This is a genomic window from Candidatus Krumholzibacteriia bacterium, assembly GCA_035268685.1.
Lineage (GTDB): Bacteria > Krumholzibacteriota > Krumholzibacteriia > JAJRXK01 > JAJRXK01 > JAJRXK01.
The window spans coordinates 1-95227 of sequence record DATFKK010000111.1 but is presented as its reverse complement, the minus strand read 5'-3'; the positions used below and the strand labels follow the sequence as shown (position 1 = coordinate 95227).

77 protein-coding genes and 1 pseudogene are annotated in these 95227 nt (G+C 68.9%); 37 read left to right on the top strand and 41 right to left on the bottom strand.

Translation table 11 applies throughout. The features are described 5' to 3' along the window. The first annotated feature begins 172 nt into the window (after positions 1–172). Both VKA86_10955 and VKA86_10950 read left to right on the top strand, forming a co-directional pair. Positions 173–1129 carry an ABC transporter substrate-binding protein gene (locus VKA86_10955; GenBank protein ID HKK71727.1) on the top strand — a complete coding sequence of 319 codons (957 nt, stop codon included), beginning with the start codon at positions 173–175 and terminating at the stop codon, positions 1127–1129. Beyond that, positions 1126–2652, top strand: a complete 1527-nt coding sequence (locus VKA86_10950; GenBank protein HKK71726.1) for a sensor histidine kinase — start codon at positions 1126–1128, stop codon at positions 2650–2652. Before VKA86_10955 ends, VKA86_10950 begins: the two co-directional genes overlap by 4 nt. Before the next feature lie 50 nt (positions 2653–2702). On the opposite strand, the gene VKA86_10945 is transcribed toward VKA86_10950, so the two are convergent. From VKA86_10945 to VKA86_10935, 3 genes are all read right to left on the bottom strand, one after another. After that, positions 2703–4700, bottom strand: coding sequence for a PAS domain S-box protein (locus VKA86_10945; protein HKK71725.1), 1998 nt, complete (start codon positions 4698–4700; stop codon positions 2703–2705). Positions 4701–4893: 193 nt separating this feature from the next. Next, entirely contained in the window at positions 4894–5556 is a 663-nt protein-coding gene (locus VKA86_10940) for a response regulator transcription factor (GenBank protein ID HKK71724.1), read from the bottom strand. A 130-nt stretch (positions 5557–5686) separates the two neighbouring features. Then, on the bottom strand, positions 5687–6310 hold the full coding sequence (locus tag VKA86_10935) for an HD domain-containing phosphohydrolase (GenBank protein HKK71723.1): 624 nt from the start codon (positions 6308–6310) through the stop codon (positions 5687–5689). A 364-nt stretch (positions 6311–6674) separates the two neighbouring features. Here VKA86_10935 and VKA86_10930 point away from each other — a divergent pair, with 364 nt between their 5' ends. Continuing rightward, complete coding sequence (locus tag VKA86_10930; GenBank protein HKK71722.1) at positions 6675–7445, top strand: response regulator transcription factor; 771 nt, start codon at positions 6675–6677, stop codon at positions 7443–7445. A 1-nt stretch (position 7446) separates the two neighbouring features. On the opposite strand, the gene VKA86_10925 is transcribed toward VKA86_10930, so the two are convergent. From VKA86_10925 to VKA86_10915, 3 genes are all read right to left on the bottom strand, one after another. Further along, the gene (locus tag VKA86_10925; protein ID HKK71721.1) at positions 7447–9045 is read right to left on the bottom strand and encodes an AbgT family transporter; all 1599 of its coding nucleotides are present in this window, start codon (positions 9043–9045) and stop codon (positions 7447–7449) included. 148 nt (positions 9046–9193) lie between these two features. Further along, positions 9194–11392, bottom strand: coding sequence for an IPT/TIG domain-containing protein (locus VKA86_10920; protein HKK71720.1), 2199 nt, complete (start codon positions 11390–11392; stop codon positions 9194–9196). Positions 11393–11479: 87 nt separating this feature from the next. After that, the gene (locus VKA86_10915) at positions 11480–13513 is read right to left on the bottom strand and encodes a DUF2723 domain-containing protein (GenBank protein ID HKK71719.1); all 2034 of its coding nucleotides are present in this window, start codon (positions 13511–13513) and stop codon (positions 11480–11482) included. A 176-nt stretch (positions 13514–13689) separates the two neighbouring features. Between VKA86_10915 and VKA86_10910 the strand changes: the two genes are divergently transcribed. Continuing rightward, on the top strand, positions 13690–14568 hold the full coding sequence (locus tag VKA86_10910; protein HKK71718.1) for a metallophosphoesterase: 879 nt from the start codon (positions 13690–13692) through the stop codon (positions 14566–14568). Here the strand turns inward: VKA86_10910 and VKA86_10905 are convergent. Genes VKA86_10905 through VKA86_10895 form a run of 3 tightly spaced genes read right to left on the bottom strand, consistent with a single transcriptional unit; the run spans position 14565 to position 20822 of the window. Then, positions 14565–17738 carry a PEP/pyruvate-binding domain-containing protein gene (locus VKA86_10905; protein HKK71717.1) on the bottom strand — a complete coding sequence of 1058 codons (3174 nt, stop codon included), beginning with the start codon at positions 17736–17738 and terminating at the stop codon, positions 14565–14567. The genes VKA86_10910 and VKA86_10905 overlap by 4 nt on opposite strands. Next, the gene (locus VKA86_10900) at positions 17731–19482 is read right to left on the bottom strand and encodes a PEP/pyruvate-binding domain-containing protein (GenBank protein HKK71716.1); all 1752 of its coding nucleotides are present in this window, start codon (positions 19480–19482) and stop codon (positions 17731–17733) included. The genes VKA86_10905 and VKA86_10900 overlap by 8 nt, the downstream gene beginning before the upstream one ends. Positions 19483–19523: 41 nt before the next feature. After that, positions 19524–20822 (bottom strand): Glu/Leu/Phe/Val dehydrogenase, encoded by a 1299-nt coding sequence (locus VKA86_10895; GenBank protein HKK71715.1) that lies wholly within the window; start codon positions 20820–20822, stop codon positions 19524–19526. 527 nt (positions 20823–21349) lie between these two features. Here VKA86_10895 and VKA86_10890 point away from each other — a divergent pair. Both VKA86_10890 and VKA86_10885 read left to right on the top strand, forming a co-directional pair. Continuing rightward, positions 21350–21709 carry a hypothetical protein gene (locus VKA86_10890; GenBank protein ID HKK71714.1) on the top strand — a complete coding sequence of 120 codons (360 nt, stop codon included), beginning with the start codon at positions 21350–21352 and terminating at the stop codon, positions 21707–21709. A 224-nt stretch (positions 21710–21933) separates the two neighbouring features. Further along, entirely contained in the window at positions 21934–22167 is a 234-nt protein-coding gene (locus VKA86_10885; GenBank protein HKK71713.1) for a hypothetical protein, read from the top strand. A gap of 12 nt (positions 22168–22179) precedes the next feature. Here VKA86_10885 and meaB read toward each other — a convergent pair whose 3' ends face one another. From meaB to VKA86_10865, 4 genes are all read right to left on the bottom strand, one after another. Further along, positions 22180–23253, bottom strand: coding sequence for a methylmalonyl Co-A mutase-associated GTPase MeaB (gene meaB, locus VKA86_10880; protein ID HKK71712.1), 1074 nt, complete (start codon positions 23251–23253; stop codon positions 22180–22182). Positions 23254–23255: 2 nt separating this feature from the next. Beyond that, positions 23256–25466, bottom strand: coding sequence for a methylmalonyl-CoA mutase (gene scpA, locus VKA86_10875; GenBank protein ID HKK71711.1), 2211 nt, complete (start codon positions 25464–25466; stop codon positions 23256–23258). Then, positions 25463–27388 (bottom strand): methylmalonyl-CoA mutase family protein, encoded by a 1926-nt coding sequence (locus VKA86_10870; protein HKK71710.1) that lies wholly within the window; start codon positions 27386–27388, stop codon positions 25463–25465. Before VKA86_10870 ends, scpA begins: the two co-directional genes overlap by 4 nt. A gap of 157 nt (positions 27389–27545) precedes the next feature. Then, entirely contained in the window at positions 27546–29426 is a 1881-nt protein-coding gene (locus tag VKA86_10865; protein ID HKK71709.1) for a Cache 3/Cache 2 fusion domain-containing protein, read from the bottom strand. 213 nt (positions 29427–29639) lie between these two features. Between VKA86_10865 and VKA86_10860 the strand changes: the two genes are divergently transcribed. The 3 genes from VKA86_10860 to VKA86_10850 are packed head-to-tail and all read left to right on the top strand — an operon-like array spanning position 29640 to position 32727. Beyond that, positions 29640–30638 (top strand): COX15/CtaA family protein, encoded by a 999-nt coding sequence (locus tag VKA86_10860; protein HKK71708.1) that lies wholly within the window; start codon positions 29640–29642, stop codon positions 30636–30638. 32 nt (positions 30639–30670) lie between these two features. Further along, positions 30671–31240, top strand: coding sequence for a thioredoxin family protein (locus VKA86_10855; protein HKK71707.1), 570 nt, complete (start codon positions 30671–30673; stop codon positions 31238–31240). A 38-nt stretch (positions 31241–31278) separates the two neighbouring features. Further along, positions 31279–32727 carry a hypothetical protein gene (locus VKA86_10850; protein HKK71706.1) on the top strand — a complete coding sequence of 483 codons (1449 nt, stop codon included), beginning with the start codon at positions 31279–31281 and terminating at the stop codon, positions 32725–32727. On the opposite strand, the gene VKA86_10845 is transcribed toward VKA86_10850, so the two are convergent. Then, the gene (locus tag VKA86_10845; GenBank protein HKK71705.1) at positions 32693–33835 is read right to left on the bottom strand and encodes a glycosyltransferase family 1 protein; all 1143 of its coding nucleotides are present in this window, start codon (positions 33833–33835) and stop codon (positions 32693–32695) included. The two genes, VKA86_10850 and VKA86_10845, sit on opposite strands and share 35 nt — an antisense overlap. A 1-nt stretch (position 33836) precedes the next feature. Then, positions 33837–34487 carry a phosphatase PAP2 family protein gene (locus tag VKA86_10840; GenBank protein HKK71704.1) on the bottom strand — a complete coding sequence of 217 codons (651 nt, stop codon included), beginning with the start codon at positions 34485–34487 and terminating at the stop codon, positions 33837–33839. Positions 34488–34754: 267 nt separating this feature from the next. On the opposite strand from VKA86_10840, the gene VKA86_10835 reads away from it, so the two are divergent. After that, the gene (locus tag VKA86_10835) at positions 34755–35957 is read left to right on the top strand and encodes a glycosyltransferase (GenBank protein HKK71703.1); all 1203 of its coding nucleotides are present in this window, start codon (positions 34755–34757) and stop codon (positions 35955–35957) included. Then, entirely contained in the window at positions 35945–36952 is a 1008-nt protein-coding gene (locus VKA86_10830) for a lysylphosphatidylglycerol synthase transmembrane domain-containing protein (GenBank protein HKK71702.1), read from the top strand. The genes VKA86_10835 and VKA86_10830 overlap by 13 nt, the downstream gene beginning before the upstream one ends. Here the strand turns inward: VKA86_10830 and VKA86_10825 are convergent, their stop codons facing one another. Together VKA86_10825 and VKA86_10820 are read right to left on the bottom strand one after the other, a co-directional pair. Then, a complete protein-coding gene (locus tag VKA86_10825; protein ID HKK71701.1) occupies positions 36953–37909 on the bottom strand; it encodes a DUF4249 family protein in 957 nt (318 codons plus the stop codon). A 17-nt stretch (positions 37910–37926) separates the two neighbouring features. After that, positions 37927–40185, bottom strand: coding sequence for a TonB-dependent receptor plug domain-containing protein (locus tag VKA86_10820; protein HKK71700.1), 2259 nt, complete (start codon positions 40183–40185; stop codon positions 37927–37929). A 127-nt stretch (positions 40186–40312) separates the two neighbouring features. Here VKA86_10820 and VKA86_10815 point away from each other — a divergent pair, with 127 nt between their 5' ends. The 4 genes from VKA86_10815 to trxA all read left to right on the top strand — a co-directional run bounded on the left by VKA86_10815 (position 40313) and on the right by trxA (position 44312). Then, positions 40313–40687, top strand: a complete 375-nt coding sequence (locus tag VKA86_10815) for a VOC family protein (protein ID HKK71699.1) — start codon at positions 40313–40315, stop codon at positions 40685–40687. Between the two features lie 146 nt (positions 40688–40833). Next, the gene (locus VKA86_10810) at positions 40834–42834 is read left to right on the top strand and encodes an ATP-binding protein (GenBank protein ID HKK71698.1); all 2001 of its coding nucleotides are present in this window, start codon (positions 40834–40836) and stop codon (positions 42832–42834) included. Beyond that, positions 42831–43412, top strand: a complete 582-nt coding sequence (locus tag VKA86_10805) for a YfiR family protein (GenBank protein ID HKK71697.1) — start codon at positions 42831–42833, stop codon at positions 43410–43412. Before VKA86_10810 ends, VKA86_10805 begins: the two co-directional genes overlap by 4 nt. A gap of 75 nt (positions 43413–43487) precedes the next feature. After that, positions 43488–44312: a thioredoxin gene (gene trxA, locus VKA86_10800; GenBank protein ID HKK71696.1), complete on the top strand. Its 825-nt coding sequence runs from the start codon at positions 43488–43490 to the stop codon at positions 44310–44312. Between the two features lie 6 nt (positions 44313–44318). Here trxA and VKA86_10795 read toward each other — a convergent pair whose 3' ends face one another. From VKA86_10795 to hutH, 3 genes are read right to left on the bottom strand one after another with little or no spacing between them, the layout of a single operon-like run. Then, positions 44319–44747: a VOC family protein gene (locus VKA86_10795; GenBank protein ID HKK71695.1), complete on the bottom strand. Its 429-nt coding sequence runs from the start codon at positions 44745–44747 to the stop codon at positions 44319–44321. Next, positions 44744–45325: a thioredoxin family protein gene (locus VKA86_10790; protein HKK71694.1), complete on the bottom strand. Its 582-nt coding sequence runs from the start codon at positions 45323–45325 to the stop codon at positions 44744–44746. The genes VKA86_10795 and VKA86_10790 overlap by 4 nt, the downstream gene beginning before the upstream one ends. Before the next feature lie 3 nt (positions 45326–45328). Next, on the bottom strand, positions 45329–46906 hold the full coding sequence (gene hutH, locus VKA86_10785) for a histidine ammonia-lyase (GenBank protein ID HKK71693.1): 1578 nt from the start codon (positions 46904–46906) through the stop codon (positions 45329–45331). A gap of 97 nt (positions 46907–47003) precedes the next feature. Here hutH and VKA86_10780 point away from each other — a divergent pair, with 97 nt between their 5' ends. Further along, positions 47004–47441 (top strand): hypothetical protein, encoded by a 438-nt coding sequence (locus tag VKA86_10780; GenBank protein ID HKK71692.1) that lies wholly within the window; start codon positions 47004–47006, stop codon positions 47439–47441. A gap of 133 nt (positions 47442–47574) precedes the next feature. Here VKA86_10780 and VKA86_10775 read toward each other — a convergent pair whose 3' ends face one another. From VKA86_10775 to VKA86_10765, 3 genes are all read right to left on the bottom strand, one after another. Continuing rightward, entirely contained in the window at positions 47575–48417 is an 843-nt protein-coding gene (locus VKA86_10775; protein ID HKK71691.1) for a methylated-DNA--[protein]-cysteine S-methyltransferase, read from the bottom strand. Between the two features lie 78 nt (positions 48418–48495). After that, positions 48496–49599, bottom strand: coding sequence for a hypothetical protein (locus VKA86_10770; protein ID HKK71690.1), 1104 nt, complete (start codon positions 49597–49599; stop codon positions 48496–48498). A 348-nt stretch (positions 49600–49947) separates the two neighbouring features. After that, positions 49948–50349: a VOC family protein gene (locus VKA86_10765; GenBank protein HKK71689.1), complete on the bottom strand. Its 402-nt coding sequence runs from the start codon at positions 50347–50349 to the stop codon at positions 49948–49950. 129 nt (positions 50350–50478) lie between these two features. Between VKA86_10765 and VKA86_10760 the strand changes: the two genes are divergently transcribed. Beyond that, the gene (locus VKA86_10760) at positions 50479–52518 is read left to right on the top strand and encodes a TonB-dependent receptor (protein HKK71688.1); all 2040 of its coding nucleotides are present in this window, start codon (positions 50479–50481) and stop codon (positions 52516–52518) included. A gap of 4 nt (positions 52519–52522) precedes the next feature. Here the strand turns inward: VKA86_10760 and VKA86_10755 are convergent, their stop codons facing one another. The 3 genes from VKA86_10755 to VKA86_10745 are packed head-to-tail and all read right to left on the bottom strand — an operon-like array spanning position 52523 to position 54977. Continuing rightward, on the bottom strand, positions 52523–53398 hold the full coding sequence (locus VKA86_10755) for a fructosamine kinase family protein (GenBank protein ID HKK71687.1): 876 nt from the start codon (positions 53396–53398) through the stop codon (positions 52523–52525). Continuing rightward, entirely contained in the window at positions 53395–53871 is a 477-nt protein-coding gene (locus VKA86_10750) for a low molecular weight protein-tyrosine-phosphatase (protein HKK71686.1), read from the bottom strand. Before VKA86_10750 ends, VKA86_10755 begins: the two co-directional genes overlap by 4 nt. Before the next feature lie 5 nt (positions 53872–53876). Further along, complete coding sequence (locus tag VKA86_10745; GenBank protein HKK71685.1) at positions 53877–54977, bottom strand: hypothetical protein; 1101 nt, start codon at positions 54975–54977, stop codon at positions 53877–53879. Between the two features lie 260 nt (positions 54978–55237). Between VKA86_10745 and VKA86_10740 the strand changes: the two genes are divergently transcribed. After that, positions 55238–56572, top strand: coding sequence for a hypothetical protein (locus VKA86_10740; GenBank protein HKK71684.1), 1335 nt, complete (start codon positions 55238–55240; stop codon positions 56570–56572). Between the two features lie 7 nt (positions 56573–56579). Here the strand turns inward: VKA86_10740 and VKA86_10735 are convergent, their stop codons facing one another. Further along, positions 56580–57803, bottom strand: coding sequence for an aminotransferase class I/II-fold pyridoxal phosphate-dependent enzyme (locus VKA86_10735; protein ID HKK71683.1), 1224 nt, complete (start codon positions 57801–57803; stop codon positions 56580–56582). 126 nt (positions 57804–57929) lie between these two features. Here VKA86_10735 and VKA86_10730 point away from each other — a divergent pair, with 126 nt between their 5' ends. Then, on the top strand, positions 57930–59240 hold the full coding sequence (locus tag VKA86_10730; GenBank protein HKK71682.1) for an aminotransferase class I/II-fold pyridoxal phosphate-dependent enzyme: 1311 nt from the start codon (positions 57930–57932) through the stop codon (positions 59238–59240). A 67-nt stretch (positions 59241–59307) separates the two neighbouring features. Here VKA86_10730 and VKA86_10725 read toward each other — a convergent pair whose 3' ends face one another. Further along, the gene (locus VKA86_10725; GenBank protein HKK71681.1) at positions 59308–60006 is read right to left on the bottom strand and encodes a hypothetical protein; all 699 of its coding nucleotides are present in this window, start codon (positions 60004–60006) and stop codon (positions 59308–59310) included. A 285-nt stretch (positions 60007–60291) separates the two neighbouring features. On the opposite strand from VKA86_10725, the gene VKA86_10720 reads away from it, so the two are divergent. From VKA86_10720 to VKA86_10710, 3 genes are all read left to right on the top strand, one after another. Then, the gene (locus VKA86_10720) at positions 60292–61662 is read left to right on the top strand and encodes a sodium-dependent transporter (GenBank protein HKK71680.1); all 1371 of its coding nucleotides are present in this window, start codon (positions 60292–60294) and stop codon (positions 61660–61662) included. 132 nt (positions 61663–61794) lie between these two features. Further along, positions 61795–63183 carry a saccharopine dehydrogenase C-terminal domain-containing protein gene (locus VKA86_10715; GenBank protein HKK71679.1) on the top strand — a complete coding sequence of 463 codons (1389 nt, stop codon included), beginning with the start codon at positions 61795–61797 and terminating at the stop codon, positions 63181–63183. Between the two features lie 67 nt (positions 63184–63250). Next, on the top strand, positions 63251–63808 hold the full coding sequence (locus VKA86_10710) for a hypothetical protein (GenBank protein ID HKK71678.1): 558 nt from the start codon (positions 63251–63253) through the stop codon (positions 63806–63808). A 12-nt stretch (positions 63809–63820) separates the two neighbouring features. Here the strand turns inward: VKA86_10710 and VKA86_10705 are convergent, their stop codons facing one another. From VKA86_10705 to VKA86_10690, 4 genes are all read right to left on the bottom strand, one after another. Continuing rightward, the gene (locus VKA86_10705) at positions 63821–65509 is read right to left on the bottom strand and encodes a hypothetical protein (GenBank protein ID HKK71677.1); all 1689 of its coding nucleotides are present in this window, start codon (positions 65507–65509) and stop codon (positions 63821–63823) included. A gap of 91 nt (positions 65510–65600) precedes the next feature. Continuing rightward, entirely contained in the window at positions 65601–66440 is an 840-nt protein-coding gene (locus tag VKA86_10700) for a DNA-formamidopyrimidine glycosylase family protein (GenBank protein ID HKK71676.1), read from the bottom strand. An 85-nt stretch (positions 66441–66525) separates the two neighbouring features. Continuing rightward, on the bottom strand, positions 66526–67020 hold the full coding sequence (gene tpx / locus VKA86_10695) for a thiol peroxidase (protein ID HKK71675.1): 495 nt from the start codon (positions 67018–67020) through the stop codon (positions 66526–66528). A 95-nt stretch (positions 67021–67115) separates the two neighbouring features. Then, positions 67116–67826, bottom strand: a complete 711-nt coding sequence (locus tag VKA86_10690; protein ID HKK71674.1) for an SDR family oxidoreductase — start codon at positions 67824–67826, stop codon at positions 67116–67118. Between the two features lie 289 nt (positions 67827–68115). On the opposite strand from VKA86_10690, the gene VKA86_10685 reads away from it, so the two are divergent. The 7 genes from VKA86_10685 (at position 68116) to VKA86_10655 (ending at position 76737) form a co-directional block, all read left to right on the top strand. Continuing rightward, positions 68116–70611, top strand: coding sequence for a M12 family metallo-peptidase (locus VKA86_10685; protein ID HKK71673.1), 2496 nt, complete (start codon positions 68116–68118; stop codon positions 70609–70611). A gap of 151 nt (positions 70612–70762) precedes the next feature. Next, complete coding sequence (locus VKA86_10680; protein ID HKK71672.1) at positions 70763–71128, top strand: DsrE family protein; 366 nt, start codon at positions 70763–70765, stop codon at positions 71126–71128. 5 nt (positions 71129–71133) lie between these two features. Continuing rightward, positions 71134–71880 (top strand): OsmC family protein, encoded by a 747-nt coding sequence (locus VKA86_10675; GenBank protein HKK71671.1) that lies wholly within the window; start codon positions 71134–71136, stop codon positions 71878–71880. Positions 71881–71896: 16 nt separating this feature from the next. Continuing rightward, a complete protein-coding gene (locus VKA86_10670) occupies positions 71897–72643 on the top strand; it encodes an SDR family NAD(P)-dependent oxidoreductase (protein HKK71670.1) in 747 nt (248 codons plus the stop codon). Between the two features lie 86 nt (positions 72644–72729). Next, positions 72730–74802: a prolyl oligopeptidase family serine peptidase gene (locus VKA86_10665; GenBank protein ID HKK71669.1), complete on the top strand. Its 2073-nt coding sequence runs from the start codon at positions 72730–72732 to the stop codon at positions 74800–74802. Positions 74803–74875: 73 nt separating this feature from the next. After that, positions 74876–76027: a cobalamin-independent methionine synthase II family protein gene (locus tag VKA86_10660; GenBank protein HKK71668.1), complete on the top strand. Its 1152-nt coding sequence runs from the start codon at positions 74876–74878 to the stop codon at positions 76025–76027. A 32-nt stretch (positions 76028–76059) separates the two neighbouring features. Next, positions 76060–76737: a 2OG-Fe(II) oxygenase gene (locus VKA86_10655; protein ID HKK71667.1), complete on the top strand. Its 678-nt coding sequence runs from the start codon at positions 76060–76062 to the stop codon at positions 76735–76737. 4 nt (positions 76738–76741) lie between these two features. On the opposite strand, the gene VKA86_10650 is transcribed toward VKA86_10655, so the two are convergent. The 4 genes from VKA86_10650 to VKA86_10635 are packed head-to-tail and all read right to left on the bottom strand — an operon-like array spanning position 76742 to position 80112. Beyond that, complete coding sequence (locus VKA86_10650) at positions 76742–77317, bottom strand: hypothetical protein (protein ID HKK71666.1); 576 nt, start codon at positions 77315–77317, stop codon at positions 76742–76744. A gap of 13 nt (positions 77318–77330) precedes the next feature. Next, complete coding sequence (locus VKA86_10645) at positions 77331–78572, bottom strand: glycoside hydrolase 100 family protein (GenBank protein ID HKK71665.1); 1242 nt, start codon at positions 78570–78572, stop codon at positions 77331–77333. Beyond that, positions 78569–79342: an HAD-IIB family hydrolase gene (locus VKA86_10640; protein ID HKK71664.1), complete on the bottom strand. Its 774-nt coding sequence runs from the start codon at positions 79340–79342 to the stop codon at positions 78569–78571. The genes VKA86_10645 and VKA86_10640 overlap by 4 nt, the downstream gene beginning before the upstream one ends. Beyond that, positions 79339–80112 carry a PRC-barrel domain-containing protein gene (locus VKA86_10635; protein HKK71663.1) on the bottom strand — a complete coding sequence of 258 codons (774 nt, stop codon included), beginning with the start codon at positions 80110–80112 and terminating at the stop codon, positions 79339–79341. Before VKA86_10635 ends, VKA86_10640 begins: the two co-directional genes overlap by 4 nt. 192 nt (positions 80113–80304) lie before the next feature. Here VKA86_10635 and VKA86_10630 point away from each other — a divergent pair, with 192 nt between their 5' ends. Beyond that, entirely contained in the window at positions 80305–80859 is a 555-nt protein-coding gene (locus tag VKA86_10630) for a hypothetical protein (GenBank protein HKK71662.1), read from the top strand. Between the two features lie 10 nt (positions 80860–80869). On the opposite strand, the gene VKA86_10625 is transcribed toward VKA86_10630, so the two are convergent. After that, complete coding sequence (locus VKA86_10625) at positions 80870–81529, bottom strand: OmpA family protein (protein ID HKK71661.1); 660 nt, start codon at positions 81527–81529, stop codon at positions 80870–80872. Between the two features lie 230 nt (positions 81530–81759). Between VKA86_10625 and VKA86_10620 the strand changes: the two are divergent. From VKA86_10620 to VKA86_10605, 4 genes and pseudogenes are all read left to right on the top strand, one after another. Further along, a pseudogene (locus tag VKA86_10620) lies at positions 81760–82291 on the top strand (FAD-binding domain-containing protein). Between the two features lie 357 nt (positions 82292–82648). Next, a complete protein-coding gene (locus tag VKA86_10615; protein ID HKK71660.1) occupies positions 82649–83095 on the top strand; it encodes a hypothetical protein in 447 nt (148 codons plus the stop codon). Then, the gene (locus VKA86_10610; GenBank protein ID HKK71659.1) at positions 83092–83742 is read left to right on the top strand and encodes a thioredoxin-like domain-containing protein; all 651 of its coding nucleotides are present in this window, start codon (positions 83092–83094) and stop codon (positions 83740–83742) included. The genes VKA86_10615 and VKA86_10610 overlap by 4 nt, the downstream gene beginning before the upstream one ends. A 71-nt stretch (positions 83743–83813) precedes the next feature. Continuing rightward, positions 83814–85556, top strand: a complete 1743-nt coding sequence (locus tag VKA86_10605) for an amidase (protein ID HKK71658.1) — start codon at positions 83814–83816, stop codon at positions 85554–85556. A 1-nt stretch (position 85557) separates the two neighbouring features. Here the strand turns inward: VKA86_10605 and VKA86_10600 are convergent, their stop codons facing one another. From VKA86_10600 to VKA86_10590, 3 genes are all read right to left on the bottom strand, one after another. Next, positions 85558–87075 (bottom strand): NapC/NirT family cytochrome c, encoded by a 1518-nt coding sequence (locus VKA86_10600; protein ID HKK71657.1) that lies wholly within the window; start codon positions 87073–87075, stop codon positions 85558–85560. Positions 87076–87178: 103 nt separating this feature from the next. Next, on the bottom strand, positions 87179–87889 hold the full coding sequence (locus VKA86_10595) for a 4Fe-4S binding protein (GenBank protein ID HKK71656.1): 711 nt from the start codon (positions 87887–87889) through the stop codon (positions 87179–87181). A gap of 109 nt (positions 87890–87998) precedes the next feature. Continuing rightward, positions 87999–88286: a putative quinol monooxygenase gene (locus VKA86_10590; GenBank protein ID HKK71655.1), complete on the bottom strand. Its 288-nt coding sequence runs from the start codon at positions 88284–88286 to the stop codon at positions 87999–88001. A 120-nt stretch (positions 88287–88406) separates the two neighbouring features. On the opposite strand from VKA86_10590, the gene VKA86_10585 reads away from it, so the two are divergent. From VKA86_10585 to VKA86_10575, 3 genes are all read left to right on the top strand, one after another. Further along, a complete protein-coding gene (locus tag VKA86_10585) occupies positions 88407–89609 on the top strand; it encodes a hypothetical protein (protein ID HKK71654.1) in 1203 nt (400 codons plus the stop codon). 131 nt (positions 89610–89740) lie between these two features. After that, positions 89741–90775 (top strand): hypothetical protein, encoded by a 1035-nt coding sequence (locus VKA86_10580; GenBank protein ID HKK71653.1) that lies wholly within the window; start codon positions 89741–89743, stop codon positions 90773–90775. A 125-nt stretch (positions 90776–90900) separates the two neighbouring features. Continuing rightward, a complete protein-coding gene (locus tag VKA86_10575) occupies positions 90901–93675 on the top strand; it encodes a PAS domain S-box protein (GenBank protein ID HKK71652.1) in 2775 nt (924 codons plus the stop codon). A 63-nt stretch (positions 93676–93738) separates the two neighbouring features. Here VKA86_10575 and VKA86_10570 read toward each other — a convergent pair. Beyond that, positions 93739–95227 (bottom strand): FlgD immunoglobulin-like domain containing protein (locus VKA86_10570; GenBank protein ID HKK71651.1); only part of this gene is annotated, 1489 nt, incomplete at its 5' end.

The window sequence follows — 95227 nt, the reverse complement described above, 5'->3', positions numbered from 1 at the left end:
CCTGCGCGAGCGGATCGTGCAGTACAAGCGGGACCTGCACACCACGGTCATGGAGCGAGCCGCCCGCATGGCCGATCCCGACGGCGCCTGAGATCGGGAACGTCCCCATCCGAGGTCGAGGGTCGCCTCGGCTAGACGTCTGGACGAAACGGCGGGTTGAATCGTTGCCATCATGGCGTGTCGATTCCACCTCCTCGCGTCGCTGCTCCTCCTGACCGCGTGTACCGACCAGGAGGAGCCCGACCTTCGACTCGGTCTGCTCGACTGGCCGGGTGCCGAACCGGTGCATCTGGCGGGCGAGATCGACATCCTCGACGAGGATCGGATCGACTGCGTCGAATTCGAGAATCCCGCTGACCTCGCCAGTGCCTTTCGTCTCGGCGGCGTCGACGCGGCCTGTCTGACCGCCGACTTCGCGGTGGATCTGGCGCAGTCGATTCCCGAGCTGAACATCGTCTTCACCATCAGCCACTCGGTCGGTGCCGACCTGGTCCTGGCCAGAACGGAGATCGCGACCATGGCCGACCTTCGGGGCGGACGGATCGGGCTCGAGGTGAACCCTTCGAGTGCGCACGTCCTCGATGGGCTGCTGCGCCATGCGGATCTCGAGGTCGAGGACGTCGAGTTGGTCTCGGTGGACATCGCCGACCACCGACATGCCTTCGACGAGCACGATCTCGATGCCCTCGTCACCCATCAGCCCTACGCGCATCGCGCCATGACGCTGAACGGTTTGCACGTCGTCTTCGACTCGTCGGCGATTCCGTGGGAGATCGTCGACGTTCTCCTGACACGCAAGAGCGTTCTCGAGACGAAGGACCGAGTGTTCGATCACCTGATCGACGGCTGGACGGAAACACTCGACCGGATCGGCGCCGGGTCCGCGCGGCTCGTGGAGTTCGGGGCTCGACGGGGGCCGATATCGGAAGCGGAATACCGCCGGATGCTCGCCGACGTCGAGATCCTCGACGCCGAGGACAACCGCCGGCTCCTGGTGGAGCAACCGGAATCCATGATCGAGATCCTGGAACGCTGTGAGACGGTACTCCGGCGCTGGGGCATCGTCCGCCGTGATGTCGATCTGCAGCGCCTGCCCGATGGCCGCTTCTTCGACGGGCCCGCGCCGTGAACATCAGCTTTCGACACGCGATCCCCGTAGCACTCCTGCTGCTCCTGGTTCCCGTCCTGGGGATCCAGGCCTGGCTACACATGGATTCGGCGGACGAGCGGGTCGGAGTCCAGATGGCCGAGAAGGGCCGCGCCATGGGCGCTCCGACCACGGTGGCGATCGAGTCCTCGATCCGTCGTGGTGCGATCGACGGCGCGCGCCGGAATCTCGTGAGCTGCCGCGCGGATCCCGACCTGGAACGCGCCCTGGTCGTCGACCAGAACGGTGTCGTGCTCACCGCGGACGACCTCGCACTGGAAGGCGCACCTCTGGATTCCGTCCTCGACGGCGACCTCGTTCCGGTCGTCAGACGTGCAATGGAGACCCTGACGACGCAACACGCTCGCGACCGTGCCCGCGCGGAACTCCTCGTGGCCCTCCCCCTGCGGATGCACGACCCCGACGGCTCGTTCTTCTCCCGGCGGACCGCAGCCGTGGTGCTCGACTTCGACACGAGCCGCACCCGAGAGGCCGTCCGCCGCACGGCCGCGATCCAGTTCGCCGTCAGCGCCGCCGGCCACGTGGCCGCGATCGGCCTGCTGTGGGCATGGCTGAACCACGCGCTGCTCTCGCGCGTGCGGTTGGTCGTCGATCGACTACGGCGGCTGCGTCGCGGAGATCTCCGAGCCCGCATCGCCTTGCGAGGGGTCGACGAGATCTCGGTGATCGGGCGCGCCATCGACGGCATGGCCAACAGCCTGCAGACCAAGACCACCCGTCTCGAGGACACCGAAGACCATCTGCGCGACGCCCTCCGGGAGCAGCTGGACCTCGTGGAAGAGGTACGTCTTCTGTCGAGGCGGCTCAGCCGGAGCGCCGAACATGAACGGCAACGCATCGCGCGTGACCTCCACGACGACCTCGGCCAGGACATCACCGCGTTTCGATACCTGCTGGAGTCCCTGCGAGCGGAGATGGGCCCGAGTGCGTCGGAGAACGAGCGCGCCATCCTGACACAACTCGCTCGCACGTCGGTGCACATGACCGACAAGGTCCGTTCCATGCTGTCGGTCCTACGCCCGGCGGTGCTGCACGAGTTCGGCGTCGGTCCCGCCCTGGAGTCCCTGGGCGACCAGACGGCACGCATCACCGACGCGACACTGGAATTCCGGGGTGACGCCGGGCGTCTCGACCCGGACATCGAGATCGAGCTCTACCGGATCGCCCAGGAAGCCACACTGAATGCCGCAAAGCATTCCGGCGCGCACAACATCAGTGCGTCGTTCCGTCTCCGCGGCGACCGCTACGAGCTCGTCGTCAGCGATGACGGCCGGGGCTTCGGCACGGACGCCTCGCCCGCTCGTTCCAGACACGAGAACTGGGGACTGATCGGAATCCGTGAACGAGCCCGAGCCATCGGCGCAGAACTGCAGATCGAGTCCGATCCGGAGAGCGGAACCACCCTGCGCGTCGTCGGCCCGCGGCAGCCGATCCGGAAAGCCTCGGCCTCGGGCGATGAACCCGTCATACCCCAGGACGCCTGAACGCACGGCCCCGGCCATGCCTGCCGGAGTCGGAGTCCGAGGTATTGCGATCACACTGCGGTGAGGACTCCCGCGAGCGACTCGAGATCGACCGGCTCGCGCAGGACCGCGCGGAATCCAGCGGGCGGAGATCCCGCGGTCCCGTTCGAAGAGCGCAGGACCAGATCGACGTCGTCGGCAACGCCCAAGGCACTGGAAGCGAATTCAGGACTCGACGCGACGGACTCGTCGACGATCACCACGTCGACACGACGACCTTCGATCCGATGCGGATGAAATGATCCGCCGGCCACGATCTCGACCCGCGCTCCCAGCAGGGTGAGCGTTCGGAACAACACCGTGAGCGGGTGGTCCGGGTCCTCCACCAGCAAGACGCGGGGGCGTGCCTCGCGCACACAGGCCAACGCGTCGTCGAGTTCGTCGTCCGCAGATCCATCGAACGGTGGGGCCGCGGCCGAAGCCGTTAGGCAGAACTCGACGGCGAAACACGTGTGCTGGTCGGGACCCGAGTCCAGCGTGAGACGCCCGCCCATCCGCTCGACCAGTCCACGGACGATGGCCAGACCCAGCCCCAGCCCCTGCCGGTCTCGACTGGCGGAGCCGTCACGTTGCCGGAAGGGCTCGAAGATCCTCTCTACGTCCTCGGGCGCGACGCCGGACCCGTCGTCGCAGACCTCGAAGCGTACGTTCCAGGACCGACCCCGACGCCGGGCGACGGCCCTCAGGGTCATGTGCGCTCTCGCCGCGTCCACGGCGTTGTCGAGCAGGAGGCTGAGCAGGCGCTGCAGGAGGCCCGTGTCGCCCTCGACCATCGGGAGGTCCGGCGGAGAAACCTCGACCTGGAGCTCGACGCCTCGCGACGCGGCCAGCGGGCGATACAGTGACTCCATTCCTCGTACCAGCCCGTCGAGGGCGAAGGGCCTCGGACGAACGGTCAGATCGCCGGCTGCGATGTTCGCGTACTGCAGGACGTTGTCGAGCAGTCGCAGGAGCCGCTCGCCGGAGTCCTGCACGATCTGCAGGAGCTCGATCTGCTCGCGGTCCCGGAGACTCTCGCGAAGGGCCGACGCTGCCGTCAGCACACCGTTGAGCGGTGTCCGGATCTCGTGCCCCGTGTTCCGCAGGAACTCGTCCTTGGCACGGGTGGCGGCCTGCGCCTGGTGGGTGAGACGCTCGGCCCGCTCCAGGGCCAACTGCAGGGCCTCCGCATCGGCTCGGGCACGGTGCGTCATCGCGCGCATCCGGGCATCGATGTCGACGCGCTCGGTGATGTCGCGCTTCACTCCCATCCACCGGGTGTGATGGCCCAGAGCGTCGTACAGCGGCTGGACCTCGAGATCGATCCAGCGCTTGCGCCCGTCCTTCATGACGTTCAGCAGCTCTTCGTGGAAACCCTCGCCGGCATCCAGGCTGCGGCGCATGCGCTCGATGGTCTCGGCGTCGGTCTCCTCGCACTGGAGCAGGTCCCCGGGCTTGCGGCCCTTGGCTTCCTCGGCCGTGTATCCGGTCATGCGCGTGAACGCGGGGTTGCTCCAAAGCACCTTGCGATCGAGATCGGTGACGACCACGCCGTTGTCGGTCGCCTCGGCGATCGACGACAGCTCGTGCAGCCGCCCGTGGGTCTCGATCCGGCGGTCGGCATCGACGAAGGTCTCGAGCACCCCCCAGAGCTGCCCCTCGGCGTCGAGCAAGGGGCTGGCCGAGACCTCCAGCCACAACGGCTGGTCGGAGTCATCACGAAGCAAGCCCAGAACGGTGGGCTCGTGGACCGAGCCGTCGTCGAGCACCCCGAGCGCGGGCCGTTCGGACGGCGCCAGTTCACGCCCGGAGAGGTCGACGAGGACGGGGAAGCCGTCCTCCAGACGGAGGTCGTCCGAAGCACGCAGCGGGCGTTCGATCCCGAGGGTGCGGGCGGCGTATGCGTTGAGGGCCAGGATGCGACCCGTCGCGTCGATCAACAGGACCCCACGGCCGACGGTGTCGAGACCGAGGTTCACCATGTGCACGTATTCGTCCCGCGTCGGCGGGCTCGTCGGCCGATCGATCATCGTGGGTCCTCTGTCGTCCGGGAAGCCTGTGGGGTCCGTGGGGCGTGGATCGCCACGGTTCTTCCCGTCCGTTACAGTGTCGTCGAACTCGACGGGAGCACGATCGGCTCGTTGGTCGTGGCGGGAGTGGTGTGTGCGCCGTATCGCTCGTGGTGCGAGATCCTACAGACCGCGTCCTGCGGGACGGATCTACTCACTCCGAGACCGGTCGTTCGACGAAGAGCGTCGCCTGCCGCACCAGTTCACGGCCCGACTTCAGCGAGAGTTTCTGCTTCAGTCGCTCCCGGTAGGTCTGCACCGTCTTGGCACTGATGTTCAATCGCTCGGCGATCTCGTTGGTCCCGAATCCCTCTCCGAGCATGCGGAAGACCGTGAGTTCGCGATCGGTGAGGCGGCTCAGCAAGCCGGGATCGGTGACGTCGTGTCCCGAGGCCACTCGCATCACGAAGACCTGCTGCATCGACTCGCTCAGATGGATTCCGCCGTCGAGTACCCGCCGCACGGCCTCGACCAGTGCGGCCGGCTCCTCCGACTTCATCACGTATCCGCGCGCGCCGGCCCGGATCGCGCGCTCGGCGTAGGTCCGTTCGGCGTGCATGGACAGGACCAGGATCTTCAGATCCGGATACCGCGCAGCCGCGTCCTTGATCAACTCGAGCCCGTCGGCATCGGGAAGGGAGAGATCGACCACCGCGAGGTCGGGCTCGTGTTCCGCGAGCGCGCGGAAGAAGGCAGCGCCATCACCGGCCTGTTCGACCACCTCCATCCCGGGAACTCGCGCCAGCATCGCCGCCACGCCACTGCGCACCACCGCGTGGTCGTCGACCAGGACGATCTTCTTCGCTTCCTCTCCCATGCCGTGACTCCGTCGAGATGCAGGACCCGGCGCCCGGACGACCACCGCGCGTCCAAGGCTGGACCACAGGCGGTCCGGCGGCCGGGAGGGGCAGAATAGGGCGAGACGGACGGAAGATCGACCCTCACCTTCAGGCGACCGGGGTCGACTCCAGCGCCTCTTCGACACGCGCGTCGAGGACCTCGAAAGCGGCGTCCACCACCACGGCATCGTAGAGTCGCCCGGAACCGAGAGCCAATGCGTCGAAGACCTGGTGCAATTCACGCGCCGGCCGGTAGGGACGGCGGGACAGCATGGCGTCCGCGACGTCGGCCACGGCGAGCACACGCGCCTCGATCGACAACTGCGGAGCGATCAGGCCCTCGGGATATCCACTCCCGTCCAGTCGCTCGTGATGTTGCTTGACGATGTCACACATCCGATCGGGAAAGCCGATGTGGCGCAGCATCTGAGTTCCGAGCACCGCGTGCGACCGCACGTGCAGGGTCTCGCCGGGTCCGAGTTCGTCCGGACGCTGCAGCAGCGCGCTCGGTACACCGAGCTTCCCGACGTCGTGCAGGTAGCCGGCCCAGCCGAGCATCGCAATACTCTCGGCGCTCAGCTCCAGGCTTCGTCCGAGTTCGCGAACCAGTCGGGAAACCCTTTCCTGGTGGGCGAAGGTGTGGGAGTCGTGCACCGCCATGGCGGTGGCCAGACCCTCCATCGAGCACAGGAGTGCCCGGGGGAGCTCTGTGCAGGGGAATGCACCCTTCATGGCTCGTGCTCCATCGAATGCGCGGGGTCTGGGCGGAGTCGATGTCCGGTCGGTCTCGGACACGGCCCGCGAGCCTCCGGCTTCTGCGTGGGGCAGACGGCTGGAGACCATTCGAACGAACCAGACGCTACGTCGGCCGGAGCGAGATGTCTGTCCGAAGGATTCCTAGGAGCCCGTCAGGCACCCGCTCGTCGCGTCGTGCGGGCCTTGACCCGAAAATCGCCCCGCGTTGCGGGAACGTGATCGGTTGGACGGTGGGCATCGATTGGATGTCCATGCCGCCGTTCTGCTATCATCGCCGGCCACGATCGTCACGCGCTGCCCCGAGCGGGCGCACGAGCCACCGAGAGGAGTGAGGTGGACCGTGAAGGAGAACGAACGAAAGCAAGGATCGGGCAAGCTACACATACTGCTCATCGATGACCACGCCTTCTTCCACGTCGGCGTCTCCGCCTTCCTCGAGCAGGTCGACGGCCTCGCCGTGGTCGGCTCCGCGCGGTCTCCGCGCGAAGCCTTCGACGTGCTCGAGCGCGAGCCCGTGGACTTCGCACTCGTCGACATCTCGCTCGGCCGAGCCGATGGCCTGGAACTGGTCAAACAGATCGTTCCCCGCTGGCCACGCGTGCGCGTGATCATGCTCTCGATGCACGGCGAGCGGAACTACGCCGAGCGTGCACTCCGGGCCGGAGCGCGGGGATACGTGATGAAGAGCGAGCCCCCGGAGGTGCTGGTCGAAGCCATCCGCCGCATCGAGGCCGGTGGCGTGTACCTCAGCGACCGGCTCCAGTCCGAGATCGCCAGTCGCTTCTTCCACCACGATCCGACCGGTTCCGGATCTCCCGTGGAACAACTGACCGACCGCGAGCTCTCGGTGTTCCGCATGCTCGGCGAGGGACGGACCTCACGGGAGATCTCCGAGTGTCTGCACGTCGGCTTCAAGACCGTTCAGACCTATAGGGAACGGATCAAGACGAAGCTGGGGATCGGTTCGGCGAACGAACTCGTGCAGCAGGCGGTGCTCCACGTCCAGGCCGAAGCCGCCGGGAGTCCGCACCCGAGCGTCGAACCGAGCCATCGGACCGAGCCCGACCGGCCGCCCGGCGAGAGCCCGACCGAGAGAGACGACGAGCAGTAGATCATCCCGCCGGGTAGTGATGCGGCGACCCAGGCCCGACCGGCATCCCGAGCAGGAAGGTCCACACGTAGAAGAGGATCGTCCACGCCACGAGGAAGAACATCGAGTAGGGCAGCATCATGGCGATCATGGTGCCGATCCCGAGGTCCTTCTCGTAGCGCGCGGCCGACGCCAGGATCAACCCGAAGTAACTCATCATGGGCGTGATGATGTTCGTCGAAGAGTCGCCGATCCGATACGCCGCCTGGATCACCTCGGGACTGAAACCGATCAGCATGAGCATGGGCACGAAGATCGGTGCGGTGATCGCCCACTGCGCGCTCGCGCTGCCCAGCATGAGATTGACGAAGCCGCAGATCAGAATGAAGAAGACGAAGACCTCGGGTCCGGTCATGCCGACGTCGCGCAGGAACTGCGCACCCAACACCGCGGTGATGCTGCCGAGCTGGGTCCACCCGAACATGGCCACGAATTGTGCCGCGAAGAACACCAGCACGATGTACAGACCCATGCTGCTCATGGCTCCGGCCATGGCGTCGATCACGTCACGGTCGTTCTTCATCACGCCGGTCACGCGCCCGTAGACGAAACCGGGCACGATGAAGAACACGAAGATGAAGGCCACCACGCTCGACAGCAGCGGCGATCCGCCCGGACCGACCAGAAGACCCGTCTCGGGATTGCGCAACGGGGCGTTCTCGGGAACCGCCAGCGCGACGACGATCAGGTTGAGCGCGAGCAGGGTCGCCCCGGCCCAGGCCAGGCCCTTCCACTCGATACGCGTGAGGGGCTCGGCGGCCTTGGCGTCGCCGACGTCGTCGGCGGCCTTCGAGGCGTCGTAGGGCCCGAGCTTGGGCTCGACCAGCGAGAGACTCACCCACCCGGCGACGAGCGTGACCATGAAGGTGCTGATGGCCATGAAGAACCAGTTGGCCGCCGGGTTCACGGTGTAGTCGGGATCGAGCAACTGCGCCGAGGCCTCGGTGATCCCGGCGAGCAACGGATCGACCGTGCCGATGAACAGGTTGGCGCTGTAACCGCCCGAGACGCCGGCGAAGGCCGCGGCCATGCCCGCGAGCGGATGGCGACCGAGCGAGTGGTAGATCACGCCGGCCAGCGGCACGAGCACCACGTAGCCCATCTCCGAGGCCGTGTTCGACAGAACGCCGGCCAGCACGATGAAGTAGGTGACCAGCCGCCGCGGCGCGCGCAGCACCAGGGCCCGGATCGCCGCGCCCAACAGACCGGAGCGCTCGGCCACCCCCACCCCGAGCATGGCCACCAGCACCGTTCCCAGCGGCACGAAGTTCACGAAGTTGTCGACCAGGTTCTCGAGGATCCGCCGCAGGCCCTCGGCGTTGGTCAGGCTGATCACCTCGATGATCCCGTCGGCGGCGCGGCCGGCCGCGCCCTCGGGCCTCGGGTCGTCCACCTGCAGCCCCAGCGCCGCGGCGATGCCCGAGCCGCCGATCACGGCCAGGCAGAACAGCGCGAAGAGCGTGACCGGGTGCGGCAACAGGTTGCCGAGCCACTCGACGATGTCGAGGAAGCGCGTGAAGGCGGTGCGGCGCTCGCGCGCCGGGGGTTCGGTCTGGGGCATGCCGGGCCAAGGGGGGAGCGACGGGCGGCACAGGTCTCCGAAGGTATCGGTTCGGCGGGCCCGAAGCCAGGGGGAAGCCCCACATCCACGTGGGGGCGGCCCCGGCCGGGTACCGGGCGATCCGGCGTCGCCCGGCCGTGGGGGCCGTTCAGCGCATCAGGACCATGCGCCGCGCCTCCCGGAAGTCGGGGGCCTCGAGACGGTAGAAGTACACGCCCGACGCCAGCGGCCGTCCCAGGGCATCGGTACCGTCCCAGCCGAGAAGGATCCGGCCCGGTCCGGCCCGGTCCTCGATCTGCCGCACCATCCGGCCGCGGACGTCGAACACGGTGAGCACGTAGTCGCTCGCTCGAGGGAGGTCCATGGCGATCGTGGTCCGCGACGAGAACGGGTTCGGCTCGTTCGGATACAGGGCGAAGCGCGATGGCGAGGCGTCGACGCCGGTGGCCTGCTCGTAGGTGAAACCGTCGGGAAGGCTGGCCGCGGCCCCCGCCACGTCGACGAACACCCCGACGGGACCCGGCTGGGTCGCCTCGGGCAGCTCGGCGAGGAGCTGCCGGTCGTCGACGAATTGCACCGATCCCGACGACACGTCCCCGAAGGAGACCGTGCGCGGTGTGGTCCGGTCGACCCCGAAGTTCTCGCCGACGACGGTGATGATCGTCCCGCCCGCCATGGGCCCGCTGGCCGGAGTCAACGCGTCGATCCGCGGCGGCTCGATCGTCAGGGTCGCACACGAGCCCGAGACACCGTGGCTGACGACGCACACGGGGACCTCGCGACCGGGCAGCTGCGGCGGTGCGGTGACCAGGAGCTGCTCGTGGCCGATCCAGATCACGCCATCGGCCGCAACACCGTCGACCGTGACCGTCCGTGGGTCCGAGGCCCGCCCGAAGTTGCCGCCGCGGATGGTCAACGTGGTCCCACCGACCGCCGGCAGCGTCGCGGGTTCGAGCGACTCGACTTCGGGAGCACCGTAGCCGAAGGAACTGTCGTCGACCGCGACCGCGGCTGCGGCCGTGGTCACGCGGATCGAAGCCGGTCCCGGCGCGCCTTCCGGCACGGTGGCGACCACGTCGGTGTCGCTCCACAGCTGCACCGGTGCCGCCGACTGGTTCACCGCGACGGTGCCCGGTTCGGCACCGAAGCCCGATCCGATGATCGTCAGGGTCGTGCCACCGGAGGTCGGGGCGGTCGCGGGGATCACGTCACCGATCACGACCGAAGAGCGGTACTCGAAGGACACCGCGTTCGACGTCTCGGTCCCCGCCCGCACGAAGAATTCGACGGGGCCCGGCGCCCCTGCCGCCGGAAGCACCACCGTGGCCAGCTCGTGGTCGACGGGCTGGATCTCCGACGCCGGTGTCGACCCGAACAGCCATGTCCGCGGGGTCGACGCCGTCCCGAAGTTCCGACCGGCGACGGTGATGATGATCCCCCCGCCGACGGGTCCGGAGACCGGATCGATCGATTCGATCACGGGCGGATCGTAGCCGAACGTCGCAGGGCTCGACGTGGCCGACCCGTCGGCCGAGGTCACCGTGAGCGAGGTCTGTCCGGGCGAACCCTCCGGCGCGATGGCCTCGATGCGCGCATCGGTCCAGGTCGGCGTCTCGGCCGGCGCGCTCCCGAACTGCACCGTGCCCGGTGCCACCCCGAAGTCCCGCCCCTCGATGGTGATCGTGACGCCGCCCCTCGTGGGAGCGCTCGCGGGCCGCAGCGCATCGATCTGCGGGGTCGCCGCGACCACCGTGACGTCCACCGGATTCGACGCGGTCTCTCCGTTCACCACCAGCTCGACCGGCTGCGCCCCCGTCGCCGGCAGCGACGGGACGAGGATCTCGGCACGCACGTGCGGGACGAAGTCCTGTTCCTCGGCGACCACTCCGCCCACGGTCCACGTCCGCGACGCCGAGGCGCGCCCGAAGTTCCGGCCCGCGACCGTGAGCGTGATCCCGCCGCCGACCGGGGCCACGTCCGGCGCCACGCTCTCGAGCAGCAGGGGTCCATAGGGGAACGACACGGGAGCGGAACGCTGACCGTCCACGCCCTCGACCACGACGAGGTCCACGGTGCCGGGATCCGCCTCGGGCGTCGCGACCTCGATCGTCACGTCGGTCCAGTCCACGATCTGGCCCACTTGATCGCCGAAGAGGACCGCGTTGGCCCCGGTGGCGGTCCCGAAGCCCGAACCGGAGATCGTGATGATCCGCCCACCCGGTGTGGGCGCGTCGGCCGGAGACACCTGGTCGACACGGGGAGGGGGTGCGGTCTGGGCCTGGACGAGGGTGGGAACCGTCCAGAGGGTGACCGCGACGAGCACGGGACCCCGAAGGGAACGCAACATGCGGGACCTCGGTGTGGGAGACAGGGAACCGACGAAGCCTAGCAGCTGGTCGGAATCGAACTCAAGTACGACCGGTTCCGGCTCCGCTCACAGGCCACGGAGGACGCGGCGGGCCTCCTCGGCCCGGTCGCCCGACGTCTCCCGGCGCAGGAAGGCTTCGAGCAACCGGCGGGCCCGCACCGGATCGCGCAGCTCCGAACCGACGACGCTGGCCAGTCCGGCGGCACGCAGGAGATCTGTGGATGCCGCGTCGGGTCGTGCCACGAGGACGTCGAGGAACTCTTCGAGAGCGGCGATTCCCGGAACGCCTTCGCGCGTCCAAGTCCGCGCGAAGGGTTGGGACACGAGCAGACACGTTCGCGTGGCGAACTCGTCCAGCCGCCAGCGATCGGCGGCCTCGAAACCCCTCGGATCCTGTCTCCGGTACCAGCTGCGCCAGCGGAGATCGCCCATCAGGTCGAGGGCCACGCGCGCCTGCCGTTCCAACGTGGGCACGGCGTCACGAGGGACCACCTGCGACACGAGCCCCCGCGGGACGGTGGCGTAGCGCGCCGCGTAGCTGTCCTCCTTGACACCGACCACCGCGACCGGTCGACGTCCGTACAGGTGGTCGAACCAATGCACGTTCCACGAGGCAGGGTCGTCACCCGCGTAGCGATCGTCACGACCGAGCGGTTCGGGCAGCAGACCGGGATGCCGCTCGCGGGTGCGCCGCACACCCCAGCCGTAGGTGAGGATCTCCTGGTCGGCCCAGGCGAGGTCGGGCCGCCGGTCGCGGACACGGGTGACGACGGCCAGGCCGTTGTGGAAGAGGTCGCCCTGCACGAACAGAGCGCCACCCTCGGGCACCGAGACCACGACGTTCGCGATCAGGTCCTCCACGAAGGAGTTCTTGCTCTGGTCGACCGTGCGTCCGTGGTCGACCACGGGCCAGAGCACGGACACCGCGACCACACCGGCGGTCACGGTCCGGGGAGCGACGTCGGCGATCCGGGCCACCCCCAGTCCGGCGAGCAGGGCGACGATCATCGACGGCAGGACCCAGAAGCGCTCGACCACGCCCAGGTAGAGTGGCTCGGCCGGAAAACCGACGCGCGTGAAGAACCACGCCTGCAACCCGAGGAACCCGAGCACGACGGCGGCCATCGACTGCGAGGCGGTGCGCTCGGGGCCGGCGATCGCGCGACGCACGAGGACCGCCGCTCCGACGGCGGCCAGGAGCGCGGCGGGCGCCCCCGATTCGACGGGGATCGACCGCAGCCACAGGCCGACGTGCGAGACGTCGGCGACCAGTCCCGAGGACTCCGGCTCCAGGGAGAGGGTTCCGTAGTCTCTCCGCAGCAGGTGGTGCAGGAAACCGCGCGGATCGACGGGATCCCCCCACGCCAGGACGTCTCCGGCTCGCGCCCGGATCGGCAGCAGGAGCAGCGGGCTCGCACCGACGGCGGCACCCACCACCGCGTGTCCCACCAATCGCCACGGGGCCACGAGCCCGCGCGTCCGTCGCGCGATGCGCACGCTCGCGACCACGACCACCGGGACGGCCAGCAGCACCAGCGTGTGGTGGTGTGCGACCAGGAGTCCGCACACCAGGAAGATCGCGGTCCAGGGCCACACGGCACGTCGCCGGGGCGGTGCGGGACCGTGGTCCCCGGTGTCGACCAACAACGCGAACAGGCACGCGACGAGCGTCGCGGCGAGCAGACCGTTGAGCGCGAAGACCTCGGCGACGAGCGCCATCTTCCATACGGGTGCGGTGAACGCCCAGGCCAGCCCGGCGGCCAGTCCCGCGAGCGGCCGGCCCGTCCACCGCAGGACGGCCCCGGCCAGCACCCCCGACGCGAGCGCCTGGGCCACGGCCGACATCAGGTTCAGACTCCGAGCCGGATCCACGGGACCCAGAGCCGCCTGCCACACGTGTCCGAGCAGCGTGTACAGCGGATAGCCCGGAGGATGCGCGACCCCGAGTTCGTGCGCGACCGCGACCAGCTCACCCGAATCGCCGCCCGCGAGGCCCGGATGCGAGGTGCGCACGTAGACCACCAGGGCGATCAGGGCCGTCGTCCACGGGACGAGGCGGCGCACCGGGATCTTCTGCAGCCACGGGTGATGGGTGGTCATGGAATCCGGCGGGAACGAGGAAGGACGAGCATAGGTGGCCCACCGTCGCACGGGAAGGACGAGCCGGTCCGACCGCACGATTCCGCGCTTGCGCGTCCCCGCCCGAAGGCGCAGCCTCTCGACCGGCGTCCAGCCCGTCCACGGCCCCGCCCGCACCCCCCGTACGCGGAGCGCCCATGCCGTCCTGTCTCTTCGTCAGCGACCTCCATGGTCAGCCCGGACGCTATCGCGCTCTCTTCGACGTCGTCGCCCGCGAACGTCCCGCTGCGCTGTTCGTCGGAGGCGACCTCTTCCCGCACGAAATGGCGAAACTCCCCGCGATCCCCGGCGGCACCGAGGGATTCCTCGCGGGGTTCCTCGCCGATCGACTGCGCGCGTTGCGAGCGGCACTGGGACCGGACTATCCACGCGTCTTCGTGATCCTGGGCAACGACGACGCCCGCTTCCACGAGGCCGCGGTGCTCCGCTACGCGGCCGAGGGCCTGTGGACCTACGTCCACCGCCGCTGCGTGTCCTTCGAGGACTGGCTGGTGTGCGGCTACGCCACCATTCCCCCCAGTCCGTTCCAACTGAAGGACTGGGAGCGCTACGACGTCTCCCGCTACGTCGATCCCGGCTGTGTGCCGCCCGAAGGCGGACGACGGACCATCGCGGTGCCCGAACGCGAGCTGCAGTGGGCCACCATCGCCGACGAACTCGAACGTCTGGCCGAAGGCCGCGAGTTGTCGCGCGCACTCTGCCTGTTCCACTGCCCACCGCACCGCACGCTCATCGACCGGGCGGATCTCGACGGAAAGACGATCGACCACGCGCCGGTCGACGTGCACATCGGCAGCATCGCCGTCCGCCGGTTCCTCGAACGGCACCGGCCGTGGATGGGCCTGCACGGCCACGTGCACGAGGCTGCACGCCTGACCGGCCACTGGAGCGATCGGGTGGGGGACACACCGATCGTGAGCGCGGCCCACGACGGACCCGAACTCGCCCTCGTCCGTTTCGAACCCGAGGCGCCCGAAGCCGCCACGCGGGAGCTCATCGCCCCGATCGAGGTCTAGACCTCGTCCTTTCCGTCGAGCGGCAGGGGCGCCGCGGCATCGGTGATCGCCCCGATCTTGGACGCGAAACTCGTCTGCTCCTCGATGTCCCCGTCGTCGATGAAGTGCACGTCGAGCAGACTGTCGACGTGGTATCCCGTCCGCAGGTAGTTCAATTCGGCCAGGCACTCGCTCCAGCCATCGAGCCAGCGTTGAAGGTCCGCGCGCTGCGCCTCGTCGCCTCGGAAGTGGATCAGGAGGTCGATGTCGCTCCCCGGCCCGGCCGTGCCGTTCTTGACGCTGCCGAAGAGGTACATGGCGACCACGCCGCTCTCCGCGGGCTGGATCCGCCGCGCGATGCGCTCGGCCATGCGCTGTCGCCAACGCCAGCTCTCGGCCACCGCGCGCGCGGGCGTCGACAGTGGCGAGGGCGGTGGCGCGACGAGGCTCGACCCCGGGTCCTCCGGATCACAGATCATGGCCACCGCCTGGTCGAGTTCGGCGTTCAGGAGCACCCGGAGCACGTGGCCGTCGGTCACCGACGGCACGTCGATCACCTTCAACACCGCCTCGAGGTGCGCGTACTCGGGAGCCAGCTGCACGAGCAGGTTCTCCGACCGCGTGAAGAAGGGCTCGTTGAACACGACGCCGCTCTCGTCGGGATAGAGTGGCAGATAGCGGATCTGGGACTCCACGAGGTCCTGGAAGAAATGGGTCCCGAAGCTGAGATCGGGAACGTAGCCACCCTTGTTGCGGGCGACCTCGATCAACAGGGCCGTGTTGTTGATCTCGGAGTAGGTGATCGGCACGCCCAGCTTGATGTCTCCCCGGCTGCCCCAGCGGCCCGGTCCCACCAATGCGAACTGGCGTTTGGGCAGCAATTCGTTCAGACGACCCACGGCGTGGCCCACTTCGCGCATCTCGCGTTCTCCGGGCAACTCGGCGTACCGCAGAGGATCGACGTACACCATGTGCGTCAGGTCGGGTACGTGACCGTTGTTCACGTAGCGGTTGGCGGTGAACACCACCTGACGCTGGTCGAGGTCCTGGGGAATGGCGTCGGCGCGCTCGTCGGACGACGAGCTCTGCGGGCGGCACTGCAACAGGTAGAGCTGCTCGCCGTCGTGGGCGAACTCGATGTCGACCGGGCTCTCGAGCGCATCCTCGAGAATGTCGAGGATCCGCCGGACGTCCTGCGAGAAGGTCGAGTTCGAGAGCAGACCCTCGAAGTCACACACCAACTCGACGCGTTCGGGATCGGTCAACAGAGGGTGCGCCGGTCGCAGTCGATCGCCGTCGACCGACGAGAACACGAGTTCGAACCCCGGGAGGTCGGTTCCCGCCTCCCGCAGCAACTCTTCGAGTGTGATGGTCACGAAGCGGCCGTCCTCGAGGTCGATGCAGTCGACCCAGCGCGGCGAGTAGCGGATGATCTCGTCGATCGCCACGTTCGCTCGCAGTCCGGGGCGACCGGGTACACTGAGCACCGGGTAGTCGTCAGCGGTGCGGTCGACCGCGCGCGTACCCAATCCGGGCACCACGCGCACGATCCCGTCCTCGCGGCGGATCCGCGGCGACCAGCGGAACTCGTTGCGGCTGAAGGCCACGCCGGCGAAGGCCGGCAGGAACCACCGCCCCACGCGCTTGCCCACCACGGCCTGGATCAGGACGCCCATCTCCTCGTGGAAGTCCAGCAGACCGCGATCGCGGCGGTACTCGATGGGGTCGGGACCGAAGACCGAGGCGTAGACCTCGGCGATCGCGTCGATCAATGCGTTCAACCGCTCACGCTTGGTTCCGAGGTTCGACACGAACAGACTCTTGTACTTGCCCGAGAAGGCGGTCCCCAGACGATCCTCGAGCAGCGAGCTGCTCCGCACGATCAGTGGCGTGCCCTCACCGAGGTCGTCGAGGGCGACCGACAACCCCTTCACGATCTCCGGCGGGAAGGCCGACGACTTGAAGAGCTGGACGATGTTCGGATACTCCTGCCGAACCTCGTCGATCTCCTTGTACTTCTGCTCGATCACGCCCTCGAGATCGTTGTGCTTGATGAAAGCGACCATGCTGTCCGAGGTCAGGAACCACGCGCGCGGCACCTTCACCCGCGGCACGTCGGGATCCTCGGCTCCGCGCCGGTCGAGGATCCAGTTCGCCAGCAGCAGGCCGGCACTCTTGCCGCCGACCGTGCCGTGGCCCTGGTCGGACACCACGAGGTGATCGAAGAGCTCGACGAAGTCGAAGGGATCGACGTAGTCGCGGGCCAGGCGGATGAACTCGGTCTGCGACGAAAGGGTCCGGCGCAGCAGCGATGCACGAAGGCCCGCCACCGTCGAACGCGAGTGCTGCTGGATGTCCGTCGACACGCTGCGGAAGCGACGCAGTGCGTCGGCCACCTCTCCCAGCGACGCCTTGGGGTCGGCCAGCACCTTGTTGAAGGCGGCGACCTTCTCCTCGTACAGCCACTGCTGCACCAACGACATGATCTCGTCGTTGCTCAGGTGGTTCGAAGCCAGGTCGAAGGGCGCATCCGAGAGCAGGAGCTCGCGGTCGGTCGCGACGGTGCGTTCGGGCTGGTTCTCGTTGTCCGATTCCGCGAGTTCGGCGGCGCGGCGGCCGAGCATGTCCGCCGCGGGGGTCACGCCCATGCTCACCAGGTGGTTCAGCATACGCCGCGAGAGCCGAGCGTACTGCTCCCGGTCGGCTTCGCGGAGCAGGCGCAGTCCCCGTGCCCAGTCGAGGACGTCCCCCCCGTTGCCCCCGCCGACGAGCTGGGACTGCTGGAGGTTCGAGTAGAGGATGTGGTGGGCCAGGCGGTCGGCGAGCGACCGGATCAGCCGCACCTCCTCGAAGAGGAAGGGCCCTTCGTCCTCGGGCGGACTGTCCTGCAGGTAGTAGACGGCCAGGCGGCCCAGGATCCGCCCCTGCACTTCGATTTCGGCGTGGATCATCTGCGGGGTGGGCTCGAACTCCTGCGAACGGTAGACCTGGCCCTCGACCTCGAGCAGCGCCGCACAGTTCTCGGGATACTGCCACCCGCCGGGGATCAGGCCGACCACCCGCTGCAGGGATTCCTCGAGGGAGTCGTCGGGCCTGGCGAGCTCTTCCTCGACCCGATACAGGCATTCGAGTTCCTTCGCGCGTTCGCGCAGGTCTTCGAGCAGTCCACGGTAGGCACGGCCTTCATTCATGACTCAGGACGACTCCTCGGCGCCGGCGACCGTCGACCCGCACCCTCAGCGGCGCGGGCGAGCGGACGTGACGGCACCAGCGGGTGCGACGGATCTCGGGCATCGCCCGCAGGCGCTCCCAGTCGATCGGCGGTTGTTGGCTCCGGGGCACGGTCAGCATCATCGCACCGCGTCCCACGAGGTTGTGCAAGAAGTGGGATCCCTGACTGGGATCGGCCGAGAGTTCCTGCAGGGACGCCTCGACGAGGACCCTGACACCACTGATCTGGCCCCAGACGACCGGGATTCCCAACCAGGGGTCGGAACTTCCCCACCGACCGAAGCCCAGCAGCACGTAAGGGCGGCCCTCGCGCACCAGGTCGTCGTTGATCGTGGCGAGCTCGGCGGCGACGTCGCGGGTGTACGAGCGGTCGAAGCCCTCGGGTTCCACGAACACCACGTCGTGGAGTTCCTCGTCGCCGTCGCCGAGGACCGAGGTCGACGCCACGACCGCCCGCGGATCGTGCAGCTCGGCCTCGTCGACCTCGACCGTGTCGGCCTGCACCGCCATGGGACGCAACTGCAGCACGCTCAGGTGCGCCGGGTCGCGCGGACCATCCCCGAAGGTCGCGGCGAACTCCAGTTCGATCTCGGCCCCGCTCGCGTCGCGGGCAGCCTCGATCAGCGCGGTCACGAGATCGTTGAAGGGCAGGTCGCCGTACTGCAGCAGCGGTGCGTAGTCCAGGACCCGCGGTGTGCCCCGCGGTCCGATCCGACCCGGACGCAAGCGGTCGTTCGCACGATCCCAGCTCGACACGAAGCGGTCGATCCGTCCGTCGTCCTCGGCGCGGGCGAGGTCGAGCTCGACCAGGTATTCGGTCTCGCGGGTGGGATCGTGCGCCGGCGGCGGACCCATGTTGACCGCCCAGAACGTGGTCTGCGTATTACGCGCGCGGTCGGCGACGTCGGCCCAGGGCGGCTGCACGCGCGGCCGGCGCGGGCAGTAGGTCCAGCTGAGCCCTCCGTCGACGATCTGCCGCCCCAGACCCAGGGCCAGGCTCACGACCCCGTCCTCGGGCTCGCAACCGGGCAACGGGTAGGGATTCCAGGACCGCGCCACGCCGGAGAGGTCGGGGTAGTAGCGATCGCCGTGGCGACGTCCCACCACCTCCTGAAGCACCACCGCCATGGACTCGTCGCCCACCTCGTGGCCGAGCGAGGCGTGGTACGAGCGCGCCGCCGCCGACCACGTGGTGCCGTACACGTACTTGATCGCCTCGAGCAGCCGCCGGAATCGCGTGGACGAATCGATCTGGTCGTTGGGCAGCATCTTGGTGCCGTACACGCCCGCGAAGGGGTGCGCCAGGGCGTCCTCGAGCCGGCTGCTCGAGCGCACGGCCAACGGGCGTCGCTGCCCGCGGATCAGCGCGTGCAGATCGCCGACCACCGTCGGCGGCAGGTTCGCGCGCTGGAAGACGTGGGCGATCCAGGCGTCGGAACGCCCCGAGAGCCGCTCGATGTCCAGATCGTTGCGCCCGACGAAGGCCTCGAACACCTGCGTGCCGAGCACCGACATGGGAGGGACGTCGATCGACAGACCGTCGAAGCGGCTCGTGTCGATGCGGCCGACGACCTCGTCGCGCAGGAAGACGAGACCGGCGGCCTTGCCGCCGATCTCGCCCGCACCGATGCGGTGGATTCCCGGCCCCACTCCTCCGGAGCGGCGCCGGAAGTCGTCCACGGGTCGTTCCGCGGATCCTCCCATGACCCCCTCCGGGGAACCGGGGCCGGAGTGTGGACCGCGACTCAGAGCCAGCCGCGGTCGTGGCAGGCCTGCGCCACCCGGCTCACGGCCAGGACCTGTGCGGCGTCGCGCATCTCGAGGTGCTTCTTCTCGGCGAAGTTGCTGACGTCGAGATAGGCCGCGGTCATGATCGTGTCGAGCTTGCCCAGGACCTCGTCCATGTCCCAGTAGTAGTTCATGTTGCTCTGGACCTGCTCGAAGTAACTGCAGCTGACCCCGCCGGCGTTGGCCAGGAAGTCGGGAATGACAAAGGTGCCGCGCTTGCGCAGGGCCGCGTCGGCCTCCGGCGTGGTCGGTCCGTTCGCACCCTCGGCCACGATCTTCACGCGGTCGCTCACCAGACCCACGTTGTCCTCGTTGATCTGGTTCTCGAGCGCGCAGGGGATGAGGATGTCGACCTCCTGCTCGATCCACTGCTCACCGGGGAGGAGCTCGTAGCCCAGGTCCTGGGCCTTCTCCTTGTCGATCCCGCCGAAGCGATCGGTCACCCCGCGCAGCTGCTCGAGATCGACCCCGCCCGGACGGCGGAAGCAGTAGGAGCGACGGTCCTTCTGATCCCACGACGACACGCAGGTCACCGAACCGCCGAGCTGGTCGAAGAGTTCGATCGCGTACTGGGCGACGTTGCCGAAGCCCTGCACGCTGGCGATGCAGTTCTGCGGGTCGAGGTCCTTCTCGCGCAGGGCCTCGCGGAGCGTGTAGATCACGCCGTAGCCGGTGGCCTGCGTTCGCCCGAGCGAACCGCCCATGCCCACGGGCTTGCCGGTGATCATGCCCGGCATGTGCTGGCCGGCGATGTGCTCGTACTCGTCGAGCATCCACAGCATGTGCTGCGAGTTGGTCATCACGTCGGGAGCGGGGACGTCGGAGATCGGGCCGATGTCGCGCGCGACCTGGCGCACCCAGCCGCGGCAGATCTGCTCCTGCTCGCGCATGCTCAGCTCGTGCGGATCGCAGATCACGCCGCCCTTGCTGCCGCCCAGCGGGATGTCGACCACCGCGGTCTTCCACGTCATCCACATGGCCAGGGCCCGCACGGTGTCGATGGTCTCCTGCGGGTGGAAGCGGATCCCTCCCTTGCCCGGTCCGCGCGCATCGTTGTGCTGCACGCGGAAGCCGCGGAAGACCCGCGTCGATCCGTCGTCCAGGCGCACCGGGATGTTGAAGTGGAACTCGCGCATGGGATTGCGCAAGAGCTGACGCATTCCGTCGTCGAGTCCGATCTGTTCGGCGATGTTGTCGAACTGGGACTGGGCGACCTCGAAGGGGTTGTACGCACGCTCGCGAGCCACGGTCTCCATGGCGCTCTCCTCGGTGTTTCTGTGGAGTGAGGTGCGCGGCCGGCCGACAGGGAGCGCTGCGGTCGGAACGCACTCCGATCGGCAAGGTGCGATACGCGGCCGCAAAAGACAGGGTGGAAACTTGATCCTCACATGTTCGCAACCCGGAGACGCCCGCTTCGCCGCCGGCGAGTCGACCTCTCCCCGCTTCGGCGCCGACCGGCGGCAGGAGACCGCCGAAGGTGGCCAGCACCCCTTCGCCACCGAGGTCTCCTGCTCCGATGCTCGCGTTGCGGCGTGAAAGTCGTGGGCGCGATCCAAGGCATCGAGTCGGGCCGGGTGAACTGGCTCGGCGAACACCGGGACACCGGTGCCCTCGTGGCCGCCCGTGAGCACTGCGGCCATCACGGTCACGACCACTGATCGGACGCGACGCCGGACTTCTCGACCGCAGCGGCCCACGGCGGAGGCGTGCTCTTGACCCGGGGCGAGCGATTCCGCTCCGTACATGGGCTCCCGATCGTTCCCCCCACGCTGGACGAACCGCCGTGCTCCGTAATCGACTCTCGATGGCCCTGTTCCTTCCCGGCCTGCTGTCGATCGCCTCCTGCGAAAAGGAGACGCAGCAACTCGAGCCACCGGTCTGCACGAACCGGAACACCCCGGTGATCTCGGTCGAGGGTGACGACGAGCACGACCATCGCCGGCAGGGCTTCGTCTGTGAGGAGGACCGCGGGGACGGGATCCTGGTACCCCTCGATGCCTCGGCGTCGACGAGCCCGCACTCCCACGAGTACCTGCTGACGGAGGATCAGGTGCGCGACGCCCTCGACGGCAGGTTCGTCCGCGTGTTCACGCCGCGGAACCGGGGCCACAACCACATGGTGATCTACAACGGCGAGCGGTGAGACCCCTTCGGTCCTGCCCCTACCGCGCGTCCCGGACGTCCGGATGCGGTGCAAGGAGGGCGGAGAGCCGTGAACACTTTGACAATGTGATCTTTTACACAGATTGATGTCGGCGCTCTATTCGCAGACCCCCGAATCGTGCATAGGCTCACAGTGCTCGACGGCCATGAGCCTCGGCGGCCCTCGCCCGGACCGCTGTCCGAAGACGAAGAAGGGGCACGGAGATGAAGGTCGACACCTACGAAGTCGCGCTCGCCCGCGACGTGCTGTACGGCGCACTCAATCGCTGTCCGCTCGAGAGCTGCGACTGTGAGCTCGGCGACTGCGAGCTGTGCGAGCTGCGCAAGCTGTCGCTGAACGCCCGCCACCGTTGGCTGGTGGAACTCGACGACACGGAGTGCCTGGAGCTGGCGCGGAAACATCGCGAGTGCATCCATCACCAGCTGCACGCGAACTGACGCAGCTGTCGATCAGGAGTCGCCGAGCAGGCGACCGATCACGCGGACGGCGGCTTCCACCGCGGGCAGCCGCCCGTCGCGAACGGCGATCTCCATTTCGTCGGCCAGATCCCGGGTCGCAGGATCGTGACGCAGACGCCGGCTGACCTGCTCGTCGACCAGCGACCACATCCAGCGCACCGCCTGCTCGCTCCGACGTTCGTCGATCACCCCGCTGTCGCGGCGCGCGTGGTGGAGCCGCCGGATCGACGCCCACACCTCGGCCACGCGAACGTCCTGCAGGGCCGAGCACGTCAGCACGGGCACCTCGTCGCCGCCCCGGAAGATGTGCAGCGCGCCCTCGATCTGACGCGCCGCCCGCGCCGCCCGGGTCTCGTCGGGGCCGTCGGCCTTGTTCACCGCGATCACGTCGACGAGTTCGAGCAGGCCACGCTTGATCCCCTGCAGTTCGTCACCTGCCCCGGCCAACAGGAGCGCACAGAAGACGTCGGTCATCTCGGCGACCTGGGTCTCGCTCTGGCCCACTCCGACCGTCTCGACCACGATCACGTCGTAGCCGGCGGCCTCGCACACGAGCATCGACTCGCGGGTCTTGCGCGCGACCCCACCCAGCGTGCCGCCGCTCGGCGACGGACGCACGAAGGCGTTCGGATCGGTGCCGAGCTTCGACATCCGGGTCTTGTCGCCGAGGATGCTGCCGCCGCTCACCCCGCTCGACGGGTCGACCGCGAGCACGGCCACCCGGTGGCCTTCGCGCGTGAGCCGCGTGCCGAGGGTCTCGATGAAGGTGCTCTTGCCGGCACCGGGCACCCCGGTCAGGCCGACCCGGATCGCCGCCCCGGTGTCGGGGAGCAGTTCGCGCAGCATCTGCTGGGCGAGATCCTGGTGCTCGGGACGGTTGCTCTCGATCAGCGTGAGCGCGCGGCCGAGGACGGCGCGGTCGCCCGCGCGGATCCCGTCGACGTAGTCACGCAACGTGAGTTCGCGCCGGCGCGGGCCTCCGCTGCGGTTGCGCGGACCCTGCTCGCCAGCCGGGTCCGTCGACAGCGCCGAGCGCGGCGGTTTCTTCGGCGGCTCGTCGTTCAAGCTCAACTCTCCGCCGAGGGATAGCCCAGACGACGCCGCAGTTCCTCGATCACCTCGACGGCCGCGTCGCCGATCACGGTCCCCGGCCCGAACACAGCGCTCGCGCCGGCATCGAGAAGGGCCTGGTAGTCCTGCGGCGGCACGACACCACCCACCACGATCACGATGTCCTCGCGGCCGAGAGCGGCCAGGGCCTCGCGCAGCTTCGGCACCAGGGTGAGATGACCGGCGGCGAGCGAACTCACGGCCACCACGTGCACGTCGTTCTCCACGGCCTGCCGCGCGCTCTCCTCCGGGGTCTGGAAGAGCGGACCGATGTCGACGTCGAAGCCGAAGTCGGCGAAGGCGGTCGCCACCACCTTCTGGCCGCGGTCGTGGCCGTCCTGGCCCATCTTGGCGATCAGGATCCGCGGACGACGCCCTTCGTGCTCGGCGAAGTCGTTCACGGCCGCGCGCACGCGCTCCAGATCGTCGGCGTGGTCCTCTCCCTGGTCCATCTCGCCGCTGTACACCCCCTGGATGGAGCGGATCTCGGCCTGGTGGCGGCCGAAGACCTTCTCCATGGCCTCGCTGATCTCGCCGACGGTGGCTTTGTCGCGCGCCGCGTCGACGGCCAGGTCGAGCAGATTTCCCTCTCCACTCTCGGCGCAGTTCGTCAGCGCGTCGAGCTTCGAACGCACCGCGTCGTCGTCGCGGTCGCGGCGCAGCTCCTGCAGACGGGCGACCTGCTGCTCGCGCACGGCCGAGTTGTCGACCTTCAGGACCTCGACGGCGTCCTCCGCGTCGAGGCGGTGCTTGTTGATGCCCACCACCGTCTGCACCCCGCTGTCGATGCGGGCCTGCGTGCGCGCGGCGGCCTCCTCGATCCGCAGCTTGGGCAGCCCCTGCTCGATCGCCCGCGCCATGCCGCCGGCCTCCTCGACCTCCTCCAGGTGCTCGGTGGCCCGGGCCGCGAGATCGCGGGTCAGGTTCTCGACGTAGGTGCTGCCGCCCCAGGGATCGACGGTCGCACAGGTGTCGGTCTCCTGCTGCAGGAACAGCTGCGTGTTGCGCGCGATCCGCGCCGAGAAATCGGTCGGCAGGGCGAGCGCCTCGTCGAAGCTGTTGGTGTGCAGCGACTGGGTGTGTCCCTGCGTGGCGGCCATGGCCTCGATGCAGGTGCGCACCACGTTGTTGTAGACGTCCTGGGCGGTCAGGCTCCAACCGCTGGTCTGGCTGTGCGTACGCAGGCTCATGGACTTCGGGTTCTTCGGGTCGAAGTCCTTCACCAGCCGCGCCCACAGCATGCGGGCCGCGCGCATCTTGGCGACTTCCATGAAGAAGTTCATGCCGACGGCCCAGAAGAAGCTCAGCCGTGGGGCGAAGGCATCGACGCCGAGGCCGGCATCCACGCCGGTGCGGAGGTACTCGAGCCCGTCGGCCAGGGTGTAGGCCAGCTCGAGGTCGGCCGTCGCACCGGCTTCCTGCATGTGGTAGCCGCTGATCGAGATCGAATTGAAGCGCGGCATGCGCTCGGCCGTGTAGCGGAAGATGTCTGCGATGATCCGCATGCTCGGAAGCGGCGGGTAGATGTAGGTGTTGCGGACCATGAACTCCTTCAGGATGTCGTTCTGGATGGTCCCGGCCAGCTGCTCGGGCTTCACGCCCTGTTCCTCGGCCGCCACGATGTACAGCGCCATGATCGGCAGCACGGCGCCGTTCATGGTCATCGACACGCTCATCTCGTCGAGCGGGATCCCTTCGAACAGGCGCCGCATGTCGAGGATCGAATCGATGGCCACGCCGGCCATGCCGACGTCACCTTCGACCCGGGGGTGATCGCTGTCGTAGCCGCGATGGGTGGCCAGATCGAAGGCGATCGACAGGCCCTTCTGACCGGCCGCGAGATTGCGGCGGTAGAAGGCGTTGCTCTCCTCGGCCGTACTGAAGCCCGCGTACTGACGAACGGTCCACGGCCGCTGCACGTACATGGTCGTGTAGGGGCCACGCAGGAAGGGCGGGACGCCGGGCACGGTGTCGAGGTGATCGAGCTCGTCGAGGTCGTCGAAGGTGTAGAGCGGTGACACCTCGATGCGCTCGGGCGTGTTCCAGGTCAGCTCGTCGAGGGGCGTTCCGTGGGCGGCTTCCACGCGGTTGCGCCACAGCGCGCGGTCGAGGGGCGCGTCGCCGGGCACGTGGAGGGGGAGATCGCTGAAGTTCGGCACGCGGCTCATCGCTCGGTCTCCTCCCGGGTGGATTCGATCAGGTGGCCCAGCGCTTCGCGCAGGACCTCGATCACGTCGACACCCATGTGGACGAAGCGGTCGACCCCCGCGCTCCTCCACGCGTCTTCGTGGTCTCCGGGACGGCCGGCGAGCCAGACCAGGGGAACGCCCTCGCGGCGCAGGGCCCGCGCCACGTCGGCGGCCTGTTCGGCGTAGCGTGCGTCGGTCCCGCAGATCACCGCGAAGTCGAGCCCGGACTCGGCGAAGGCCTTCGCGGCCGCGTCGGCGTCCTCGAGGTCTCCGGCATCGCGGCTGGCGATGCCCCCGGCCGCGAGGACGTTGCGGATCCAGTTCGCGCGCAGGTTGTGCTCGGCCAGCGGACCGAGCGTCACGAGGAAGGCGCGGGGTTCGCGGCCTTCGGCGTTGGCGGCGTCGCTGGCGTCGCGTAGCTCCTCGAAGTCGTCACCCAGCCGACGCACCGGCCACGGCTGCAGGCGCTCGGACTCGGCCTGCACGCCTTCGCCCGGATCCGGGAAGGGTTCGACGTCGGGACGACGCTCGTCGAGCTGTGCGAACTCGCTCACACCGGTCAGGGCTTCACGCCGCGTGGCGATCTTCGCGCGCTTGCGCTCCCACGCCGCGTCGACGCGCTCGCGCAACCATCCGCTGCGCAGGGCCTCGATCACCCCGCCTTCGCGCTCGATCTCCTGGAACTCGTCCCAGGCCTTCAGCGCGAGTTCCGCGGTGAGATTCTCGAGGAACCACGAGCCGCCGGCCGGATCGACCACGCGGTGCAGATGCGATTCCTCGCCCAGGATGATCGGCGTGTTCCGCGCGATGCGGCGCCCCATGGGCGCCGACTGTCCGAGGGCGCGATCGAAGGAGGCGCAACTCACCGCGTCGGCCCCGCCGATCATTCCGGCGAAGGTGGTGGCCGTCCCGCGCAGGACGTTCACCCAGGGGTCGCGGCGCGACACGACACGTTCGGAGGTGAGCACGTGCACGTGCATGGAACGTCCCGAGGAGCCGCTGGCCTCGGCGATCCGGTTCCACGTGATGCGCAGGGCACGCAGCGCCGCGATCTGTTCGAAGAAATGCGTGTCGGCGCGCCAGGCGAAGGCGATGCGGCCGGTGCCGTGGTCGGGATCGACACCCGCGGCATCGAGTGCCCGCAGGTACGCGGCACCGGTGGCCAGCGCCACGGCGAGGGTCTGCGCGGTGGTCGCGCCCGCGTGGTGCACGAAATCGGGATCGACCGAGAACACACGGAGGTTCGGCATGGCCTCGACGTCGTGGGTCAGGGCCGCGCCCCGGCTCAGGACCGCTTCGACCGATGCCGGGACCTCTCCCTCGCGGGCAAGGGTCCCGATCGGATCGATCCCCAGGCCGCCGCGTACGGCCGCCGGGTGCAATCCGCGCTCCTCGAGCAATTCGACCCAGGCCTGGGCGAACTCGATGCCCGCACCTCCGGCGTCGAGATGGACCGGCGCGGCGATCGGATCGACGCCGTCCAACAGACCCTTCAGCTGCGCCGCCGAGGCCAGCCGCACACCGGGGGTCCATCCGTGCGCCGTCCGGGTGGCGATCCGCAGCAGCACCGAGGTGGCTCCGCGATGGAGGTCCTCGCGCAACTGCTCCTTCGCTCGCTCGGGATCGGCGTTCTCGACCACGCTGCGGACGTCGGGGCCCTCCAGGCTGCGTCCGAGCGGCCGGGTCCCGCGCCGGAAGGGTGGCGCACCGGGCAGACCGATCATCGTGGGCGCGACCTGTTCGTCGCGCGTGTACAGCGGGCGGATCTCGAGACCGTCGTCGGTGTGGCCGGTGAGCTTCTCGAGGGGTCTGCCCTTCAGGTCGGCCGTGGCCTTCTCGCGCCAGAGCCCGATGTCGGCAGGTTCGAATTCGTCGGTGAGCGGTCGGCTGGGATCGAACATGGGTCCTCGCGCTGGGGAGAGGCGGGCGCGACCGCGGCCCGACTCCGACGGGCCGCGGTCGGTTCTCGCGCGGACGGGTGCAGGATAGGAGGTGCCCCGCCCGCAGACCAGCGCTGCGTCGCTACGCAGATGTGAGGACGTCCGTTCGCAGTCCGGATCAGTACTTGAACTGCGTCATCAGCCGCTGCAGTTCCTTCGTCACTCCGGCCAGCTGCTCGCCGAGCTGCGCGGCCTGACGGATGTGCCCGCCACTGTCGTCGGCCAGTCGTGCCACGCACTGGATGCTCTCGGAGATGTTGCGGCTTCCCTGAGCCGTCTCGTGCACGCTCTTGCCGATCTCCTGGGTCGTGGCGGCCTGCTCCTCGATGGCACCGGCGATCGACTGCGAGACCTGATCGATCTCCTCGATCACCGCCGTGTAGCCGTCGAGGGCGCCCACGGCGGCCTCGGTGTCGGACTGCATCGATCCGACCTTGGTCCGGATGTCCTCGGTGGCGCGGGCCGTCTGCTCGGCGAGTTCCTTGACCTCGTTCGCCACCACGGCGAAGCCGCGTCCGGCCTCCCCGGCGCGTGCGGCCTCGATGGTCGCGTTCAGGGCCAGCAGATTCGTCTGCTCGGCGATCTCCTCGATCAGACCGAGCACGCTGCCGATCTGGCCGCTGCTGTCGCTCAGCCGGCTCATGATGGCGGTGGCGTTGCGCACCGAGTCGACGGCACCGCTCGATGCGTCGGCCGCCCGCGTGGCGTTCTCGGCGATCTCGCGGATCGTGGCCTGCATCTCCTCGGCGGCCGAGGCCACGTTGTCGGTGCTCGCCGACACCTGCTCGGCCGCGCCGGCCACGGTTCCGGCTTCGTTCGTGGTCGAATCGACCGACTGCACCATGGAGTCGCTCACCGCACCCAGGCGTTCGCCGGTGCTCGACAGCGAGTCCGCCGAGTTCGCGATCACCCGGATCGACTCGCGGATCTTGTCGAGGAAGCGATTCAGCGCGCGCGCGACACGCCCCAGCTCGTCGTCGCGGTCGTAGTCGATCCGCTGCGTGAGGTCGCCGTCACCGTCGGCGACGCCCTCGACCGCGGCCGCGACCGCGTCGAGAGGGCGCAGGAAGGCCCGCGCACCGAAGAAGCCCAGCAGACCGATCGCGACGAAGACGACGAGTGTCGGTCCCAGCACCTGGGCGGTCGACGCCGTCGTGCGTGCTGCGATGTCGGACGAGGGCACGGCGGCCACGACATCGTAGCCCCAGGCATCGAAGGTCCGCGCGAAGAGGTGCCAACCGTCAGCGCTCTCACGCGTCACGATCGCGCCCACGTCATCGGGTGCGGAGTCGGACGCGAACACGACCTCGCCGTCGGCGTCGACGAGCGACACGAATCCGTGGTCGAGCAGCTTCATGGCGGCGATCGCCGTGCCCAGCTCCTGCATCTCCACGACGGGGTAGCCCACGTAGTAGATCCCGACGACGGCACCGCTCGCATCGACGATCGGATCGTAGCCCGTGACGAAGGGACGACCCAGGATCCCGACCAGGCCACGGTACGACTCGCCCGCCATGATCCGTGGATGGGCCTTGCCCTCGGGGTTCAGCTTCGTGCCGATGGCCCGCGATCCGTCGTCCTTCTGCACGTTCGTGCTCACACGGACGAAATCGTCGCCGGTGCGGGCGAAGAGCGTGGCGGTGCCGCCCACGAGGTCGGTGGTGGCATCGACGAGCGAGAACTCCTCGTTCACGACCGCGTCGCCGAAGTAGAGGCCATCGGCCGGAACACCGGCAACGGGGATCATCCCGTCGCGGCGGGGTTCGCCGAGCTCGTGCGCCCGGTGTCGCAGCAGGCGCATCCCGCTCTCGACCTGCTCCAGGTACATGTGATCGGCGAGCTCGAGCTGACGCACGATGCCCTCGACCGTACCCACCATCTCTCGATCGAGTGCCTCGTCCACCTGCCCCCGGAGTCCGAGGAAGGAGACGACGGTGGTGACCACCAGGACGGCGGCGGCGGCGAGGAGACCGCGGTTGACCTTCTGCTGGATCGTCATGGGGGGGTCCTTCGGAGTTGCGGCGAATGGGGACGGCCTCGGGAATCCTGCAAAGGACGTTCCGACGTCGATCCGACCTCGCGACGACTTCGGCGACCTCGGGCGCGGTCGGGTCGGCAGGACCTTCCACCGTGCCCGGAACGTGGCGCCTCCCCGCGGCGTTCACTAGCGTTCCCGCGTCGTCCCCGGTCGCCCCCGAACCCGTGGCAGGCCATGAACGGAAACCGTCTGAGGGCCTTCGCACGCATGGCGCTGGCCACCACCGTCGCCACCTACACCCTGATCCTCGTCGGAGCGCTCGTGCGGGCCGCCGGCGCGGGACTGGGGTGTCCGGACTGGCCGAAGTGCTTCGGGTCGTGGATTCCGCCCCTCCAGGCCTCCCAGCTGCCTCCGGGCTGGGATCCGACCCAGTTCAACGCCACGCTCACCTGGCTCGAGTACACGAACCGGCTGCTCGGGGTGACCATCGGACTGCTCATCGTGGCGACGCTGGTCATGGCGCTGCTGTGGCACCGCCACCGCCCCCGCCTGCTCTGGCCCGCGCTCGCCGCAACCCTGCTCGTGGGCTTCCAGGGATGGCTCGGCGGTCAGGTCGTGCGATCGGGGCTGGAACCCTGGATGATCACGACCCACATGGTCGTGGCCCTGGTGATCGTCACCCTGCTCCTGTACGCGACCTTCCACGCGCGCCTGCAGCACGCGGGTCTACCGCGATCGAAGGACCCGGCCCGGCGACGCTTCCGTCACGCCGTCGGCATCGTGATCGTGCTCACGCTCGTCCAGGTGGGTCTGGGGACGAACGTCCGTGGTGCCATGGAACACGCCGTCGACGAGAACCCCGAACTGCCCCGCAGCGAGTGGATCGAACAGGTGGGAACGCTCGACACGGTGCACCGCGGGTTCTCACAGCTCATGCTGGCCGCGACGATCGGTCTGGCCGTGTGGAGCCGGCGCCGCTTCCGCGCCGACACGGGTCTGGTGCGTGCCGCCGATGCGAGCGTCGCCCTGGTGGTGGCACAGATGATCCTCGGCGCGGCGCTGGTCACCATGGACGTCCCTCCCGTCGCCCAACTCCTGCACCTGTCGGCGGCCAGCGTCTACCTGGGAATGCTGACCCTCCTGGCCCTGCAGTCCCAACGTGAACCCGTGGCCGCGGCCGACGATCTCGGTGCCCCGGTGGCACCTCCGGCGGCCGATCCCGGCCACGCCTGAGCCTGTTCTCGCCCCCTCGTTCGGAGACCGTGATGCCCCGTCCACCCGTCCTGCCCACCATCGACTGGAAGAACGTGTTCGACTCGGGCCGTACCCACGAGGCCTGGATCGATGCAGCCGAGAACGCCGAACATGTCGAGAAGATGCAGAATTCGATCGAGCGTCAGCGGCTGGAGCCCTCGACCGTGGCCGCACTCCGGGGAATCGACCGCCCGGTCCACGTGGTGGCCTTCGCCGAGGACTGGTGCGGCGACGTCGTCCGCCACGTGCCGGTGCTCGAACGCATGGTCCGTGAGAACGATCGCCTGCAGGTGCGCTACGTCACGCGCGAGGAACAGCCCGAAGCCTTTGCGCGCTTCCTCACCAACGGCGGTGAAGCCGTGCCGAAGTTCGTGTTCCTGAGCGACGAGTTCGTCGAGTGCGGTAACTGGGGACCCATGCCCGACGACGGGCGCGAGCTGATCGCGCGTGGCAAGGCCTGCGGGAACGTGCCCGCGGCACGCGAGAAGGTGGCGGCGCTGTACAAGGCCGACAAGGACCGCCAGATGGTCGTGCGCGAACTGCTGGGGCGATTCACCGTGGCCGGCTGTCAGGCTCCGTAGCGGCGCTCGGGGCCGGGTCGTGGTATGACCAGAGCGTCATGACACGATCCCGTTGGTCGCTCGTTCCTCCGTTGCTGCTGCTGTTCGCCGTGGGCGTGCACGTCCACGGCGTCTTCATGACGCCCGACAGCGTCGAATACGTGGCCATGGCCCGATCGCTCGCGGCGGGCCAGGGCGCCCACGGATTCGACGGCGAGCCCAGCGGGATCTGGCCGCCGGGCTACGCCCTCACCCTGTCCCCCGGGATCGCGCTCGGCATCGAGCCCCGGACCGTCGGCGGCGCCGGCACGGCCCTTCTCTGGTCGGTGCTGGTGCCGTTCGTGCTCTGGCCCCTCGCCCTCCGGCTGCGCTCGCAGAGCTGGCGTGCGGCGATGCTGGTGGGCACGATCGTCGGAGCTCCGATCGTGACCGTGGCGACCGCGCTCCTGGCCGACGCACTGCTGGTCGCGATCGTGCTCGCCACCCTCTTCGCCGCCACCCGCTCCGTCGAAGACGGCTCGCTCACGGCCCGCGCATGGATGCTCGCGCTGGCCGCGATCGCCCCGGTGGTCAAACTCACCGGTCTGATGTTGTGGCCGGCCGTCGTGCTGGTCCTGCTGGTGCGGTCGGGTCCACGCGCGCTCCCGTGGATGGTCCCCGTGAGCCTTCCCCTGATCGCGTGGGTGGGACGCAACCTTCTCCACACCGGACAGCTCGTCGAGAGCTTCCCGGGAGATCCCCGCCCACTCGGCCCCACCGTCCGCCGCACCCTCGAGCACATGGCGCGCTGGGTGGTGCCTCAGGTCGACTCGACGGACGTCCTCCTGATCACGGCCGCGCTGGCCGCACTGGGGACCGTCGCGCTCTGGATACGGCGCGGGCGCGCGGTGCCCGGCGCGGGTGACGCGCCCTGGCTCGTAGCCCTCGCGGGTTTCCTGCTCCTGCTCTGGGTCGGTTCCACGCGGCAGAGGATCGACCTCCCCGACCACCGGCTGCTGGCGCCGGCCTTCGCGGTGACCGTCGTCCTCGCAACCCGGGTCGGCGACGCGTTGCAGCGCCGATCACGACGCACCCGGATCGGAGCCTCGATCGCCACGGCCTGGGCACTGTGGCTGCTCGCCAGCGGCATCGGAACGATGCGTGCCCCGCTGCTCGCCGAACGCGCGGACGATTACGCCCCCGACGGAGGCTTGGCCCGTTCGCTCGCGGAACTGGAGCCCCTGCTCCACGGTGCCGATCCCGTGTGGTCCAACGTGCCCGAGTACCTGTACTGGCACACCGGACGACGCACCCAGTGGCCCGAGCCCGGCCTGCTGACGGCCGGGCTCGCTCCCGACGATCCCGTCGTGTTCGTGTGGTTCACGCGCAGCGCGCGCACGGGGCTCGTTCCGCCCCGGGAACTCGAGCCGATCGTCGACTGGCGTGTACGTTCGGCGTCCGACGGCGTGGTGGCCTGGCGGGGACGTTCGCGACTCAGCCCGCCAGAGCCGGGCGCTCGGCCTCACTGAGTTCGGCCAGCTCCCGGTAACGATTCACCAGACCGACCATGACGTTGGTCCAGCTGTTCGCCTCGGCGTGGATCCGGGCCCGCTGGCCGATCGCCCGGCTCGGACCGGGGTGAGCGATCAGCCACTCGAGCAGGCTGCTGATCTCGGCATGCCGACCGGGCGTGAACAGGTAGCCGTTGCGCCCGTGGTCGACGATGTCGAGCGGCCCCCCGGCCGCGGCGCACACGGCGGTGAGACCGGAGGCCATGGCCTCGAGCACCACGTTCCCGAAGGTCTCCGACTCGCTCGGGAAGACGAACACGTCGGCCGAGGCGTAGGCGGCGGCCAGGTCCTCGCCCTTCAGATAGCCCATGAACGTGGTGTCGGTACCACGGAAGATGGAGCGCAGCACTTCCTCGGCAGGACCACTGCCCACGAGACACAGACGTGCTCCCGGAACCTCGTCGAGGACCGGACGCAACAGGTCGAGTCGTTTCTCCACCGCCAGACGACCCGCGTAGAGCAACAGCGGCGCGTCGGGAACACCACCGCTCATCCGGTCGCGCATCTGGAAGCTGAAACGCGTGGGCGAGTAGAGATCGGTGTCGACTCCCCGCGCCCAGATCTCCACGCGCTCGAAACCGTGCTCCTCGAGTTGACGTCGCGTGTGGGTACTGGGACAGACGTTCAGGTCGGCCTGGTTGTGCAACCAGCGGAACAGCGCCCAGCTCGGCTGGCGCAAGGCACCGAACCCGTAGTGTTCCATGTATCCCGGAACGTCGGTGTGGTAACTGGCCACCACCGGCACGCCCATCTGCTTGGCCTTCTTCAGACCCATGGCGCCCAGGAGCAGCGGACTCGCCACGTGGATCACGTCGGGCTGGAACTCCTCGATCTCGCGGGTGGCGGTTCCGAGCGGCGTGGCGAGACGCAGGTCGTTGTACCAGGGACAGTTGAACGCCGGGTAGCCGTGGATGCGCGTGCTCGCGTACGACGAAGGCGCGCCCTCGGGCGCGAACATGATGCTCTCGTGCCCCTCGGACTCGAGGTGCTCCAGCAGTCGACACAACGTGTTGGTGATGCCGTCCCACTTGGGGAGGAAGGTCTCGGCGAAGATCGCGACGCGCATGTCACACCGCCCCGGCGAACAGATCGAAGAACAGGACGACCAGCAGGACGCCCACGACCGAACCGGCGAGGGTCTGGGCCGGCGTGTGACGACGCAGCAACACACGCGACCAGATCATCAGGGGAACACCGACCACGAGCACGACCGGTGAACCCATCAGCTTCCACACCAGGGCACCGGCCACGGCCACCGTGGCACAGTGCAGACTGATCTTCCAGCTCAGAGTGATCGCGAAGACCACCAGCGCCTCCAGGGCGAGCACTCCGGTCACTCCCATCAGTGACGGAGGTGCACCCAGTGCGGTCAACAGCACCCAGCCCGTCCACGCCCCGGCTACGGTGGCCAGGAACGGCCGCCACCGCTCTTCACGTCTGTACACGTCCAGGTCGCTCACTGCTCCTCGCCGCAGGAGTCCGACCAGGTAGATCAGCGGAACGAGCACCATGAGCACGACGTGGAGCGTGGCCCAACCGAACGCCACGGGTCGACCGTGGAGTCCCGCGGCGAGGTAGGCCGCCGCCACGGCGACCACCGGAGGACTCGCGACCTGGGACACGACCACGGCCAGGGATCTCGTCAGTCCCCGCGTCGCGCCCGACACGACGAAGGGGGTTGCATTCGTGGTCTCGACGCGTGCGTTCGACATCGTCATGGCGACCTCGGGACCGCGGGTTCCTTCCACGCAGCACACCATAATCACGATCACCGACACGTGTGTGAGTCGTCGGAGAAGATCGGGACAAGACGACGCCCACCGCGAGAAAGCCGATCGCGCCGCTCCACGCCGACGCATTCGTGGGGTCTCGCCCGAGCAATTCCTCCTCCACGCATCTTCACTGCCCCTTGTCTTGTAGAGGGCCTGATTCGCACTTAGACGTGCACTCGCCCACACTCGTCGTCTCCGGCCGGAGACCGCTCCATGAAGATCTGCGACATGGTCCAGGCCTACGCCCGCAACAGCGGGGGCGTGAAGACCTACCTCGACGAGAAGCGGCGGTTCGTCCTCGACCACACCGACCACGAACACGTGCTGATCGTGCCCGGGGCGGTCGATCGTGTCGTCGAGGAGGGACGCGCGGTCACCTACGAGATCACTTCACCCATGGTGCGCGGGGCGGGCGCCTACCGCTTCATCGGACGCGTCGACAAGTTGCTGCGTATTCTCGGCCGCGAGTCCCCCGACGTGGTCGAGGTCGGCGATCCCTACCTCATGCCCTGGGTCGCCCGGTATCACCGATGGCGCCGCGGAGTGCCCGTGGTCGGCTTCTACCACACCGATTTCCCGCGGGCCTACGGACGGCGCTACGTGGAACGCGTCGCAGGCGAGACCTTGGGACGGGCGAGCGAATGGATCGGAGATGTCTATGCGCGCACCGTGTACCGGGACTGCGCCGCCGTCGTCGCTTCCTCCGCCGAACTGCACGAAGCGCTCACTCGTGTGGGAGTCCGGGAGAACCTGCACCACATACCGCTCGGCGTGGACCTCGACGGATTCCACCCGCGCCATCGTGACCGTTCGGTGTGGGAGCAACACGGGGTCGCGCGCGACTCGGTGATCCTCGTCTACGCGGGAAGGCTCGACACGGAGAAACACGTCGACCGACTCGTCGAGACCTTCCGGGACGCCGGCCTTCCCGAGCAGGTCTCGCTGGTCTGCATCGGCGAAGGACCCTTGCGCACCTGGATCGAGTCGCTGGCCCACGAGGACAGCCGGATCCGAGTGATTCCCTACGTGAGTGACCGCGCCCGGCTCGGCCGTCTTCTCGCCTCGGCCGATCTGTACGTCACCGCGGGGCCGCACGAGACCTTCGCGTTGTCGGTGATCGAAGCCCAGGCCAGCGGCCTGGGCGTGGTCGGTGTCGCCGCGGGCGCGCTCGTCGATCGCGTCACACCCCAGACGGGGGTCCTGGCTGCACCCGACGATCCTGCGGACTTCGCGCGCGCACTCCGAGAGGGCTTGCGTCGCGACCGGAATCGACTCGGACGCGAGGCACGGCGTGTGGTCGAACAGCAGTTCTCGTGGGGCGTGACCTTCGAGAGGCTCCTGGAGCTGTACCGACACGTCGGGGCTTCCGACACGCGACCTGCGACCCTCGGCGGTGACGCGCAGTGCGTTCCCTGAAGATCCTCCTGCCGCTCGGTATCGGAGCCCATCTCGGCATCACTCTCTGGACGACCGATCCCGACAGTGCGGCGTCGCTCCTCGGCATCTCCCCGGCGTGGCTCGCCCTCGCCCTCGTGCTCGCCTTCCTGCCCTGGCTGACCAACGGCCTGCGGCTGTGGAACTGGCTGCGCTGGGAAGGAGAACGGCGCAGCCTCGGTGACTGCCTGCGCGTGGCCGTGGCCTCCGAGGTCGGTGCCGCGGTGACCCCGACGGCGGTGGGGAGCGCATCCGTCAAGACGGCCATGTTGAACGCCCGCGGCCTGCCCCTTCCCCGCGCTCTCTCGCTGACCGGTATGGGCTCGCTCGAGGACGGCCTGTTCTTCGCTCTCGCCATGCCGGCCATGCTGGTGGCCAGTGGTGTCTGGCACGACGGCGCGCTCGGACAGCTCGTCGACGTCGGGGCGCGGGCCGTCGAGACCCCGGTGCGCGCATCGATCGCCGCGGCGATCACCGCGGGCGCCCTCCTGGTGTTCGCACGGACGCGCTGGGGTCGTTCCGTGGGTGGGGTTCTCTGCCGCTCCTGGCTCGAATGGCGTGCGCTGCTGGGGCGCGCCCTGACCCGGCATCCCTTCGCGTGGTCGACCAATCTGCTGCTGGCCGCGATCCAGTGGGTGGCGCGCTACTCGGTGTTCACCGCGCTGCTCCACGGCCTCGGGCTCGAGATCGATCCCGTCCGCGGCCTGGTGCTGCAGTGGTTGTGCTTCACCTTCATGGCGGTGATCCCCACGCCGGGGGCCATGGGTGGAGCCGAGCTCGTCTTCCTGACCCTGTTCGCGGGCGAGGTGCCGGCCGAGGTCCTCCCGCTGGTGATGGGCGCCTGGCGCATGACGACCTTCTACCTGCTCACGTTGAGCGGGCTGGTGTTCCTGCTCGCCAGCGCACGCGAACGCGGAGGGCCCGACTGGTCGACCACCCTCGCCGGTGATGCCGGCAACGTGCGCCCGGAGAACTGATCAGTCGTCGTCGAGGACGAAGAAGCCGATCGAGTCGACCGCAGCCGAACCGAACAGCCCGATGCCCCCCTCGACGTGGAAGATCGGCCGGTCGAAACCGTCACCAGCATTGCCTCCGAAGCCTGGGCCGCCACTCAACGAAGGCGTCGTGTTGACGAAGTCGTTCCAGTTGCTGTCGGTCGAATACACCTTGATCAGGTAGCGGCCCTCGAAGAAGACGGCGAACCAGGGAAGGCGGATCGTCCCCTCGCTGGCCTCGAACATCGGACTCGATCCCTCGCGCTCGAGCTCCGCGAAGTCCTCTTCTTCGAAGAAGTCGGGCTCGATCGCGAAGTCGCTACCCCGGTCGAGGCTGAACAGGGCGACCTGATAGGCGGACACGCGCGGATCGCGCGCGAAGCGCGCCTCGAGGAGACTGTCGCCCCACCGGAGCCGATTCGTCGAGACGGTGTACACACTGTCCCCGACGTCGTCGAAGTCCCGGAGGGTCTCGATCACGTTCAGGTCGAAGTCCAGAGCGACCCATTCCTCGACCTCGAAGGCGGGCGGAGTGGTCGTCGTGGCCCGGACCTCTTCGCCGAGGGCGGTCCGCACGAACAGGTCGTAGCGCGTGTCGGGACGCACCAGGACCTCGTCGTCGACCGGGAGGTAGCGGCCGGCCGGAACGAGCAGCTCACCGGGCCGACGCCGGTCGCCGGAGTAGAACACGCGGGTTCCGTCCTCGTCCTCGACCCAGACCTCGGCGTCACGTTCGCCGGCCGACGCCGGCGTGATGGGCTCGCGCGGACTCAACGATCGACTGACCCGGATCGCCGGGAGGGGACGGTCGACGATCAACTGCGCGTCGACCACGACCAGGCCCACGCCCTCCTCGTTGAAGACGACCCGGTCCTCGCAACCCACGAGCAGGGCCAGGGCGAGGATCGCGAGCAGGGCCTTGGCGACGATCTGTTTCATCGGACGTTCCTCCCCGCTCAGAAGTCGAGCTCGAGACCGATGCTCGGGATGATGGGCAACTGCTCGACGATCTCGGGTTCCGCACTCGGGTCCTCGACGTCGAAGGTGACGAACCAATCGTTGCGTCGACTGTAGACGTTGAACGCGGTGAACGACAGTCGACCCGTCCGGCCGAACAGCTCGATGCGGCGCGTGGCACTCAGATCCATGCGATGATAGGGCAGCAGACGAGCGCTGTTGCGCGAGGCCGGCAGCAGCTCACCCAGGTTCAGCGGGAGTCCCGTGGCCGGATTGGTCGCCCCGTAGCGGGCCGAGGCCGGCGTGAAGGCCTGCCCCGTTCCGTAGACGAAGGTTGCACCGTACTCCCAGGTCCCTCGCTCCCATCGCGCGACCACGTTCAGGTCGTGGCGCCGGTCGTACTTGGGGGGAAACGTCTCTCCCAGGTTGATCTCGTCGAAGGTGCGCCGCGTCCAGCCGAGGGTGTAGCCGATCCATCCGGTCAACGACCCCATGCGCTTCTCTGCGAAGAGTTCGACGCCCGAAGCCCATCCGGTTCCTCCGGTGACGAAGACGTCCTCCGCGGCGGTCGATTCCCGGTCGGGTGGGATCTCGGTGTCGAGCAGGACGACTCCTTCGAGGTCGGTGTAGTAACCCTCGGCGCTCAGCTTCCAAGTGGGCTCGGGGATCCACTCCAGGCCCGCCACGAACTGGATGGAACGGCTGGGTGAGACGGTCTCGTCGATCGGCAGGTAGAAATCGGTTCCGCTGAAGCCCTCGGTGCTCACGAGCTGGAGCACCTGATGGTAGATCCCACTCCCCAACTTGGCGGTCCACGCGTCGCTCAGCTGCTGCCGGATCGACAGCCGGGGTTCCCAGCGCACGCGGTCACCATCGCTGAGATACCGCGTGCGCAGTCCCAGGCGCACGGTCGACGACACGTCCGGCCGCCAGGTGTCCTCGAGATAGGCGGCCACGTCGTAGGCACTGGCGTCGAAGTCGACCGTCTCGTCGAGATTGAAGGCCTCGTCGTAGGAGAAGCGATAGCGGCTGCCGGTCAGTCCGAGAGTCAGGCGATGCCGCGGTGGAAGTGCCCAGCTCAACGTGGCTTCGGCCGAGACGTCTCGAAGGGAGTTGGCGATCCCGACCGGCGTGCTGAACACACTGAGATCGGTGTCGCTGCGATAGCGACTGTACCAGGCGCTGACGGTGGCGGTGGCCGACTCGCCCAGCAGACGGCGGTGCGTGCCCGACACCAGGAAATTTCCCCAGCCCAGATCGATACTCGTGTTCTCGTCGGCGTTCACGTCGAGCTGGTCCTGGCTGAAGTAGAAGCGCAGGTCGGTCGAACCGTTCGACGAGGGGATCCGCAGCTTCCCGTTCACGTCGTAGAAGTAGTACGCGGGCACCGCGGGATCGCTGTTGCGCAGGATCGACAGCAGCGGCTCCAGGTAGGTCCGTCGCCCCCCCAGTGCCCAGGTCCGATCACCCCAGCTGCCTTCGACGAACCCGCGCGCAGCGATCGTGCTCACGCCGATGCGCCCACGGGTCGGGCCCCGCTCGCCCTCGAGGCTCCGCACGTCGAGCACCGCCCCCAGGCGCCCGCCGTACTGGGCGGGGTAGGCGCCCTTGTAGAGCGTCACGTCCTCGATCAGATCCGGATGGAAACTCGAGAACAGGCCGAAGGCATGGGTGGGATTGTAGACCGGCACACCGTCGAAGAGGATCAGGGTCTGGTCGGGACCGCCGCCACGGACGTACAGACCACTCGACAGGTCGGACGCCGCCTGCACTCCCGGCAGGAGCTGCAACGCACGGATGGGGTCGGCCTCGCCGATCGCCGGAATCCGCGCCAGGGTCTCCGAATCGAGTTCGACCAGGCCGGTCTGCAACTCCCGCTCCGAGCCGTTGCGGTCGCCGACCACGTCGATCGTCTCGAGCTCGATCGCGTCGACCACCATGCGGAGTTCCAGGTCGATCTCCACGCCGGGTTGCACGTCGACGGTGCGCTCGAGGTCCTCGTAACCCAGGTACGTGCAGAGCACCGACCAGCGGCCGGGCTCGAGGTCGCGGACCGAGAAGCGACCGGCGTTGCCGGTCAGGAGATCGCGGACGGGGCCAGGGCCTTCCAGACGGACGGCCGTGAAGGAGAGGGGCTGTCCCGTCTCGTCGTCCACCACCTGCCCCCGCAACACCGAAGCCGACGCCTCGGAGAAGGCCAGGAGCAGGAGGAGCGCGAGGAGCGGACGGGAGTTGCCGCTCTGGGGCATCAGTCGCATGGTGTGCGGCGTCAACGGAAGGGGGAGAATCGGATCGGGAGCGGTTGGCGCCGGATGCCGATCGATTCGGCGCCCGTCCAACATCGGATGCGACGGCTCCCAGCGCCACGGTCCGGGAGGGATCGGCATGCACATCTCCACGATCGCACTCGGGGCGGTCGACCTCGCCGCCGCGACGGCATTCTACGAGCGAGGGATGGGGTGGCCGATCCGGTCGCAGCGGGGCGACCTGATCACCTTCGAGACCGGGCCGATCCGCCTCTGCCTGTACCCCGCCGACGCCCTCGCCTCCTTCGCCGGCGGCACCCCCACCCCGGCCGGTCCGTCGACCCTCCATTCGGTGAACGTGGAATCCGACGCCGAGGTCGACCGTATCGTCAACCGCTGCAAGGAGTTCGGCGGCACGGTGACCCGACCGCCCGGGCCGCTCCCGTGGCAAGGGTACGGGGCCTGCGTCCGCGCCCCCGACGGTCACGTCTGGGAGATCGTCCACGCCGGCTGACCGTACCGGGTTCCGTCCCGGCTTCCGTTCCGGGCTTTGTCCTCAGGTTCTCCGTGCGACCGTCCGAAGCCCTGGACGAGCCGTGATGCCGGAACGCGTCCACGGCCGCATCCTCGTGTCGTCCAACGTCCGGGAGCCCTCACCGCATGTCCATTCCCTCGCGTCTGCGCCCGAGCGAGCGATGGGGCCGCGACCTGCCCCTGCGGTGGAAGCTCATGCTCCTGATCGCCGTCTCCTCGTCGCTCGCCCTGGCGGTGGCCGGAGCGGTGACGTGGGTCCAGGGCGCGCGTCAGATCCGGCACGAGATGGAGGCCAAGTGCACCGTCCTGGCCGACGTCGTGGCCAACAATCTGAAGATGGCGGCCCTGTTCGAGGACGCGACCGATGCCGGCGCCGTCCTGCGCGCCCTGCACGCCGAGCCCTCCTTCGAGGAGGCCCGCGTATTCCTGCCCGACGGCTCGAGTCTCGTCGCCATCGACCGGGAGGTCGAGGAGCCGGCGCCCGCACCGCTCGACCGGATGCCCGTGCGCGAGCCCGGCCATGCCTACGTCGGCGACGACCTGGTGGTCCTCGCTCCCATCGAACTCCCCGGCGGGGCCGGAGAGATCGCCGGATGGATCTTCCTGCGAACCAACACCGACGCGCTCGCGGCCCACCAGGCACGCTCCACGCGCACCGCGCTGGCCATGATCACCGTGGGCCTGGTCGTGGCACTGCTCATCGCCACGTCGTTGCAACGGGTGATCACCGTGCCGATCGCCCGTCTTTCGCAGGTGATGCGCATCGTGACCGAAGAGCGCCGCTATTCGGTGCGCGCCGAGCGCGGCGGTCGCGACGAGATGGGCCTGCTGATCAACGGCTTCAACGAAATGCTCGAGCAGATCGAGCAACGTGACGCGGCGCTGCAGGACGCACGTTCCGATCTCGAACGACGCGTCGACGAACGCACCGAGGAACTCCGCCACGAGCGTGACCGGGCCGAGGCCGCCGCCCTGGCCAAGAGTCAGTTCCTGGCCAACATGAGCCACGAGATCCGCACGCCCATGAACGGTGTCCTGGGCATGACCGAGTTGCTCATGCAGACACCGCTCGACGACGAGCAGAAGGACTTCGCCCGGACCGTCCACGGATCCGCCGAGGCCCTTCTCACGATCATCAACGACATCCTGGACTTCTCGAAGATCGAGGCCGGGCGCATGGAGGTCGAGTGGATCCCCTTCGACGTGCGCCGCGTGGCCCACGACACCCGGGAGATGCTGCAGGTCCGAGCCGACGAGAAGGAGATCGAACTGCGCCTCGATCTCGGCCCCGAGCTCGATCGCGCCTACGTGGGTGATCCGGTCCGGATCCGTCAGGTGTTGCTGAACCTGCTCAGCAATGCGGTGAAGTTCACCACGGAGGGGCACGTCGAACTGCGCGTGAGCGCCGACGCGAAACACGAAGGCAAGCCCCGTCTCGACATCGAGGTGATCGACACCGGCATCGGCATCGCCACCGACAAGCTGGCCCAGGTCTTCGAGAGCTTCACCCAGGCCGACTCCAGTACCACACGGCGCTTCGGGGGAACCGGACTCGGGCTGGCCATCAGTGCCCGCCTGGTCGAATTGATGGGTGGGCGTCTGCGAGTCGAGAGCGAAGAGGGGAAGGGAAGCCGATTCCACTTCAGCCTCTTCCTCGAACCCGGCGAAATCGACGACACCGAGGGCGGCCCCCTCGACGGGGTGACCCCTCGACCGCGCAACGTCCACACGGCCGAGGTCCTGCTGGTCGAGGACAACGTCGTCAACCAGCGCCTGGGCGTGACCATGCTGGAGAAGACCGGCTGCCGTGTCTCGCTGGCGCAGAACGGGCGGGAAGCCGTCGACTACTGCCGAATGGGCTCGTTCGACATGGTGTTCATGGACTGCGCCATGCCCGTCATGGACGGATTCGAAGCGACGCGGGCGATCCGCGCCCTCAAGGGATCGATGCACTCGGTGCCCATCGTGGCGCTGACCGCGAACGCCATGGCCGGCGATCGGGATCGGTGTGTGGCCGTGGGGATGGACGACTACCTCGCCAAACCGTTCAACCTCGCCTCGCTGTCGGAGATGGTCCAGCGCTACACCCGGACCCACGATCCGGTCGTTCCGGGAGCCCCCCGGTGAGGCTCTGCCGACGACGCGTACGAGCGCTCCGCGCTCTGCTGGTCCTCGGACTGCTGGCCCCGGGCCTCCTGGTGCCCGGGCCGTCGGTCGCGCAGGACGCGCACGACGAATACGAGGTGAAGGCGGCGTTCCTCTTCCGCATCGGCCGGGCCTTCACCTGGCCGGACTCCGTGCTCGACGAGAACGCCGACACACTCCGGGTCGGTGTCCTGGGCCGAGACCCCTTCGGGGGTTCGCTCCGGAAGGTCTTCCGCGGGAAGACCTCGTCGCAGGGCCTCGCCTTCCGGGTCGTCGAGGTGGCTTCACTCGAAGAAGCCCGGTCGTGTCAGGTTCTCTTCGTGCCGAGCGGCGTCGATCCGGAGCGACGGAAGTGGCTCGACGAGCTCGGGGATTCCGGGACCCTCCTCGTGGGTGAAGTCCCCGAGTTCGTCCACGATCAGGGTGGGATCCTCGCACTCGTCCTTCAGGACAATCGCATGGGAATGGTCCTGAACGTCGAGGAACTGGCATCGTCCGGTCTGCAAGCCAGTTCTCAGTTCCTGCGCCTGTGCACGATCGTCGGCGACCGCTCACGCTGAGCGCTGGCGCGGGACTCCGGACATTCCTATTTCGTCGTCCGTGCCCCGTGTCGCGGATCCGTCCCGGAGGACCCCATGAATTCACGTCACGAACTGCAGACCGATTTCGCCACGGCCGTCCTCGAACGGAGCCACGAAGTCCCTGTGCTCGTGGACTTCTGGGCGGAATGGTGCGGACCGTGCCGCATGCTCGGTCCGGCGCTCGAGGGCCTGGCCGAGAAGGCCGAAGGTCGATGGGAACTGGTGAAGATCGACACCGAAGCCCACACGGACATCGCACAGCAGTACGGGATCCGCAGCATTCCGGCCGTGAAGCTGTTCAGCAACGGCGAAGTCGTCGGCGAGTTCGTCGGAGCGCTCCCCGAAGCGCAGATCCAGATGTGGTTGCGTCAACACCTGCCGGGACCGGGCACGTCCGCCCTGTCGCAAGCACAGACGTCGCTGATCGAGGGCGATCGCGAGCGCGCCCGGCGCGAGTTCGAGAAGGTTCTCGAACTCGACCCCGGCCAGGACACGGCGCGGCTGGAACTCGCGCGTCTGTTGATCGAGGACGAGCCGGCTGCAGCCCGCGAGCACCTCGAATCGATCACCGGCGACGCCGAGGCCTACGAGAAGGCCCAACACCTCCTCCACCTGATCGACCTGGTCGATGCGGCCCGCGCGCAGGACGAAGCGGACGGCGACGACGTGTCCGCGATGTACCGTCAGGCTGCTCTCGACTTCGCGCACGGCGAGCTCGAAGAGGCACTGAGCAAGTGGATCGGAGTCGTCGAGCAGGACCGCGAACTCGACGACGACGGTGCACGCCGCGCCTGCATCGCCCTCTTCGCGTTGCTGGGCGAGGACCACGCGCTCACGCAGAAGTACCGTCGACGCTTCTCGATGGCGCTGTCGGTCTGAACAGGCTCAGGTCGCGAACAACTGGCCGAGGTCGTCGAAGGCCTTGAACTCGAGCGCATTGCCCGCGGGGTCGCGCACGAACAGCGTGGCCTGTTCGCCGACCTCGCCCTCGTTGCGCACGTAGGGCTCGATCAGGAACTCCACGCCCGCCCCGCGTAGACGGTCGGCGAGTCCCCGCCAGCGCTCCATGCTCAACACCAGGCCGAAGTGGAAGGCGGGGACGTTCTTCCCGTCGACCGCGTTGCTGCCCGGCGCCCGCTGCCCCTCTTCGACCAGGTGCGCCACGATCTGGTGCCCACCCAGGTCGAAGTCGATCCACCGGTCGCTCTCGCGTCCGGTCGCGCAGCCGAGGACGTCCACGTAGAAGCGGCGCGCCGCCTCGAGGTCGTCCACGGGGAAGGCCAGGTGGAAGGGTCGCAGCTCCTGCGCGCTCATCCGAAGTACTCCGGTTCGTTGCCGGGCTTCCACTTGATGTTGCAGCCCAGGCTGGGCTTCTGCGCGGGCGGTACCGCCTCGCCGGCCAGCACCCGATCGAGGGCGGCGCGGAGATCGGCGCCGGTGACCGGAATGCCCGACTCGGGACGGCTGTCGTCGAGCTGCCCGCGGTAGACCAGTTTCCGGTCGCCGTCGAACAGGAAGAAGTCGGGTGTACAGGCCGCACGATAGGCCTTCGCCACTTCCTGCGAAGCGTCGTACAGGTACGGGAAATCCCACCCGTTCTGCGCCGCGAACTCCTTCATCTTCTCCGGGGAGTCCTGTGGATACTTCTCGACGTCGTTGGCACTGACCGCGACCACGGCCACGCCGCGGTTGCGGTAATCGGCAGCCAGACGCGCGAGCTCCTCGCGCACGTGGATCACGAAGGGGCAGTGGTTGCACACGAACATCACGAGCAGCGCGCGGGCGTCGGCGAAGTCGTCGCGCGACACACGACCGCCGCCGACGGTGTCGGGCAACGAGAAGTCGGGCGCGGACGTACCCAGTTCGAGCATGGTGGACGGTGTGGCGGCCATGGTTCACTTCCTCTCGGCGTTGGGTGTCGTTCGAGGGTAGGACGGGAGGAGGTCTTCGACCACCTCGGTGCACAGATCGACGCCGAGTTCGCCGCGCAGCAACTCCGTCGCCGCCTCGATGTCGGGCGCGAGGTAGCGATCGGCATCGTAATGGTCCACGCGCTCCCGCAAGGCTCCGTGCAGACGCTGCAGACGCGGCGACGTGGTCTGCGGCCGGTGGAAGTCGATCCCCTGCGCGGCGCCCAGCAGCTCGCAGGCGATGATCCCGCGGGTGTTGTCGACCATGTCGCCCAGCCGGCGCGCCGCGAACGTGGCCATGCTCACGTGGTCCTCCTGGTTCGCCGAGGTCGGCAGCGAGTCGACGCAGGCGGGATGCGCCAGCGACTTGTTCTCGGACGCGAGGGCGGCCGCCGTGACCTGCACGATCATGAAGCCCGAGTTCACCCCGCCGTTCTCCACGAGGAACGCCGGAAGACCGCTGAGCGCGGGATCGATCAGCAGCGCCAGACGCCGTTCGGAGAGCGCCCCGATCTCGGCAATGGCCAGGGCGAGCACGTCGGCGGCCATGGCCACCGGTTCGGCGTGGAAATTCCCACCCGAGAGGACGTCGTCGTCCTCGGGGAAGATGAGCGGGTTGTCGGTGACCGCGTTGGCCTCGATGCGCAGGGTGTCGGCCGACCGGCGGATCAGGTCGAGCGCCGCGCCCATCACCTGCGGCTGGCAGCGCAGCGAGTAGGGATCCTGGACCCGATCACACGACAGGTGCGACTGGCGGATCGCGCTGTCCTGCATGAGTCCCCGGTAGACGGCTGCGGCGTCGATCTGACCAGGGTGGCCGCGCACGGCGTGGATCCTCGGGTCGAAGGGCGTGTCACTGCCCATGAGGGCGTCGACACTCAGGGCACCGGTCGCGGCGGCGTTCGCGAACGAACGCTCCGCCTCGAACAGCGACCGCAGCGCCAGCGCACACGAGACCTGGGTCCCGTTCAACAGGGCCAGGCCTTCCTTCGGCGCCAGGTCGATCGGTTCCAGGCCCGCGCGTCGAAGCCCTTGGGCCGCCGGGAAACGCTCTCCGTGCTGCCGCACCGAGCCCTCCCCGAGCAACGTGGCCGCCAGGTGCGCGAGAGGTGCGAGATCTCCGGAGGCGCCGACCGATCCCTTGGACGGAATGCAGGGCAGGACGTCGTGCTCGACCATCGCGGCCAGGGTGTCGATCAACTCCGGCCGCACCCCGGAGTTGCCGCCGGCCAGGCCGAGGATCTTCAGCACCAGCACCAGGCGAACGGTGGCGGCGTCGAGTTCCGCACCGACACCGGTGGAATGCGAGAGCACCAGGTTTCGCTGCAGATCGGTGAGCTGATTCGCCCCGATGCGCGTGCGGGCGAGCAGCCCGAAGCCCGTGTTGATGCCATAGGCCACTCTCTCCTCGCGCACGATGGCATCGACGGTCCCCCGCGCCGCGCGCACCGCCGCGCGCGCATCCTCGTGGAGGTCCACGCGGACGGGTCCTTCGACCACCCGACGAAGCGTGGCGAGTTCCATGGAGCCGGGAACGAGTCGGAGCGTGGCGGCAGGGGGCATGTCACGGACCTCGCGGATGCTTTGGGTGCGATGGATGGCCGGAGTATAGTCAGGGCCGCACGTGACGTCATCGTTCCCACCCGGAAGGACCACGTCCATGAACCACGCAAGCCTCCTCGTCCTCCTGCTCGCGGTGACCACGGTGGCGGGCTGCGGCGGCCGCGCCGAGGTCGAACGTCGGATCGACCCCGACGCGGACGATCTCGACGGAACCGTCGAACAGACCACGACCCTGCGCGGGGAGAGCCTGCAGGAGGAAGCCGCGCGGCTGATGCGCCAGCACGACTACGATGGCGCGATCGCGATCTATCGGGACCTGTACCGCCACGACAGTCGCGACGAAGTACGCGCCGAAGCGCTCTACTCGTGGGCACGGGCCGAGGGTCACCTGTTGAACCCCGAACGCGACGTCGACGAGGCGATCGCTCGGCTCGAGATGCTGCTCGAGGAGTTCGATCACACCAGGATCGCCTTTCGCGCGCGCGAGGAACTGGAGCGCCTGCAGCGGTGGAAGAGTTCGGTCGCGCCTCGATGATCGTTCGTGGTTCCGGATTCGCAGGGGTCATGCGCACCGATCGACCGACGAACGGTTGAACGCCTCCCCACGATGCCAACCGAAACGGCCAGGTCCACGACCACTCCTTCGGCCCCGACCCGTCCGCCGCCGGCTAGGACCGGGATGCGCCGCCGCCGTCGGACCCTCGAGCCAGCTCTCGCCCCAGGAGCGCGAGCTTGCGGCCGGTCCCCCACCGATACCCTCCGAGCTGCCCGTGGCGGCGCAGGACGCGGTGGCAGGGAACCAGCACGGCGACCGGATTCGCCCCCACCGCGGCTCCCACCGCGCGCGCCGCACCGGGCCGCCCCACCGCCTCGGCCAGGGCCCCGTAGTCCACGATCCGGCCGGAGGGGATGCGAAGGAGCGCCCGCCACACCTGGATCTGGAAGTTCGTCCCGCGCAGGTGGAGCGCGAGCGGGGGCCGCGGACCGTTCCCGAAGATCGCGGCACCCCATGGGACGGCCTCGTCGTCCGCGGCGGCGACCAGCGCGGCACCGGGCCAGTGACGCTGCAGCCCGGGTGCGGGATCCTCGCCGGAGGCCACGAACTCGACGGCGCAGACGCCCCGGTCGGTCCGGGCGACGAACACCGGCCCGAGGGGCGAGGGGACGATCGCGTGCCGGATGGTGACGCCGTCGGCGAGCCGCCCGATCTGGCCGGGCGTCATGGCCTCGCAGGTGACGGTCAGGTCGTGCAGACGCCCCGGGCCCGAGAGTCCGACGTCGAGCGCGACGTCCAGCACCGATCGGCTGCGACGGAGCAGCTCACGCGCACGGCCCACCGTGACGGCCTGCAGGAAGCGTTTCGGGCTGATCCCGGCCCAGCGCGTGAACACCCTCTGGAAATGGGCCGGGCTGAGCCCGGCGCTCGCGGCCAGCTCCTCGAGGGAGGGCTGACGGCGGGCATCGCGTTCGATGCGCAACAGTGCGGCTTCGATGCGGGCGTAGTCGTCCACGGCGGGCTCCTCGCGACCGGACGAGCGCAGACTAGGCCACCCGCTCGTCCCCGCGCGACCCGATTCCTGCGATCGGCTTCACCGGGGCCGGCTGCGGCGCGGTTCGAGCAGCTCCCGGCGGCGCTCGACGTCCTCCGACGGCGTCGTCCCGCCGAACCCGATGCGGATCTGCCAGGCCTCGCCGTCGAGATCGGAGCCGTCGGCGCCCGTGCTCCAGTCCGACCATTCCCACCGGAACTGCAGTTCGAGGAATCGCCGGTCGATCTCCCACCGCGCGTTGACTCCCGCCGTCCGCACGAGGGAGTGCGCCCACACCGCGGGGAGTTCGATCCCACGCACCACCTCGGGCGAGAGGGCCTCGACTCCGGCCCACCCCACGCCGGCGGTCAGATCGAGCGCGACGGGTCCGAGCGACGTCACGCGAACACTCGGTTCGAGCAGCGCCGACAGGCCGGTGAACTTGTTGGTGAGGAAGAGGTTCTCGCCGTCGCGGATGACGTAGTCGCCGTCGTAGTTGCCCACGAGGAGGTCTCCGGCCAGGCGCGCTCCGAAGCGGCCGACCCTGCCACCCAGTTGCAACCCGATCGCGAGCCGGCCACCCGCGGGCTCCAGCCGCCCCCGGCCGTTCCACTGCCCCAGGTAGAGCCCTGCCAACCCGACCGGCTGCGGCTCGGACAGACGCTCCCGCTCGGCCCGGACGAGCGTTCCGAGCCAGGTGGAGGCATAGGGCTCGGCATCGATGCGCTGCCAGAGGACCTCGGACTCACCCGCATAGAAGCGGGCCAACAGGTACTCGACCGTTCCCGGAGCCGTCACCGGGATCAGATCGGCGGCGAGATCCCGGCTGAACCGGTCGAAACGGCGCGTCCAGAGCACGTCGTCGAGCGTGGTGTCGCGCTCGGCCGCCGCGAAGTCCCGGGCCTCGAGATCGATCTCGACGAGGTGGTCGACGAACTCGGGGGTGAGGGTCTCGGGATCGAAGTCGTCCGCCCAGATCCGGGCCAGCACGTCGATCCGCACGACATCCGGCTGCGGTCCGCACGCGGCCCACCACTCGTCGATCGCGGCGTAGACTCGTTCCACCTCACCCGACCGGAAGGCCGCGGGAACGGCCTCGTAGGCCCACAGGCTCTGTTCGGCGCATCCCGCAGGGGCCGGCCGTGCGAACACGATGACGGCCAACAGAGGCGCCAGCGACGCGAGCCGGACGCCCCGGCGGGCCCGCTCGCCCCGATTTCCGTGTCGATCCGGTCGCCGCACTGCCGACGCCCCCCGTGTGTCAACCGTGTCCGATCCGTCCCGACCCATCCAGGTGGTCTTGTTCGAGCTTGAACTCCGGGTCCGCGGATGCCGTCTGACGATCCTACGCGGGGACCTCCCGGATGTGTTCGACCGCTCGTACCGCGATCTCGGGGGCTCCGAAACGCTCTGGAGCCACGAGACGACGGGCACCGACCGGACACGGGTCCGGAACCAGCGGGTGGCCGACCGGTGTCGTGCGCGGCCTGCCGGTCGCACTCGCACCCGGGACTATCCGGCCTCGGCGTCTTCGAAGGCGGCGAACACGACGAAGATCCCGTCGGGCGTCCGCACGGCGATCTCGCGGGCGCCGTAGAAGGTGCGCCGATCGGGAACGAGGATCTCGGCGTCGGTGCCGTCGATCCGTTCGATCAGGTCGTCGAAGGGCATGTCGATCTCCACGAACAGGCCCAACCCCGAGTGATCGCAGGTCTCGGGCACGGCCTCCGGCAGGTCGGCCTCGAGGGAGGCCCGGCTCTGGAACATGAGTTCGGCATCGCCGCGCGTCAGGCCCACGAAACCGAGCCGCCCGCCGTGCGGGACCTCGGCCATCCGCTCGAATCCCAGGGCTTCCCAGAACGGCAACGCATCCTCGATGGACTCGACGAGGAGATTCGGGGTGAGTCGCTTCATTCCGGCACCTCCGCCTCGGGGGCCCCCGAGTATGGAGGGTCCCTCCGGTCCCGTCACGCCCCGCGTCCCTCCAGGGATCCGGCCTCAAGATCCGTCGAGGCCGGCCGACCCATCTCTACGAGGAGGACCATGTCACCACGACTGCCCGAATGGATGTGGGTCGCGCTCGCGATCGCCCTCGCCAGCCCGGCCCGGGCCGGCGACGGGCTCGAGGAGCTGTCACTCGAAGAGCTCCTCGAGGTCGAGGTCGTCACGGCCTCGAAGCGGCCGACGTCGGCGTTCGAGACCCCGGCCGCGGTCACCGTGCTCACGCAGGACGACCTGCGTCGCTACGGCGCGGTCACCCTGGTCGACGCCCTCGAGTGGGTCCCGGGGGTCCAGTTCTCGCGCCTGAACGCCGCCAACACGGCGGTCGGCGTGCGGGGCTTCAACGGCGTGCTCTCCGACAAGCTCCTCGTCCTGATCGACGGCCGCTCCGTCTACAGCCTGTTCTTCTCGGGGGTCTACTGGGACGAGCACGACCTGCCGATCGACGACATCGACCGGATCGAGATCGTCCGGGGCCCCGGCGGTGCACTGTGGGGTGCGAACGCGGTGAACGGCGTGATCAACGTGGTCACGCGCGAAGCGGGCGAGACGCAGGGTTGGTCGGTCTCGAGTCGCGTGAGTGGAGACGAGTTCGGCGCCCGGGCCCGGTTCGGGGGCCGCGTCGGCGACGAGGGACACGGACGGGTCTGGATCAGCGGCCACGACCGCGGTGAGTTCGACGCCGCTCCGGGCCAGTTCGACGGCGGGGGATGGAGGAACCTGTCCACCGGCTTGCGCTACGACGCCCCGGCCGGCGGTGGTCGGGTGACGCTCAACGCCCGGGCCTACCGGGTCGAGACCGAGCGCCAGGACGTGCTGTTCGACGAAGAGCGCCAGGTCGACGTGGTGCGGGACGTGGACCTCCACCTCACCCAGGCGGTGTCGGCCCTCGCGCGCTGGGTGCGTCCGGTGGGGAATCGCTCGAGTGTCGCGGTGCAGAGCTGGCTGGAGTTCCACGACCGTGACGAGCGCCTGTTCCACGAGGAGCGCTTCAGCTACGACGCCGACCTCCAGTTCACGCGCGAGGGCGACCGCCACGACTTCGTCACAGGGGCCAACCTCCGGGTGTCCGACGATCGGATCCGGGGGAGCTCGACCTACGGCTTCGTGCCCACGAGCCGGACGCTCCACTGGACGAGCCTGTTCGTGCAGGACGAGTTCCGCGCGACCGACCGCGTCCGCCTGATCGCGGGGACCAAGTTGGAGCACAACGACGACTCGGGATGGGAGTGGCAGCCGAGCGTTCGTACCGCGTTCGACACCGGCCGGGCCGGATTCTTCTGGGCCGCTGCGTCGCGTGCCGTCCGGACGCCGTCGCGTGCCCTGACGTCCACCGTGGCCCGCCGGCAGGTGGGACCCGGCCAGGGCGAACTCGTGTCGACCATCGCGAACTTCGAGGGCGATCCTGGCCTCGACGCCGAATCGATGCTCGCCTACGAGATGGGCTGGAGGAAACAGCTCGGGTCCGCCGTCGGGATCGACCTGGCCGTCTTCCAGCAGGACTACGACGACCTCGTGTACAACGTGGTGGAGCAACCGGAGGTCGCCGGCGGAATCGACGTGCCGCCTCACCTGGAGCTCGACTCGGAAGTCGTCAACGGAGCCGAGATGCGGGCCCGCGGCATGGAGACCGTGCTCGAGGTACGGCCGCGACCCTGGATCCGTCTCCAGGCCAGCTACACCTATCTCGATCTCGATCTGCTTGCCGCGCCGATGGACCCCGAACAGGGGGACGTCGCGGTCAGCTTCTTCAACAACAATCCCGAGGACTCGCCCCGGCACATGGGCTTCCTCCGCCTGGGTGTGGCTCCGACCTCGACCTGGAGCGCCGACCTCGGCCTGCGCGTGAGTTCCGCCCTCGACGACGTGTCCGAGGATCAGGCCGTCTATCGCCTCCCGATCGAAGGCGTCCAGGAGCTGCAGGCGAGACTGGCGTGGCGACCGGACCCCGCCGTGGAAGTGTCGGTGCTGGGCCGGAATCTCATCGACGACGGGCGGGTGGATCTCGAGGACCGCACCGACATCTATCCGTCGGCCGAGATCCCGCGGCAGGTCTTCCTGCAACTCAGCGTGCAGCGCTGAACGCTCAGCCCGCGTAGCGAAGGGCGCAGTCGCGCGTCGACGCGGCGTAGGCCCCACCGAACAAGACGTAGTGGTTGATCAGGTGGTACAGCTCGTACAGACCGAGTCGTTGCCGCCATCCCGGTTCCAGCGGCCAGGCCTCCTGGTAGGCCTCCCACACTGCCGGCCCGAACCCTCCGAACAGCGACATCATGCCGAGCTCGGCCTCGCGGTGTCCGAAGTAGGCAGCGGGGTCGATCAGGGCGGGTGCGCCGTCCGCCGTGCAGTGCAGGTTCCCCGACCAGAGATCGCCGTGGATCAACGACGACGGCCCGTCGTCGATCCATTCCTCGAGGCGATCGGCGATCGAGTCGAGCAGATCGACGGTGCCGCGGTCGAGTCCGCGGTCGGCCGCCAGACGGACGTGGTGCCGGATCCGATGTTCGGCGTAGAAGGCGGGCCAGCGGTCGGTCCAGGGATTCGGCTGAGGGGTGGCACCACAGTAGCCGTCGACGTCGAAGCCGAATCCGCGATCGTCGGCGTGGCGGTGCAGCGAGGCCAGACCGTGCCCGAGGCGCTCGTCGAAGTCGGGCGCCCGGCGTCCGGGCTCGAGGTACTCGATCACGAGAAAGCCGCCGTTCTGGGCATCGTCACGGAACCCCAGGACGCGGGGGATCACGAGCGGGCCACCGGCGGCGCGCAGGGCTTCGAGCCCCCGCGCCTCGGACTCGAACTGGTGGGGCAGAGGACGATCGTTGCCCTTCACCACGAAGCGCTCGCCCACGTCCACGACGAAGGCGTCGTTGATGCACCCGCCCCCGAGGGGCTCGCGGTCGAAGTCGCCGACCGGACGACCGAGCCCTTCCTCGAGCACCTGCCGCAGCCGCGTGTCGTCGATCACCGGCCCAACTCCGCTTCCACCCGGTCGAGCAGCGCTCGGCAGCTGCGCTCGACCATCGCGTAGACGACGTCGAAGCCCTGCGGCCCTCCGTAGTAGGGGTCGGGGACGTCACCGGCACCCTCGGGGTCGAAGTCGCGCAGACGGTGGATGCGTGCCTCACCGCTGGCTTCGGCCAGGCGACGAAGATCGCGCTCGTTGTCGGTGTCCATGGCCACGACCCAGTGGAAGTCGGCGAGGTCCCCGTTCTCGATCCGCCGAGCCGACTGCCCGTCGAGGCTCACTCCGTTGCGCACCGCCACCTCGAGCGAGCGTGGGTCCGGGCCCTCGCCCACGTGCCAACCGCCCGTGCCCGCCGAATCGACCTCGATCCGATCGTCCAGCCCGCGTTCGGTGACCAGATGGCGGAACACGCCCTCGGCCAACGGAGAGCGGCAGATGTTTCCCAGGCACACGAAGAGCACACGTTGCGTCACGGCGGTCACTCCTGATCGGAGGTAGGGGTCGTCATGGTGTCGCTCGAAGCAGGCTCGAGATCATCGATCCAGTCGTCGATGTCGTCGAGGTCGTCGAGCAGGTCGTCGAGGTCGTCGTCGCCCGTGCCCGGGATCGGGGCCGTCAGGCGGATCCCGATCACGGTGGCGTCCGGGGGATCCGAACGGTCGGCTCGGCCCGGTTCGCGGGCCACGTCGAGGCTCACGCTCCAGCGGCGCGACAGCGGTGCGCGGAGCCCGGCCCCGAAGGTCATGATGGTATCGAGTTCGTCGTCGCGCACGCCCGCGCGCAGGAAGACCACGTCGGCCACCGCGAGTTCGACACCCGCCGCCAGGATGGGGTGGTCCGGCGCCTCGTCGTAGAGGGGCCACGCGGCATCGACCGCGGCCCGCAGCGCCAGTCGGGGCCTCCACCAGTGCGCCCCGGCGCCGACGGCCACGGCCGAGGCGAGGGCCGACCGTCGGGTCAGGACTTGGGAGGTTCCGGAGCCGAACGTGATCGTCTCGGCCCGGACGTCGACGTCCTCTCCGACGCGCCGCAGAGCCGCCCCGCCCCGCAGCGACAGCGACCCCGATGCGAAGGGGAGGGCATTGCTCGTGACGAGTCCGCCGACACTGCCCGCGAAGAGCAGATCGTCGTGTCCCGCCGCGGCGAAGGCCGTGTCGACGGTGGCGGTCCGCAGGGTGAAGCCGCTCACGCCACTCTTCGAGACCGCGTGCAGGGTCGCACCCACCGACCACCGTCCGTCGTCGGCCCGCCAGGCCATCCCGAGGTTCGTGAGTTCGTGGTCGAGATCCACGAGGAGCCGCGCGTCCCCGGCCAGGGGCAGGCCGTCGGCCTGTAGCCTCCGATGCGACACGCTCAACGCCGGCAGGCGGCGATCGCCGACACCCAGGGGAACGATCACGCCCACTGCCCAGGGATCGACGGCCGGATCGACGAAACGATCGATCTGCCACGACACGTCGAGCCGGATCCCCGTTCCCTCGGCCGCCAGAGCGGGCTGGTCGAGGGCGTCGAACGCTCCGGTGCCGAACACGGTGTCGGCACCGCCGAGGGCCGCGCTGGCCCCGGCGGCCGATCGCACGACCACGCTCTCCGCCGTGGCCGAGGGCTGGGCCGCAGCCCCCGTCGCCAGGAGGAGAGCCCCCAGCACAGTGCAGCGAAAGCGTTGGGTGGACATGCCTCGGGGGGGGTCGGAGTGGGTGGAGCGCCGCGCCCAGACTAACGCCCGTCCTCGACGCTGGAAAGATCAGGGCGGCGTCGCGACACCGGTCGCGGGCCTACCGGCCTTCGACTATCCCTGACGGGTCATCGATCCACACACCGAGCTCCCGAGGTCCGCTCTTGAGCCGCCTACGCATCGGACTCCGCCGCGAGGACAAGAACCCGTGGGAGCGCCGCGTCGCCCTCACCCCCGACGCCGTCGCCCGGCTCACCGGTGCCGGGGTCGAGATCCTGGCCGAGCGTTTCGCCCGGCGGGCCTTCGACGATGCGTCCTACGCGAGCGCCGGGGCCACCCTGGTCGACGACGTCCGGCACGCCGACGTCGTGCTGGGCATCAAGGAGATCCCGGCGTCCTGGTTCCGCCGCGACGGGGCCTACCTGTTCTTCTCGCACACGATCAAGGGCCAGTGGTTCAACATGCCCATGCTGGCCCGGATGGTCGACCTGGGCTGCACGCTGATCGACTACGAGCGCGTGACCGACGCCACCGGCCGACGGATGATCTACTTCAGCCACCACGCCGGCGTCGCCGGCATGATCGACAGCCTGTGGGCCCTCGGCCGCCGTCTGACGGCAATGGGTCACGAGAACCCCTTCGACCGGCTCCGACCCGCACACCGTTACCCCGACGTGGGTGAGGCCCGCGAAGCCGTGCGTGCCGCCGGCGAGCGGATCCGCGCCGGGGAGGTCCCCGACGAGGTGCGGCCACTCACCGTGGGCTTCACCGGCAGCGGGAACGTCACCAACGGCGCCCTCGAGATCTTCGATCTCCTTCCCTTCGAGAACGTCGCTCCCGAGGAGCTCGCCGGCTGGAACGCGGCGCACGAACACGTGGGCGACCGCATCGGACGCGTCCGCTTCGAGCTCCACCACCTCGTGCAGCGGGCCGACGGTGGTTTCGACACGCGGGAGTACTACGCGACGCCCGAGCGCTACCGCTCGCGGCTCAGGGAGTTCCTGTCGCACGTGGCCCTCTTCGTGCACGGCGTCTACTGGGACGAGCGCTATCCCGTCTTCGCCACGCGTGAGGACCTCAACGCGGCCACCGCTCCGAGCGGGCGCTTGCTCGCGGTGGGCGACATCACCTGCGACGTGGAGGGCTCGCTCGCGTGCACGGTCCGCGACACCGAGCCCGGCGACCCCGTCTACGTCTTCGATCCGGCCACCGGCGAGGCCCCCTCGGGCTTCGACGGACCCGGCGTCGCCGTGATGGCCGTGGGCAACCTGCCGACCGAGCTGCCGATCGAGTCGTCGGAGACCTTCTCCGATGCGCTCGAACCCTTCGTCGAAGCGCTGGCCGACCTCGATCTCGGCACCTCCTTCGAAGATGCCGATCTGCCCGATCCGATCCGCCGCGCGACGATCCTCTGGCGAGGGCAGCTCACGCCGGACTTCGCCTACCTCGGGGCCGAACTCGAGCGCCTGGGGCTGCGCGCCGGCCGGACGAGCGGCTGACACCCGCTCAGCGGATCCGCTCGAGCACCCGCAGGACCTCGTCGACGTCGGCCTCGGTGTGGGCCGCGTTGACCTGGAAGCGGATGGTCTCGTCGCCCTTGGGCACCACCGGGAAGGTCAGCCCCACCACGAGCACGCCGTGCTCGAAGAACGCGCCGACCATCGCCCGTGTCCGGTCGGTGTCGCGCACGAGCAACGGAACCACGGGGTGCGGACCCGGGATCGACTCCATACCCAACGACCCGATGCCCGCACGGAACTGGGCGATCCGATCGTGCAGGTGTCGCAGACGCTGCCGGCCTTCGTCGCTGTCGGTGATGTCGAGGGCCTCGATCGCCGCCGCGCAATCGGCTGCGCTGAGCGGGTTGGTGTAGATGTAGGTGTCGGCCTTCTGGCGCACGGCCTCGACCACCTCGGAACTGCTCGCGACGAAGCCGCCGTTCACCCCGAAGGCCTTGCCGAAGGTGCCCACGACGACGTCGGCCTTCGCCCCGGCGTACTCCTCGGTGCCGCGACCGGTCTGCCCGTAGGCGCCGATTCCGTGCGAGTCGTCGACCACCGTGATCAACCCCTCGGCGAAGCGATCACGGTGCGGCGCGAGGATCGCGTCGATCTCGTCGAGCGGGGCGGTGTCGCCCCGCATGCTGAACACTCCGTCGAAGATCACGACCACGCGCTCGATCCCGTCGGGCACCTGCTCCACGCATTCCTCGAGGTGCGCCATGTCGTTGTGGCGGTAGATCGCCTTGTTCTCGCGCGGGACATTGGCGATGCGCATTGCACGAATGATGCAGTTGTGGTTGAGCTCGTCGCCGATCCAGTAGGTCTGGCGGTTCTGGATGGCCAATGCGAGCCCCAGATTACTCGTGTAGGCCGAGTTGAAGATCTTCGCGGCCGGTTTGCCGCAGAAGGCGGCCACCCGGCGCTCGAGCGCGACGTGCGGGGTGAACGTCCCGTCGATGAAGCGAACCGCACCGGGACCCACACCGAAGTCCTTGGCGGCGACGTCCGCCCGGTGGAGCAATCGCTCGTCGTGGCTCAACGACAGATAGCTGTTGGAGTTCATGCGCAGGAACTCCTGGTCGTTGCCCTCGATCCGATAGCGCGGACCGCGGCCGTCGCGGGGCGGCACGTATCCGCTCAGGACACGCTCGGGCGCCTTGGCGCGACCCTCGGCGGCGAGCGCTTCGACATCCCGGGCCAGACCGGCGTTGAGCTTCTCGAGCGACATGGCGGTTCCTTCGCGCAGCGGGTGACACGTCAGGACGATTGATCCCGTACGATGGGATGCTAGCTTCGAAGCCTGGGGCGGACAAGGCGGTGCCGCCCCCGCCCTCCACCGCGCGAGGAGTCCGCCATGGCGTCGCGTCCCGCTCCCGAGGTCCACCTGAACTTGAACGTGCGCGGGATGCGTGCATCGGCCACGCTCGCGATCAACGAGCGGAGCGAGGAGCTCCGGCGGCAAGGACGTGACGTGTACCGCCTGGGACTCGGCCAGTCGCCCTTTCCCGTGCCCGAGGTGGTGATCGAGGCCCTGCGACAGAACGCCCACCAGAAGGCCTACCTACCGGTGCGCGGGCTCCGCCAGCTCCGCGGAGCCGTGGCGGCCTACCACCGTCGCACCGACGGACTGCACTGCGAAGGCAACCACGTGCTGATCGGGCCGGGCAGCAAGGAGCTCATGTTCCTTCTGCAGCTCGTGTACTACGGCGATCTGGTGATCCCCACACCGAGCTGGGTCAGCTACGCGCCCCAGGCCCACATCCTGGGCCGGCAGGTGCGGTGGCTGGAGACCCGCGCGAGCAATCGCTGGAGGCTCACGCCCGAAGAACTCGAGCGACTTGGGTCCGAGGACCCCGGCCGGCCGCGGATCGTCATCCTGAACTACCCCAGCAACCCAACGGGCGACACGCTCCGCACCGACGACCTGCGCGCCCTGGCCCGGGTGGCCCGGAAGTACCGCATGGTCGTGGTGAGCGACGAGATCTACGGCGAACTGCACCACCGTGGACAGCACGTGTCGATCGCGCGCTACTACCCCGAGGGCACGATCGTCAGTGCGGGACTGTCGAAGTGGTGTGGTGCCGGCGGCTGGCGGCTCGGGACCTTCACCTTCCCGCCGGGTCTCTGCTGGCTGCTCGACGCCATGGCCGCCGTCGCGAGCGAGACCTACACGTCGACCTCGGCGCCGATCCAGTTCGCCGCGGTGCGGGCCTTCGAGGGCGGGCTCGAGATCGAAGAGTACCTGCAGCAGAGCCGGAGGGTCCTGCGCGCGCTCGGCCGGGCCCTGGCCAGCCGGCTCCGCGACGCCGGCGCCGAGGTCATCGATCCCCGCGGCGGTTTCTATCTGTTCCCCGACTTCTGCAACCACCGCGAGGCCCTGGCGGCGCGTGGCATCCGCACGAGCCGCGACCTGTGCGAGAAGCTGTTGGAGGAGACCGGAGTGGCGATCCTGCCGGGAAGCGACTTCGGGCGTCCGCCCGACGAACTGACCGCTCGACTGGCCTACGTGAACTTCGACGGCGCGCGCGCCATCGTCGCTGCCCGTGAGGTCCCGAGTGACCGCCCCCTCGACGAAGAGTTCCTCGACATCCACTGCCCGTCGACCCTCGAGGCCGCGCGTGTGATGGCGGACTGGCTGCTCGACGGAGCTCGCCGCGATGGCTGAGCACCACGGAGGAGGGGCGCCCCGCGCGGGACGCCCCTCCTGGATCCGTTCGGATCGAAGGTCGGGCCTAGAACCGGGCCTTGACCTCGCCGAAGCTGGTCTCGTCGCTGTCCACGGTCAGCAGTTCGATGTCGGCGTCACGGCGGGGCAGGACCTCGCCGATGCCCTGGAAGCACTTGCTGGAGCCACGGACACGCACGATGTCGCCCGCGAGGGCGTCCAGAGCGGCGGTGTCGATGCCGGTGGTGCCGTCGACGAACACGATCACGGGACCGCTGCCGTCGTCGACCTCGTACACGCTGTTGAAGCCGGAGCTGACGATGCTGAGCAGCCCCTCGACCTCGACGAAGTTGCCGAGCTGGTCGGTGCCGTCCGCCAGGTCGCCGCTGGTCAGGGTGACGGGGGTGATGGCGTTGCCGGAGCTGAGCACGTTCACGGTCACGCCGTTGAGCTGGATCTCCTCGTTGAAGGCACCGACGGTCCCGGTGACCTCGATCTCGTCACCCTCGGCGAGCACGCCCTGGAAGGCCGAGTCGAAGAAGGTCATGCCGCCGTCGGTGTTGTCCTGGAAGTACACGGAGCCGCTGTTGTAGGTGCCGGCCTCGACGTACACGACGCCGGTCAGCGTGACGGTGTCGCCGTCGAACGGGCTCGGCGCGCAGCCGGGGTCGCCGTGGATCTCTGCGCTCGTCTGGGCGGTGGCCACACCGGCGGCACCGGCCACGAGAGCGACGGTCGAAACGATGGTCGTGAGCCTCTTGATCATGGGGTTCCTTACTGAAGCGCTCGAGGTTGGGTTGGGGTACGATCGTCCGCGTTCCGGAAATCGCCCCCGGGCACGAAGCATACAGACCGAGTATAGCAGGGCCGTCGCTCGGGATCCATCCACCTGAAACGTGACTCTCACCCGACTTTCGCCGGATTCGCGAACCTTGACCGTTTCCTCATCGCATCCTTAGACTCGCGGGCTCGCGCGCCCGACCGGGCGCGGAATCCCGGCCCACCAGGCCCGCCCGCCGCGGGTCGCCCACCGGTGCACGCAGGAGAAACGATGCAGACCCAGGAAGAACGACCCGCACGCGGCCAATGGGGATCGAGCCTCGGCTTCGTCCTCGCCGCCGCCGGATCGGCGATCGGACTCGGCAACATCTGGCGTTTCCCCTACGTGGCGGGGGAGAACGGCGGCGCCGCGTTCGTGATCATCTACCTGGCGTGCATCGCCCTGATCTGCCTGCCGTATCTCTTCGCCGAACTGTTGGTGGGCCGGTCGGCGCACAAGAATCCCGTCGGCGCGATCAAGGCGATCGCGCCGAACACTCCGTGGTGGATCGTCGGGGCGCTGGGCGTGCTCACCGGAGTGTTCATCCTGAGCTACTACGGAGTCATCGCCGGCTGGGTCTTCGGGTACGTCTTCAAGGGATTCGTGGCCCATGACCTTCCCTTCACCGAGTTCATCGCGGATCCGGTGGTCGTCGTACCGCTCTTCGCGCTGTTCATGCTGTTCACGGTCTTCGTCGTCCTGGGCGGTGTGGAGAAGGGGATCGAGCGCGCGGCGAAGATCCTCATGCCGATCCTCCTCCTGCTCATGTTCGTGGTGATCGTCCGGGGGCTGACGCTTCCCGGTGCCGGAGCGGGACTGGAGTTCTACCTGAAACCGGATTTCTCGAAGGTGGACGGTCCGGTGGTGCTGGCCGCGCTCGGTCAGGCGTTCTTCTCGCTGAGCCTCGGGATGGGCGCCATGATCACCTACGGCAGCTATCTGCCGAAGACCTCGAACCTGCGGATCGCGGGCGGATCGGTGGCGCTCTTCGACACGGGGATCGCGCTGCTGGCCGGACTCATGATCTTTCCGGCGGTGTTCGCGGCAGGCGAGGACCCCGCGGGCGGACCGGCGCTGGTGTTCATGACGCTGCCCAAGGTCTTCGACGCGATGCCGGCCGGTCAGGTCGTCGGCCTGCTGTTCTTCCTGCTGCTCTCGGTGGCGGCGCTGACCTCGACCGTGTCGTTGCTCGAAGTCGTCGTGAGCTACACCGTCGACGAGAAGAAGTGGTCACGGCGAAAGAGCGTGTGGACGGTGGCGGTCGCCTGCTTCCTGATCGGTCTGCCGTCGGCGCTGTCGCAGGGCGCCGTGCCGGCCCTCGGCGGTGAGGGCTTCTCGATCCTGGGCAAGAGCGACTTCCTGTCGGTCATGGATTTCCTCTGGGGGAACATCTCGCTGGCCCTGGGGGCGCTGCTGCTGTCGATCTTCGTCGGTTGGATCTGGGGTCGGCGTGGGGCGGCCGCCGAACTCAAGCTGGGCAGCGGTGTCTCCGAGAGGTCGATCTCGTTCTGGTGGATCTTCGTCCGCTACATCTGCCCGGTGGTGATCTTCATCGTGCTGCTGAACATCTTCGGTGTGTTCGGCGACTTCGTCGGGGGCTGAGCCGACGACGGCATCCGATCCGCAACCCACAGTTGCGCCCCGGCCTCGGGCCGTACACATTGGGGCGTCCGCCGGGCTGCGGGCGCACTTCGTCGTCGCGCCCGCAGCCGACTCACGGCCCCCCGACCCAGCGTGAGAACCTTGAAGCAGATCCTCGTCCTCGGCGCCGGACAGAGCGCGCCCTACCTGATCTCACGCCTGCTCGACCTGGCGCAAGAGCACGACTGGCAGATCACCGTCGGCGACCGCGACGCCGACCTCGCCGCCCGCCGCGTGGGAGATCACACCCGGGGACGGGCGATCGCCTTCGACATCAACGACGGGGAGAGCCGTGACCGCTGGATCGGCGAGGCCGACGTCGTGGTCAACATGCTCGCCCCACGCTTCCTCGACCTGGTCGCGTGGGACTGCCTCGCCCACTCCACGCCGATGCTCTCGGTCAGCTACCGCACGCGCCCGATCCGGGACATGCACGAGGAGGCCGTGCGGAAGAACACCCTGCTGCTGTGCGAACTGGGCCTGGACCCGGGGATCGACCACATGTCGGCCATGGCGCTCATCGACCGTGTGGATCGCGAGGGGGGCCACGTACGCGCCTTCCGTAGCTACGGCAGCGGAGTCCCGGCACCGGAGAACGCCGACACCAATCCCATGCGCTACGTCGTGACCTGGAACCCCCGCAACGTGGCCATGAGCAGCGAGACGGGCGCGCAGTACATGGAGCACGGGCACATCAAGTGCGTGCCCTTCCACCACGTCTTCCATCACACCTGGCACGTCGACGTCGATGGGGTCGGAAGGCTCGAGGCCTATCCGAACCGTGACTCGCTCAGCTACATGCAGAGCTTCGGCCTCGACGAGGTCGAGACCATGATCCGCGGCACCTTGCGCTACCCGGGCTGGAGCGAGACGTGGTCACGCATCGTGGCCCTGGGTCTGCCGAACGAACACCTGCGCATTCCCGACCTGGAGAACAGGACGTACCGTGACGTCGTCGAGATGTTCCTGCCGATGATCCTCTCCGGTGACCGGGTTCCCGACATCGAGGAACGGGTCTCGAAGTTCCTCGACATCAGCCCCACCGGCCGGATCATGGAGAACCTGCGCTGGCTCGGACTGTTCTCCGACGAGAAGATCGAGGGCCAGGGCGAGACCGCAGCGGCCATGCTGACCAATCTCCTGGCGCGGAAGATGCCGCTGAGGCACGGCGACCGCGACGTGGTGATCATCAAGCACGAACTCGACGTGGAGTACGACGACCGGCCGGCCGAGCACATCGGCTCGACCATGGTCCATCGCGGCGAACCCGACGGTTTCACGGCGATGGCCCGCAGCGTGGGAGCACCGGTGGTCATGGTGACGCGGTTGCTCCTGACCGGGGAACTGGACCTGGTCGGGGCCCACCTCCCGTTGCACCCGTCGATCCATGGCCCCGTGCTGCGCGATCTCGGCGACGAAGGCATGGCCTTCACCGAGACGCGGGGACCGGTGGCCGATTCCGGAGCGCGGGGAGCCGGATGATCCGGACTTGCCCCGAACGCACCGAGGAGTCGAGACTCCACGCCCCCGGACCCCGAGGCCGATTCCCATGCGCCAGTCCTCCTCGACCGTGATCGTCGTCCTGCTCGCCCTGCTCCTGCAGCCCCTCGCCGCCGGAGCGGCCCCTCCGAACGAGCACCTGGCCGTGCTCGCACCCTTCGTCGGGAAGACCTGGCGCGGCGAGTTCGTCGACTCGACACCCGAGAATCCGCGCGTCGACGTGCAGCGCTGGGAGTGGGCCCTGAACGGCCAGGGGATCCGGATCGTCCACTCGCTGAACGACGGCGAGTACGGCGGCGAGACCATGGTGATGTACGACCGTGAACGCGAGCGGTTGATCTACTTCTACTTCACCACGGCGGGCTTCTACACCACCGGCACCATCGTCGCCGACGACGGGATGTTCGTGTCGCACGAGGAGGTCGTCGGCTCGAACGAGGGCGTGACCGCCGTGCGGTCGACCTCGAGGATCCTCGACGACGGCCGGCTCGAGAGCCACGCGGAGTACCTGAAGAACGGCGAGTGGGTCCCCGGCCACGGGGTCGTCTACGAGGAGGACCCCACGGCCGAGGTTGTGTTCCCGTCGGTGGAGACCGGCGGCGACTAGGCGACCAGGCGACTAGAGGTCGGACTCGCCCAGGCCCCGGAAGAGCGTCCAGAGGGCTCGGGCCGACTCGGTCCGCATCTCCATACGCCCACGCAGCCAGGTCCCGTCGACCCGAGTGGCCCCGAAGACGGGCGCCGAGGGAGCGTCCGCGAATGCGGCGCGCAAGGCCTCGAAGTCGACGTCGTCGCTCGACTGCGGGACGACGTCGCTCAGCATCCGGAAGATCCGGCCCACGTCGACGACGGTCACGCCCAGGGCGCCGTCACCGGCCCAGGCGCGCGCCTCGACCAGCTCGGCGGGAGCCTCACCCGCCGGAGCCGCGCTCAAGCGCTCGAGCAGTGCGTCGACCGCCGCTGCGTCGTCGTCCATTGCCGTCACTGCGAGGTCGGGACCCACCGCGATCCAGACCGTCGACAGCCAGAGATCCATCATCGACCGGATGGCCGCGGCCTCTTCGCCCTGAGGATCGAGGTCGGCGTCGGAATGGGTCTCGAGCAGGGTCTCGATGTCCATGTCGAGTTCGGCCGAGCGGACCCCGAAGTCGCCGACCCGCCGGGTCTCGCCCCACTGCGCCCGCAGGCCGAGAGACGTGGCCGCGTCGAACGCGGCGACGGTGGCCTCCCCCAGCGCAGCGGGATCGACGGCCGGCTGGATCCAGCGCATGAGCGGGCCCGACGAGTCGAAGTGGAACGATCCCACGTACGGCGTCAGGTTCATCGATTCCATCAGCGCCGGCGACCCCATCTGCACCTTCCAGAGCATCGAGAGCATGTCGAAGTCGCCCTGCTCCCACGAGGTCTCGGCCATCATACCGAGGAATCCCCGGACCAACGGCTCGAGGTTCCGGAGGTCGAGGGCCGAGGCCATGTACACGGCGGCCCCCGGCTCCAGCGCACCGGTGTGGGCCCAGACGTCGTCCAACGAACCCTGCGGGCCGAGCTCGAGGGGACCGTCGGCGAGGAATTCGACCCCACCGCCCAGCTCCATGTGGTCGCCATCGACGTCGGCGGTGATCTCGAGCGTGGCCAGCCCCTCGCGCAGCATGCCCACCAGTTCCAGCGCGGCCGCGGCTCCTTCGGCATCGGTCAGGGATCGTGGCGGCGCACCCTCTTCGCCCTCGCGTGGCTGCGTCAGGGCCATCTGCACGAACATGTCGAGCATCGGCCCCAGAGCCCGGAACAGGCCGGCCATGTCCACGCGCGCGGTCACGTCGACGGCTGCCACGTCGGCCAGTAGCGCGGGATCCCCGTCCCCCGGAGCGTAGGCGGTGTCGGTCCCGAGCACTGCGTAGCCGTCGTCGAGGGCGAGTGGTCGGACCTGCAGCCGTGCCTCGATCTCGTCGGGTGTGGTCGAAGCGTCGCGCAGGGGTACGAGCATCGAAAACATGGGAGCGGGCGTCCCCGGCATGAGCCGAAGGACCACGGCGGCCGGACGGGCCGGATCCATGATCTCTTCGAGGCCGCGCATCTCGAGCGGCAGCATGTCCATCCAGGAGATCCCCTCGGCCGCCTCCGGCGCGAAGACACCCACCAGCGAGCGGACGTCGCGCTCGAGCGTCTCGACCGAAGGCACGTACACCACGGCGAGCGGATCGGCGGGGACCAGCCGGAGCAGTTCGGCCGGAGGCGCCGCCGCGCGTGCGAACACGGGACCCGTCGTCAGACCGAGAACGACGAGAAGAACGAACGAGAACCTGCGCATGATCGACCCCCGGGCTCGAGCGTGTGGGCGAACGGCTCCACGTCGGAAGACATTAGCGGGCCGCCGTCGTCGCGGCCACGCCCGAATCGTGTCAACGCTGCCGTGCCGGGACCCAGGCCGTGGTCCGCCCACCCACGGTGAGGAACTCGATGGCCTCGCCCCCCGCTGCCCGCGCCTCGGGGTTCTTGCCCCACCGGACGTGGAACAGCCAGTTCCGCGGAAAGCGGCCCTTGTCGGCGTCGACCTCCACGGCCTTGCGCACCACTGCGCGCAACGCCCGGCGCACGGTCAGCATCTCGCGTTCGGCGAGGGTGTTCGCCCGGCGCCGCGGATCGATTCCGGCCTGGTAGAGCACCTCGTCGGCGATCCAGTTGCCCACCCCCGCGGCGAAGGACTGGTCCATGAGCACGCCCTTCATGGTGCCGGTGCGCCGCCCGAGCCGCTCGACGAAGCGCTTCGGCGACGGCAGACCGAGCAGCGGATCGAAGCCCAGTGCCGAGATCGGCGGCTCGTTCCGAGGATCGGAACGCAGCCGGATCCGCCCCAGCCGACGGGCGTTGGTCATGACCAGCTCGCCGCCGTCCTCGAGGAACAGGTGGATCCTGGTGAAACGCGGGGGCCAGGGCTCGTGGCCGTCGACCTTCGGTCCGCTGCGCAGCTGCAGATCCGGCTGCTGCGGAACACGGAAGGCTCCGGTCATCCCGAAGTGGAAGAGAGGGTGCGGGCCCGCGTCGAGTTCGAACCACAACTGCTTGCCGTGGCGGTGCACGGCTTCCACGCGGCGGCCGCGGAGTCGGCGCTGCACCGTGGAGGGGGCCACGCCGTCGTAGACGATGCGATCGTCGGCGCACTTCACGCGGGCGATGCGCCGGCCACGGGCCGCGGCCTCGGCGATCCGACGGCCCCGTTCGACCTCGGGGAGTTCGGGCATGGTGGAGGTCCGGGGGAAGACGGATCCCGCCCCGGCCGGGGCCGGAGCGGGATTCCCACCGGGCGCGGAAGGCGCGCCCGGGCGATCAGAGAGCAGCCAGGGCGGCGTCGTAGTCCGGCTCGTCGGTGATCTCGCCCACCTGCTGGGTGTGGACCACCTTGTCGTTCTCGTCGACCACGATCACCGCGCGCGACATCAGACCGGCCAGCGGGCCGTCGATGATCAGCACGCCGTAGTCCTCGCCGAAACCACTGCGGAAGGTGCTGAGCACCGAAGCGTTCTCCACGCCCTCGGCCCCGCAGAAACGCTTGTTCGCGAAGGGCAGATCGGCCGAGATGTTCAGGACGACCACGTCGTCGCGCTCGCCGGCCTTGGCGTGGAAGTTCTTCACCGACATGGCGCACACCGGCGTGTCGAGACTCGGGAAGACGTTCAGGATCTTCTTCTTGCCGGCGTAGTCGCCGAGCGACTTCTCCGCCAGGTCGACGTCCACCAGCTTGAAGTCGGTGATCTTGTCGCCCTCGGCGGGCAGGTCGCCGCTGGTGTGGACGGGATTCCCCTTGAGCGTGATCTCGGCCATCGAATTCTCCTGCGATATGGGTTCTTCGGTCCCGGTGACGACCAGGGTAGACCAGGCGGGCTCGCTCGCCACCGGATTCGGATCTGCGTTCCGGTTCAGAGGGTCGGCACCTGATCGCGACGCCCGAACTCGATCGACTCGCCCCGGACATCGGCTCCGCGGTCGGACAACAGGTGGGCGCACATGGCTCCCACCTCGTCGCAGTGCAACCACTCGGGATCGCCCTCGGTGAGCTTGTACGACCGGATCGGGGTCATCAGGACCAGGGCGTTCACGCGGGCGGCGGTGTCGGGATGCTCGGCCACCAGCACGTCCTTGATCATGAGCTGCGCGGCGGCGGCGATACTCACGAAGCCGGCCTCGGGAATGGGCTCGAGCCCGGCACTGCCGTTGATCATCAGGAAGCTGCCCCCGTCGCGCTCGAGCAGATGCGGCATCCAGGTCTGCGCAGCCACCAGATGGGCCAGGAGGTTGTTGCGCGAGACGCGGTCGATCCACACGCCGATGTCGTCGTCGACCAGCTTGCCGTTCTGGACCCAGCCGCCCATGGAGACGATCACGTCGTCCACGCCGCCGAGGCGCTCGAGGATCTCGTCGCGGACACCGGCCGCATGGTCGGGGTGGGCGGCCTCGCCGACCAGGGTGACCAGCCCGTCGGGATCGCCCAGGGCCTCGCGCAGGCGCTCGGGCTTGTCCTGGTCGCGCGCGGGGACGGCGACACGTGCCCCCTGCCGCAACAGGACACGGCAGATCCCTTCACCGACCGCACCCGCACCTCCGAGCACGACCACTCTGCGACCGTCCACGACTCCCATGTCGATCTCCTCTCGCGGGTCCTTCGGCGTCGACGACACCGAGGCAGGAGGTTCCTGCCGACCCGGGGGAGTCTACAACGGGATCCGCAGGTCACCAGCCGCAGCCGGCGTCCCTCGGGGGAGCGCCTTGCAATGCGGGCCTCCCCGACGGCATACTGTTGGGTAGCGGAGGCGGCCGTCCCGACGGGTAGCGCCTCCCGGTTGCCGCTGCCTTCGACTGCATCCGATCGCGCCGCACCTGCCGCCCCCTGTGCTCGACATCGTCCCGAGAGGTGTTCCCATGTTCCGTAGCTCCCGACGCGCACCGGCCACGGTGCTGGGAATCGTCTGCCTGGCCCTCGCGACCTCCGCGCCCGCGACGGCGGCCACCGCCTGGTGGACGGACGAGGCCCCCCGGCTGGCCCGTTCGACCGCCGCCGACGACCTGGCGCAGGTCTACCGTACCTTCGGTGTCGACGCCGAGGACTTCCGGCGGCAGCTCGGCGCTGCGCCGAAGTCCTACACCGGCGACCCCGGTGTCGAGTTCCTCCTCCCCGATCCCGACGGCCAGCCCCAGCGCTTCCGCGTGGTCGAGGACCCCGTCCTCGCCCCCGAACTCGCCGCCCGCCGGCCCGACATCCGTACATTCTCCGGAGTCGGCCTCGACGACCCCTACGCCCGGGTGCGTTTCGGCGTCTCCGACCAGGGAGTCCACGCCCGCGTCCGCACCGTCAACGGCAGCTGGACCCTGGACAACCTGCGCGAGCTCGGCCCCGAGCTCGCCGTCGCCTGGTGGGATCGCGACGCCGCGCCCCGGCGCTTCGGCTGCGGCACCGGCGACGAGCAGATCGTCTCGCAGCTCCCCGATCCCGGCGTGGCCCTCGAACGGCGCCTGGGCACCCAGCTGCGGACCTATCGCTTCGCCATGACCGCCACCGGCGAGTTCACCACCCAGGCCGGCGGTGTCGCCAACACCGAGAGCATCATCACGACACTCGTGAACCTGATGAACACCCTGTACATCAACGAGTTCTCGGTCCGCTTCGAACTCGTCGCGATGAACGTCTACACCGACCCCGCCACCGACCCCTTCCCGAACGGCGGAGTGCTCGACAGCAACCTCCTGGTGCAGAACGACCAGGCCCTGGACGCCGAGATCGGCACCAACTCCTACGACGTGGGCCACGTCATCAGCGTGAACCCCGGCAATCCCGCCGGTGGCCTGGCCTACGTGGGCGTGCAGTGCAACTCGAGCTTCAAGGGCGGCGGCGGCACCCTGCTCGGGTCGGCGAGCACCGGGGCGGTCTATCCCGTGATGATCCACGAGGTGGGCCACCAGCTCGGATCGAGCCACAGCTTCAACAGCGAGCAGGGCGGCTGCAACGGCAACCGCTCGTCGAGCTGGGCCTACGAGATCGGCAGTGGCGTGACCATCATGTCCTACGCAGGCATCTGTGGGGCCGAGAACGTCCTCAACGACGACATCGACGTGTTCAACTCGGGCTCTCAGCAGCAGATCACCAACCGGATCATCTCCACCAGCTCGTGCGGGACGACCGAGCCGACCGGCAATTCGCTCCCGGCGATCGACCTGCTGCCAACCCTCACGATCCCGCGGGAAACGGCCTTCGAACTCACGGCCAACGTGACCGATCCCGACGGGGACGCCCTGACCTACAGCTGGGAACAGCACGACCTCGGTCCGGCCAGCCCGCCGGTCGACCCGGCCGACGGACCGGCCTTCCGCAACTTCGAGCCGGTGCCCGAGCCCTCGCGCTCGTTCCCACGCTACAACGCCTACCGCCGCGGTACGGTCACGCCGTGGGAGTTCCTGCCGACCGTCGATCGGCAGATGACCTTCCGCGTGCTCGTACGCGACAACAACCCGAACGGCGGCGCCGTGGTCTGGAGCTCGCAGTTCGTCAACGTGAGCGGCGACCCCTTCCGCGTGCTCTCTCCCGACGGGGGCGAGACCTTCGAGGCCGGCACCGGGATCACGGTGACCTGGGACGCCGGCGGCAGCGTGACCGACGAGGTGCGCATCCTCACCTCGGCCGACGGCGGGGTGACCTGGACCGAGGCCGTCGCGGCCACGCCCAACGACGGCCAGGCGACGGTGCTGACCCCCTGCGCGGCCACCACCGAGGCGCGGATCCGCATCGAAGGGGTCGGCAACGTCTTCTTCGACATCAGCGATGCCGACTTCACCACCACCGAGGAGACGACACCTCCCACCCTGGATTGTCCCGACACGGTGGTGCTGTCGGCGACGACGGCCGAGGGACTGCCGAGCGACGATCCCTCGGTGCTGACGGCCCTCGAGGCGGTCACCGTGAGCGACAACTGCGAATCGTCGGTGGTCCCGGTCTTCAACCTGCCGGACGTCCTGCCGATCGGCGACACGGTCGTCGCCGCGTCCGCCACCGACGCCGCCGGCAACCTCGGCTTCTGCACCTTCACGGTGACCGTCGAGGGCGGGACCTCGGTCACCGACCCGTGGAGCGACACGCCGGCCGCGACGAGGGCCGGCTTCGTGTCGATCGCACCGAATCCGTTCAATCCGCGGACCTCGATCGAATTCTCCCTCGAACGCGAGCAGCCCGTGCGACTCGACGTCCTCGATGCGCGCGGCCGTCACGTGCGGACCCTGCTCCGGGACGTGAGGGGTGCCGGCCTCCACGAGGTCACCTGGCGCGGCCGGACCGACGACGGGCGGACCGTCTCGAGCGGCGTGTACTACCTGCGTCTGCAGACCGACGCCGGGCGCCACGCCGCGCGCGTCGTGCTGCTGAAATAGCGGCCCGCACACCTGCGGTCGGACGCGGCGTCGGAGTCCTCCGGCGCCGCGTTCGCGTTCCATCCTTGACCCGGTTTTGACGTGCAGGAGGGCCGTCGCGGTGCGAGTGTTCAGAATTCGCGTCCGTCCCCGAACCCGGAGTTCCGCGCACATGTCGAACAAGTTCTGCGTCACCCTCTCCGAATCCCGCACCAACGGCGACAAGGCCACCCTGGCCTTCGTGGTCGCCAACGCCGCACTGGCGAGCGAGAAGGACACCATGGTCTTCCTGAGCGCCGACGGTGCCTGGGCCGCCGCCCCGGGCGAGGCCGAGAAGATCGACGAAGGCGAGCCCTTCGCGCCGCTGAAGGAGCTGGTCGACAAGTTCGTCCGCGGAGGCGGGAAGATCTGGGTCTGCTCGCCGTGCATGAAGAAGCGCTCGATCGGCGAGGACGACCTGATCGAGGGTGCGCAACCCGCCGGCGGGGCCGCCCTGGTCGAGTGGCTGGCCGACGGCTCCGGCTACTGCGCCTACTGATCGTGATGGCCGATCGCTCGAACGGCCCGGCCGCCGACCACGTCTTCGACGGCGGCGACCTCGACTGCGGCAGCGGGCTGGCGCTGCTGATCCGCCAGCACATCCAGCAGGTGCCGGTGGGCGGGATCCTCGAGATCCGCAGCCGCGAGGCCACGGTCCGCGACGACCTCCCGCCCTGGTGCCGCATGACCGGCCACGAGTACGTCGGAGAGCGCACCGACGACGAACCCGGCACCGTGCGTTACTTCGTGCGGCGCGGCGAGCCCGCCGAGGCCGAGGACGACGGCCTGGACGAGGACCTCCAACAGGCCCGCGAGTACGATTGGCGTGTGCGTGCCCGCTCCACCGGGCCCATGCGCAGCAAGGTCTACTTCCGGAACTTCACGGTCGAGGTCGGCCAGCCCGCCAGCTTCGAGGAACGCGACGAGCACGCCAGCGCGGTCGAGTACCTGCTCACGGCGCTGACCGCCTCGATCAGCACGGGCTTCGCCAACGAGTGCCGCCAGGCCTCGCTCGACGTCGACGACATCGAGATCACCGCCACCGGCCGGCTCGAGAACGTGCTCGTGGTGATGGGCCTCGCCGAGGAGGGCGACCCCGGCTTCTCCGAGATCACGCTCAAGTGCTTCGCTTCGTCCATGGACGACGAGGAGGCTCTGGGCGCATGCTTCGAGCGTGCGGTCGCCAGGTCGCCGATCGCCGCGACGCTGCGCAAGGCCTGCACCCTGCACATGAAGCTGGCCGTCGTCTGACGGCGATCGGAGGACCATGGATTCCGCGCAGAAACTGGTACTGGTCACGGGAAGCAGTTCGGGCATCGGCCGCGCCCTGGTCGACCTCCTGCTCCGCGACGACTGGCATGTGGTCGGTGTGGCGCGCCGGGACCCCGGGATCGAGCACGATCGCTACACGCACCACGCCGCGGACCTGAGCGAACTTCAGTCCCTGCCCGGGCTCGTCGACGAAGTGGTCGGCGCCCGGCTCGACGGCGTCGAGCGACTGGGACTGGTGAACAATGCGGCCCTGTTCGGCTCGCTGAGCTGGATGCGTGCCGTCGAGGCCACCGATCTGGGGCGGATGTTCGCCGTGAATTCGGCGGCCCCGCAGTTCCTCATGGGCCGGTTCGCGAAGATCCGGCCGGCGGGCTCCCGGCTGCGGATCGTGAACGTGTCGTCGGGAGCCGCCCATTCCGCCTACCCCGGCCTGGGCGACTACTGCGCCACCAAGGCCGCGCTGCGGATCGCCGGCCAGACCCTGGCCGCCGAGTTCGAGGAGGCCGGACTGCAGTCCCACGAGGCCGCGGTGTTCAGCTACGAACCCGGCCTGGTCGAGACCGACATGCAGCGCGAGGCCCGCTCGACCTCGCCCGACCACTTCCCGGGCCACCAGACCTTCAACGACTTCCGGGCCCAGGGCCTGCTGCACCGCCCGGAGGACGTGGTCGGCGAGATGGCCGCGTTCCTCGGAACCGATCCGGATTCCTGGTTCACCGAGCGCCGATACGGCGAGGACTGATCGGAGCCGGTGCCTGACACGGGGGCACGGAGTCCTTACATTGCACCGTTGCCGTATCCACGACCCGTCCCTCGAAGGGAGCCGACATGCCCCGCTTCGTCCTGCTGTTGACCCTCGGTGCCCTGCTGGTGACCACACCGGCCCTGGCCTCCGACGACGACCCCTACCTGTGGTTGGAGGAGGTCGAGGGCGAGAAGGCCCTCGAGTGGGTCGAGGAGCGCAGCGCCGAGGACACCGCCGAGCTCGAGGCCATCCCCGAGTTCGACGAGATCCACCAGGAGCTGCTCGAGATCTACAACTCGCAGGACCGGATCCCCTACGTGTCGATCCAGGGCCCGTGGCTCTACAACTTCTGGCGCGACGCCGAGCACGTGCGCGGCGTCTGGCGCCGGACCTTCCTCGACTCGTACCTGAGCGACGAGCCCGTCTGGGAGACGGTGATCGACGTCGACGCCCTGGCCGAGGAAGAGGGCGAGAACTGGGTCTGGAAGGGTGCCCAGGGCCTGGGGCCGGACTACCGGCGCTACCTGGTGAACCTCTCGCGCGGCGGGGGCGACGCCACCGTGGTCCGCGAGTTCGACGCCGCGACCAGGACCTGGGTCGAGGACGGCTTCCAGCTGCCCGAGGCGAAGTCGAACGTCGGCTGGAAGGACATCGACACCGTCTGGGTGGGCACCGACTTCGGCGAGGGCTCGCTCACCGATTCGGGCTATCCGCGCCTGGTGAAGCTGTGGGAGCGGGGCACCCCGCTCGAGGAGGCCGAGCTGGTCTACGCCGGCGAGCAGACGGACGTCTCGGTCGGTGCCTTCACCAACCGCACCGACCAGGGCGACTACGACCTCGTCTACCAGACGCCGGAGTTCTTCCGCGGAACGTACCGCATGCTGCTCGACGGCCATCTGGTGAAGCTCGACATCCCGAGCGACGCCCAGCCCCGTGGCTTCTTCGAGGGCCAGATGATGCTCTCGTTGCGGTCGGACTGGGAGGTCGACGGCACGACGTATCCGAAGGGCGCGCTGTTGTCGATCGACCTCGACGCCTTCCTCGCCGGTGGCCGCGACTTCGACGTGATCTTCGAGCCCAGCGAGCGTGTCTCGCTGTCGGGCGTGAGCAACACGCGCAGCCGTCTGCTGCTGGTCACCCTCGACAACGTGCGCAGCCGTCTGTACGAGCTGACCTACGACGACGGCGCCTGGACGCGCGACGAGGTCGAACTGCCCGGCATGGGTTCGGTCGGCCTGGCCGCCACCAGCGATCAGCACGACCACTACTTCCTCACCTACACCGATCCGCTCACACCCTCGAGCCTCTACCTGAAGCGTCCGGGCGCCGAGCCCGAGAAGGTGAAGAGCACGCCCGAGTACTTCGACGCCTCGGGCATGGACGTGGTGCAGTACGAGGCCGAGTCGGCCGACGGCACCATGATCCCCTACTTCGTCATGACCCCGAAGGGATTCGAGGCCGACGGCCAGAACCCGACGCTGCTGTACGGATACGGCGGCTTCGAGGTGTCCATGCTGCCGCGCTACTCCGCGGCCACGGGCAAGGCCTGGGTCGAGCGCGGCGGCGTGTACGTGATCGCCAACATCCGCGGCGGCGGTGAGTTCGGTCCGCGCTGGCACCAGGCGGCCCTGCGCGAGAACCGCCAGCGGGCCTACGACGACTTCATCGCCGTGGCCGAGGACCTGATCGACCGCGACATCACCTCGCGCGAACACCTCGGCATCGCCGGCGGCAGCAACGGCGGCCTGCTGGTCGGTGCGGTCATGGTGCAGCGCCCCGAGCTGTTCGAAGCGGTCGTCTGCCAGGTCCCGCTGCTCGACATGAAGCGTTACCACCAGCTCCTGGCCGGCGCGAGTTGGATGGCCGAGTACGGCAACCCCGACACCGACGACTGGAAGTACATGAAGGAGTGGTCGCCGTACCAGAACGTCGAGGAGGACGCCGACTACCCGCGCGCGCTCTTCTACACCTCGACCCGCGACGACCGGGTACACCCCGGCCACGCGCGCAAGATGGTGAAGAAGATGACCGACATGGGCCACGACGTGCTGTACTACGAGAACACCGAGGGCGGCCACGGCATGGCTGCCAACCAGAACCAGCGCGCGTACATGTGGGCGCTCACCTACGCCTACCTGTTCGACATGCTGCGCTAGTCCATCGGGGCGGCCGTCCGATCGGGCGGCCGCTCACCCTCTTCGCGCCCACGCTCCCCCCGAGGACCACCCGATGTTCGACGTCACCACCGTGGGCAGCTGGCCCCGGAGCAAGGAACTGCTGAAGGCCCTCCGTGCGCGGCAGAAGGGTCGCATGTCCCGCGAGGACTTCGCCCGGATCGCCGACGACGAGGTCCGGGCCTGCGTCGCACGCCAGGAGCAGGCGGGTGTCGACGTCGTGACCGACGGCGAGCACCACCGCGACAACTTCTACTCGTTCGTGACCGACAAGCTCGAGGGGACCGAGCTCATGTCGCTGGCCGAGATGCTCGACACCGTCGAGGACAAGTCGAGCTTCGACGAGATGCTCGCCACGCTCGACGTCCCGGCATCGGCCATCAAGAACCCGACGTGCACGGGACGCCTCGAGCGCCGCGAGCCCCTGGCCGTGGACGAGCTCCGCTTCGTGCAGGAACTCACCGACACGCCCGTGAAGGTCACCCTGCCGGGACCCTACCTGCTCACCCGCTCCATGTGGGTGAACGGCTACTCCAACCGTTCCTACGGTGACAAGACCGAGATGGGCGACGACGTCGTCCGGATCCTGCACGACGAACTCGTCGACCTGCGGGACGCCGGCGCGGCCATCGTGCAGTTCGACGAGCCGGTGCTCACCGAGATCGTCATGGGTGAGGACTGCGACCGCCGCACCTTCATGTGAGCGACCCTGGCGACCCGCCGGGACGCGGGTGCAGAGCTCGAATACGCGGCCGACCTGATCAACCGGGTGATCGGAGGTGTCGAGGGCGTACGCACGGCCATGCACGTGTGCCGCGGCAACTGGAGCCGCCGTGAGGACGTGTTGCTGACCGGCGACTACGCGAAACTGTTGCCCTGCTTCGAGGCCATGGAGGTCGACCAGCTCGTGCTGGAGTACGCCACGCCCAGGGCCGGTGACATCGAGGTCGTCGGAAGCGCGCTGAACGATCGCGAGATCGGCCTGGGCGTGGTGAACCCGCGGACCGACGATCCCGAGCCCGTCGAGGACATCGTGCGGCAGGCCGAGCGGGCCCTCGAGTTCTGGCGACCCGAGCAGATCCTGCTGAATCCCGACTGCGGCTTCGGCTGCTTCGCCAACCGGTGCGTCAACGAGGCCGAGAACGCCGGCCGCAAACTCGACGCCATGGTCGCGGCCTCACGGGTGCTCCGGGAGAGACACGGCTAGATTGTGGCGGTCTCCCACCGCGAGGCCCGCCCTTGAACGCGATCTCCGATCCCCGCGACCGGTCGGCGGGGAAGCCGCGGCCACGGTCCATCTGCCCCCGTTTCGCCGAGCACGCCGACCGCATCGTGGCCGGCCTCGCCGACCACGGCCACGTCGTCGTCGACGACTTCGTCACGGCCGATTTCGTCGAGCGCCTCCGCACCGAGGCTCATGCGCTGCGGACCACCGGCGCCTTCCGACCGGCCGGCGTGGGCCGCGGCGCGAGCTGGCGGCGCGTCCTCGAGGTTCGCGGCGACGAGGTGCTCTGGGTGGATCCCGCCCGGCCGACCCGCGAACAGGCCCCGCTCCTGACGGTCATGGAGGATCTGCGCCTCGTCCTGAACCGGCACCTCTACCTCGGTCTGACCGACTACGAGGCCCACCTGGCCGTCTACCCGGCCGGCCACACCTACGTGCGCCACCGCGACCAGCACTCCGACAGCGACGCCCGGGTCGTCACCACGAGCCTCTACCTGAACGACGACTGGGCCCCCGGCGACGGCGGGCGCCTGCGCGTGTTCCTCGACGACGGAAGGACCCTGGAGGTTCCCCCGGCCGGCGGCGTGCTGGTCGTCTTCCTGAGTCAGGACTTGGAACACGAGGTGCTCCCGGCGCGCCGGGAACGGACCAGTTGGACCGGCTGGATGCGCCGGGCGTCCCGCGGCCGCTGAGGCTTCACTGCGCGCGGGCCTCGAGTTCCTCGAACACCCGCTGCCGCAGCCTCCAGACGATCTCGAGCAGGTGCTGATCGGTGGGCGACTCGAAGTCGTGCTCCGACGAGGCGACCACCGTCGTCCCCACCTGGATCTTCACCCGGACCGTCGTGCCCTTCGGCTGGACGGATCGATCCGTGCGCCGGTACTCGTCACCGCGACGGTGGTACTCGTAGACGGGTTCCTCGACGACACCGGCGCGGGCCTCGTCGGATTCCTCGCAGAACTGGGCCAGCAGATCGGCGATCACGCGGCGCTCCACCGAGACCTCGCCGCGGAGACGGGGCTGGCCCGGTCCGCGGAGATCGGCCCGGGCGGCGCCGTCCCCGTCGACGAGGATCGTGTCGGTGGCCCGGGCGGGCGCCAGCTCTCCGGGATCCGTGCCGGAGGGCGGGCCGGCGGCTCCGACGTCGACGAAGGTGATCTCGATCCGCAGTTGCTCGGCGGGAACGCGGTCGGGACACTCCGCGCCACCGGTGCGCGCCGCCGTGACCAACAGCAGCGTGAGCAGGGCGCGAACCAGGATCGATCGCTTCACGACAGTGACCTCCTCACCGCAGGATCGGCTCACCGCGCACCGCGTGCTCGCCGATCACGGCGGCGGCCGCACTCCACGCCAGGTCGCGGGTCCCGCCGGGCGTGTGCTGGGTGCCGTGCAGGAACTCCGGGAACGACCACGGCTCGCCGTCCTCGTCGGGGCTGCGGTTCGCCCGGTGGATCCCCTGCAGGTACGAGCGCGCCCGGTCGAGCTGGTCGCGGCGGGCGAGATCGGCCACGTGGAATCCGGTGACCAGCGGCCAGCGTCCCCCGTTGTGGTACTCGTGGGGCTCGTTCTTGAACTCGTAGGAGAAGGTGACCTGCAGTTCGGTCCAGTCCTCGTGGCGCGGCGTGATCACCGGGTGGAAGGCGGGCAACAACCACGAGTCGTCGGTGACCTCGGCGGTGAAGTCGTCCACGGTGCCACACTGCTCCTCGTCGGACACCCCGAGCAGCGACGCCAGCACGTTGGCGAAGGCGTCGAAGCGGTAGCCGTAGCCACCGGGCGCGAAGAAGGGAAGCCAGTAGCAACCCCGCCGGTCGGCCGAGACGTCGCGCGCCTTGGCGTACAGGACCTCGTGGTAGGCCTCGGGCGGGATCTCGTCGCCGTTCGGATCGATCCAGTAGTTCGTGCGGATGATCCGTTCCAGGCGTGTGGTGCGGTCGCACAGCTCGTGGTCGCGGCTTCCGTGGAGATGCTCGTGCAGGCGACAGAACTCGCGCAGGGCCTGCAGGTAGAGCAACTGGTCGTACAGAACGTAGCCGGCGTGTACGTATTCGTCGGCCCAGTCACCGGTGGCGGGCACGTACAACAACCCGCGTGAGTTGAACTCCCAGGCACCGAGGAGGAAGCGCACCGCCTCGAGGGTGGGCATGATCGTGTCGAGGAGCTCCTCGTCGCCGGTGCGCTCGAAGTACTGACCGCAGGCGACCGCGAACCACAGGTTGGCGTCGACGCGGCCGGTGGTACCACCGTAGCTGATCCGTTCGGTGCGGACGTCGACGTTGCTCGGGATCTCGCCGTGCGGCCCCTGGTGGGCGGCCAGGGTCTCGAGCGTGCGCCGAGTCGTGGCGATCAGGTCGTCCTGGCCCGACGCGAGGGCGGCCAGTCCGGCGATCGATCCGTCGCGGCCCCACACCCGGCGGTAGTTGGCCGTGTTCTCGGTCGCGGCCAGGAAGCCGTCCTCGGTGCTGCACGCCACGAGGAGCTCCAGGGCCCGCTCGTAGCCCTCGCGCGAGACGAAGTCGTCGCTCAAGAGCGCTCACCGCTCTCGGTCCAGGCGCGGATCCCCTCCAGGACTCCGCGCGCGTGGCCCTGCCGGGCCAGGTACGCACCCTCCGCCCCCACGGACTTCAGCTCGTCGTCGGCATTGCCCACGACGATGCCGCGGAATCCCGGCAGGAACAGTTCGCGGTCGTTGGCCGAGTTCCCGCTCACCAGCACGTGGTCGTCGGGAACGTCGAGCTGCTCGGTCAGGTAGCGCGCGGCCGAGCCCTTGTTCACCCCGCGGGGGACCACGTCGAGGTCGCGCCGCGAACTGTAGACGAGGTCGGTCGAGAGCCCGGCCTCGTCGAGCAGGTCCCGCAGTGCCTTCAACTGCCCCGGCGAGGCGTTCTCGAAGTAGTAGCTGATCTTGTACTCCGATTGCGAGGCCGCAGGCTGCGGCCGCAGACCGTCGACGCTCGCGAGCACCTCCCTCACCCGGTCGGCGCTCCAACGCTCGCCCGCCGTGACCGGCCATTCCTCGACACGATCGCCACTCGGGTACCATCGGATCTGCGTGCCCACTCCGCCGATCACCGCGATCGGCGCGGGCAGGCCCTCCTCGTGGATCGAAGCAACGACGGAATCGACGAACCGACCCGAGGCGTAGGCCAGGTCGAGCCAGGACCGCGCGCTCTCGTACCACGAGCGGAACTCGGCGAGCGCCTCGTCGTCGCCCAGCAGCGTGTCGTCGACGTCGCTGACGAGCAGGTGCCGCACCGGTGTCGATCGTTCGTCGGCGGCGGCGTCGGCGGGCTTCATCGGATCCCTTCCTCCTCGTCGGCGGTCCAGTACCGGGGACGACCGTAGAAGTCGTAGAGTCGTTCCTCGTAGCGGCGGTTCACCGGCGCGGTGGGGTCGAACTCGGGGCTCTCCTTCATCTTCTCCGAGGTGAGCTCGAGCTCGATGCGTTGACCAGCCCAGTCGATCGAGGCGATCCAGTCCAGCGCCACCAGGACCTTTCGACCGGGAAGCCAACGACGCGTGTCGACGACCAGGTAGCGGATCGTCCAGGTGTCGTCCTCGCAGGCGAAGTCGTGGACCTCACCGGCGTCGTCGTCGGTGCACGCGACCGCGTACCCGTTCACTTCGCGCACACTGCGCAGATGGGGATCGCCACCGTCGGCGGGCTCCCCGATGCGGCCACTCACCGGGCGCGAGCGCAACGGGGCCACGGGTGCCACCGAATCCATGGCACCGGGTGTCGCCAACCAGTAGGGCTGCCACCCGTAGTAGTCGAAGAGTTCGCTCTCCTTCTGTCGCGACACGGGCTCGTCCTCGTCGAGCTCCGGACTCTTCTCGATCTGCTCCTTGGTCAGGTCCAGGTCGATGGTCCGTTCGTTCCAATCGATGCCTTCGATCGCCTGCGGGGCGATCAGGACCGTACGGCCGGGGAGCCAGCGTCCCGTGTCGACCACGAGGTAGCGGACGATCCAGGCGTCGTCGTCGAAGTAGAAGTCGTGGACGCGGCCGACGTCGCCGTCGCGCGCGCGGAATGCATAGCGGGTCAGATCGTCGAGACTGCGGATCATGATTCGAACCCTCCTTGGGCGTTCGCACTACGGGAACAGTGCCCAGGAAGGCGCAGCACCGCCGAGGGGACTTCTGCCGGTGTGGCCCAAGGGAATTCCCCGATGCCGGCCGAAGGCAGCCCCGCCTAGGGTTCGGTGTGAAACGGCCGCGACGAGGCGGCCGAAGACCGTCCCCGATCGAGGTGATGATCCATGAGTGACCTCCTGGTCGCTGCCTTCGCCGGTGCGGTGGCCGTGGTCGCGCTCGCGTTCTCGTTCGTGTCGATGCGCAACAGCCGCGACGCCGTCCAGCGGATCGACAAGCTGGCCGAGGCCCCGCGGGTGGACGACGTCCATCTCCCGACACGCAACGGACACGACCTCACGCTGGACGACTTCCGCGGTCACCTCACCCTGCTGGTGACCCTTCCGGTGCGCGGCGTCGACCAGCGGGAACTCGCCGAACTCGCCCAACTGCGGCACCGGCACGGTCCGGAGAAGCTCGAGGTGGTGGCGATCCCCATCGGTACCGAGACCGAACTCGACATGACTCCCGCCCGCGAAGCCGGCGAGATCCCCGTGCTGGCAACGGCGGCACACCACCCGCTGGCCGACGAGGTCGAACAGACCTTCGGCCGCGTCGATGCTGCCTACACCAAGTTGCTGATCGACGAGCGGGGGCGTGTCGTCGCGTGCTTCGCGCCCGAGACCGATCCGCGCAGCGCCGAGTTGTCGCGCGCCATCCGCGAGGCCCTGGCCCCGGCCTGACCGACGTCGGTCAGTCCGCGATCCGCTCGGCCTGTGCCTTGAGCTCGTCATTGGCCATGATCGCGATCTCCACCCGCCGGTTCTCGCGCCGGCCCTCCGGCGTCTCGTTGCTCGCCACGGGCTGGGTCTCGCCGTAGCCCATCAGCGTGAAGCGCGTGGCGTCGACCTGCTGCCCGGCCAGGTAGTTCGCCACCGACTGCGCGCGGCGCCGTGACAGTTCGAGGTTGTAGTCCTCGCTGCCCTGGCTGTCGGTGTGACCCTCGATGAGCACGTTCGTGTCTTCGTACTTCTTCAGGATGCGCGCGAGTTCCTCGATGTTCGCACGGGCGGGACCTTCGAGCGTGGCCTGGTTCGAGGCGAAGAGGATCCCGGAATCGAAGGTGATCTTGATGCCCTCGCCGATGCGCTCGACCTCGGCACCCTCGATGTCCTGCCGGATCTCTTCGGCCTGCTCGTCCATGTAGTTGCCGATCCAGGCACCCGCGGCCCCGCCGATCGCCGCGCCCAGGATGGCGCCCACGGCCGTGTTGCCGGCCTTGTCGCCGATCACGCCGCCGACGACGCCGCCCGCGCCGGCGCCGATGATCGTGCCGGTGCCCTTGTTCGTGGCGCAACCGAGAGGAGCGGTAGCGACGGCGAGCAGCAGAAGGATCGAGATCGAACGCTTCACGGTGGGTCCTCCGGTGGAACGAGGGAACGAGCGCGAGGGGATCAGGATAGACAGACCCCGCGCCGCGCGCAGCACGAAACGCGCCCGTTGCATCGACGGCGCCGATCCGGGCGAATCGTTCCTCGACGCCCCCGGGAAGACTCACCATGACGGCTTCGATCGTCTGGTTCCGCAACGACCTCCGTCTCGACGACCACGAGCCCCTGCACCGCGCGCTCGACACCGGGGACCCGGTGAACAGCACGCAGTTCTCACCCTTCCTCGCGCAGGGATCGATCTCCGCCCGCCGCGTCCACGACGAGGTGCGGCGCTACGAGGCCGAGCGCACGACGAATCGCAGCACCTACTGGGTGATCTTCGAACTCCTCTGGAGGGACTTCTTCCGCTTCACCGCCGACCAACGTGGCAACGCGCTCTTCCGGCCCGAGGGACTGCGCGGGGAACGACGCGCGTGGAGGCACGATCGCGAACTGCTCGAGCGCTGGATCGACGGCCGCACCGGCGATCCCTTCGTGGACGCCAACATGCGAGAACTGGCGGCGACGGGGTACATGAGCAATCGCGGCCGTCAGAACGTGGCCAGCCAACTGGCCCACGACCTCGGGTTCGACTGGACCTGGGGCGCCGAGTGGTTCGGGAGCGTGCTGATCGACTACGACGTCCCACTCGAACTGGGGGAACTGGGCCTACGTGGCCGGCGTGGGCAACGATCCGCGCGTGGGGCGTCGCTTCGACACCGCGCGGCAGGCCGCCGGGTACGACCCCGACGGTGCGTACGTGCGCCTCTGGGCGGAGCCGGCACGACCCTGAGATCGGGCGGGCTTGCCCGGACGTGGCCCGCCCCCTAGGGTGTGCAGTCACCCCCCTCGTCCCGGCATGCACACACGATCCACGACGTTCGCGCTGCTGGCCCTCCTCGCGATGCTGGCCGCGACGGTCGCAACGGCCGTCGCCCAGTCCGACGAGCGCCCCCGCCGCCCTTCGGGCCTCGCGCCCACCTGAGTCGGCTGACCCGGCGAGGGCGCACCGCTCCGGGGGAGCGGCCAACGATTCGCGTGGGAGGTCTCGGCCCGCTACGTCGACATCGAAGTCGACCGGGCGCGGTACCGCGGCACGCTCATGCACCGCCTACACCGGCGCCTGAACGTCGGCATCGAGTGGAATCCGGGTGAGAGCGAGATCGGCCCCCTCGCGAACCTGTTCCTGCTGACCGAGTCGCACACCCGTCCCGCCCTTTCGCTCGGCACGAGTTCCGATCGCATCGGCACCGACGAGGGCGAGACCTCGGTCTACCTGACCGCCGCCAAGAGGTGGCCGTCGCCGCGAGTTCCCCTTTCGGGCTACGTGAGCCTGAACTGGTCGGAGGCCGACGAGGGCTTCAACGTGCCCTTCGGCGGAACTCTGCACCTCGGCGAGCGTTTCGACGTCCGTGCCATGTACGACGGCGAGCGCACCCACCTGCTCGGCAGCGTCAGCGTGGGGCGCTTCAGCGTCACCGCGCTGTGGGTGTGGCTCGAACACGCCGGCGTGTCGGTGTCCACCGGTTTCGGAGGAGAGAACCCGTGAAGCGCAGCCTTCTGTTCCTGTTCCTGCTCGTCGCCCCCACCGCGGCGGCCGACTGGCCCGCCGACCTGCCGAAGGAGGGCGAGTGCGTGGTGTGCGCGCGCCGCGGGGCCGATCACGGCGCCGAGCGCCTCGTCGACTGGCGCGAACACGAGGGCGACCACTTCGGCTTCTGCTCGGAGGGCTGCGCCGAGGCCTTCGACCAGATGCCCACCGGCTACGCGCCGCCCGTACTGCCGCGCCCGGCCCCGGACTTCCGCTGGTCGACGCTCGACGAGGACGCGATCGAACCGACCGGCCAGAACGCCCTGCTCGTCGACTTCTGGGCCACCTGGTGCACTCCGTGTCTGAAGGTGATGCCCGAGCTCGACGCCCTGGCGCGCGAATTCGCCGACGCCGGCTTCGGGATCGTCGGGGTGTCCATCGACGAGGACCGCGACGATCTCGAGTCCTTCCTCGAACGCCGACCGGTGGACTACGCGATCGTCCACGACGGCGGCGAGGATCCCGCATGGTGGACGTTCCGCGTGCCAGCGATCCCCGCCGCCTTCCTGCTCGACTCCGAGGGCCGGATCGTCGCGCAGTGGAACGGGGAGATCGACACCGACGAGTTGCGCACCCGGGTCGAGGAGCTCGTGGCGAAGGACTGAACGCTGCGTTGAGCCGGTCGAGCCGGCGCCGTATGATCGCGCGCACCGTCCCTCGCCCGGAGCGCGCCGCGATGAATCCGAACCCGACCACGTCCCGCCGTACCTTCCTCGGTCGCACCGCGGCCCTCACCCTGGCCGCCGCGCTCGCACCCGATCTGCTCCGCGCGCAGGCCGAAGAGGAAGCGGCCGACGAAGCGATCGCGGCCGAGGTCATCCGCCGCGCCGAGATCCTGGCCGGACTCGAGTTCACCGACGCCGAGCGCGAGCTCATGCGCGAGTCGGTGACCGACCAGGTCGAGAGCCTGCAGACGATTCGCGCCCTGGCGATCCCGAACGAGGTCCCACCCGCCCTGGGCTTCCGCCCGCTGTACGACGACCCGGAGAAGGTCTCGTACGTCTCGGGCTCGGCGAAGAACCGCGCCCAGGACCCGGCCGAGACCCTGCGCGGCGCGATCTTCGGCGATCGTCCGCGCACACCGCCGACCGACGAGATCGAGCTGCTGTTCTCTCCGATCGAGCACCTGTCGGAGTGGATCCGTCGTCGGCAGCTGAAGCCGAGCGATCTGGTCGAGGCGTCGCTGGCCCGACTGGTGGAACTCGACCCCACGCTGCACTTCGTGATCGACCGCACCGCCGACCGCGCCCGCGAGTTCGCGGCCGTGCTCGACGAGGAGCAGCGCGTGGGCAAGTGGCGCGGTCCGCTGCACGGCATTCCCTACGGCGCCAAGGACCTGCTCGCCGCGCGCGGCGCACGCACCACCTGGGGCGCGAAGCCCTACGAGACCCGGACCTTCGACGACGACGCCGAGGTCGTACGCCGGCTGGAGGAAGCGGGCGCGGTGCTCGTGGCCAAGACCGCGGTCGGCGCGCTGGCCTGGGGTGACGTCTGGTTCCGCGAGACCACGCGCAATCCCTGGAATCCCGAGCAGGGCAGCAGCGGCAGCTCGGCGGGCAGCGCCTCGGCCGTCGCCGCCGGCGCCCTGCCCTTCGCGCTCGGTACCGAGACCCTCGGGTCGATCGTCTCGCCCTGTTCGCGCTGCGGCGCCACGGGACTGCGCCCGACCTTCGGCCGCGTGCCGCGCACCGGCTGCATGGCACTCACCTGGAGCATGGACAAGATCGGCCCCATCGCCCGCAACGTGCAGGACACGGCCTTCGTGCTCGAGGCGATCCACGGGGCGCACGAAGGGGATCCCGAGTCGGTGACCGCACCGCTCGACTGGCGCGGGACGTCGGATTTCTCCATGCGGAAGCTTCGCTTCGGCGCCGCCGAGGAGAACTTCGCCAACGACTACGAGGGTGCCACCTTCGATCGCGCGACGCTCGACGTGCTCCGTGACCGGGGCATCGAGTTCGAGCCGATGACCTTTCCCGAGATGCCGGTGGGCGCCATGCTGGTCGTCCTGCAGGTCGAGGGCGCCGCCGCCTTCGACGAGCTCACCCGCACCGATCGTGACGACGAACTCGTGCGGCAGGTCGTGAACGCCTGGCCGAACGTGTTCCGCGCGGCGCAACTGGTCCCGGGGGTGCAGTACGTGCAGGCGCAGCGGGCCCGCACGCAGCTCATGCGCGCCTTCGAGGACGCACTCGGCGACCTCGACGGCTACGTCGCCCCCGCGTTCGCCGGGCCGTCACTGTTGATCACGAACCTCACCGGCCACCCGTGCGTGGTCCTGCCCAACGGATTCCGTGAAGACGGAACTCCGACGAGCATCACCTTCATCGGCCGCAACTACGGGGAACCGGCGATCGTCGCCCTGGCCTCGATCTACCAGGGCGCGACCGACTTCCATCTGAAGAGACCTCGACTCTGATTCAGGGCGCGTGGCACTCCACGCAGCTCATGTCGCGCCAGAGCTCCCCGATGTCCTCGGGGTGCTGGAAGTCCACGCCGACCAGCGACATCATCTGGTCACCCTGCGGCGGCTGCTCGGCCAGGATCACGTGGCAGGCGTTGCAATCGCGGGTGAGCGACTCACCGGCCTCGTTCACGTGGTCACCGTTGTGGCAGCGGAAGCAGCCGGGCGCCCACATGTGACCGGTGTTCTCGGGGAAGGCCTTCCAGTTGGTCTTCATCTGAGGGAAGTAGTTGACCCGGTAGATCTCCTGGATCGCGCGGACCGCCGGCGCGACCAGTCCGGCGTGGTCGGCGTCGGCGTATTCGTCCCGGAGCGTGGTCTCGATCACCTCCAGGGCCTCGTCCTTGGACTGGTACTCGTCCTCGAGGATCTCCACCCCGAGCCCCTTGATCCCGGCCAGATCGGTCGAGATCTCCCCGCGGGCCATCGCCGCGTTCATGGCGACCTGGGGCGGCAGGAAGCGGTGTGACGGCCGGTTGTGGCAGTCGATGCAGTCCATCGAGCGCACCTCGCCCTCGGGCGGCTCGTCGTGCGGCAACCCACTGCCCTCGCGCACGTAGGTGCTCACCGAGCCGTCGAGCCGGGTGACGCGGAACCAGTCGATCTTCTGGCGGCGCTCGTCGGCGGCGACGTACTCGATGTCGTTGGCGATGTTCATGTGCCAGTGGATGCCCTCGCGCGGGCCCTCGCGGCCATCGCCACCGCCGACGCGGAGCATGAGATCGAGCCGGGTGTGGGAGTTCTCCTCGTCGGTCAGGTAGTAGTTGCGCGTGATGTAGGTGTCGCCGAAGAACTTCTGCGGCCAGTGGCAGTTCTCGCAGGTGTCCTGCGACGGGCGGAGGTTCTTGATCGGAGTGTGGATCGGACGCGGGTAGACGTCGGCGGCCACCGCGTACACCTGGTACGCGCCGCTGATCTTCGACCGCACGAACCACTCGGCGCCCGGACCGATGTGGCAGTCCACGCACGGCACGCGCGAGTGGGCCGAGTGCTGGTAGGCCGTGTACTCCGGCTCCATGACCGTGTGGCAGACGGTGCCGCAGAACTCGTTGGTCTCGGTGTACTCGTAGGCCTTCAGGCTCCCGAAGGCCGACAGGCCGAGGAAGACGACCGCGGCCGCGGAGATCCACGCCAGGGCCCGCCGCTGGCGCGCTGCGTTCAGGTCGAGGACCGGCCAGTGGGCGTCGTCCTCGCCGCGGGCGCGGCGCCGACGCTCGCGGAGCGCGCCGAAGATCGCGACCACGATCCCGAGCCCCATGAACACCGGCAACACCACGAACGTGATGATCCCGAGGTAGGGGTTGTGGCTGCTCGAGGTCATCTCGATCGCCATGAGCAGCAGCGTCACCACGAAGGAGACGCCGGCGATCCAGAGGCCGACCACGGAGATGGGATTGGCGAACAGCGAGATGGTCGAGCTGCGCCGGCTACCGCCGCTCCCGTGGTCGTTCGCGCGAGGAGACTCGTCGTTCAAGAGGACACCTTCCGATGATGCGTCGAAACCAATTCCGGTATGGTAGGAGGGAGGATGGCGTGGACATAGTGTGATATCGTGTCCTGTGAAACGCGCGACAGCTTCAGAGCCTCGACGTCTCGACCCGCTCGCCACGCGGATCGAGCGTGTGGACCTCGATCGGCACGTCCGACCCCACACGCGTGCGTGCCGCCCGTGCAGCTTCGAGAAGACCGCCGCAACAGGGCACCGTCATCCGTGCCACCACGACCTTCCGCGGTCGCGCCTGCGCCAGGATCGCGGCCAATCGGGTCGCGATCTCCGGTAGGTCGTCGAGCTTCGGACACGACACCGCGACGGTCCGCTCGCGTAGGTAGTCCGCGTGGAAGTCGGGGACCGCGAACGGAACGCAGTCGGCGCAGAGCAGCAACTCGCTGTCGGCCAGGTACGGCGCCGCGGGATTCAGCAACCGCAACTGGACCGGCCACTGGCCGAGTTGGCTGGTGACACGGTCCGAGCCGCGACCGGGAGCCGGCTCGCGCTCCAGTTCCTGCGCCGCCGTTCCCGGACACGCGCACGGCGCGGGTGCGAAGGGGCGGGTGGAAACGCGGGCTGCGACCGCCGCTTCGTCGAAGGCCACGGCATCGCGTGTCTCGAGCGTGATCGCGCCCTGCGGGCATTCCCCGAGACAATCGCCCAGCCCGTCGCAGAAGCGATCGTCGACCAGACGGGCCTTGCCGTCGATGATCTCGATCGCGCCTTCGTGGCAGGCGGGGACGCACTCCCCACAGCCGTCGCACGCTTCTTCGTCGATCCGGATGACCTGGCGGAGCATGGCGGACCTCGCGGCCTTCGGGACTAAATTCGGATACTCACGTCCACATAAGAGCCCCGAGACCGCATCCGCCATTTCGATTTCGAGACCTCCGGACGGCCGTCCGGGATCAGCCCACGGGCTCCAGCTGCAGGATCCGCGACTCCGCCACGAGTTCCTCCGACCGCGTCGTGAACTCGCGGATGTGCGGTGACCGCATGTGGGCCTCCCAGTACGAATCCGCACTCCAGATCTCGTGGAAGTGGAAGAAGCCCGGCTGCTCGAGCGATCGGTGCAACTCGTACACCTCGCATCCCGACTCGGCCCGGGTCGGGAGGATCAGCATCTTCAGCGCCGTCTCGAGTTCGGCTTCCATGCCGGGGCGCGCCTGGAACTGGGCCACGATCGTCAGGGCCATGGTCGAGCTCCTCGGGGGGGAGAAGGCGAAGCAGCGGCGCCGTCCGCCGATCCTCGCGTAGACTGTGCGGCGCAGTGTAGCCGAAGTCCAAGCTCCCGACCCCCGCGATCCCACGGCACGATGCGATCACTCCTGCTCACACTCGCCACCGTCGTCGTCCTCGCTCCTCCCGCCGGGGCGCAACCGACGCGCTTCGACGCTCCGGCCGACCTCTTCTATCTGCACCCGCTGGTGAACTACTCGCTGCCCCTGCGCTGGCAGGCGGCGTGGGAACGCCATCGCATGAGACACGGCGGACTCCAGGCCACCATCGGCAGCATCTCGACGAACGACCTCGCCACGCTGGTACGGGTCGAGGCAGCCGAAGCGGTCGGCGACCACTTCCGCTTCCTCTACCGTCTCGACTGGACCGCCAGCCCCCACCTCGACGGTCCGGAGCGGCAGAACTGGTTGGGAATCGAGGTCGGCAACCTCGCCACGCCGTGGGGTCGCTTCGGCGCCGAGATCGTCACACACCCCACCTCGGACAAGGCAGACCTGGACGTCGTCCCGGGGCTGGTGTGGACGGACGCCTCGCGCCGCAACTACCTGCGCGCCGGCTGGCGTCGCGACGACTTCCTGTACGGGGAGAAGAACGACCTGGACGCCACCCTGGAGGAGGAGGCCGACGGCCCCACCTGGGCCGCCCACTTCGAACGTGGACGGTGGAGCGTTTCGAGCGAAGGGACCGTACTCAGCCCCTCCGAGCGGCGATTCCCGGATCGGTCTCGTTCCCCCGACCGCGCCTTCCTGCGGCGCGAACGCAGCTGGTCGAGTCATGCCCTCCGCTACCGCGAGACCGGACGGATCGTCGAACTGCGCGTCGAGCACCGCGACTTCGAGGAGCTCGACGCCCCACCTCCCGGCGTCGAACCCACGCCGGGCCATCGCCAGGACAGCCGCTGGCGTCACGTGCGCCTGGCCTGGGAAGAGGATCTGAGCCGGCACTGGAGGATCCGCGGCCAGCTCCACGCGATGGAGTACGAGAACGACCTGGGCCGCATCACACACGACCGCGACGAGTTCCTGGGCGGCGTCTTCGTCGAGCGGTCCCTCGGTGGCGGTCACTGGATCGACCTCGGATGGATGGGAACCGACCACGAGTGGACCACCACCCCGGCCTCCGACCTGTACGGGCCCGACCGCGACGCCGTCGCCGCGAAGCTCTCCCTGGGGTGGACGCTGGCGTTCGACGACCGCGGGTGGTTCCGTGCGCTGATCAGCCACGAACCCGACCCCCAGGACTTCGGCGGTGCGAACGTCCAGGCACAGGTGCGTTTCTGACCACGCGATCCGCCGGTGTCCCTTCCCGACGATCACCCACCCCTGCCTGGGTGACGGCCCCGGCGTACGAGGTCGCGGGCTCTGCGAGTCTGACCGGACACGTTCCGTATCGTCCTCGGAGGCTGTCCGTCATGAACACGCGCTCGGCATCGACGTTTCTCGCCGTCCTCTTCTGTTCGCTCGTCGTCATGACCGCCGGCTGCGACGACGACGACGACGGCGGCACCGGTCCGACCCCCGACGAGGTCCCCCAGCAGTGGCAGGGCGTCTGGGAACAGACCACCACCACCTCACCCTGCGGAGACGAGCCGGCGAGACTGCTCCTGCGCTCCACGACCGTCGACACCGTCCTCGTGTGCCCGGACCAGACCCATCTCTTCGAGCAGTTCGACGAATACAGCGACCAGTGCACCGAGACCTGGAACGGGCGCACCCTCTTCCTCTCGTGCGACGGAACCACGGACTTCGGTGAATGCACCATCGGGTTCTCCGCCGAGGTCGAGGTGGCTCTCGACGACGACGCGAACTCCTACGCGTTCACCGGGCACTACGACTTCACCACTTCCCTCGAATGCGGCGATCTCTTCGATCGCACGTGCGAGGAACTCGTCGGCGACGCGATCCGCATCTCGGACAGCATCGCCGGGTGCGACACCATGGGAACACAGCCCCCATTGGGGGAGTTCTCGATGACGATCGAGGACAGCGACGGTCTGCCGTCCCTGTTGCTCGACGAACGCATCGTCCAGGTGGCCCGCTCCTCCGGCGGCGCCTGGACGATCACCGGCCGCAACTTCCCGCCCGGACCCACACAGAGCGTGGTCCTGACGATTCCCGACGACGCACCGGTCGGTGTTCCCTTCACGCTGTCGCTCGGCGATGCGGAACCGGCGGCGACCCTGGTCTACACCGAGGAACGCAACGACGGCATGTGGTCCCTGGTCGGATTCGACGGCACCCTGACCCTCGACCGGGCCGACGACGAGAGGATCCTCGGGGCGCTGAGCGGCCGCGGCGAGATGCGCGACGCCGCCGGGGCCGCGACCGACTCCGTGACGGTCGCGGGAAGCTTCGACCTGCAGGTCGACACCGTCGTCCCACCTCTGCGCCGGGCGGTGCGCGATCGGATCCTGGGTGCCGTGCACCGGGCGATCGTGGGCCACTGATCCGTTCCGGCCGGATTCCGGGCTCAAGATCCGGAAAACCGTGACGATTCCACTCGTACGCGCCCGGTGACGGTCGAGTGCGGTCCTCTCCGCGCCGGCCACCCCCTTGCACCGGAGAACACGGCATGACGCGAAGCTCGGGTCCGGACGAGCGGACTCGCGATCGCTGGGACCAGACCGATCGCGAGGAGAGTCTCGAAGAGGGCACCTACCGCGCCCTCTTCGAGTGCGCACAGGACCCCATGTGGCTGCTCACGCGGGACCGCTTCGTCCGGGCGAACGCCGCAGCGGCCCGGATCCTCGGCTACGGCTCGCCCCGCGACGTCGAGCAGCTCCACCCCGGCGACCTCTCCCCACCCCAGCAGCCGTGTGGTGGTGAGTCGAAGACACTCGCCCGCCAGATGACCGACCTCGCCTACCAGGAGGGTTCCTGCTGCTTCGAGTGGACACACCAGCGCCGCGACGGCAGCCCGATTCCCATTCAGGTGAGCCTCACCCGGATCACCTATCGAGGGAGCCCCGCCCTCTTCTGCACATGGCGGGACCTGACCGATCTGAAGCGCGCGAAGGAGACGGTCGAGGACCGGGAACGGAACTTCCGGGCCTTCTTCGAGGGCATCCACGACGTGGCCGTCGTGACCGACCTCGACGGAAACCTCCTGTACGCGAACCGCCGCCTCGTCGAGCGTCTGGGCTGCGACCCGAGCCGCGTCGTCGGACTCCACGTGCTCGACCTGCACGCGCCCGAGCACCGCGACGAGGCCGCACGCATCTTCGCGGAGATCCTCCGCGGCGAGCGTGACCACTGCCCCCTGCCCCTCTACACCGCCGACGGTCGCCTGTGGCCGACCGAGTCCCGCGTGTGGTTCGGAACGTGGAACGGACGCGAGTGCCTGTTCGCGGTCTACAAGGACCTGAGCAAGGAACAGTGCGCCCGGAAGCGCTTCGAGCGCCTGTTCCGATCGAATCCCGCGGCGATGGCCCTGAACTCCGTCGACGACGGTCGGTTCCTCGACGTGAACGACGCCTTCGTCGCCCGCACCGGCCACCCGCGCGACGAAGTGATCGGCCGGACGGCCGACGAACTCGACCTGTTCGTGGATCCCGCCGGCCACCGGAACACGGCGGCCCGCCTGGTCGAGCACGGCCGGATCTGCGACGTCGAACTCGACGTGCGCACCCGGGACGGCCAGATCGTCCACGGATTGTTCTCGGGAGAACTGATCGACGAGCAGGGCGACGCCGAGGCCGTGACGGTGATGCTGGACATCACCGACCGCAAACGGGCCGAATGGGCGCTGCTCGAGCAGGGCGAACTGCTGCGCTCGACCGTCGAATCGATGGACGACCTGATCTTCCTCCTCGACGACGAGGACTGTTTCGTGCGGATTCCACAGATGCGGGTCGACCGCCCTCTCTACGCGGCGCCGGAGAACTTCGAGGGCCGTCACTACGGCGAGGTCCTGCCGCCGTCGGTGTCCGCGGCCCTTCGCCGGACGCTGCGGTCCCTGCGAGGCGATCGCAAGACCGCGAGCTTCGACTACTCACTCCCCATCGACGGTCGCGAACGCTGGTACAGCGCGCGCCTGTCGCCGCGGCGCGGCCCGAAGGGCGAGTACCTCGGCACCACGATCGTCAGCCGTGACGTCACCGAACGCGTCCGCACCGAACACGCCCTCCGCCGGGCGCACGAACGGCTCGAACGCAAGAACGCCACCGCCCGCCACCTCGCCGAGCAGGCCGATCGGGCGAACCGCGCCAAGAGCGAGTTCCTCGCCAACATGAGTCACGAGATCCGCACCCCGCTGAACGGGGTCATCGGCATGACCGACCTGCTCCTCGGTACCGACCTCGAGGACGAACAGCGCAGCTACGCCGAAACCGTGCGCACGAGCGGCGAGGCCCTGCTGAGCATCATCGGCGACATCCTGGACATCTCGAAGGTCGAGGCGGGCAAGCTCGAGCTCGAGGACGTCGACTTCGATCTCGGTGTGATGCTCCGCGACTTCGCGGCAATCATGGAGTTCGAGGCCGAGAGCCGCGGACTCGACTTCGCCTGCCGCACCGATCCCGCCACGCCCACGGCCCTGCGCGGCGATCCCACACGGCTGCGGCAGATCCTGGTGAACCTCACCGCCAACGCCTTCAAGTTCACCGACGACGGAGAGGTCCTCGTGGGTGTGGAGGCAGCACAGACCGAGGGTGATCACGTCGTCCTCCGGTTCCACGTGTCGGACACGGGTGTCGGAATCGCTCCCGCGGACCGGGATCGGCTGTTCGAGAAGTTCTCGCAGCTCGATTCGTCGACCACCCGCCGCTACGGCGGCACCGGATTGGGCCTGGCCATCTCGCGCGAGCTCGCCGAACTCATGGGCGGCGACATCGGCGTCGAGAGCACACCCGGGCGGGGGTCCACTTTCTGGTTCAACGTCCGCGTACGGACCCGGAACGAAGCGGACCAGGCGACCGAAGTCTCGCCCGCTCGTTCGACCGGCGAGGCCGAGGACATCGGCCACGACCAGACGGCCCTCGTCGTCGAGGACAACCCGGTGAACCAGAGGGTCGCCGTGGCCGCACTGCGGAAGCTCGGAATCCGCGCCGACGTCGCCGAGGACGGTGTCGAGGCGCTGGCATGCCTCCGCCGTCGGCGCTACCGTCTGGTGTTCATGGACTGCCAGATGCCGGTCATGGACGGCTTCGAGGCAACCCGGTCACTGCGGTCCGCCGAATCGGGCGTGCTCGATCCCGGGGTGACGGTGGTGGCCATGACGGCCAACGCCATGCAGGGCGATCGCGAGTCCTGCCTCGACGCCGGCATGGACGACTACGTTGCGAAACCGATCACCGTGGCCCGCCTGCGCAAGGTGATCGAGCCCTGGATCACCGGCGTGGAGGCCTGAACGGGCAACGGAGACGCCCCGCCGGAACCACCGACGGGGCGTCTGGTCAGGGCCACTCGGGACCTACTTGACGAGGGTCATCTTGTTCTGCCGCACATCGCCGGCCGCCGTCAGGCGGTAGAGATACACGCCGCTGGCCGCACCGATCCCGGAGTCGTCGGTTCCGTCCCACACGACACTGTGGCGACCGGAGGCCTGGACCCCGTCGACCAACGTTCGCACCAGACGACCCCGCACGTCGAAGACCTGCAGCTTCACCGGGCCCCGGCGCGGCAACGAGAAGGCGATCGTGGTGTTGGGGTTGAACGGATTCGGCGCGTTCTGCTCGAGCGCCACGCGGCCCGCCGACGGGGCATCGGTGGCGTCGGCCTCGACCCGTACGTCGTCCACCCACCAGCCCCATCCGTTCACGAACCCGTCGCTGCTCAGACGGAAGCGGATCAGGATGTTCGAGTCGACGGGGAACACGTCGGACAGCGACACCTCGCGCGTGCGCAGCATCGAGGCGTCTCCGGGCAGACTGTTGTTGTACGCACTGAGCCACACCGGATCGGCATTGGCGTCGTAGCCGTCGATCAGCGGCACCCAGTTCGCCCCGTCGATCGTGCCCTCCACCACCGCGAAGTCCCAGAACCCGAATTGGCCGAAGGCGGCCCCTGGCTCTCCGGGCTCGATCAGGGCGACCTCGTCGTAGACCAGGCGGGAGGACTCCAGGATCCGGATCGGTTGCGAGAGCACCGCCACCATCGACGCGGCGTCCGGATAGGGGTGCGGACTCTGCAGACCCGTTCCCTGGAACGACGCCGCCGTCCCGACGTCCAGTCCGTCGAGTCCGAAGTCGCTCCCGTCGTCGATCGACGTCGAGAACAGAATGGTCGGCGGATCGAAGACCTGGGCGTCGACCGAACGATCCACCGAGGTGTACTCGGTGCCGTCCTTCACGCCCCGAACCGTCACGGTCTTCGTCCCCGGTTGGGTCACCGGCACGAGGATCGACTCGAGCTGGCGCCGCTCGTTCGGACCGAAGCTGTCGACCACCTGCCCGTTCACGAGCACGTCGGTGCTGTCGTAGACCGAGCGGAGGTTGAAGTCCACGCTGAGCATGCCGTCGGGCCGCTGGGCGACGAGCTCGAGCAGCGGGTTGAACGTGAGCCCTTCCTCCAGCTCCGGCAGCGTGACCGACCAGATCCCGCGACCGTGCGTGCCGACCACGACCTCGTCCTCGACCACGCGCAGGTTCCAGATGCCCACCGACGGCAGTCCGCTGTCGGTCAGTGCCCAGGTGGCGCCGCCGTCGAGCGACTCGACCAGGCCGATCTCGGTGCCCACCCAGATCCGGTTCGTGTCGTTCGGAAAGACGACCAGGTCGTAGACGGCCACGTCGGGGAATCCGTTCGTGCTCGTCTGCGTGCCCTCGAACCCGCTGAGATCGGTCCAGGTGTCGCCCAGATCGGTGGTCTTCAGCACCTTGGGACGGCCGGCGAACGAGAACAGCGCGAAGGCGGTGTTCGGCTCGACCGGGTGCGTGGCGATCCCCGAGATGCGCCCGAGG

Coding starts and splice junctions, on each gene's coding strand:
- VKA86_10955 (HKK71727.1), top strand. CDS start 173: ATGGCGTGTCGATTCCACCTCCTCGCGTCGCTGCTCCTCCTGACCGCG.
- VKA86_10945 (HKK71725.1), bottom strand. CDS start 4,700: ATGATCGATCGGCCGACGAGCCCGCCGACGCGGGACGAATACGTGCAC.
- VKA86_10940 (HKK71724.1), bottom strand. CDS start 5,556: ATGGGAGAGGAAGCGAAGAAGATCGTCCTGGTCGACGACCACGCGGTG.
- VKA86_10935 (HKK71723.1), bottom strand. CDS start 6,310: ATGAAGGGTGCATTCCCCTGCACAGAGCTCCCCCGGGCACTCCTGTGC.
- VKA86_10925 (HKK71721.1), bottom strand. CDS start 9,045: ATGCCCCAGACCGAACCCCCGGCGCGCGAGCGCCGCACCGCCTTCACG.
- VKA86_10920 (HKK71720.1), bottom strand. CDS start 11,392: ATGTTGCGTTCCCTTCGGGGTCCCGTGCTCGTCGCGGTCACCCTCTGG.
- VKA86_10915 (HKK71719.1), bottom strand. CDS start 13,513: ATGACCACCCATCACCCGTGGCTGCAGAAGATCCCGGTGCGCCGCCTC.
- VKA86_10910 (HKK71718.1), top strand. CDS start 13,690: ATGCCGTCCTGTCTCTTCGTCAGCGACCTCCATGGTCAGCCCGGACGC.
- VKA86_10905 (HKK71717.1), bottom strand. CDS start 17,738: ATGAATGAAGGCCGTGCCTACCGTGGACTGCTCGAAGACCTGCGCGAA.
- VKA86_10900 (HKK71716.1), bottom strand. CDS start 19,482: ATGGGAGGATCCGCGGAACGACCCGTGGACGACTTCCGGCGCCGCTCC.
- VKA86_10895 (HKK71715.1), bottom strand. CDS start 20,822: ATGGAGACCGTGGCTCGCGAGCGTGCGTACAACCCCTTCGAGGTCGCC.
- VKA86_10885 (HKK71713.1), top strand. CDS start 21,934: ATGAAGGTCGACACCTACGAAGTCGCGCTCGCCCGCGACGTGCTGTAC.
- scpA (HKK71711.1), bottom strand. CDS start 25,466: ATGAGCCGCGTGCCGAACTTCAGCGATCTCCCCCTCCACGTGCCCGGC.
- VKA86_10870 (HKK71710.1), bottom strand. CDS start 27,388: ATGTTCGATCCCAGCCGACCGCTCACCGACGAATTCGAACCTGCCGAC.
- VKA86_10865 (HKK71709.1), bottom strand. CDS start 29,426: ATGACGATCCAGCAGAAGGTCAACCGCGGTCTCCTCGCCGCCGCCGCC.
- VKA86_10860 (HKK71708.1), top strand. CDS start 29,640: ATGAACGGAAACCGTCTGAGGGCCTTCGCACGCATGGCGCTGGCCACC.
- VKA86_10855 (HKK71707.1), top strand. CDS start 30,671: ATGCCCCGTCCACCCGTCCTGCCCACCATCGACTGGAAGAACGTGTTC.
- VKA86_10850 (HKK71706.1), top strand. CDS start 31,279: ATGACACGATCCCGTTGGTCGCTCGTTCCTCCGTTGCTGCTGCTGTTC.
- VKA86_10845 (HKK71705.1), bottom strand. CDS start 33,835: ATGCGCGTCGCGATCTTCGCCGAGACCTTCCTCCCCAAGTGGGACGGC.
- VKA86_10840 (HKK71704.1), bottom strand. CDS start 34,487: ATGACGATGTCGAACGCACGCGTCGAGACCACGAATGCAACCCCCTTC.
- VKA86_10835 (HKK71703.1), top strand. CDS start 34,755: ATGAAGATCTGCGACATGGTCCAGGCCTACGCCCGCAACAGCGGGGGC.
- VKA86_10825 (HKK71701.1), bottom strand. CDS start 37,909: ATGAAACAGATCGTCGCCAAGGCCCTGCTCGCGATCCTCGCCCTGGCC.
- VKA86_10820 (HKK71700.1), bottom strand. CDS start 40,185: ATGCGACTGATGCCCCAGAGCGGCAACTCCCGTCCGCTCCTCGCGCTC.
- VKA86_10815 (HKK71699.1), top strand. CDS start 40,313: ATGCACATCTCCACGATCGCACTCGGGGCGGTCGACCTCGCCGCCGCG.
- VKA86_10810 (HKK71698.1), top strand. CDS start 40,834: ATGTCCATTCCCTCGCGTCTGCGCCCGAGCGAGCGATGGGGCCGCGAC.
- trxA (HKK71696.1), top strand. CDS start 43,488: ATGAATTCACGTCACGAACTGCAGACCGATTTCGCCACGGCCGTCCTC.
- VKA86_10795 (HKK71695.1), bottom strand. CDS start 44,747: ATGAGCGCGCAGGAGCTGCGACCCTTCCACCTGGCCTTCCCCGTGGAC.
- VKA86_10790 (HKK71694.1), bottom strand. CDS start 45,325: ATGGCCGCCACACCGTCCACCATGCTCGAACTGGGTACGTCCGCGCCC.
- hutH (HKK71693.1), bottom strand. CDS start 46,906: ATGCCCCCTGCCGCCACGCTCCGACTCGTTCCCGGCTCCATGGAACTC.
- VKA86_10780 (HKK71692.1), top strand. CDS start 47,004: ATGAACCACGCAAGCCTCCTCGTCCTCCTGCTCGCGGTGACCACGGTG.
- VKA86_10765 (HKK71689.1), bottom strand. CDS start 50,349: ATGAAGCGACTCACCCCGAATCTCCTCGTCGAGTCCATCGAGGATGCG.
- VKA86_10760 (HKK71688.1), top strand. CDS start 50,479: ATGTCACCACGACTGCCCGAATGGATGTGGGTCGCGCTCGCGATCGCC.
- VKA86_10735 (HKK71683.1), bottom strand. CDS start 57,803: ATGTCGCTCGAGAAGCTCAACGCCGGTCTGGCCCGGGATGTCGAAGCG.
- VKA86_10730 (HKK71682.1), top strand. CDS start 57,930: ATGGCGTCGCGTCCCGCTCCCGAGGTCCACCTGAACTTGAACGTGCGC.
- VKA86_10725 (HKK71681.1), bottom strand. CDS start 60,006: ATGATCAAGAGGCTCACGACCATCGTTTCGACCGTCGCTCTCGTGGCC.
- VKA86_10720 (HKK71680.1), top strand. CDS start 60,292: ATGCAGACCCAGGAAGAACGACCCGCACGCGGCCAATGGGGATCGAGC.
- VKA86_10710 (HKK71678.1), top strand. CDS start 63,251: ATGCGCCAGTCCTCCTCGACCGTGATCGTCGTCCTGCTCGCCCTGCTC.
- VKA86_10705 (HKK71677.1), bottom strand. CDS start 65,509: ATGCGCAGGTTCTCGTTCGTTCTTCTCGTCGTTCTCGGTCTGACGACG.
- VKA86_10700 (HKK71676.1), bottom strand. CDS start 66,440: ATGCCCGAACTCCCCGAGGTCGAACGGGGCCGTCGGATCGCCGAGGCC.
- tpx (HKK71675.1), bottom strand. CDS start 67,020: ATGGCCGAGATCACGCTCAAGGGGAATCCCGTCCACACCAGCGGCGAC.
- VKA86_10685 (HKK71673.1), top strand. CDS start 68,116: ATGTTCCGTAGCTCCCGACGCGCACCGGCCACGGTGCTGGGAATCGTC.
- VKA86_10680 (HKK71672.1), top strand. CDS start 70,763: ATGTCGAACAAGTTCTGCGTCACCCTCTCCGAATCCCGCACCAACGGC.
- VKA86_10675 (HKK71671.1), top strand. CDS start 71,134: ATGGCCGATCGCTCGAACGGCCCGGCCGCCGACCACGTCTTCGACGGC.
- VKA86_10670 (HKK71670.1), top strand. CDS start 71,897: ATGGATTCCGCGCAGAAACTGGTACTGGTCACGGGAAGCAGTTCGGGC.
- VKA86_10665 (HKK71669.1), top strand. CDS start 72,730: ATGCCCCGCTTCGTCCTGCTGTTGACCCTCGGTGCCCTGCTGGTGACC.
- VKA86_10640 (HKK71664.1), bottom strand. CDS start 79,342: ATGAAGCCCGCCGACGCCGCCGCCGACGAACGATCGACACCGGTGCGG.
- VKA86_10635 (HKK71663.1), bottom strand. CDS start 80,112: ATGATCCGCAGTCTCGACGATCTGACCCGCTATGCATTCCGCGCGCGC.
- VKA86_10630 (HKK71662.1), top strand. CDS start 80,305: ATGAGTGACCTCCTGGTCGCTGCCTTCGCCGGTGCGGTGGCCGTGGTC.
- VKA86_10615 (HKK71660.1), top strand. CDS start 82,649: ATGCACCGCCTACACCGGCGCCTGAACGTCGGCATCGAGTGGAATCCG.
- VKA86_10605 (HKK71658.1), top strand. CDS start 83,814: ATGAATCCGAACCCGACCACGTCCCGCCGTACCTTCCTCGGTCGCACC.
- VKA86_10595 (HKK71656.1), bottom strand. CDS start 87,889: ATGCTCCGCCAGGTCATCCGGATCGACGAAGAAGCGTGCGACGGCTGT.
- VKA86_10590 (HKK71655.1), bottom strand. CDS start 88,286: ATGGCCCTGACGATCGTGGCCCAGTTCCAGGCGCGCCCCGGCATGGAA.
- VKA86_10585 (HKK71654.1), top strand. CDS start 88,407: ATGCGATCACTCCTGCTCACACTCGCCACCGTCGTCGTCCTCGCTCCT.
- VKA86_10580 (HKK71653.1), top strand. CDS start 89,741: ATGAACACGCGCTCGGCATCGACGTTTCTCGCCGTCCTCTTCTGTTCG.
- VKA86_10575 (HKK71652.1), top strand. CDS start 90,901: ATGACGCGAAGCTCGGGTCCGGACGAGCGGACTCGCGATCGCTGGGAC.